The following is a 115,343-nucleotide window of genomic DNA, read 5'->3' as shown; positions in this document are numbered from 1 at the left end:
TACATCTACATCGTACCACCTGGAAACCTTAGCCATAACCGATTCCAGATTTTCACTGAATTTGAAATAACCTTTTTTCCAAGCCATTACATCTTCCAGATCGACGTTTTGGATCAATTTCATATCCCTTGGTGATACCTGCGCCTGTTCTCCAGGTTTTAAGGTTAAAGATTCCTTTTCAGCTGATACCTTTACGCTTCCTGTTAACAAAGTAGTTTTAATTAGCTGCTCGTCTGGATAGGCCATAATGTTAAAATGAGTCCCCAGCACTTCAACAGTCTGCCCTTTCGCAACTACCTTAAATGGTGATTTTTTATTATGAGAAATTTCAAAATAGGCTTCTCCCTTTAATTCTACTTTTCTTTCTTTAGCAGAAAAGCTAACAGGATATTTTAAGCTGGATAAAGCATTTAAGAATACTTTAGAGCCATCGGGCAAAACTACTTGCCACTGGCCACCACGAGGAGCCTCAACAGTATTGTAAGCTGTACTACTCTTGTTTGAAGTACTGGCTGCAGCTTGATAGATCAGCTGCCCATCTGCAGTTTTACTGATCGTTACCCCGGCATCACTGGCTAACTGGCCATTAACAGCATCGGTTAAACTTATTTTTCGGCCATCGGCCAATGTCAGTATTGCTTTATTTTTGCCTGGATTGATGTCATTTTGAACAATTTGAGGGGCATCAGCATATTTATGGTTTACATAAAAGAATACTGCGGCTATAGAAATGAGTGCTACAGCAGCGGCAGCAGCGATATTAAAACTCCAGATCGGTTTACGCACAGGTGCGGCAGGTACAACCTTGGCAGCAATATTGATCCACATCTGCTGTTTTACCTTTAGGTAATCTAAATCCTGTGGATCTTGCTGATAAATGTTAGATTGATGAACAAACCAGTTTTCAACCAGGCGGATCTCTTCCACTGAAGCCTTCCCTTCATTGTATTTTTTAATCAATTCTCTTGACGCTTCCTTGTTCATTTCTGCTGATCGCTATATGCGGGTTTATAAGTAATAGCGACGAAAATGAGTTAGGGCGTAGATAAAAAAGAATAAAAAGCAAAAAACAACACAACCATCTGATTTTCAGTAAGATTATTTTATCCTTTTTTAGAGAGTTCCAGAATAATAAGCCCTAAAGGTGCATAGGCAGATAGTTTTGTACGGAGTATTTTTAAAGCATTATTGACTTGCTTTTTTACGGTTTGATCTGAAAGCCCAAGCTTTTCCGCTATTTCGGCATGAGAAAGGTCGTCCTTACGACTCATTTCAAATATCAGCTTCATTTTTGGGGGCAGGTTATCAATCTCCCGCTGTACAATCAGTTTTAACTCGCGCTCATCGATGTCCTGTATGGTTTCCATACTCAGTTCTGAGGCATATACTGCTAAAGCAGTTAAGTGATCATTCTGAAGCTTATTTCGTTGTATAAATTTCAGCACCCTATTTCTGGCCCCAATATAAAGATAGCCGGACAGGTTGTTGTTTTCTTGAATCAATGCTGATTTATCCCAAAGGCCAACGAATAGGTCTTGTATCAGATCTTTCGAGACCTCTTCATCCCTCAACATTTGATTTACTTTATAAAACATCAAAACCGAATACCGGTTATAAATTTCTGTAAACGCAGCATGGTCCTTATTCTTGATAAGAACAACCAATTCAGCATCAGTAAAATCAGCATACGTTTTCATTAACCGGTATACAACCCCTTATGTGTGTAAGTGGTAAAAATAGGATTTAAATCTATATTTTACTTATTCAAATGCCTTTTATACAACTCTGCGCAGGCCAGCGCATCGCTCAACGCATCGTGATGATTTAGCGGAATCCTGTACTCTTGGCACAAAGAGGCCAATTTTTGCCCATAAATTTTATAGGTACATTGTTTATTATACACTGGTTGTTCAATCTGATAATAATCTAAAGTTTGAGACAGACAACTGAAATCGAAAGCACCATTGTGAGCTACTACAACTTGTCCCTGAATAAAGTGAGAAATTTCTGTCCAAACGCTTGAAAAATCAGGAGATCTGCGGGTTCGTTCCGGTGTAATACCATGAACTTCAATGTTCCTATAAAAATAGAAGTTATCGGGTGGACAAACTAGTCGGTTAATGGTCTCTTTAATTATCCCATTTTCAACACGTACCAAACCAACTTGACAAATACTCCAACGTTTACCATGGGCAGTTTCAAAATCAATTGCCGTAAAATTATGCTCCATAAAGGTTACAAGGATACGATAAAATTGCCAGGCTTTTAAACATAAAGTGTTTGTTCGTCCGTATAATAAGTGGTTATCCCATCCTGTATTTCCACTTTTATAGGCTTTCCGGTCGGACTAGAAATTTTGTCGGGATTGTGAATCATCAATAAATCAACATCCATTTTATCCAATTTCAAAAAATTGATTCTTTTTATTTGTTTGATGGCATCTAAAAAAACATACTTAATTGTCCTATGAAGGATTTTCATCCTGTCTGCAGGGATTTTATTGACAATAGAAAAAGGAGAAATTTCTGCATACCAGAGAATTTCATCAGCGAAGCACTCCTCTATTCCTCTAATCAAACTTTGATTCATCAATACATGTTTAATTTCTTCATCTCTATCAGCAAATAGATTGATTAAGTATTCGAGTGTCATCTCCCTACTAAATACATCCGGAGCATCTGAATGAATAGCGCTCAAACGAAATATATTCAATTCATTAGCATCCTTAATGCTAAGCGTCTGTCCCCCGCTAAAATAAAGATTGAATACCCCAGAATCAACTTCAGCTTCCTGTCCCTGCTCTAACACCTTCAGCTCCGCAGAAGGTAAGAAGGTCATTTCCAGGACAGCATAACTATCGAATTGAAACCACAAAGACAAGCCTTCCCGCCAAACCTTTTTCAATTCATTACCAATCAGGTGTTCACTTAGTTCTGCTTTTGAAACATTTCCACATTTCTCCTGCGGAATGTCCATGCTTTCCAGAGTTCTATTTTTAAGTCTCTTCTCGAAGATTTCAGCATAAATCTCTAAATAAGGTAGTTCAAACATAATTTAATTAAAAACTTGATGATGTTTGATTAAAGATACGATGACTTGAAACGTTCTGAGTTATCTTTAGTCAATTCAGTATTGATCTAAATCAAATTTAGCTCAACATCGAGGGTCGGGACACTGTCTCCCTTATACTTATAATCGAAAAATACTTTGTCATAAATTTTATTTCTACAAACCATTTTTCAATCCCTCTGTTACCATTAGGCTCTTCTAAAAAATTAATAGGCTGGAATCTACGGCGAGATACGCTGGAGAAAGATCGAGTGGCTGAGTGGTGAGGCAGGGATCGGCAAAATCTCTAACACGGTTCGAATCCGATCTCGATCTCGAAGAAAGAATTGAGAATAAAAAGATGGAAGACATTGCGATAATTTGTGCTGGTGGCTTTGGACGGGAAGTTAAAATGCTGATTGATCAAATCAATAGTGTAGAGCAGAAATACAATCTTTTGGGATATTATGACGATGTTATTCCAGCTTCAACCTTAGTGAACGGCTACCCTGTTTTAGGAGAAATTGAAGCTTTAAATAATGTTTCAACTAAATTAAATACTGTTGTAGCTATAGCTTTACCTGTTTTAAAAAGAGAAGTATTAGATAGAATAAGTAATCCCTTAATTGTTTATCCCATATTGATTCATCCCAATGTGCAAATTGGCCAAGATCAGGTTTCGCTCGGGGAAGGTTGTGTCCTATGCGCCGGAAATATGATAACTGTAAATATAAAAATTGGCAAACATGTGATATTTAATTTGGGATGTACCGTGGGGCATAATACGACTATTGGCGATTATTGCTCTTTTATGCCCTCAGTTAATATTTCGGGAGAAGTGAATATTCGTGACGGCGTATACGTTGGTACTGGAGCAAAAATTATCAATCATTTAGAGATTGGGGAAGGGACAGTTATTGGCGCAGGAGCTGTGGTATATAAATCATTACCGGCAAACTGTACCGCTGTTGGCGTTCCTGCAAGACCTGTAAAGTTTCATGATCCTATTTAATCTATTATAAATACTAAAATTAATTTTTATGGAAGAGCAAAAATTTATCATCAATTTTTCAAAGCAATTTGATGAAACTGACCCCGAATTGATTGAGTTCAATACTAAATTTAGAGATCTGGATGAATGGAGCTCCTTAACCGCTTTATCAGTTATGGCCATGTCAGATGAGCAATATGGTGTTAGTTTAACAGCAGAAGATTTGGGAAAGTCGACCACATTAGCCGATATATATAGAATTATAAAATCAAAATTATAGGGATGCGAGTTTAATCTTGAGGGTTTATGATGAAAGCAAAAATTAAAGCCATATCCTATTATTTACCGGAAAAGGTTTTGGCCAATCCTGAAATAAACGAGCTTTTCCCGGAATGGTCGATAGATAGAATCTCGGGCAAAACTGGAATTTATAATCGTCACATTTCCGGTGATGATGAATTTTCGTCGGATATGGCTGTTAAGGTCGCTGAAAAATTATTTGAAGAACATCAGATCGATCGAAAGCATATCGATTTTATCCTTTTATGTACGCAAAGTCCAGATTACTTCTTGCCGACAACAGCTTGTATTGTCCAAAATAGATTAGGGACTCCAACTTCTTGCGGCGCTTTAGATTTTAATTTAGGCTGTTCGGGATTTGTATATGGCTTAGGCCTTGCAAAGGGTTTGATTTATGGTAACATTGCGACTAACATCTTATTGATCACTGCAGAAATCTACACTAAATTTATTCATCCACAGGATAAGAGCAATAGGACAATATTTGGAGATGCTGCTTCGGCTACTTTAATAACGCTAAATGACGGGTTTGCTGAAATAGGTGATTTTGATCTGGGTACTGATGGTAGAGGTGCTGAAAACCTAATGATCAAAAAAGGTGGTGCAAAATACCCGGGTATTAGTATACAGGAAGAAGATGTTCTGGACGAATTTGGGAATGTTACCAACCCAGCTAAACTGTACATGAACGGTGCTGAGATTTTTAGTTTTACTTCGGCTGCGGTTCCTGAATTAATAAAAAACGTATTGTCTAAAAATAACCTTCAGCCTGATGCTATCAATTTATACATTTTTCACCAGGCCAATAAGTATATGCTCAATCATCTTCGGAAGAAAATACAAATTGAAGAAGAAAAGTTCTACTACTTTTTAGAGGATTGTGGAAATACGGTTTCATCAACTATTCCTATAGCTTTAACTGAAGCAAAAAAAGAAGACAAACTAATGGGAAACGTTTTGCTCGCAGGCTTTGGAGTAGGTTATTCATGGGCTGGTTGCATCCTAAGAATTCACTAATAACTCATTAATTATGGAAAGGTTATGAAATATTAATGTAGTAATTACAATCATGTTGTCAATCATCCTCTTCCGTGACAGGCATCATTTCATAATTGATTTATTTCCTTGAAATTTACAAATGCCCTACAAACATTTGTACAGTAAAGAAATAAAGATAAAGATCTAAGTCATGAAAACTATTCTCTGTCTAACAGATTTTTCATCAACCGGCAATCATGCGGTTAAGTATGGATATGAAGTAGCTAAACTACTGGAAGCAAAAGTTATTTTTTGTAATGTAATCAATATACCTGCTGAAATCCCACAATATGAAGTCGTGCTATGGCCACCTAAGGATTATGGCTCAATCGAAAACGATACGATGGAGGCATTAGAGGATATGAAGAAAAGCTTAGAAGCTCATGACCATTCAACTGGCTTTCGCCCGCCAATAACTTGTATTTGTGAAACTGGCATTGTCACTAATGTTATTAATCTCATCATCAATCAGAGAAAAATAGATTTAATTATCATAGGTACACACGCGAGTAGTGGTTTGAAGCATTTACTACTTGGAAACCATACCAGATACCTGATCGACTCTGCCACTATTCCACTGCTATTGGTTCCACCAAAAATTCAGATCCACAAAATATCCTGGGTTGCCTTTGCAACAGATTTTAGTGCGGAAGAACTTGGAGCAGCTGATAAACTCATAAAATTAATACAGCCATTAAATCTAGAATTAACCCTCATGCACATCATCAATAAAAAGCGTATTGAACCCTTAGAAATTAAACAGCAACAGGATCAATTCATCACGCAACTTTCCAACAACCTGGGCAACCAAAAGATTTCTTGTAAATCACTTTTGAACAAATCTGTTGCCGACGGCCTTGAAGAACTCTGTGCTGAAAATGAGCAGCATGGATGGCTTGCTATTGTACATAAAAACCGCAATTTCATTAATGAAATCCTGAAGGGTAGTCAGACCCAAAAGGTAGCAAAACAACTCTCCCTACCTTTACTTGTCTTACCCCCCACCGAGCCGGCAGCCTTTCTAAATTAACCCCATGGGTGAAAAATACGCTACATTAATCCTGCTCAGACATGGACAATCCTTGTGGAACTTAGAGAACCGCTTTACTGGTTGGAAAGATATTGATATTACCAAAACTGGAGAAGAGGAAGCGTTACATGCGGGAAAGCTACTAAAAAACGAGAAAATAGACATTGCGTTTACTTCTACGCTTAAAAGGGCTCAGCATACATTGAACATCATCTTAAAAGTATGCGGGATTGAAAACATCCCTGTAGTTAAGAATAAATTGCTAAACGAAAGATGCTATGGAAGCCTCGAAGGATTAAATAAGTCGGATACTGCTTTAAAATATGGTTTGGATCAGGTTATGATCTGGCGACGATCCTACGATATTGCTCCCCCAGGTGGAGAAAGCCTCAAAGATACTGCCGAAAGGGTATTACCCTATTATCATAAATCGATTGTCCCCCAATTAATGGAAGGTAAAACGGTATTGGTTGTCGCACATGGAAACAGTTTAAGAGCGCTAATGATGTTCCTCGAGCACTTAAGTCCTCAAGAAATCATCAACACAGAGCTCCCTACCGGAATTCCAAAAAAATATACAATGAACAAAAGCCTGCAAATCCTTAAAATGGAATTAATGATTTGATTTTACTGGCGTGGGCGATACAATTTCATAATCGCAGGTAAATAGCAACACATCCTGATTTTGCTTCATTATTTTAACTGGTAGGTGTAATGCTGTTTGAACCTTAACTCTAAAGGACTCCTGTGCACAAGGCTCTCCGTGAACCAGGAAGATTGATTTGGGAGCAGGTTCAAATTTCTTAATCCAGTCTAATAATTCGGCCTGATCAGCATGAGCCGACAAGTATTGTATTTCGGTAACCTTCGCATTTACCGCATAATATTGCCCATGAATTTTAACTTCATGTGTGTTATTGAGCAATGCCCGTCCCCTTGTACCTTCGGCCTGAAAACCAATCATTAAAATGGTGTTCTTATTATCTCCTACATAATGTTTTAGGTATTCCAGTACGCGGCCCCCAGTTAGCATTCCACTTGCAGCAATAACAATTTTGCTTTTCTTATCTTTAATAAACCCAATCGTATTGTTATAATCCTGATTGATGATGATGTGATCGCTAATCTCTTGAAATTCCCTTTGGCTTACCTTAGTATATTCATCTGCATACTGCAGCGATATTTTTGTTGCTGCAGCGGCCATTGGGCTATCCATAATGATGGGAAGGTTTAATGGTATCTTACCTTGTTGCTTTAACAGATTCAACATATAAATCAACTCCTGGGCACGACCGACAGCAAAGCTTGGGATAAGAATATTGCCTCGCCGACGTATCGTTTCGTTTATCAGATCTGCTAACTCATCATATGGATCAGTATCAGGATGAAGTCTATCGCCATAGGTTGACTCCATCACTATATAATCTGCCGAAGTAAAATAATCCGGAGGATTTAAAATAGCACTCTGCGGTCTCCCTATGTCACCAGAAAAAATGATAACTTTCTCAAAACAGGTCAATTCTACGGAGCAGGCTCCCAAAATATGCCCACAGAGTTTAAACCTAAAGTGAATATGATCGCTTAGCCGAATAAAAATATCACAATCCTGGACATAAAAATATTTAAAACAAGCTTCGGCATCTTCAATTGTATAAAGCGGCTTAGCTGGATGATGTTTACTATAGTGATGTTTATTTGCACGCTCGGCATCTTCTTCCTGTAGTTTGGCGCTATCCAATAAAATCAGTTGGACAAGTGCAGCGGTTGGCTTAGTCATGTAGATTTTCCCTTTAAATCCTTTCTTTACCAACAAAGGGATATAGCCGCAATGGTCTAGATGAGCATGGGTTAAAATGATCAAATCAATTTCATTAGCGGAAATATTTAGTGGGAACCAGTTTTGCTCCCTTAAAGATTTGATTCCCTGAAACAGCCCACAATCTATCAGAATAGTCAATTCAGGCGTTTTTAGTAAATGTTTTGAACCTGTTACTGTCTCCGCAGCTCCAAGCGATTGTAAGATTACTTGATTCATTTCCAGCATATTTAAACTGATATAAAATTGATACAATATCTTCATTACTACAATGACGATGAACATGCCAGATAATGATTAAGAACACAAATATGAATGTGCGCTATCATATAAAGAATGCCTGATAATACCGATTTTTACCTAATGCTATATTGTTCAAATTGTTATTATGCGGGATAAGATTATAACACTGACATTTAACCCTGCTATTGATAAGAGCGCCTCTGTTCCTCTATTGATACCGGAGAAGAAGCTAAACTGCACTATACCAACCTACGAGCCCGGTGGTGGTGGGATTAATGTTTCGAGGGCAATCAGAAGACTTGAAGGGAGTAGCACTGCAATCTATCTGGCCGGCGGTTATACAGGAAGAATTTTCACAAAATTAATTAGTGCAGAAGGCCTTGATATCCTGCCGATCAAAACCAGGGGAAGTACCAGAGAAAACGTGGTTATAAAAGAAATGCAAAGCAATTTGCAGTACCGTTTTGGGATGCCAGGAGAGAAAGTCTATCCCAGGGAATGGCAAAAATGTTTAACAGCAATAGAACAGATTAAAGATGTAGCTTATATCGTGGCAAGTGGCAGTTTACAATCAGGTGTACCACCAGATATATTTGGGAAAATCTCAGAAATAGCCAGATCAAAAAATGCCAGATTAATCGTTGATACTTCTGCTGAGCCATTAAGGCGGGCAGTTGAAGCTGGCGTTTATTTAATCAAACCTAATTTAAAAGAACTGGCATCATTAGTCAACAAAGATTTCCTTAGCATTGATCAGGTGGCCGATGCTTCCAAAGAAGTAATCCGGAAGTTTAAATGCGAAATTGTAATTACTTCCTTGGGGCCCGAAGGTGCCATACTGGTTACAAAGGATACCACATTTAAAATTACCGTACCCAATGTGAGGGTCCAAAGCACTGTGGGGGCCGGCGACAGTATGCTGGCCGGCATTGTACTTAGCCTGGCTCGTAAAAAAAATCTGATCGCATCCGCTCAATATGGCGTAGCTTGTGGGTCGGCAGCAACGATGAACCCTGGTACGGAACTATGTCATTTAAAGGATGTAAACCTCTTGTACAGCATCATTTCGAAAAACGCTTCTTCCATTTAACCAGCTCGTACCAAATCACGCTGATAAAACCAATGCCTATGGCAATTCCCAACTGCCTTAATGTCAATGCCTCAAATTGAAAGAAGGCGGCCAATGGTTTAATGTAGATCAGTGATCCGCAAGCAGTAATCGTTAGGGCTATAATTCCCAAAACCAAATTGTTCTTGTATTTCAAAGTATTCAATAGACTATAGTAGAATGACCTGTTAACCAATGTTAAAAATATATTGGCCGTAATCAAAACCGTAAAAACCATCGTTCTTGTTATTGATTCTCCAAAATTGCTGCCAACGGCATACTGATAAGCAATCATCGCAGCGATTGCGATAACCAAACCCTGAACGACACTGGTAACCAATTCTTTCCAGTTAAAAAACGTACTGCTAAATGGCCGTGGCTTTTGCAACATCGCATTCTTCTCCATAGGTTCATTCTCATAAATTATCGAACAAGTTGGTCCCATAATCAGTTCTAAAAATATAATATGCACCGGAGAAAATATATTGGGATATATCCAGCCTAGGGCTAAGGGGACAAATACAGTCAATATAATAGGAATATGAATAGATATGATGTACTGTATAGCCTTTTTAAGATTGGCATAAATCCTCCGGCCCATAGCAACGGCAACGACCATTTTTTCCAGGTCATCGGCAACCAGCACCAAGGATGCTGCCTGTTTTGCGATTTCAGTCCCTTTTTTACCCATTGCAATACCGATATGCGCTGCTTTTAATGCTGGGCCATCATTTACACCATCTCCTATCATGGCCACAATCTCGTTGTTGGCTTTCAATGCATCGATGATTTTTAGCTTCGCTTCGGGAAACATTCTGGTAAAAATAGAATCATGGTTAACCCTTTGTTGTAATCCCTGCTCCGAAAGCTTCATCAACTCATCACCCGCAATGCTGTTCTCGTATCCCCTAAAACCAATCTGCCTTGCAATTGCCGAAGTTGTTATGGCATTGTCACCCGTCACAATCTTCACTTCAATTCCTGCCTTATAGAAATCCTCGAATACTGATGAAATATTTTTTTTAGGGGGATCATAAAAAGCAACCAGCCCCTTAAATACAAACCTAAAATCCTGTTGTTTTGCAGGAAAATTATCCCCCTCAAAAATTGCTTCCCCTACTCCAAGTACCCGATAGCCTTCGGAGGCCAAGGTTTTAACAGCGGCTTCGACTTGATCCTTATCGGCAGGTTTTAAATCAGAAACAGCCAATAAAGCTTCGGGCGCCCCCTTAGCAGCGATGATACGGTGTCCATTTGTGTCCTGAAAGATATGCGTCATCATCGGTGGTTTCCCAGCCAAAGGATACTCATGTCTCATTTTATACTGCGGTCTTTCATCCAGGGGAAAAAATTCGGCATAAGCCTTATGCAAGGCCATTTCCATCGGATCAAATGGTATTGGCTCACTTGCCCACATTGCAATTGCTATCAGCCCCTTTTCTGTCTCAGCAAGTTCTTCCGTATCGGGATTTGTGAGCTTACACAGGGTCATATCATAAAGGCGAACCAGGGCCATTTTATTTTCGGTAATTGTACCGGTTTTATCTGTACATATAACTGTAGCACTACCCAAGGTTTCAACCGTTTTCATTTGTTTCACCACAACACCCATTTTCATTAACCGCCATGCCCCAAGGGCCATAAATGTGGTAAAGGCTACAGGAATCTCCTCGGGTAAAATACTCATCGCAATGGTAAGGGCTTTCATCAGGCTATCTAAAGCATGACCGGAATTATAAAAATTGATGCCCCATACAATTAGAAAAATAATACTGCCTACAATTACCATTTTCTTCACAAAATCATTGATTTGTGACTCTAATGGTGTTTGCTCCTCTTGGATACTTTCAAGACTTTTACCTACTTTCCCTAGTTTTGTCTCATTTCCTATTGCCGTAACAGTTGCAATCGCTAAGCCACTTGCTACTGTTGTACCTGCGTAAATTTGATTATCGGCCAGCGTACGATCTTTATAAACAGGTAATGATTCGCCGGTTAATATAGATTCATTCACAGAAAAATCGTTGGACTGCTCAATCACTCCATCAGCGACGATAAAGGTCCCCTCCTCAACGATTAGGCTATCGCCAACCACAAGTTCTTCGCTTTTTAGCTGAATAGTATGGCCCTCTCTAATCACTTTACAATCGGGGGCTGTCAGTTTTTTGAGTTGAGCAAGCGCATTTCTGCTTCTGGAATCCTGATATAAGGAAATGACCGAGACCAAGATGATGGCAGTCCCCATAAAAATCCCGTCGCCAATATTGCCATTTATAAAATAAATAGCTGTAGCAACAAGCAACATCACCACCATTGGCTCTTTAATCAATCCTTTTGCTCCTTGCAAGAAGCCGCTCTCCTTTTTATGATTTAATAAATTACTTCCGTATTTCTGCCTGGCAAGGATGACTTCTGAACTATTTAAACCTTGTATGGAGCCTGTTTTCATATCTATTTACTTAATAACAAACAATAAATCAACTAACTTGTTATAAAAATCTTCCCTATATTGTAAATCAAACATACTCATATGATCTAATCAAAAATGAAAAGTATTTTAATTATTGAGGACAGTGTAGATATCCGTGAAAATTGTTCGGAAATTCTTGAGCTTTCTGGCTACAACGTATTTCAATCTGAGAATGGCAGAACTGGAGTTGAAATGGCAATTCTTCATCGACCGGATCTCATATTGTGCGATATTATGATGCCCGATCTTGATGGTTATGGAGTTTTGTATTTGCTTGGAAAAAATATCAGTACGGCCGAAATTCCTTTTATTTTTCTAACCGCGAAGACCGAACACTCAGATTTTAGAAAGGCGATGGAAATGGGCGCCGATGATTTCCTTATTAAACCATTTAATGATGTAGAATTACTTCAGGCAATTGAAGCCAGGATCAATAAATGCCAAAGGCAGAAAAAATATTATAGCACCATATTTCAAAGCATTGAAAATCTCACAGTCGGAAACCAGAGTGAAAATGGAATCAAAGAACTTAGAGCCCTGACTACTGGACGCAAAATTAAACAGCTCAAAAAAAAACAAATCTTGTATTACGACGGCGACAGTCCGCAAGGACTATATATCGTAATTGATGGCTGCATAAAAACGGTAAAACAGGCCCAGGGTGGTCGACCTTTTATTACCGGATTATACAAAGCTGACGACTATATTGGCTTAGATGCCCTATTATTGGATGAAATTTTTACAGAAACTGCCGAAGCAATTGAGGACAGTTCGGTTTGTTTATTACCCAAAAACCTCATTATTCCCTTACTGAACAAATACCCTGAAATAAGTCGCCAGTTTATCCGCATCCTTTCAAAAGACATACACGAAAAAGAAGAGCAACTTGTTGAATTGGCATACCTATCGGTTCGTAAACGCATTTCCCAGGTTTTGATTCGATTGAGTAAAAAATCCGCCACCCAGGGCATGATCAACATTTCAAGAGAGGAACTTGCAGCTTTAGCAGGAGTTGCCATTGAAACCATTAGCAGAACCTTGTCTGATTTTAAAGATGAGGGTTTAATTGAAAAAAACGGCAATATCATTGAACTCAAAGACCTAAACAGAATTGTTGGCATGAAAAATTAAAACCAATTATCTGGAAAGGGCTTTATTCATATTTGCTATCCCTTGCAATAAGGCATCAGCATTAAATGAAATACTATCAATTCCCGCATCGACCAGCAAATTAGTAAAGGTTTCCGAATCACTTGGCGCCTGTCCGCAAAGCCCTATTTTCTTACCCAATGCTTTTGCCTTCTGAATCATTTGCAGGATGAGCATTTTGCTGGCTGCATTTTGTTCGTCAAAAAGATCAGCAACTAAGGCCGAGTCGCGATCAATCCCCAAAGTTAATTGGGTAAGATCATTAGAGCCAATCGAGAAACCATCAAAAACCTTGGCAAATTCTTCGGCCAGGAGTACATTACTTGGTATCTCTGCCATAACAAATATTTCCAGCTGCTTATCTCCCTGGGTTAATCCGAATGTTTTCATCAACTCGATTACTTTTTTACCTTCCTCAACTGTTCTGCAAAATGGTATCATCAATTTAACATTGCTAAGCCCCATCTCATTTCTGACCACTTTCATTGCTTCACATTCTAGCTGGAACCCTTCTTTATAACGCTCATGATAATATCTCGATGCTCCTCTGAAACCAATCATAGGATTTTCTTCCTCGGGCTCAAAAGACTTACCACCAACCAATCCTGCATATTCATTTGATTTAAAATCACTCATTCGAACGATAACTTCCTTAGGATAAAAGGCTGCTGCTATAGTTGCCACACCTTTTGACAACTTGTCAATGAAATAAGTTCTTTTATCTGGATAATCACTCGTAATTTCTTCTATTTGAGCGCGCTCTTTTTCATCCTTAACCTTGTCAAATTTCAACAGCGCCATGGGATGAATTTTTACGGAATTGCTGATCATAAATTCCAGCCTTAGCAAACCGACGCCATGATTGGGATAAAAAGATAACTCAAAAGCCTTTTCCGGATCGGCAATAATTAATTGCGCTTTGGGTCTAACCGGGAGCTTAATATCTGCGATTATAGTACTCGTTTTTTCCCAGTCCAATTTACCTTTATAAACATGGCCTATTTTACCTTCGGAACAAACTAAAGTAATCAGCTCACCATCAAAAATATCTAAAGTTGCAGAAGTTGTGCCTACAATTGCAGGTACCCCTAGTTCCCTTGCAATAATTGCGGCGTGACTTGTTCTGCCACCCCTATTAGTCACAATACCGGCCACCTTTTTTAGAATAGGATCCCAATCCGGACTTGTTGTATCTGTGACTAAAATATCTCCTTCAGCTAACTTATGGGCATCTGCTGGTGTATTCAGATATCTGGCGGGTCCGGAAATAATCTTGCTACCTATCGCTTCTCCCTTAGCCAGTACCACTCCTTTCTCTTTCAGGCGATAAGCATTTAGGCTTAGTGATTTTTGTTTACCATGCACAGTTTCGGGCCTGGCCTGAAGTATATATAACTGATGTCCAATTCCATCCTTTGCCCATTCAAAATCCATAGGCATCTGGTAGTGATTTTCAATAATCAATGCCCAGTTGGCTAACTTTTCAACTTCCCTATCCTCCAGCACAAATCTACGCTGCATATCAAGCGGTGTCTCCTTATTAATTACCGAATTTACATCGTCCTCGGCATCTGCATAAATCATCATTTTATCTTTTCGACCAAGATTTTTCTGTAAAATTGATTTAAATCCATTTTCCAAACTGGGCTTAAATACCAGAAATTCATCAGGAGTAACGCTACCCTGAACTATATTTTCGCCGAGGCCCCATACACCTGCAATATGTATGACATCCCTAAAGCCGGATTCAGGCTCTAATGTGAATCCCACCCCTGAGCAGCCAATATCCGATCTAATCATTTCCTGTACACCTACGGAAAGAAAAACTTTGTCGTGGGCAAAGCCTTTATCTTCCCTATATTTGATGGCTCTATCGGTATACAGCGATGCATAACACTGCCTAACGGCATACAATAGCGCATGATTTCCTTTTATATTTAGATAGGATTCGTGCTGACCAGCGAAACTTGCCTCCGGCAAATCTTCTGCCGTGGCACTGCTACGAACTGCGACTTCCTGGTTTCCATCACTAAACATGTTTTCATACGCACTTATAATATCCATTCCAATTTCATTGGTTAAGCGGCCTGATAGGATCAATTTTCTCGCTTCTTTCCCTATTTCCGGTAGATTACTATAATCATTTTTATTTAATTGCTGCATAAGTTTAGCCAATGGAAGAGCCAGATCATTGCAATAGATAAAATGTCTATAAGCGGCTGCAGTTACGGCAAAACCCTTTGGTATCAAAATTCCCTTGGGCGTTAAATGTGTGAACATTTCCCCCAATGATGCGTTTTTACCACCAACTTCAGCAATGTCGTGAATGCCGATCTCGCTAAATTTTTTAATGTAATTTTCCATTTTCAGGTTATTTTAATAGAGCGTGCTAATAATTTTTGTTACAGCCAAACAATGTGCTCGCTTGGCGGAAATACCAACATTGGGATTTTAGTATGTCTTGAAAGTTTCTGAGTATGACTACCTTTAAAAATTTTCGCAAGGATATGATGACTTTTATGAGCTATTGACAATATATCAAAATCCATTTGTGAAGCCATCCAATCCAATCCATTATCAACGTCATTATACCATAAGTATTCAAATCTAATTTTGGAATATTTAATTTTTGAAACGACCTCATTGAGATACTCGTTTTTTTTATGAGAAAATTCTTCAGTGAAGTTTACATTTTTAGTGCTGATATGAATGAGAACAATTTCAGCATCTAAAGGTGCAGCAAAATGGACCAAAGCCTGAAGTGCCTCGAGATCATCATTACCTAAGTTTGTAGCAAAACCAATTTTTTGTATTTTTTTGTAGCTCGCTTCATACGGGATCAATAATATTGGGAAATCTGATTTTTCAATTATTTCCTTTGTATTACTTCCCAAAACAAACTGAACTAGTCCGCTTGCACCTGCGATGCCCATAACGACTAAATCGATCTTTTTCTCTTTAACCAATGCAGCAACGACATCACATACCTCTCCAACGCCACTTTCATAGAAGATTTGGGGACAATAAGCGCTTTCATCTACCGAACAATTTGGATCCGATAGTTTTTTAACTAATCTATCCAAATCAGTAGTTACTTCTTCTTTTAAAGTATAGGCATCCATTAACGGCCAGACTACCTGGGCAGCCATCGGGGCTTCTGCAGGCACCTTATAGGCATTACATAGCCATACATCAGCTTTTAGGGATTTTGCAAGTTCAACTCCGTACTTAGCCGCATTTTCGGCTGGAACTGAGAAATCGGTTGGAATTAGGATCTTTTTCATGACAATATTTTAAAATTTCACAATGACTAAAAGCGGTTAAAACTATCCTTTAATGGTTTTCAAACAGCCATTTAAATGGCTCTATTTTTCGTTCCGGATGTAGTTTATACTGCTTAATACTTCTTTCTTTAATCCAGTCAACAGCTTGCTTAATATCATCTGTGATCAGAAACAATTGAGTATCCGAAACTGAGATTGTCCCGTCCTTTTCCATTTGTTCGATATGCTTAAGCAGCTCTTGATGATATGCTTTACCAAATATTATAATTGGAAAATTATGGATCGTTTTAGTTTGTATTAATGTTAATGACTCAAAAAATTCGTCGAGTGTACCATAGCCACCAGGCATCACCACAAATGCAAAGGAATATTTGACTAACAAAACTTTTCGTACAAAAAAGTGCCGGATGTAAACCCATTTATCGAGGTATGAATTCGTTTCTTGTTCGCGAGGGAGTTGTATATTACATCCTACGGATCGGCCATAAACATCTTTCGCCCCTCTATTTGCGGCCTCCATTAAGCCTGGCCCACCCCCTGTTAGTATCGTGAAACCCAATTTTGCAAACTCGGCGGCAGCTTTTCTGGTAAATTCATAATAAGGATGTCCATCTCTAAAACGCGCTGAACCAAATATGGTGATACAGGGGCCAACAAAATGTAATTCCCTAAATCCCTTGATGAATTCCTTCATTATGGTAAACACAAAAAAAAGCTCTTTCCATCTTGAATGGGGGCCTTCAAGGAAGATGATTTCCGATTTGTTCATTATAAATTGGTGCTATTATTCGAATTCTTTATTTAAGTTAAAGTTTCAAAAAATATTCCATCCCAAACATGACGAAAATCACATAAACAAATGACAATCAACACTGTAATAAACTAAATACACAGTTTAATATAGCTGCTAACCCGACCTTTTCCTATAGTTCAGAATTGCCCATCCATTAAAAAATATGGCAAAACCAAGCATCGCTAAAATATGATGCTCAATATCTGCCAAACTACTACCTTTTAACATCACCATACGCATGACTTGAATAAAATAAGATACGGGATTAAACCAGGTAATTACCTGTGCCCATTGAGGCATACTTTCTATTGGTGTGTACAATCCACTGAGCAGATTAAAGATCATCGTAACGAAAAAGGAAACCAGCATGGATTGTTGCTGGGTTTGTGCGTAGGTAGATAGTAGGAGGCCCAAACCTAGTATCGCTACCAGATAAATAGAGGCGAAAAAATAGATGGTACTATAGTGTCCAAGCGGTATGATACCATAAACAAGCCTGGCCAGAATCAATCCTAATGTCAAAACCGTAATAGCCAATATCCAAAATGGAACTAGTTTCCCAATAATGAACTGTGTTTTTTTTATAGGACTGACATTAATCTGCTCTATCGTACCCATCTCTTTTTCGCGCACAATATTGTTCGAAGCGAATGATGATCCTATCATTGTGACCAACATCACCAATATGCCTGGAACCATAAATACGCGATAATTCATATTTGGATTGTACCAATTTGTCGATGTTACGTCTATAATCGGCAGCGGATTGAACCTTAGATTTTGGATCCATTCCATCCTGATTTCCTGATTATAATCGTGTATGATTCCCTGTAAATAAGCCGCACCCAAACCGGCCTTAACCCCATTGATTGCATTTACAGAGATCAACAGATCAGACTCACTTTCCTTAACAAGATTACGTTCAAATTGGCTGGGAATTTCAAGTATCAAATCTGTTTTATCTTGCTCAATTGCATGGAGGGCCTGGGTATAGGTTGCACTGTAATCTCTTAGCCTGAAATATCCTGAAGATGTAATCTTATCTATCATCTTACGTGAATAAGTTGAATGGTCGTGATCAACTACCCCCAGATTAATATTTTTAATTTCATAGTCTGCCGCAAGCGGGAGTATTAAAAGCTGAACCATTGGCATGATGAATAATATTCTAAAAATTGCAGGGTCACGAAATATTTGCAACAATTCCTTTCTAAGTAAAAACTTTAAAGTTCTCATAGCCTGATTTTAAACTTGTAAATACTAATACCCAATAAAGTAGCAGTCATTCCAACCAAAATGAGGGTTTCTTTCCATATTGCTGCAAAACCCAGCCCTTTTATCATTACAGCTTTTACAATAATGAAATACCACCGCGAAGGCACAACGTTAGAGATCACCTGGAGTGGAATAGGCATATTCTCTACTGGAAATAAAAAACCGCTAAACAAAAGTGTTGGCAAAAACAGACTCATCATGGCCGTAAACATTGCGGTTTGTTGTGTTTTAGCAGTATTCGAGATCAAAATTCCTACGGATAGGGACGTGATCGTAAATAAGATACTTTCGGCCATTAACAGCCATACACTTCCTGTAATAGGCACATCTAAAGCAAAAACGCTAATGAGCATTATACTAATGATATTAAGCATGGAAACCATCAGGTAAGGAACGGTTTTGGCGATAATGATCCTAAAGGGTTTTAAAGGTGAAACCAGGATAACCTCCATAGTTCCAATCTCCTTTTCTTTCACGATGGCGATGGCGGTCATCATGGTACAAACCAACATCAGTACCAGGGCCATAACGCCCGGCACAAAATTATAGGCTCCTTTTAACTCCGGATTATATAGCATACGAACCTGAATTTTAATCGTATATGGCAGCTGTTGGTTATCGTTTAGGGACTGCTGATAATCGTTAATGATGGCTGCAGCATAATTGCTAAGCATGCTGGCTGTATTGGGATCTGAAGAATCAGCGATCAACTGTACTTGTGCATGATTGGTATGTAAAAGATCATTTCTAAACCCTCGGGGAAAGACGACGGCCAGCCTGATCTTTCCTTGTCGAAAAGTGGCTTCAATTTCATCGTAGGAGTTTACTGTTTTGTAAAGACTAAAATAACGACTGGCTGAAATCTCGTTGGAAATACTTCTCGAAGCCTCATCCTTCGCCTGATCAAAAATAACAATTCTTGAGTTTTTAACTTCATTAGTAAGCGCAAATCCATACAGCAAAATTTGGATGACAGGCATCCAGATCAATATAAACAATGTTCTTTTGTCCCGCCAGATATGGAGCCACTCTTTCTTTACAAAAATCAGAAACTGTTTCATCTTAGCCTTCTATCCTTTGTGCATTCCTCGCCAACTGCAGAAATACATCATCCATGGAGTTTACCTCAAATTCTTTCATCAGGTTCATCGGAGAATCCAGGGCATCTATCCGCCCGTCTACCATAATGGACACCCGATCGCAATACTCAGCTTCATCCATATAATGGGTAGTTACAAAAATGGTAATCCCCCTGGCAGAAGCCGCATAAATCATACTCCAAAATTCACGTCTGGCAATGGGATCAACTCCGCCAGTTGGCTCATCTAAAAAAACAATTGCGGGATCATGTACAATGGCTATCGAAAAGGCCAGCTTCTGTTTCCAACCTAATGGCAGCGACCGCACCAGACTCTTCTCTTCTCCGACAAGATGTAATTGGGCTAACAATTGACTGGTCTTTTCCTTAATTTGACGGTCATTCAGGCCATAGATACCAGCATAGAAGCTTATATTTTCGGTGACAGTAAGGTCTTCATAAAGTGAAAACTTCTGGCTCATGTAACCTATGTTTTTTTTTATCGCTTCACTCTCTTTGTAAACGTCGAAACCAGCAACTGAGGCTGTACCTGATGTAGGGAGCGACAAGCCACACAACATTCGCATTGCCGTTGTTTTACCCGCACCGTTTGCACCTAGAAAGCCAAAAATCTCTCCCTTTGCCACCTCAAAACTGATATTGTCTACTGCTGTAAAAGCGCCAAATTTCTTTGTCAGCTCCTTTGCACGAATCACTTTTTCTGTTTCCATCTCATTCTTTCATTAGGGCCATAAAACAGTCTTCAATATTTGCCTGAATTGGAAATATTTCCACATCAGTATAATTGCCATTTTTGATGATCCTTTCCAACTGTGCTTTACTTTCTGCTTTATTGTGAAAGGTGACGTGATGATACTGGCCAAAGGGGTAGCAACTCAGTACGGAGGGGTCCGCTTTAATGGCTTCCATTAATGGATACATTTCCTTTGCCCGGATGGCCCATAGGGCATCTTTAAATTCAGAAATCACCCGTTTAGGTGTATTCACTGACAATAAAACTCCTTTCTGAATCAGACCAACCCTATCGCAAAGTGTTGCCTCGTCCATATAGGCCGTAGATACCAATATGGTGATCCCCTGCACTTTCAACCTGTGCAACATTTCCCAAAACTCTTTACGGGATACCGCATCAACCCCTGTTGTAGGCTCATCTAAGAATAAAACTGATGGTTTGTGAATTAGTGCACAACTTAGCGCCAGCTTCTGTTTCATGCCGCCCGACAATTGCCCTGCTCTACGATTTTTAAAAGGCTCTATCTGACTGTAAATCTCCTTTACCAGGTCGTAATTCTCTTTAATCGTCGTATTGAAAATCGCTGCAAAAAATTCGAGGTTTTCCTGAACAGTTAAATCGGGATAAAGCGAAAATCTCCCCGGCATGTACCCTACCTGATTACGGATTTTTTTATAATCCTTAACAACATCAAAACCATCTACGGATGCAAATCCGCTATCCGCAAGGAGCACTGTGGTTAATATCCGGAACAAAGAAGTTTTACCTGCGCCGTCGGGCCCAATGATTCCGAAAATTTCTCCATGATCTACCGAGAATGAAATCCCCTCTAATGCCGATACTTCGGCTTTGCCAACCCGGTATTTCTTAACTATGTCTTCAACCACTATCGCCTTCATGATCCCGATTTAAATTTTACCTCTCCATACATCCCGATTTTTAGTAAGCCATTATTTTTTACCCGGATCTTTATGGCATAGACCAAATTGGCGCGTTCATCTTTTGTCTGAATCGTCTTTGGCGTAAATTCGGCTTTATCAGATATCATGCTGATCACACCTGTATATTTCCTATAACTATCGGAAGTACTGTCGACCAATACCGTTACTTTCTGATTAATTTTAATCTGTGCCAATTGCGTCTCCGTAATATAGGCTCTTAATGTAATTACAGAAAGATCTGCGATCCTATATAAAGCCTTTCCTGCAGAGGTTACCTCCCCGGCCATCGCATACTTGGTTAGCACAGTTCCTTGAATCGGGTTAACGATAAGTGTTCGTTTCAACTGATCATTAATCTGAGCTACAGATTGAGATAAGGGTTTATATTCACTAAGTATGGCATTATTTTGGGTTCCTGTGACGGTTTCCTGAACTTTAATCTGTTGATTATTTGCAATAATTTGCTGTTTTAAAACATTAATCTGCAAATTGATATCATCCAGCTGTTTGGTAGTGGCTGCATCTGCTCTGATCAGGTTTTCTATTCTGCCGCGCTCATGAAGTGCATTGTTCAATTGGGTATTGAGTATTTTAGACTGATCCTTTAACAATTTTACCTGCGGCTTCACATCCATTGTCTTTTGACGCAATGCACCAATTGTAGCCTCAACTTGGGCCTTTTGTAGTTGTAATGGGATAGAATCAATCATCCCTACAATGCTACCTTTTTGAAGTAAATCTCCTTCTTCAATTTTCAACTCAACAATCTTCCCCGCAACTTCTGAGGATACAATTACTTCATCAGCTTCAAATGTGCCTGATGCATCGGATAATTTTTCAGGAAAATTACAACTTGCAAAAAGCATCACTAAACTGAAGCATAGGGGGACATAAATTTTCATTAGTAGCTAGGATTAAGTTTTATTATTTAACGTTACCGATAATGTTCTGATAATTGTATAGGGCCTGCAGTAGTTGAGTTTCATGTAAAATTTTATTTTGGCGAGCCTGATCTTCAGCATTAAGTACCGTAATGTAATCATGTACATTGAGCACTCCATTCTGCAATTGGGCATTAGCTGCATTTTTTACGGATAACCTCAAAGCAATAATCCTGTCATCTGTATTCAGTAACTCTTTATATTTATCTATACCTACAATTTGTTGCTTTTGAACCATACTGGTATTGAGTAAAAAGCTCTCTTTCTGGAGGTCGATTGTTTCGCGGCCAATATCTAGCAATTGCATTTGTTTTTTATGGGTGTAAATACTGCCAAAATTCCAGGTCAGCTTCAATCCACCTAAATAATACCAGGCAAAATTATTACTCAGCATATTTAATCCAGGCCTACCATACCCTCCCTGAGCAAAAGCACCCAATTTTGGCAAAAGCTGCAAATTCAAAAGCTTTTGCTGATCATTATATACGCGTTTCTGGTTATCATATAATAGAAGTTCCGGACGTCTGATTTCGGCTGCCAAAACTGGCATAAATGGCCTTTCAAAGGTTGTCCCCGAATCTAGCGCTCTACCAATAAAAATAGCAAGCATAGCTATATAGCCCTTTTTGTTAGCCATTAAAGAGATTCGCTCCTGTCCCACCTGCAGAGACTGGGCCTCAAGTTCATCGACACTACTCCTGTAAGCAACTCCATTCGCCACCAGTGCTTTTGCCTTATCAATACCGTTCTGGATATCATTAAGTAAAAGACCATTTTGCTTCAATTGTTCATCAATCAACAGAATACCAAAAAACAATTCATTAACCCTGCTGTACAACTGATATAATTCAACCTCCAAACTCTGCTCCTGCACAGCTTCAGTTGTTTTAGCCACTTGTTGCTGATTTTTGATCAATCCACCATCATAGATTATCTGATCTCCTTCAACATATACTTTATATTGGTCCTTGCTGTATTTGGGTATGGTGAATCCCGGGAGGGGAATTGAAATCGGGAAATTAGTTACAGCTGATTGGTAGGTTGCTTGTCCATTTATACTTAGCACAGGTAAATAACCTTTAGCTGCATTCGACACTGTAAATTCCGAGGTTTTTGCGATTAGCTGCTGTTGTTTTGTTAAAGGATAATTACCACGGGCAAGTTGGTATACCTCGTTAATATTTAAAGCTGAGGGCTGCTGCCCATAAGATGCCGGCCCTGTTATCAATGTGATGAGGATACAAACCGCAATTAATCGCCTAGCATTCTGCAGCATTTTACATGATATTAATTAAATCTATTAACAGATAAATAACTGAGGTGTTTGTTTTATTTCGCCTCAGTAGGTATATATGCTTAAAGCCAAGCCTCTAATTTCTAAATTCTCGTCTTTAACAACTCGGGAAGCACTAGCAATGGCAATTTAATTCGATTTTTAAGTCGTTGTGTATGACTTCCTTTAAAAATTTTGTGGAATATATTATGTTTCCTATGGACCATAGCGAGCATGCTTACCTCTCCATGTTCTACAAGCCATTCCAAACCATTATCTATATCAATATTCCAAACATATTCATAGTAAATCTTATGGTAATTAACTTTATTGGTGATTTCATTTAAAAAAGCCTCTATTTTTTTCTGATTTTCCTTCTTATCTTCTGGACCTTCATCATTCACATGCACCAAAAGAATTTGTGCGTTAAACAAGCGTGCAAAACCAGCCAGTTCATGAATCAATTCGATATCTTTTTTACTCAAATCTGTAGCAAAAGCGATTTTATGTATGCCTTTGAAACGGGCTTCTTTGGGAACCAGCAAAACTGGTATTTTGGCATCTTGCACCATTGCTCTGGCACTACTACCCAATAGAAATTGTGTAGTCCCACTAGCTCCATGCATCCCCATTACCACCATACTTATATCATTATGATCTGAAAATTCGGCAATAACATCAGGTGCAGATCCCACTCCTGTTGAATATTCGATAGGAGGATGAAAAGCTTCTGCTTCTACCTCATTTTCAAAAATAGCATCCATTCCTTTTGCCAATTTTTTTAAGGATTCGATAGCTTCATGCTCCAATGTGCTAAACTCAACCAATGGCCAGGAAATTTGTGCTGCCATTGGCACGTCAACAGGAACCATAATTGCATTGCATAATTTAACACTTGCCTGCATCGTTGTTGCAAGATGCATGGCATAAAAAGCAGCATTTTTAGCTGGAAATGAAAAATCAGTGGGTACCAATATCTTTTTCATGGTAAAATTTTTAAATGATTAATTCTTTTTTAGCTTAATTTCTTTCAGCACCGGAACTTTTTTCGCCCCGTAATAAGCCAATTCGAGCGCAGTGTCATTTTTATATACATCCTCATAATTCGTAATCAGACCATCTAAAATTTCACATGTGAGATAGTAAATACAAATAGGCACTGGATTTCTTAATCCAAAATCCTTTGACTGATTAGACTTTACGGAATGTAACAGCGCGCTCACCTTTTGTCCTGACTGATCGCCTTTCAACAACAAAGAAGCCAGTTTTTCCGCCTTTTCTACCTGAATATTTTTATTGCTTAAAGCTCTGTTTTTGAGTTTAAAACTTTGCTGATCGGAGCTACCATAAAGCTGGATCCCATAGGCATTTGGGAATTTAAAGAAAATGCGAGCACCTTGCTTATTCTGGGCAGACAAAGAACTAATATAATTAACCCTGCTTTTCAAAACCCTCGTACGATTTTCCGGCTTACCAACAATGATCTTAAAATTATAGGTGCTGTCTCCTTCTATCAACTGTAAGGTATAGGCTGGAATATTAATCTTTATAGCTGGATGTTCATCCGAATCAATCCAACGTAACCTTTCCATATTAATCGCCAACTTCCTTACAACTCCCTCAGGAGTTTCGTAACAGTCATCAACATATTGCCCCTTTATAAGTTTCATATACTCCTGCATTAATACGTATGTTTTTGATCTGGGCTGGACATTCATGATCATATCCTTCAAGGCTGACTTTCGCATGGCCCGCATTAAAATTTCTTCGGTACAGAAGCCTGAAATCTCCCCCTTATCGATCTTACTGGCAGAATATATTGGATTTAACTTACCGTAATGTAGATTGTTAATCAGTGTAATCATTGCATCGGTGAGCATCATATCAAACATAGCTTTTTGCCTGATTGTAGGTTTTGAGCGCTCTTCAAAAACATTGCGCATCCTGTCATAAGTAAGCACATCAGAATGGTAATCTGCATGAAAAAGTCCAAATTGCAAAACGCAATCCAATAATAACATGGCCTCTGATGTCTGCTTTAAATCTCGATCTTTATTTGTCCAGGCTGATTGAAAATTCCTTTGCGCATAAAAACGCTCAACAGAGTTTGGGTAATGAAAAATATGTTTTTCTGCTTTCTTTGCTAACAGTTCTTTAATAAAACTATTTACAGTTGAATCATTATCAGTTTTGATGGTTGTTTTAAGTTTATATGCCAGAGAAGACTCACTTGCCCACGCAGTTAAATGGGTCAACAAAAAACAAGCTACAAAAACCACATACAATTTCTTTGTAACCTCAAAATGCTTATTTACGAACAACTTCATAATGGTATTATTAACTTATTTAAAGATGGGAACTTTCGCATTTTTAAATGATGATAACCATCATCTTTTAAGATGATGTTAGACACAATGTATTTTACACTTGTTAATAAATAAGCTGTTTTATGTGGCATAATCAACTGCAATCGTGACGACCGTCACTCGTACTGTTCAGCGAGTTGTCTAATTTTACTTCAGTTCTAAATGTTACTTTATATAACAAATCCATGAAAGCAATTTTTTATAGTACTAAGGTTGTCGAAAAAGACTTACTGGAAAAAGCAAACGATAAAAAACACGACATTACACTAATTCCGGATATGTTAAATTCAGAGACTAGCAAGTTTGCAAAGGATAACAATGTGGTGGTTGTTTTTACCAATGATGAGTTAACTGCACCTGTAATAAAAAGACTGGCTGCCCTTGGCATTAAATACATACTTACAAGATCTGCTGGGACTGATCACATCGATAAAGAAGCCGCATTAGACCATGGAATTAAAATCGCTAATATTCCCGCTTATTCTCCGCAGGCCATTGCCGAGCTTGCAGTGGCACTTGCATTGGCATTGAGTCGTCACTTAATCCTGGCAGACCAGCAATGTCGTTTATTTAACTTTAGCCTTGATCACTTAACCGGTTTTAATTTTTATGGAAAAACCGTTGGATTGATCGGCCTGGGGCATATTGGTACAGCTGCAGTTCCTATCTTTAATGGCCTAGGCTGCAAAGTGTTAGGCTATGATATGTATCCGAAACAAATCACCGATATTGAATTTGTTGATCTCGATACGCTATATAGCCAATCGGATATCATTTCGCTCCATGTTTCGCTAACTCCCGAAACAAAACACATGATTAACGAAGGAACATTGAAAAAAATGAAAAAAGGAGTAATGATCATCAATACGGCACGTGGAGATCTTATAAAAACTACAGATGCATTAGCAGGCTTAAAAAGCGGTAAAATAGGTTACCTAGGATTAGATGTTTATGAGTTTGAAAGGGGCTTATTTTTCGAAGACCATGAAATCGATGGTGTTAGAGATTTTTTTTTATCAGAGCTCATGGAATATCCCAATGTACTGATTAGCCCGCATCAGGGTTTTTTAACTAAAGAAGCTTTACAAGAGATAGCAAAACAAACGATAGATATCCTGGATCATTGGGATCAAACCGAATAAAATGACCCAGGTTTAACTAGAATAATTTCTCATTTTTTCAAATTGGATTGCTTTTCCTTTTCCAGTTTTTTAAAATAACCCCTAAACAAAAAGTTATGTTTTAAAGCCTCCATATTCTGATTAAAGCCATCCGTTCCCTTTTCAATATTATCCATACTTGAATTTATCTTATTAAGGAACAATGAGTCTTTAATTAAAAAGTTAAGGAATCCTTTACCGTTTATATCATTTTTCAAGTCTTTAGCAATTTGATCAAGCTCAAATGTTAGTCCGTTAATCTGGGCTCCGGCCGATTTGATTTTGATAGCAGCATCGGATAGATTCGCGGCAAAAGCAGTATCAGTGAGTATCATTCCAGCTGCTCCCTTACCATTTTTGGTATCCGAAACAATTGTATTCAGATTCTGGCTAAACATATTTGCATTTATACTCGTCTGCTTTATTTTATCAATAGCAGTTTTTAAGTCGGCGGCAGTTTCTTTATCTCTTAATAATTTCCAAATAGGACTTTCGTCAAACTGCTGGACGGCTTTCTCCAAACCTGCTGATAAGCCAGCTACACTTTCATTTGTTTTTGATAGGGTTTGCAACATTTCGTCAATACTTACCATTTTACGTGTTGCTAACACATCTCCATCTATCACTTTTCCGCTCTTTCCTTTTGAAGGCAAAATTTGGATAATCTTGTTTCCCATTAAACCCTCTGTAACAATAGATGCGATGGCATTTTTTTGAATAAATGATTTCACTTTGCGATCGATTAACATCGTAACCTCAATTGTGGTGTCATTAATCATCTCTACATTTTTTACTGTTCCAGCCTGAATTCCAGAATAAAGTACATTGTTCCCTTTAATTAACCCATTGGCGTTGGAAAACCGGGCTTTGATTTTAAAGTTCCCACCAAATATGGTCTTGTTCTTTCCAATCATAAAAAAAACAAATATGAGGGTGATTAACCCCGCCAATGCAAAAATGCCTAATCGCATATTATTTCCTGTCTGGTTTGCCATCACATTTCCGATTCAAAAAACTGTTTCACTTTTTCATCAGTCGATTGCTCAAGTTCCTGATAGGTCCCTTGTGTATAACATTTTCCTTCCAACAACAATATTACCCTATCAGAAGTATGCTTTACACATTCCATATCATGAGATATGATAATTGAAGAAGTATGGTATTTACGTTTCATTTTAAGAATAAGGGCATCGATTTCTCTTGCAGTAACGGGATCAAGACCCGCAGTGGGCTCGTCATAAAAAACAATTTCAGGCTTTAAAATCATTGCCCTTGCCAGTGCTATTCGCTTAGCCATCCCCCCCGACAATTCGGCGGGCATCATGTTCAGCGTATGTTCGAGGCCAACGTTAGCCAAAGCTTCCGAAATCCGAGCATCAATCTCAGATTTTTGCAAACTTTTATCATACCTTAATAATGGAAATTCAAGGTTCTCTCTCACTGTCATTGAATCGTACAATGCATTGCTCTGAAAAAGAAAACCAAGCTTCATCCTCAACGCATCAAGTTCTTCGTCATTTAATGTAGAAATATCTTCACCAAGGACAAAAATACTTCCGAGGTCTGGTTTTAATAAGCTCACAATACATTTTACCAATACAGATTTTCCTGAGCCTGATTTCCCTAAAACAACCACATTCTCTTCTTTAAAAACACTCAGGTTAAAATCATCCAATACCACATGATCACCAAACTGTTTGCTCAGGTGTTCTACAACAATTACCCGAGGACGGTCTTTGTACTTATCTGCCGATTTCTCAAACATTTTCATGGTCATTTAATTAAATCCCATTAGATCGGTCAACTGTACTGCTAGAAGATCGATTACAAAAACCAGTACCGATGACAATACTACAGCAGAATTGGCAGCTCTTCCAACCCCTTTGGTTCCTTTCTTAGAGTTGAACCCTTCGTAACAACCAATTACTCCGATTGCGAATCCGAAAAAAAAAGTCTTGATTACAGCTGGTAGTATATCATAAAAGTCAAGGTTTTGAAATACCTGTGTAAAAAACAAACTAAAGCTAGTCACCGAATTGATGTTTACTCCTATATAGGCACCAAACAAAGAAATTGCATCAGCAAGTATGCTAAGAATAGGCAGCATTAAAGTAGTAGAAAGAATCCTTGTTGCTACCAGATATTTATAAGGATTGATACCACTCACTTCCATTGCGTCTATTTGCTCGGTTACTCTCATCGACCCCAGCTCGGCACCGATGCTACTTCCGATTTTCCCCGCAAATATTAACGCGGTAATCACAGGTCCAATTTCTCTTACAATCGCTATACCTACCATTGCAGGCAATTGTGATTCAACGCCATAGATAACTAGAGAAGGTCTCAACTGCATCGTTAACACTAAGCCCATGATAAACCCAGTTAAGCCAACTAAAGGAAGAGATTTATAGCCTATCAGGTAACATTGTACCAGTAATTCTTTAAATTCAGATCCTGGCTTAGTCCCAACAACGAAAAAACGATTCGAAAACTTGACAATATTTCCTGTTTCATTAAAAAATTGTTTGCTACCGTTTATCAGAGACTGCATGCTCATGTCTTAAAATCTATTTCATCAAACTATAATTTCAATAAGTAACCAGGGCAATATGATCTAATTCTTTTAAAGCATTTGGCGCCGTAAATTCAACTTGACCACCATTTAAGATCACTTTTTCTATAAGGTCATCCACTGCATCTCTTATATAGGAAAACTCATTATATGGTGCTGTTAAGTCGTCAATTACATATTCGTTACTCCCACGTTGAGCAGAGAAAACGAAATCCTTCTCTACAAATAGTCTATTCCCCAAATTATTCATTACGGCTTCCCATACTGGTTTTACACCTGTAACCAATTTAGTTTTTCCCATGGCATCATCCAGAATCTTCAATATTGCTTTTTCTTTTTCCAGACGACTCGAATCCAAATGAGATTTCAATAGTTCTTCAAGCTTAGGTAGGCTAAGATGCTCATAATTGCCGCTAATGTATCCGACAACTCGATCCCCATTTTTACTTGTTTTTCTAAAAAAACCTAAGACTTTTTCAGCCCCCAATACAAAAACAGGTAGTTTATACTCACTAACAACACGAGTAAGTTCTTGATCTATATGTTGTAAATATTTCTGGAGTACAATCTGCTTGCGATCATTTCCATCTGTAAAATTAGCAACCTTTTCGGGCCACTCATTGGTGTAAGCATCAATAGAATCGGGAATATTTGATTTAATTTTAGTAAGTCCGGAAGTGCTCCCCAGATACATACTAAATTGATTTCCACTCAATAAAAGCACCAGGTACTTGTCACTTTGCTGCTTACTATAAATAAGGTCACGAATTTCAAATGAATCATCAATAACAATCCTCTCCTGAACCATAGTATCCATAAACATTACTTTTTGGAATACTGGCGAGACAAAGATGGCTACCCCCTTTTGATGAGGCTCGATAATTATGGCGTCAATTATAGCCTTCAACTTGTCCATCATCAGCTGACAAACTTCTTCAGAAAAGTTTTTGCTAAGTTCGAGTTCTACTTTATCTAAAGCGATCTTAAACGCGTGTTTTAATTCCGTTTCCAGATTTATTTTAGCCATAAATGGCATTATGATTGAAATTGCGGGTCTATAGTGCAGTGCGCCGACAACCTCTTTAAGTTCTGGGGTTAATCCTGTATTCATCATCTTATTGATTTTTATAGTTATCGTGTAACCCTGGTGTAGTATCAGATAGGGATTTAGAGTAGCTCAAAATGCTATGGCATTTTGAGCTACTCTAAATATTTAATCCACACTTATTTCCTTTTTATTGTGAAGGCTTTTATTGGATTTTTTTAAGGTAACTTTTAATAAGCCATCCTGATAATTCGCCTTTACATGATCATCTTCAATGTTATCTGGTAAACTAAAACTCCTTGAAAAGGAAGAGCTAGAAAATTCTTTTCTCGTATAGTTCTTTTTTTCTTCCTTATGTTCAGTGCTTGTTTCTCCACTAATGGTCAAAAGGCCATCTTCAGAGGTAATCTTAAAATCACCTTTTTTAAATCCAGGGGCCGACATTTCAAGTTCGTAACGATCCTCTTCATCCCGAATATTTACAGCAGGAAGAAGTTCTGTATTGGTAAAAGGTTTATTAAACACATCGGTGTTGAAAAAGTCTTCCATTACTGAACGCAGGGATGGAAAGTTGTTCGATTTTACTAGAGTTGTCATAATATTTGTATTTAAGTTTAATAATGTTATTTATAAGTATATCACATGGTTATTGGTTCTTTTTGGCATCTCCGCGATTTCATCTCCATAACCGATCACAACAGCAAGATCAACAACCTCATCATCTGGAATTTTTAGCAGGCTATAATCATCAGTTTGCATTACAAATTTTGCAAATCCAACCGGACAACTGTCTAATCCCTTTGCCTTAGCTGCAAGCATAATATTTTGAGCACACATACCAATATCTATCATACCCCATTCATCATCACGCTGATGGGTAATAAAAATTACTACCGGAGCGCCATAAAAGACATGATCCGCTGTCACCAAAATATTCTTAATGGTAGAGAGATGAAACAAACTCAAGCTTAACTTAGCGAGTTCTTTAATGCCTTTCTCTTTCAGTTTTTTTAAAGCTATTTTTTCAATATCTTTTGAGATCTTTTTAATTTTTACTGGGTCGGTAAGTACATAAAACTTCCATGGCTGCTTGTTCATTGCAGATGGCGCCATTTTGCCTGCCATAATTAATTCATCGATGACATCGCGTCCAAGGGAAACATCTTTGTATTTTCTTACGGCCCTTCTTTGATAAATATTCTCAATAATCTGGTTCATAAAACTGTATTATTTTATAGCTAATTATTCGTAAAAAACATACTCTGATGTGTCTACTCTAAGCTGACTGTCTACATCCAAAACTCCAGGAGCAGACCAGGCAGCATCCTCAGCATCTTCCTTTTCAGTAAATGAGCGCACAGTTCCTGTTAGAATTACCTTATTTCCTTTAACATCTACATTTATTCTTTTTGCATCAATGGAAGCATTTCGCTCGAAGGCTTCATTTATTTTTTGCACGATATTAGTCGAAGCAAGCTTTGGTTTTACCGTAATTAAATTGATAACGGCTATTACACCATTTAGATTTTCAATAGCGAGTTTGGCATTTTTACGTTGATACTCCCACTCTACTTCACCATCCAAGCGAACGATTCCATCTTCAACCTTTATCTGTATCTTATCTTCCTGAACAGCAGTATGCCATTTCAAGGCATTAAGAACTGCAATAGCGATGTCTGTATCAGACCTTTGATAACTAGGGGAAACTCCAATCTGTATATCTTCAGCTATCGCTTTAACCCCTTTTACTCTTTTTACTGCTTTTTCTGCCTTTTGTTTCTTAAAATATGAATCAACCTCACCAGAAAGTGTTACCACTCCATCTTTTACAGCTACCCCAATCTCTGACGGATTTAGTGATGGTTCCCATCCCAATTCATCCCTCACATCTTTTTGAATTTCCAAATCGCTTTTCATAATTTTCTATTTATCGATTAAACAACCATTTCATGATCACTAATTTCCGAACATAAATGCAGCATTGTGATGACCATAGTCATCCAATGACATGATGTTCATCATCGCATTAGTTGCCAAATAATCGACGATACTTTAATACCTCACAAAAATTTAATAGCGGAACGGAGGGAAGAATGGTTTAAAACCGTCGACTTTCACAGAATGGCGATAAACTCAAACAAATTAGGTGTATACTTAGCAAATTCGTAATTTGGCCATCTACAAATACCTGTGTTAAAAATGAGTAAAGAACCCAGCATCGCAAGTTATATAGAATCCCTATTCCCCAGTTTTGAGCCAGAGTTAAAAAGGGTTCTAATTGAAAATGGCACACTAAAAACCTTTGATGCAGGGGAAATGTTAATGCAGACGGGGCAAAATATGCGGTCCACAATTCTCATAGTAGAAGGACTGGTTAAGCTTTATCGTGAAGGCGATGAGGGCAACGAATTTTTCATGTATTATCTGCAACCGGGGAATGCTTGCGCGCTGTCTATGATCTGCGCTACGCGGCAAGAAACCAGTCAAGTGATGGCTAAGGCAGTTGAGCCTACCAAAGGCTTAATGATCCCTATCTCACTGATGGATACCTTAATGAAGGAATACAAGACCTGGTATTATTTTGTACTGGAAACCTATAGAAACAGATTTGAAGAATTATTGACTGTGATCGACAATATTTCATTTAAAAGTATGGATGAACGATTGGAATTCTACCTGGCCAAACAGTACAGAGATTTGAACACCCGAAAGCTACAAATTACCCACAGCGAGATTGCTAATGACCTAAACTCTTCCAGGGAGGTCATCTCCAGGCTTTTAAAAAAAATGGAGCAGCGAGGCGAGCTCAGCCTACATAGAAACTATATTTCCTATCTTAAATAATTTTTTAAGGTGACCTAAGTCACCTTCATTGATTCCTGAAACTTCCAACTTTGTCTAAAATATATTAGATATGGAAGTCATTGCCTACTTAGCCGCCGCATTTATCGGCATATCGCTTGGCCTTATAGGAGGCGGCGGATCAATTTTGACCATGCCGGTACTGGTTTATCTTTTCGGCATTAACCCACTGCTAGCTACGTCCTACTCTCTTTTCGTTGTAGGTTCCACCAGCTTGATCGGTGCGTTAAGTAATTATCGTAAAGGTCAAGTGAACCTAAAAGCTGCATTTTTTTTTGGAGCGGCCTCGATTGTAACGGTCTTTCTCACCAGGAAATTTATTGTGCCTGTAATTCCTGAACATCTATTTTCAATAGGTAGCTTCCGGGTAAGCAGTGCATTGGCAACTATGGTATTTTTCGGAGTGCTAATGCTGATGGCATCAATAAGCATGATAACCAGGAAGCAAATTGAAGGAGAAGAGCAAGAATGCAAAGATTGCATTAAATTCTTTAAACTACTTGGTTATGGAATTGCTATTGGACTGGTAACTGGGCTTCTGGGTGCAGGAGGTGGTTTTTTACTGATTCCTGCACTGGTATTCTTATTAAAGTTACCGATGAAAAAGGCTATTGGCACATCACTGCTCATCATCGCACTCAATTCACTAATAGGATTTGCGGGAGACCTCGGTCACTTTGTTATTCAATGGAAGTTTTTACTGAGTGTTACCGCTATTGCCATAATAGGTTTGCTTATCGGTACCCTCATCAGCAAAAAACTTCCCGGAGAAAAACTTAAAAAAGGATTCGGCTGGTTTGTGCTGATTATGGGGATTTATATCATTCTAAAAGAAATTCTAAAATAAAAGGATTCGGTGACTAAAGTCACCGTCCTGTACCCTCGTTTCTAACGAAATTTGTATTGCCAATAAAAAATTAAAGATATGATTATTGAACAGATTTATACCGGATGTTTAGCCCAAGGCGCTTACTATATCCAATCAGGTAATGAGGTGGCAATTATTGATCCTTTAAGAGAAGTAGCCCCTTATGTTAAGCCACTATTGTGCTTGGGTTTCCCGTATAAAAACGAATTAACTTATTTTAACACTCAACTTCATAATATCTTCAGAATTCAATCCGTTCTTAGCCTAATAACAATCAGACAAGGTCATGGATAGAAAAGATTTTTTAGCCAGTATTGGACTATCAGCTGCAACTTTTGCTTTAATTAATTGTGTAGGATGTTCAAAAAATTCAAACTCAACTTCGGGTGACACCTCTGGTCCAACGGGTATAGATTTTGTCTTGGATCTAACCGCAACGGCCAACGCATCATTAAACAACAATGGTGGGTATTTGAGCACTAATGGAGTTATCATTGCCCGCAGCATGTCTGGAACTTATATTGCGGTTCAAAGATCATGTACACATGAAAGCTATGGATTGATTTATCAGGGCAGCGCAAACAGATTTTACTGCGCCAACCATGGTGCCACTTTTTCGGAGAGTGGAACGGTGACCAATGGTCCTGCTTCCAGGTCTTTAACTACTTACCATACACAATTAACAGGTACTTCATTAAGAATTTACAGCTAACAAGATGAAACTATTATTAATCCTTTTCCTCGGATTCATTCCTACTTCATTAATTTGGAATGAAAATTTCAATGAGGCACAACAGCAGGCTAAAACTTCGCACAAGCAGATTTTAATCAGTTTTTCAGGATCAGACTGGTGCGGTCCCTGTATACGTTTAAGAAAAGAAATTTTGGAATCAGAGGTCTTTGAGACTTATGCCAAGGAAAATCTGATATTGGTAAGGGCTGATTTCCCCAGACAGAAAAAGAACCAATTACCGGCAGCTCAAGTTAAACAAAATGAAGCCCTTGCGGAAAAATACAATCCGGATGGAAAATTCCCTTATACCCTGTTGGTAGACGAAAACGGTAAGATTCTAAAATCATGGGATGGATACCCAAATGAAGCTGCTGAGAAATTTGTTCAGGAAGTTAAATCCAGATAAATATAGCTATGAAAACAAGGGCCTCCTACAAGCGAATTCTTAAACTGATGGGGAACCGTTTTGAATTCACGGTAATTGCTGATGATGAAGATATGGGGCAGAGCGCCATTGATGCTGCCGTGGCAGAGGTTAGCAGAATTGAAGCTTTACTCAGCACCTTTAAAGATAACAGTCAAACCAATCTGATCAATAACCATGCTGGTATAAAACCTGTAAAAGTCGATACAGAAATGATAACGCTCATTCAGCGTTCTGTAAAAATATCAGCTATCACACAGGGAGCATTTGACATTACTTATGGTTCTATTGATAAAAGCTTGTGGAACTTTGATGTAAACATGACCTCGCTCCCGGATTTCGAAACGGCACTTCAATCGGTAAGCCTCATCAATTATCAGAATGTGATTATAGATACTGAAAATTCAACCGTGATGCTAAAACATGAAGGCATGCGCATCGGGTTTGGTGGCATAGGAAAAGGGTATGCTGCAGATCGGGCTAAACAGATTTTACAAGATCTTGGAATTAAAAGTGGGATTGTTAATGCCGCCGGAGACCTGATCACCTGGGGTACCCAAGCGGATGATAAAAACTGGACAATTGGGATTGCCGATCCGGATCAGCGTGACCGCCCCTTCTCGGCGCTTAACATCAGCAATATGGCAATTGCCACTTCAGGAAATTACGAAAAATACGCCACCATCAATGGCAAAAAATATTCACATACCATTGATCCCAAGACCGGCTTACCGGTGAGCGGGATTAAAAGTGTCAGCATCCTTTGCCCAAGTGCTGAGCTGGCCGATGCACTGGCTACCCCCGTAATCGTAATGGGTGTACAAGTGGGACTTGATTTGATCAACCAATTGCAACAAGTAGCCTGTATCATCATAGATGACCAGGACAGATTATATACTTCTAAGAATATTAATGTAAAACACTGATATGAAAATGTCCATTGAAAGATCCGTACTGCTGGGATTAAGTATCCTGGTTCTTAGTCTGCTAGGTGCCTGCGCCACAGTTAAGCCTTATCAAAAAAATAAGCTCAACGACGCTGAAATGGCATTATCCTCCCGAAAGGTGCAAAAATTTGAGCAAAGTTTCCAGCTGTACCGCGAAGGTGGATCTGGTGCCAATGGTGGCAAAAGTGGTGGTGGTTGCGGCTGTAACTAATTGAAATCATGAGAAAAATCTATCTGCATGTACTCATGCTGTTCGCTGGCGTCTTAGGCGCGCAAGGACAAATTAAGATTAAACAGACTCCTTCAGACACCACCAATTACGAAAGTCGGAAACTCAAGATTGATGAGATCAATCTGGTTTCTGCCTATTACCAACAGAATGGTAATAATTCGGCGGTCACCGGAGGAATCGGAACTGAAAAACTAAGTGATTTTGCAAACACCATTGACTTGCAATTGTCTAAACTAAACAAAGTAGGAAATAAAAACACTTTTCTGTTTGAACTGGGTATAGACCATTATACATCCGCGTCTTCTGATAAAATAGATCCGAGTACCATTTCCTCGGCTTCTATGACTGACACTCGTATCTACCCTTCTTTAAACTGGACACATAGTAATGAAAAAACAGGAAATGCTTTTGGCTTTACAGGATCCTTTTCAACAGAGTACGATTACCAATCCTTAGGCGCAGGGTTCAACCTTACCCGCTTATCTAAAAATAAAAATACCCAGTTTGATTTCAAACTCCAGGCATTTTTAGATACATGGAAAGTCATTCTGCCCATTGAACTAAGATCTGCAGCAAGCCTCGGCAATGGTCGTGAATCGAAAAGTGAGGGCTCCAGTCCAAGAAATTCTTTCAGTGCCTCATTCTCGCTTTCGCAGGTAATTAATCAAAAGTTACAAGCTCAGTTCATCATAGAGCCTGCTTATCAAAAAGGTTTACTCGCTACTAAGTACCAACGTGTTTACTTTACAGATGGCTCTTTAAGGGCCGAAACCCTTCCTGATCAACGTTACAAATTACCGATTGCAGCCCGGTTAAATTACTTTGCGACTGATCAGGTTATCATCCGAGCCTATTATAGGTATTTTATGGATAACTGGGGAATCAGGGCACATACGGCAGAACTCGAAGTGCCGGTAAAATTAACTTCCTTTATCTCAATAAGTCCGTTTTATCGCTACAATAAACAAACTGGCACCCGTTATTTTGCTCCATATGGGCAACATAATCCCTCTGCCGAATATTTCAGCAGCGATTATGACCTATCCAGCTTGAACAGTGATTTTTATGGTGCAGGCATCCGACTGGCGCCACCGCATGGTGTATTTGGTTGGCAGCACTTAAATATGCTGGAACTGAGATATGGTCATTATAGTAGATCTACTGGATTGGTTTCTAACATCATTAGTTTAAATTTAAAAGTAAAATAAAACCCCAGCACACTCGACATGGCTATCATCGAACCGCTCAGAACAGATATTGACCATCCAGGCGAAATAAAAAAACATAGTGGCGTTGTTAGGCTATGGCACTGGCTAAATCTACTGATCATAATCGGATCATTATTGACAGTGTTGTTGAACTCAACCTTGTTTGATGTAAAGCATAACAGTAGTTATGTACAGCAGCAGTTACAGACCTCGGGTGTATCTGTAACTGCTCAACAAGCTAAAAGTGTCGCTCATGGACTGGAAGATAAAGTTTGGGATATACATATCTATTTTGGTTATGCACTTGTCGCACTATTCCTGTTTAGGTTAATTGCTGAGTTTTTTCAACCTGGTCGGCAACGTTTTTTTTCCAAATTAAAAGACGCCTACCGGGATTATCGTGCGCGAAGTCAGAGGTCTACCCCAGCCCTACATGACCTTACCGTTAAATCATTGTATCTTATTTTTTATATACTTCTGGCCATCATGGCCCTCACAGGACTATTTATGGCTTTCGATGAGGAATTAGGAATTAATAAAGCAACGAGTCATAGTATCAAAGACTTTCATGGCTTTTGTATGTATTTGATCCTTATATTTATCGCAGTACACATTGTTGGTGTACTCCTGGCTGAAAGAAAAGAAGGCAAAGGCATCGTATCAGATATGATCAACGGAGGCAATATAGAAAATGAAAGTTGAAGAACATTATACCAATAGAAGTGGCTGGCTAAGGGCAGCAGTTTTGGGTGCCAATGATGGCATCCTTTCTACCACAAGTCTGGCTATAGGCATTGCAGCAGCTAGCACCACCCGGGAGCCTATTGTCCTTGCTGCGGTAGCCGGTCTCGTTGCAGGAGCATTATCCATGGCTGCAGGAGAATATGTTTCAGTGAGTTCTCAATCAGATATTGAGGTTGCCGACTTAAGCAGAGAAAAGATAGAGCTGAGAGACACTCCTGATTTGGAATTACAAGAATTGGCAGAAATCTATCAAAAAAGAGGTCTTGAGCAGAATTTAGCCATGCAGGTTGCCATCCAGCTTACCGCCCACGATGCTTTGGGAGCACACGCTAAAGATGAATTGGGCATTAATGAGATTACCCAAGCGAAACCAATGCAAGCTGCACTAGCCTCCGCAGCCTCATTCATTACAGGTGGCCTGCTTCCGCTGCTGGTTTCTATATTTGCACCAATAAAGCTGATGGTCATTTACCAATATGGCTTCGCCATCCTATTTTTAGCACTATCGGCACTTATTGCAGCCAAAGCAGGTGGCTCCCACAGAGGAAAGGCTGTCCTTAGAATTTGTTTCTGGGGAACTGCTGCTATGCTGATGACCGCTTTAGTAGGATACCTTTTCGGAGTCAAAACCACATAATTCTTCAATCACCAATTTATTACAACCTGCTACTTCAGGCCCTTAGCCTGAAGCAATAGCATTTCTTTTAATGCTTTAAGTTCTTGTTTCAATTGCTCAACCTCAGTTTTAAGCTGACTGATCTCTTCATCATGTTCTTGCCAGCCCTTTAACAAAGGAACCGTCATGGTCTGATAATTTAGCGACAATGTTTTGTTAGCATCGTTATCAATACGAATCAAAGACGGAAAATACTCCTGAACATTTTGTGCAATGAATCCGATCTGATGCAGGTTCATATCCTTACGGTCATAAGACACCGCATGCAGTCTCCTTAAACTTTCTGATACTGGCGGAATGGTCACGATATTTTTCTTTAAGCGCACATCCGAATTCGCAGTCACATCACCTGTCGCAGTGATGTCTCCGGACACCATCACCTTTCCAGTCACACGCAATTCTGAATTTACATCCAGAATGGTAAACATACCCTCTGCAGGTGTCAGTTTACCAATTAATGTTCCATCAATCGCACCATTGGTGATCTCTACAGCATCCTTGTTCTGAATAGCTAAGGTTCCCAATCCAAGATTTATTCTTGCATCTTCTGCAGTAATGGCACCCGTTCCACCTTTTTCAATGGCTACAACGCCGCCAGTGCCAGCACCACTTCCAGCGCCAAAAGCAATCTCTGTCCAATTCGCATCTACCAGTCCCCCTTTAAGTTGGTAAAGTTTTTCTTCCGAAATCACATATACCAACATCCCAACACTTCTTCTTGCCGGAGTAATGCCATTACGTCCAGCGAGATCAGCTACGGAACGAAAACCGCCCTTACCATAAATCTCGTTATGTGTGGGATATTTATCGCTAAGATCGTTGGGTTCTACTGCACCAATCACCTTTACCTGTGCCGATGCGCTAAAACCAGCCAGTGCCATCACTATTAAAAATGAATAGATATTCTTCATGCTTACTGAATATTAAAAGTTAATCCCGCAGCGGTGTTATCCCGCTGCACATAAATCACATAGGAAGTTGTGCCCCCAATTGCGTTGGTAAAGGACCTTATTGTCTTCTCAAAGGCACCTGTAGAATCATTTACCCCAACAATAACCTTAGTCCCACCCCATGAAGCCGGATAAGCAATCACAAGCTTCTGTGGGCCACTTGGCGTTGCAGATTTGTTAGATACTGCAGCTGAGGTACCAAACTCTTTGCCAGACAAAGCCAGGATCTGTGCGTCTGTTGGTGCAAAAGAGACCCCATCTTCACCCCCGGAGAGGAATCCCCAATAACGCTTCCACTGAAAGTCGATAGCTGCGCTGGCCGATGCTGTTTTATTATCTTTCGTTTTTACCGACATGGTAAATGTAGTTTTCGAATTGTTTGTTGCCGAAGCATTTTGACTTCCATTTACAGAAGCCCCCGCAGCTGGTGAACTACTAAAAACATTGGTTCCGTTTACAATAATCTCTGTAAGCTCGTCCGTTGCAGCATCCCTTCCTGCAGTCCATGCCAGGGAAACCGATGTACTACCTGCCGGCCCCATTTCGGCTATACCCGAGGGTGTCGCCGTAAGCGTTGCCGTAGGTCCGAGTGAAGGATAAAATACAGTTTCAATCCATTTTGCCAAATCATCAGTGCCTGGATTTATATTCTTATAAAACTCCCCTGTGATGGGACGGTTACCATTAAAACTCCCAATAGTACCACCACCGCCTGTACCTAAGGTCGATTTATCTATCCAGGCTACCTTGCCATCCACATCCGTTATCAACACCTGATCTGCAGTACCCGGATTGATCTTTTCTATGGTGACCGCCTTTTCAGCAATTGAGGGATTTGGATAGGCACCTGTCAAATCGCCCCCTGCCGGGCCTGAGGGTACGCCTTGAAGTAGCAATACCGGCCAGCTATTGTCAACCTGCTTAGGACCATATAATGTTTGTGTTGCCGTATGAATAAAAAAATCACCAGCCTTTCCAGTGGTCGCATCTGGTACAGCTGCACCATAAATCAGGTTATTACCTGCAGCCGGTGTACCCGGTGAAAAAGCCGTCCAATTGGCATTATCATTCAACTCCGCAGGCAGATCCTTACAGATCAACTGAAAAGTTTTGGTCTTCCCCGTACCATCATCCATTACGGTACACAGCATTCCCGGTTGACGCCTATCAGCACTGATATTATTTCGATCTGCAACCGTAGCTACCTGGTGATGTCCACCTTTAGCGTCATTGGTATAGATGATCACTTTCCCTTCTTTAGGAATCAGTGGATTTCCCACAAACTGAGCTTTCGCATCCGTAGGATGAAAGCACCAGGTACTTAAAGCGAGCACCATAAACCTGATTAAATGGCTGCTCCATTTTTGTTTGATTTGCATATCTTTTATTTCTTAATCATTTCTACTGAACCATCTTCTTTAATTTTAAATACCAGCTCATTGCCATAGCTCAGTCCTGCCTGATTGATGACAAAGGCTTTCAGGTAGTAATTCACACCTACCATCAAGCCATCCACCAGCACCTGGCTATCACCGATGTTGGCAGCATTCACCCTTGTATCTGCAAGCGTTGGATTTTCATCTGTGCTCCAACAGATGCCACTTGCTGTTAAAGCTGTTCCACCATTGTTAAGCAATGTTATTCCTACGGTGACTGCTGTTTCATTTTTCGCAATTACCGTACTGGTATTCAACAATGCCTTTTTCATCGGTCCGTAACTATACCAATCGCTCAGTTTGAAAGGTGCAGTCTTCTTTGCAAGATGACTTTTGCCATTCAATAACGACAGTGAAAATGGCGCTGCACGCTCTGTTGTAGTCAGCTCATTCAGGCCAAGCATATAGTCCGCCACTGTACGCATACTTATCGGTCCGGAGTCTGGCAATGCCGCCATTGTCCAGTCCGCGTAAAGCGTCATAGATTCAGTGATTGCGGCGTCAAAATTAAAAACTGTTTCCATAAGTTGGTCACTAAACCAGGTATAAAAAATCATTCCCGATTTTGTGGTCGTTACTACAGGAATTTTCGCCCCATCTTCTACCTGTATTGGATCTATTGGTGTTCCACCCATCGTCTCAAAAGTGATCGTATGGTATAGATTCTTAACCGTCAGTAAACCAGGCTCAAAAGTAAATTCATAGTTGTCGGCTTGCAGTGTACCCAGGCTCAATGTTAACGGATAATCTCCGGCAGGACTAGTTAGGGTTGCTGTTGTACTGAAAGCTGGCTCTCCCACTAGCGTAGCATCAGCACGAACCGTAGTATCCGTTTCCTCGTATTTAAATCCTTTCATGTGATAAGTAAAAGGCGGATTCTCTTTACCGAAATATTTCACTAATGTATCACCAGTAACCGTCAACATAGCCTTGTTTATTTTAAAAGTTTGTTGCGCTTCGGCAGGTGCAAAAAACGCGTTGCCAGCTTGTGAAACTTTCACAACAACATTACCGGCGCCTTCGATTGTCGCCATGTCTCCATTAAGATCAAGCTTACCATCCAACAACTCAAAAGTTACCGGCAATCCTGAAGAAGCAGTCGCGGTCAATTTGAATGGCTCATCCCCATAATTCTTTTCACCAATAGGCGCAAAAGTGATAGTTTGTGTGGCCTTCTCAATCGTGATTTTCACACTTGCAACTTGTTCTGTGGTATTGAAGGTATTCGGAGATAAAGTTAGTGCAGCAGTAAGCTCTAGCTCACCTATTGCCGCAGCAGTATAGGCCGCCTGATCCCATGTGATGTTTAATACTTCTTTCGACCCGTCATTATACGTTACCTCAATGGATGCCGGCAGACCAAGATTTGCAAATGGCGTCCCGTACTTCACCGTTATTGGTGCCAGATCTGTTACAGAAAGTAGATCTTTCCAGAGGATTAACTTAATCTGGGGTTGCAGATTTGTACCATTCCGTACATCATCAGTCAGCTGTATCTCTCCATTAATCACTTGCGGTGTCAACAATGTTGCATCGTAATTACTTTCCGTCCACAATACCGGCAGATTGGCTGTAGTCTGGTCATCATAGGTTACCATTACAGTTGCTGGCAGGTCAAGCGCAGAGAAAGGCTTGCCATACACATCGATCAGATCAACCAGGCTTTCTATGGCAATCACATTTTTATTGTCAATAATAACTTCCACCTTTGGTGTGATATCATCAGGATTTTCCGCTTTTCCTTCCATGTCGAGCAGACCGGTAAAGTTGTAAGCTCCTGGGGAATTTCCATTAAACAATGGCGATTCCCAGCTAACGGCCACTTTACCTGTTGATCCATCTGTAAAGATGGCATCAAGCTGTGTTCCCAACTGTGCAAGAACTTGTGCTTCTGTGGTACCGAAAGGGAAATGTAAAGGCGTATTCAGCAATACAGAATCCAGCACCAACAGTTTAGGTAAAACCGTTATTTTAATGGTTGTTGTTTTATTGTCCTTGTTCTCTTCCGGTGAGTCAGGAACCAATGTACCTGGAAGGATATATTCACCAGCAAGTAGGCCATTATAAGTACTACCATCCCAGTTAACCGGCAAGGCTTCCTGGTCATCATTGTTATAGGTTACCATCACTGTATCTGGTAACATCAATGTTCCAAAAGCTGTACCGTAAGGAACAGTTATAGCCAATGGGTCTGTTACACTTACGATATATCGCTGAGCCACTTTTACATTAACAAAAGCCTTTATTGAATCTGGATTCTCCGTCAGTGCAGGCATAACCACTTCCGAACTAAATTCGTAAGACCCCGGAGTGGTAGAATCGTAGTCTACATTTGCCCATGTGGTTACTGAAAGGCTCATTGTGCTACCGTCATCAAACAAGCCAGTTGCTGTAGCAGGGAATGAAATATCCGCCTGTAATGTTCCATAGCTTACCTCAACGGTATCTCTTGTAATAGATAGCAGTTTCTTAATGCGTTCTGCTACCGTTACCGTAATTACAGGCTGCAAGCCTTTCGGATTGTCAGCATCGTCAGGAACTACTATAGTTCCTTGCAAGGTATATACTCCGGCAACTTTGCCATCATAAGTACCCTTTGCCCAAGTTACCGAAAGTAGTTCTTCTGAGGCATCGTTATAGGTCACTTTTACCGCTTCTGGTAAAGTCAACGCATCGAATTCAGTACCATAATCTACGCTGATTCCTGGCAACGTCTCTATAGTTTCAATTTGCTTTCTATCCACTACCACTACCACTTTTGGCTTCAGGTTGTTGGTATTTAAAATGCCTTGAGGTACAGTAATCGCACCTTCAAAGAGATACTCAGCTGCCGCATCACCATTGTAAATCAAGGATTTAAATGAGTTATCCTGTACCGCAATATCGATCAATGAACCATCATCTAAGGTCGCTTTGCTCATTAGTGGAAACTGTAAACTTTCTAATGAAGTACCAAATTCGACCTTGATGGTATCCGTTCTTAGGGCGACAATTTCCTTCTCTCTTGGTAATACGATTACTACGATCTGTGGATTTACCGGTTTAGGATTCTCTATCTGATCGGTTAGCGTAAAGCTTCCATTAAGTACATAAGATCCGGCAAGGTTTCCGTTATAAGGACTAAGGTCCCAATCTACTCCCAGATCTTCATTGCCCCCATCTACAAACCTGGCACTCAACTGACCTGGCAAGGTAACTGCTTCCGGAGCAGTGCCAAAAACTACCGTTATGGTGTCAGGACTCGTGTAAGTATCGATGAGGTGCTTACCTACAGTTACCATTAACACAGCTTCCACATTCTTCGGATTAAGGATATCTTCAGGAAGCTGCAAGGTACCTTTCAGTTCGTACATACCAGGCACATCATCCATGTAATCCCCCTCTTCCCAGGTCACATTCAGCATACCTGTGCTACCGTTATCATAAGTCACATTCACCTGCGCAGGGAATAAAGGTTGTGCGTTGGCAAAGCTGGTACCGAAAGGCACAAGCACTGTACTTGTAGCAACAGTATCGACTTCAAGTGGTTTTGGTCCAACAGTTACCTTTATCGTTGCCACCAGGTTATCCGGATTGTCAATATCATCGGCGGTAACCACTGTTCCTTTGAACTCATATTCCCCAGGAAGTTGCGCATTATAAGTTTCAGAAGTCCAGATGACACCTTCGGTACCGGCTGATTGATCGTTATAAGTCACATTTACATTTTCGGGGAAGGCAATATCTTCCATTGGCGTTCCGTATTTAACGGTGATTGCAGCTGGATTTTGTACGGTGGTTATCTTTTTGTTACCTACTTGTATATTTATTTCTGTTGTTTTGGCGTCTTTATTCACAACACCGGGGATCAGTATTGGATCTCCAATAAAGGTATAAACCTCTGGAACCAATGGATCATAACCTTCGGTATCCCAGGTCATATTCAACATACCCGTACTGCCATCATCATAAGTTACCTGTACTGCTGTCTTCAGTTCTGGAATAGCAGTTAGCAATGTACCATAGCTCACCTTCACAGTATCCAATATGGCAATGCTTACAATATTCTTAGGTTTTGACAGCACCGTAAGGATCATTTGTGCTTTGATATTGCTCTTATTGTCGATACTTTCATTGTGAAGCAGGGTTCCTGTAAGTGTATAATTACCGCTTTGCAACTTATTGTAGGTCCCTGGCGCCCATTCTACACCTACCGTGTCCTGTGTGCCATCGTCAAAATTAACCTTTACTACTTCTGGCAGGATCACCTCATCAAATGGAGTATCATAAGGCGTACTTGCCGTATATTGTCCCAGCACAGAAACGATGTTTTTACGGATGATTACTTTATTATTGGCAAACAACTGCCCTGTATTGGTAACAAGATCACTCAACTGCAGCGTTCCCTTAAGCTCATACTCCGCACCTTTATCTGCGATGTATGGCGACCTGTCCCAACTCACATTCAAGAATCCAGTAGTCTGATCATGGTAAGTTACCCTTACTGTAGCAGGCAGTGGTAGGTTTTCAGCAGGTGTATGCAAATCCACGGTAATGTCGGCCAGGTCCTCAACAGCAATGATATTATGCTGTACATACACATCTACATTCGCTTCAAAATCGGCAGGGTTAGCATGTTCTTCCTTAATACCCAACGTAGCATATAAACGATATACACCTACCTTAGGATTATAATCACCCTGTTTCCAGGTTAGGTTTAATAGCTCTTTGGTAACCCCGTCATCATAAGTCACCTGTGCTTGTCTAGGCAATAATGGCAATACCTCGCTGTATGGCGTACCCGACAATACCTTTATTGGCGGAAGTTCTGCTACAGCAATGATATATGGATAGATCGGTGTGATGACTGCAACCTTCGCTGTTGCGGTTAGGTTGTTTCTATTCACATCTGGGTTCGGAACGATTAAGGTCCCAATGAGTTCATAAATACCTTCCACATTACCGTCGTAGTTACCAGGCAACCAGGTTACAGGGAATCGGGCATGACTGTTATCACTCATCACTACTTCCACCTGTGTCACCAGGTTTAACTGGTCAAATGGAGTTCCTGTATCTTTCTTAACCGGTACAGGATAAGGTTTCAATACCTGAATGATATAGGCAAGACGTGGATTCACTTTTATCTTTACTTTCAGTGAGCCACAAACATCAGCACCCTGAACAGCCAGTGTAAATTCGTAGTCTCCCGCCACTGTTGGCTCACCAGAAATCAGGCCGCTGCTGCTTAAGCCTAATCCGTCAGGCAATAACCCCTGACTTACCGTATAAGTATATGCTCCTCCTTCTGCCAGTTGAATCTGATGGCTATAATTTGTCCATTGATCCGCAGCCGGAAGTTGCTGTTCTGCATTTTCAAGATATATACCCTGGAACTCATAAGCACCAAGATCAACTGTTGTATGTTTGATCCTATCTTCGCCAGCAAGATCTTTAGTGGTTCCTGTAATCTTTGTATTGTCACCCATGTTGACTACTGGCGAACAAGGTGCCAGCGATAGGTCGTCTGCAGCAGCATTTGCCAACTGAGGATCCTTAGTCAAAATGGTAGTTCCGGTTACATATCCGTTTTGCACTGTACTTGTGGAAATAAGGATTCCAGCATTCATCTGATCCGGCACTGCATTTCCACGTGTGTTGCCCCAGAAAATACTGTTGGCAACATTTACTGTTCCCGTATTGCGATACAAGGCACCGCCATATTTGGTGGTTGTAGAAGCGTTGATATAAGCAGAAGTGTTGTTGCTAAAGGTCGCGTTTACGATATTCGTCGTTCCTGTATAATGGTAATAAGCACCACCATAATAACCATTCACCGTGGTTCTGTTTCTGCTGAAAGCCCCATTAATCAAGTTAAAAGTACCTGTGAAATGGTAAATGGCACCACCATGCTGTGCAGAAGTATTGCCCACAAACAATGCATTCGTAATGGTAGGTTTTCCGTTGGTTGCATTATAGAATCCACCACCGGTTGCTGTTGCAGTATTGTTCTTGAACACGACATCCTTCATGTCCAGGGCGGCAGTGATATGGTACATTCCTCCACCCTGACTACCTTTATTACCAATGAATTTTACGTTTTTAAAAGTAGCTGCAGCATTGTTGTAAAGTCCACCACCCAACTGCACTACAGTATTATTTTCAAGGATAATGTTGCTAAAGGTAGCTGTTCCACTATTGAAGATTCCGCCCCCACTATAATAAGCATAGTTGTTTTTAACCCATAGGTTTTTAAAGATGACTTTTCCGAGCGCATTGTAAATACCACCACCATTGTATGGGTCAGCTGTGCTACTTCCGTTGGCCGATTTACCACCACTGATTGTAAATCCGTCCAATACGGTGGCATCGGTTAAGGCCAGCCTATTGAAAACTACGTGGTAGCTTCGGTTTGCTCCATCAAGGATAGTTTGGTTAGTCGTCATGATGGCCGTTGAATCTCTGTCTGCAAGTTCCTTTTCTGTTGCTGCAAAACCACCGTAAATCTTAACACCTTCTTTCAACGTGAAATAGTTGTTCACTTTCAAACCTGGCGTGTAAGTCCCTTTCGCTACGAAGATCGTATCTCCTGTCATAGCAGAACTTATTCCTTTTTGCAAGTCCAGGAATGCATGATCCCAGCTTGCACTGTTGTTCATCCCCGAGGTTGCCGCCTGGTTTACATAAATTCTTACTTTTCCAGTCCCCATTTTCACTTCAAAAGTGTACAGTCGGTTTCCACACAAACTACCATCGCTGGCCGTGATGTTGAAAGTATACAGACCTGCATTGATTGGTCTGCCACTCAATCTTCCCGAAGGACTCAAGAGCAGTCCGTCTGGCAATGAACCATAACTCACCGCATAGGTATAACTTCCAGATCCGCCTGAAGAAACCATCTGGTGTTCATAAAGTACCCCTCTTAAACCTTCCGGCAATACTGTTGGACCAACATTGATCCGTTCTTGCTGATTTTCGAAGGCACCCATATCCACGACTTCCGTTTTGATCCTCGGCTGTCCGGCCATATCTTTTAGGATACCCACAGAAAGGGCATTATCACCCATATTGATAGCTGGAGAACATGCTGATAACGAAAGATCGTCTTCATTAGCCAGGTTAAACAGTGGGTCTTTATCAACGATTACTTTTCCTGCTGCGTATCCGCCACGAATCAGCGAGTTCACAGGTTTGATATTCAGGTTAAGTTCATCTGCTACGCCATTACCACGTTGGTTAGCCCAAACTATACTGTTATGCAGATTTAATGTTCCTGCATTTTTATAAATGGCACCACCATATTTATTTATTGTAGCATTTACATAAGCAATACTGTTGTTGCTCATGCTCACGTTAACCAATGTTGAAGTTGAGGTATACTGGTAGAATGCTCCTCCAAAATAAGCACCTGTACCAGTTACCTTATTGCGACTGAACTCAGCATTATTGATGGTTAAAGTTGATGCCCATTGGTATAAACCACCACCGTGTTGAGTAGCCGTATTCCCTGTAAAAATGGCATTATTCAAGGTCACCTTACCCGAGTAGCTGTAAAAACCCCCACCTAGTGTTGCCTTGTTGTCTTTAAATGTTATATCATTGATGGTAACTGTTGCTGAGCCCTGGTACATACCACCACCATAAGCAGCGGTATTATTGATGAACTCGAGTTGTCGGAAGGTTGCCGCTCCGATGTTGTATAAACCACCACCGTAACGATAGGATCCAGAACTGTTAAGCGTACCATTGTTCTCAAAAATAACGTTACTGATAACACTTGTTCCACCATTGTACATCCCACCACCATAAGTATTGGAATTGTTATTTTTAATCCAGAGGTGATTGAATGTTGCCGCTCCGACCCGGTTGTAAATACCAGCACCGATATAAGGCTCGCCAGTGCTTGTGCCTGAAGGCACCGAGCGACCGCCACTGATACTGAATCCATCGAGCACTGTAGCAGCAGTCAGCACATTGTAGTTGTACACTACGTGTCTACTGTTATTGTTACCCGTGAGGATCGTTTCGTTAACCGTTCTTACTTTCAAAGAATCTCTTTCAGCAAGTGTAGACTCTGTAGCGCCAAAACCGCCATACATTTTCACCCCTTCTTTTAAAGTGAAGTAAGAAGTTACCAATGTTCCCGGACTGTAAGTTCCTTTTGCTACCCAGATCTGGTCTCCTGCTAAGGATACCTTTAATGCACTTTGCAAGTCGAGGTAAGCATTATCCCAGGTACTACCATTGTTCTGGCCGGCTGTTGCTGCCTGGTTTACCAGGATGCGAACCACACCTGTACCTGCTACTACGTCCATATTGTAAACGCGATTACCACACATGGTTCCATCGCTTACATTGATCACAAAAGTATATTTACCAATCACAATTGGATTACCAGTGATCATCCCTGAAGCATCCATAGACAATCCATCAGGAAGCTTACCAGAGATTAGTTTATAAGTATAAAAACCTGTTCCGCCAACGCCCTGCAACTGCTGATTGAATGCTGCACCACGAGGGATTTGAGGCAAAGTTTCTGGGTTTAAAGTGATCACATCTGATTGGTATTCTATAGCCCCCAGATCAATTACTGCGGCCTTAATTCTTGGATTTCCAAGTCTATCTACCGTGCCCGCAGGCGCCAGGTTATTGTCACCAGTATTGATTGCCGGAGAACATCCTGTAAGCGCCAGGTCATCGCCATCAGCATTCGCAAAAGCAGGATTAGCATCTACGATATTTAATCCTGTCGTGTAACCACCACTGATCAATGAGTTAGTTGCCTTGATGTTCAGGTTCAACTGATCCGGCACTCCTTCTCCACGGGTATTCCCCCAAAGAATACTGTTATTTAAGGTTACCGTTCCCGAATTACGGTACAATCCACCACCATAATTTACAGTTCCGATTTTATAATATCCGATACTGTTTTTACTAAAGCTGGTGTTGGTTAAAGTGGCTGTTCCGGTGTAGATAAACACTGCGCCACCATAATAAGCTGCTGAACTGTTGATTTTATTACGACTAAAACTGGTGTTACTGATTTTCAGCGTAGCACTACTCCAGATCGAACCACCATGCTGTCCGGAAATATTATTCTGGAATGTGGCACGGTCGATGTTTAACACGCCCCCCGCATAGATTGCTCCACCTGACGCCGTAGCAATGTTATCTTTAAAGCTAATGTTAGTCAGGTTTGCTGTACCACTTGCAAGGTATAAAGCACCACCCGTAGTTGCCTTACTCCCACTGAAGCTGGCATTACTCAGATTGGTAACCGCACTAGAATTTACATAGATGGCTCCACCTTGTCCATTGGTTAGTGTATTACTTTCAAACCTAATGTTGTTCAGATCGGAAACACCGGTACTAAACATCGCTGCTCCGTATCCCGGATAGCTAGAACTCTCAATGATTCTGTTGTTTTCGAATACCCCTTTGTTTAGCTTAAATCCTTTTACGTTATATACGGCAGCACCACGCGCGTAATAGCCCGTAGATCTGTTATTACTAAAGACCACATCTGTATAGGTCGCATCACCATTGTGGTACAAACCAGCTCCATATACCCCAAGGTTATTTTTGATCCAGAGCTTACGGAAAACTGCTGCTCCCAGTGAATTGTAAATACCACCACCATAAAAATTAATACTGTTGTTAGAGGTATTAACTGCCGATCCACCACCTTGGATACTAAAACCATCCAATACCGTTGCATTAGTAAGCGCTGCAGCATTATACACAACGTGGTAACTTGCAATACCCTGACTACCATCTAAAATGGCTTCGTTATCGGTTCTGATTTTCAATGTATCCCGCTCTTCGATGGTAGTTTCTGTTCCAGCAAATCCACCGTATAGCTTAAGTCCTTCTTTTAATTTGAAAGTAGATGCCGCTAGCGGACCCGCTGAATAAGTTCCTTTGGCTACCCAGATTTCATCACCTGCACCGGCAAGTTCCATTGCCGTTTGCAAGTCTTTGAAAGCATTTGTCCAATCGCTACCATTGTTAGCACCCGTAGCTGCTTGATGCACATACATTCTTCCAGTACCATTTTGTACGGTTACTTTATACTGTCGGTTACCACTTAGGTTTCCATCTGTAGCTCCAACCACAAAGGTATAAGTGCCTATAATATTTGGTACACCGGTTAGCTTTCCATCGGTAGTTAACAATACACCCGGGGGCAGTTTTCCTGCCTGAAGACTCCAGGTAACTGGTAGACTTGTTCCGGTGTAGCTGAAAGACAGATTTAGGAAAGTTCCTCTGGTGATGGCTTCAATCTTTTCCGGATTGATGATCAATCTATCAGTACTTTCATTTTCATAAGCACCCAGATCGATCGTATTGTTGATCACCCTGGCTTTACCGGCAAGATCTTTATCATAAGCCTGCCAGCTGTTTTCGCCACCATCAATCGCTAAGGAACCTCCTTGCAACTGCAGGTTATCGGCCGCTGCATCCAGAAATAAAGGATCGCCAATTTTAACATCTGTACCAGTGGCATAATCTTGCTGAATGATGGTGTTCCCCACGATCACCCCAACATTGAGCTGATCTGCAATTGTCCCCATACGGGTATTGCCCCAGAGGATGCTATTGTGTAGGGTTACTGTTCCTGTATTGCGGTACAATGCGCCGCCATAACTTAGGGTTGCTGTACCTTTGGCATAGCCTATATTATTTTTGCTGAAACTGGTATTGTTGATCAGTACATCGTTAGCGTTAATGTAGATGGCACCACCATAATAAGCAGCCGTTGAAGTGATCTCGTTGCGACTAAAAATACTGTTGTCAATTTTCAGGTTACTGTTTGACCAGATGGCTCCACCATGCTGTGTTGCCGTATTGTGAATAAAGGCAGCACGGTTGAGCATCAATACACCACTAGCATAAATGGCACCACCTGCCGCAGTAGCCGTATTATCGGTGAAAGTTACTTCTTCCAATACTGGAGTTCCGCTGGCAATAAACAGGGCTCCCCCGGTTGTTGCTTTGTTTCCGGTAAAAGTTCCTTTCTTGATTTTGATCACTGCGCTGGAATTGCTATAAATCGCAGCTCCCTGCCCGTTAAGGATACTATTGTTTTTAAATTCTACTTCGGAAAGATCCAACATTCCGGTAGAAAATATACCCGCTCCATACCCCGGATAACTGCTGGATTCTAAAATTTTATTGTTTTCAAATACACCTTTACTCAGGTTAAATCCTTTCGCATTGTAAACAGCCGCTCCCCTGGCACTTGTTCCCTTTGCCTGGTTGTTGCTAAACTGGATATTTGTATATACAGCATCCCCATTGTGGTAAATACCAGCACCATAAGTTCCACTATTGTTCTTTATCCAAAGGTTACTAAACTGTACCGCGCCCAGGTTGTTGTAGATACCACCACCCTGATAGTTGCTACCACTCATGAGTGTTGCATTACCCCCTTGAATACTAAATCCATCCAGAACCGTAGCTGAAGTTAATGCCAATGCGTTAGATACCACATGGTAACTGGCTATCCCCTGACTACCATCTAGAATTGTTTCATTTGCCGTACGCAATGTGGCCATGTCCCGATCTGCCAGTGCAGCCTCTGTTCCGGCAAAACCACCATACATTTTTACTCCTTCTTTTAATTTAAAGGTTGAAGCTGCCAATGGTCCCGTGTAATAAGTACCCTTTGCCACCCAGATTTCGTCGCCCGCTCCTGCAAGTTCTAAGGCTGGTTGTATATCCATAAAGGCATTTGCCCAGTTGCTACCATTATTATCACCTGTAGCTGCACGGTCAACAAACAACCTGCTTATGCCGTTTTGTACCGTTACAGTGTATTGTTTGCTACCTAGAATTTGTCCATCAGTAACCCCAATAACAAAGGTATATGTGCCCACAACCGTAGGTACTCCTCTTAATTTCCCATCTGCGGAGAAGGTAAGTCCTACTGGTAGTTTACCTGTCTGCAAAGTCCAGCTAACTGGTAATGTAGTTCCGGTAGCAAGCAATTGCAGGTTCAATGCAGTTCCTCTTGGAATCGAATTGATCACCGCAGGGCCGATCATCAGTCGGCCATTGCCATCCTGCTCATAAGCACCCAAATCAATCGTTCCATTCACTACCCTTGGATTACCTGAAAGATCCTTATCAAAAACCTGCAAGTTGTTCTCACCTGCATCAATTGCCAATGAACCTCCTTTTAGCTTCAGGTTATCGGCAGCTGCATTTTCAAACATCGGATCTCCAATTTTAATATCAGTTCCTGTAGCATAGCCATTCTGTACAATAGAAGTACCTACGACAATACCCGCGTTTATCTGATCAGGAACATCATTCCCACGTTTATTGCCCCAGAAAATACTGTTGTTAATGGTCGCAGTGCCAGAAGAACGATATATAGCGCCACCATAACTTAAGGTTGCTGTTCCTTTATTGTAAGCAATGCTATTGTTGCTGAAACTGGTATTATTGATCAGTGCATTTCCCGAATTTAAGAAAATAGCAGCTCCATAATACCCTGCAGTAGAAGTTACATTGTTTCTGCTAAAGACCGTATTGTCGATTTTCAGCGTGCTGGCCGACCATAAGGCCGCACCATGTTGTACTGATGAGTTGTTAATGAAAGAGCCTCTGTTTATGTTGACTACTCCAGCAGCATATACTGCTCCGGCAGAGGTAGTAGCTGTATTGTTATTGAATTGCACATCTGTAAAAGTAGTGGTTCCATTGGCCAGGAATATTGCGCCACCCGTAGTTGCTCTGTTTCCTGTAAATTCAGTTTTACTAATATCGACGACTGCACCTGAGTTGGAATAAATCGCTCCTCCCTGTCCATTGCTGATGATGTTATTTTCGAATTTCACCTCGCTAAGCGTCAGTGGACCAGAATTGAATATTGCTGCTCCATAAGCCGTACCTTCTAATAACTGGTTATTCTGGAAAACACCTTTTGTTAATTTAAAACCACTTTGATTGTAGACTGCCGCACCTCTGGCATTTGTTCCTTTAGACTGGTTATTACTAAAAATGATGTCTGTGTACGTCGCATTTCCGCTATGAAATAAACCACCACCATAGGCAGCAATATTGTTTTTGATCCATAAATGGTTGAAAACAACTGCACCATTCGTATTGTAAATACCCCCGCCATAATAACTGGCTCCGGTACTATTGATAGCTGCTTTCCCGTTCTGTATACTAAAACCATCCAATACAGTAGCGCTGCTTAATGCCGCTGTATTGTAAATCACGTGGTAACTCGGGGTACCTTGACTACCATCAAGGATAGTTTCATTTGTGGTACGTATGTTAGCTATGTTTCTTTCAGCAAGGAGTGCTTCTGTTCCGGCAAAACCGCCATACATCTTAACACCTTCCTTTAAAGTAAAATAAGAGCTAGCTAATGGTCCGGTATAATAAGTTCCTTTGGCTACCCAAATTTCATCTCCGGCTTTGCTCTGTGTTAATGCGATCTGAAGATCTATGAAGGCATCTGTCCAATTGCTACCATTGTTATTTCCAGTAGCGGCCTGTCTCACATACAGTCGCGATGGGCCATCGGTAATCACGGCATTAAATTGCTTACTACCCACTAGTGTACCATCGGTAACCGATATTACAAAAGTGTATGTACCTGGCACCGTGGGACGTCCTGTAATTAACCCTTCCGCGGTTAATACCAAACCTGTTGGCAATGTGCCTGACTGCAATGTCCAGGTATAATTTCCAGCACCGCCCGTAACGCTCATCTGGAAATTAGGATCCAGTCCACGTACAGATGATGGGAACACAGTAGGCTGAATTTTCAATCCATTACCACCCAAACTCTCATAAGCGCCAAAGTCGATGATGTCATTGGTGATCCTTGGATTTCCGGCAAGATCCAGACTAGTGGTATTACTTGAATTATCACCCGCATCAATTGCTGGTGATCCACCTTTTAACTGCAAATCATCCTGTGTGGCATTATTAAACAAAGGATTACCGATTAGGATATTTGTGCCGGTTGCATAACCGCCCTGAACGATCGAGTTACGCACAGTCTGTCCAGCGGTAAGCTGATCCGGAACATTATTACCACGAGTATTGCCCCAGAAGATACCGTTGTTCACTGTCACCACGCCTGTCGAACGGTATAGTCCCGCACCACCAATCGTAGTGGCATGCGTAAAGGCAATCTTATTCTCACTAAAAGTAACATTGTTTAGGTTGGTTGTAGCTGCTGAGAACATACCTCCGCCATAGTAAGCACCTGCTGTTGTGACTGCATTTCTGCTGAAGATCACGTTGCTCAGATTTGCTGTTCCAGAAGTGTTATACATACCCCCAGCCTGCTGACCGGCAGTGTTGGCAATGAATGATCCCCGATCAATATTCAGTACACCACCACTTTGAGAAAGACCTCCAGAATTTAGTTTAGCAGTATTTCCGCGGAAAATCACATCCGTCATCGTAACGTTAGCATTGAGGTTAAAGAAACCACCACCTACGGAATTGGCCTCATTTCCTTCGAACAAGATTTTATCATAAACGGCCGTTCCCATATTATAGATACCGGCACCTCTTTCTGCTTTATTATTGATGACCCGCAGGTTGCTGAAAATAGCTTTTACTGCTGCATAATTGTAAATACCTGCTCCACGATTGTTATCTGAGTCAGTACCAGCAAGGCCCTGTCCACCGCTGATGGTAAAACCATCAAGTAAAGTGGTATTGCTCAATGCAATGTTATTAAATACAACGTGTCTGCTTGCTACACCCTGGCTCCCGTCCAATATGGTTTGGTTGTTGGTGTGCATTTCTGGAAATGCTCTGTCGTTAAGTGTTGTTTCTGTTCCGGCGAAACCTCCGTATATTTTTACACCCTCTTTCATGGTAAACCAGCTGGTAGCGAGTAATCCAGGGCTATAAGTTCCTTTAGCTACCCAGATCTGATCACCTGTGATTGCTTTGGTAATGGCAAGCTTTAGATCGGTATATCCATGTTCCCAACTGCTACCATCATTCCTACCAGATACTGCAGCAACATTAACGAATAGCTGTGTTGCCGCCTGATTTACCAACAAGGTATATTGTCTTCGGCCAACAAGTGAACCATCGGTAACACCTACTACAAAAGTAAATGTTCCGGCTTCTAATGGCCTTCCTTTGAGTATGCCATTGGCTTCCAGACCAAGTCCAAGTGGTAATGTCCCTGAAGTGATACTCCATACCAAATTGCCACCACCTGCAGAAACCGTAAGTGGCACATTCATCAAGTCACCACGACTATAAGCCTGTAATGTTGCCGGACTGATGATCAGACTTGCGGTACCTTGGTTTTCGAAGGCGCCCATATCCACTATATCATTATAGATCCTTAGATTTCCTTCCACATCAGTTGCTCCGCTCACCTTCGCATTATCACCCATATCGATAGCTGGTGATCCTCCTCTTAACCGAAGGTTGTCTACCGCTGCATCGTTAAAGAGTGGATTGCCAATGGCGATATTTGTTCCTCCGGCAATGCCGTTCTGTACGATACTCCTGTCAATGGTCACTACTCCCATGATCTGATCGGCTACCCCATCTGCGCGGGTATTTCCCCAGAAGATACTATTGCTAATGCTAACTGTACCAGCCGAACGAAATAAAGCACCACCACCCGCAGCAGTACGGGAAATACTGTTGTTACTGAAAGTTACATTCGTCAGCGTAGCTGTGGTACCCGCAAACATGGCTCCTCCGTAGGCAGCGGCTGTGGGGACCGCAACGATACGATTACGACTGAATACAACGTTATTTAACCTGGCGGCCCCTGAAGTATATAATGCACCACCATGTTGAGTAGATTCGTTGTCGATAAAATATACACGTTCAAAGAGCGGTGTACCAGCTGCGGTAACTGCACCTCCCATACCCCTTGAGCGATTAGATTTAAAGGTAACGTCAGTAAATTCAGGTGAAGCTGTATTGTTATATACCGCAGCACCGTTAAGTGCCTGATTGCCTATAAAGCTTGTATTTGAAATTTTAACCACTGAACTGGTATTGCTATATAAAGCCCCACCATAAGCATAACCAGTACCATTGGTAATGTTATCTTTAAAAGTACTATTGCTGATCAATGCAGTTCCGCTATTAAAAATAGCCCCGCCATAAGTGGCAGATCCTGAAGTAATGAAGTTTCCTTCAAAAAGCACATTATCAACAGTAATACCACCAGTATGGTTATACAGAGCCGCACCGCGACCAAGATTACCAATGGTGCTATTGGTGATAAATTTGGTATTGGTAAAAGTTGCTACTCCCGAAAGGACAAATGCCCCAGCACCAAAAAGTGCCGTATTGTTGGTAATGATCAGGTTGTTAAATATTGGTCGCCCCAGACTTGTATAAATACCCGCACCATAATAATTCACGCCTTGGTCGGGCACATTAGGGTAACTGGTACTTGTGGTGGTTAGGGTGCGTCCACCAGAAATCGTAAATCCATCAAGGATGGTCTCCGAAGTAACGGCAGTTGTACTAGATACCACATGGTAGCTCGCCACCCCCTGACTTCCGTCGAGGATACTTTTATTAGTTGTATGTATAAGACTGGTATCTCTTGCTGCAAGGTTTTCTTCGGTACCAGCAAAACCACCATAAACCTTTACATTTTCCTTCATGGCAAACGTAGACGTGGCCAACAATCCAGGACTATAATTCCCTTTGGCTACCCAGATCTGATCTCCGGCAGTCGACTGTCCCAATGCAAGTTGCAAATCTGTAAATGCATTTGACCAACTGCTGCCATCCTTACGCCCGGCAGTTGCACCCTCGCTTACATAAATGTTGGTTGAACCCGCGCTAACCACAACATTAAATTGCTTTGTTCCAGCGAATTCTCCATCGGTAACGGATACGACGAAAGTATAGCTTCCAACATACATTGTTCTTCCAGAAAGAAGTCCTGTTGAACTAAAACTAAGTCCTGTAGGTAAAGTCCCTGAAGAAATGCTCCAGGTTAGAGAGCTGCCACCACCCGTAGCGGTAAACTGTGTATTTATATTCGTACCGCGGACAAAGGTGGGTAAAGATGCAGGAAGAATCAAAAGACTCTCGCCCCCTTGATTTTCATAGGCGCCAAGATCGACGATTCCGTTTACTACCCTTGGCAAATTGGCCAGATCGACTGCGGTACCACTTGCTGCATTGTCACCTACATCTATTGCTGCTGATCCACCTTTAATTTTAAGGTTGTTTGTAGCAGCATCGGTAAACAAGGGATTTCCAATAGAAATCTTTGTTCCCCCGGCGTAACCGTTTTCAACAATACTATTGGCAACTGTTACTACACCAGTAATCTGATCAGACAAACCATTGCCTCTTTTGTTTCCCCAGAAAATACTATTGTAAATAGATGCAGAACCACTGCGGAGATAGAAGCCGGCACCTGCATTAGTAGTTGCATGTATATAAGCACTCGTATTGTTGCTGAAAGTAGTATTGCTGAGCACTGATGCACCTGCATAATTGTACATTCCCACGCCAAAACCTACCGCAGAATTTGTGCTGATCTTATTTTGACTAAACACCACATTGTCGAGTCTTGCAGTTCCGTTGTTATAGAGCCCTGCACCATATTGGGCAGATGTGTTGCCGATAAAAGAAACTCTGTTTAAAGTTAGTGTTCCTGCGCTATTCATTCCGGCACCAGTTGTGGTGGCCGTATTGTCTTTAAAGATCAGATCTTCTCCGTTAAGACCTGTAACAGTAAATAGTCCACCACCATTCCCTATTACAGCATTCCCTTCGAATAAGCTCCTTTTAAGGTTCAACATTCCAACGCTATGATATAAACCAGCTCCTGAGGTGATTGCTTTGTTTCTTAAGAAACTTAAATTTTCTGCAGTCAGGTTGGCAATGGCATTATACATACCTCCACCCAGGGTAGCTTCATTTTCTACAAAAGTCAGGTTACGCAGGATCACAAACGCATTTTGGTTGTATAAACCACCACCATATCCTAATCCGCGGGTCACCATATTTTTCTCTATACGGATATTTTCAAAGGTAGCTGGACCGTTATTGTAAATACCTGCACCATACCTATCCGCATAATTGTTCTTTACCCATAAATTTCTAAATACCGCCTCACCTGCATTGTTATAGATACCCGCGGCACTATTTGTAATAGAGGTCGACCCTGTTGCCGTTCTACCACCAGTGATACTGAATCCATCTACAACAGTTTCATTTGTCGATGATTCGACGTTGGTGACTACGTGATTGCTGATGCCATTTCCTGAAAGAATGGTTTCATTAACCGCATATAACTTATTGGCATCTGCCACCCTTTCCGTCAATTCATTTTCTGTTCCGGCAAATCCACCATACCATTTTACCCCCGACTTCATCGTGAATGTATGGGCAGCAGTAGTTCCCGGTAAGTAGGTACCTTTTGCAACCCAGATTTCATCCCCAGCAACTACATAATTACTCAATGTCGATTGCAGATCGGTAAAGGCATCTGTCCAGTTGGCACCTGTTGCTTTCCCTGTTGCATTTTGTTTCACATAGAAACGTGCTGGTCCTGGCACTGCATCAATGCTGAACTGTTTACTGCCAATAAGCATAGCGTTGGTTACCGAAATCACGAACGTATCGCCACCCGGAGTGCCCTTCATCACACGACCATAAATCCGTCCAGCAGGACTGATCGATAATCCAAGTGGCAATTCTCCGGTTAAAATACTCCAGGTAAAAGGCCCCGTTCCTCCGGTTGCAGTCATCTGAATATCGACCAATGCCCCCCGGGTAATTGTTCCAAGTGTTGTAGGGGCAATTTTGAGGGAAGCCCCCCCCTGATTTTCATAGGCACCATGATCAACAATTGAATTGTAAATCCTCGGATTGCCATCGATATCTTTAGTTGTTCCTACAACTGCGTTGTTTCCTTTATCTATAGCGAGCGATCCGGTTCTTAAGATAAGGTTGTCATTATCGGGATCAGTAAATAGAGGATCTCCTACCAAAACAGCTGATCCAGTGGCGAACCCTTCTTCGATGGTACTATTGGCTACTGAAATTCCTGCGGTGTTCAGCTGATCTGCCACACCACCGCCACGAGTATTGCCCCATAAAATACTATTGGTCACATTTACTGTACCCGCCGCGCGGTACAAGCCAGCACCACTAAGGACTGCCGCTCGCCCTACTGTATTTTTACTGAAAGTAGCATTAACGATATTTGTCGAGGTAGCACTTCCAGCATAAACACCACCGCCATAATAGGAGGTACTTGTTGAAGTTACAGCATTACGACTAAATGCAACGTTGGTTAAAGTAGTCGAACCGGTACTATTCATATAAATACCACCTCCACTCTGTACGGCAATATTATCAACGAATAAGCCCCGATCGACGCTCAATGTTCCTGAGCCTGAAATCCCGGCACCGGTTGTATTTGATCTGTTTGAACGGAAGACAACATCCGTCAGTGTAGCCGAACCGGTCGTATTAAAACCTCCGCCAGCCCCTGTTGCTATATTATTTTCAAACACGCCATTGTTCAGGATAAAACCCGTACCAGTATTTACGAGTCCAGCACCTAAAGTTGTTGCTGTGTTGTTTTCAAAAACAACGTTATTGATGGTTACATTGTTACTAACATTGTACATTCCACCACCCTGGACAGCCTGGTTGCCGCGGAAGGTTATATTGTTTAACTGAATACCAATTGCGGTATTATAAAGTCCCCCGCCATACCTGGTAGAAGTGGTCAACACATTTCCTTCAAAGAGAATATTATCAAACTTAACTCCAGTTGCTGCATTGTACATTCCCGCACCGTAGGTTGAGGCTGTATTATTTTTAATAATGAGGTTTTTGTAGGTTCCGTTTACCGCAGCAGCAAGAATGTTAATTCCCGCTCCACTACCCCCTGGAAAGTTTCCGCCTGAAACGGTAAAACCGTCCAAAAGTGTTTCTATGGAAACCAGTTTAGTACTAGAAACCACATTCTTGTTTACCGTTGAGCCATGAAGTTCTGCATTGTTAAGTATAAACTTCCCATTGGCATCTGCAATACGCTGCGAAAGCAATGTCTCTGTTCCGGAAAAACCACCATACATTTTTACCCCCGATACCAGGACAAAAGTTGAATCAACATGAGCAGCAGGCGTATAAACTCCTTTTGCTACCCAGATTTCATCTCCATCTTTCGCCATTCCCAATGCAGATTGCAATCTTGTTAGTCCATTTGTCCAATCGGCACCATTATTGGCACCAGTGGCATTCCCTTTAACATGCCAGCGAGTAGCTCCATCGTTAACCTGTAAATTATACTGCCTTGTTGCCATTGTTCCATTCTGCGTGGCCTTGATCACAAACGTATAAGCACCTGAATACATCGGCACACCGCTAAGGATTCCAGTTTGTTTGTTAAAGAGCATCCCCAATGGAACAGTACCATTCGTAAGGTCCCAAGTGATAGCGCCCGTAGCAACAGAAGTACTAAATTGCTGACTATAGGCTGTTCCTCTGCGCGCTACTGCTAAAGTAGCCGGTTGGATCGTCAGCGATCCAGCACTTGCATTTGGATTTTCATAAGCACCCAAATCGACAATACTATAGATAATCCTTGTATTTCCAGCCAGGTCATTCGCTGTACCTACATAAGCATTATTTCCGGCATTGATGGCCACAGAACCATTTTTTAAACGTAGGTCATGTGTTAATGCATTTTCAAATTCCGGATTACCGATCAGGTTATTTGTACCATAAATATAATTATCCTGAATCAGGTTATTGGCCAGATTAGTGGCTGTTCCACCAATCTGATCGGCCACATCATTACCCCGCTTATTACCCCAGAAAATACTGTTATAAACACCGAATGCTGCGGGAGCGGCATACAAACCGGCTCCAATGGTTGTGGTCCCCGTAACAGTATAATTCGTTATGTTATTGCTGAAAGTACAGTTGGTAATCGTTCCGGCACCATTAAAGTACATCCCTGCACCATTTGTAGCTGTGGCTGCTGTTGCTCCGGTTATGCTATTTGCACTGAATATAGAGTTAGTGACTGTTATGGTGCCGGTACCATAAATTCCAGCACCAGTACTTGTAGTCGTATTTTTTAGGAAAGATGCCTGGTTGATATTAATTGTGCCAGCATTATGAAGTCCAGCTCCATTTGTTGCGACGTTCTCTTCAAATGTTGCTTTAGTAATGGCTACCCCTGCGACATTGTTCCACATCCCGCCTCCATTTATTGCCTGGTTCCCCTTAAAGTCAACATCATTCAGTTGCAAATTAGCGCCAGTATTGTAAAGTCCCCCTCCGTTCCTGGTAGTACCAGTCGACAACACATTGTTTTCAAAGGAAACATTCTTTAGACGAATCGCTGTTGAAGCATTGTACATTCCGGCTCCATAGGTGTTCGCATTGTTATTTTTGATGATCAGATTGCTATAGGTTCCATTTACGGCAACTGTATTGATATAAATACCGCCTCCGTAACTTTTCACACCCGCTTGCACAGCATTCCCTGCTGTAATCGTGAAACCATCCAGTGTTGATTCCGGTGTTAAAGCCGCAATGCTGTTCACCACATGGACGTTTACATAGTTACCACTCAGAATCGTCTCATTCGTAGTATATTTCCCCTTTGCATCCGCCACTCGCTGGCTCACCACTGTCTCCGTTCCGGCAAAACCTCCGTAAATTTTGACACCAGAAACCATATTGAAAGTAGAGTCTATATGTTGCACAGGAGAGTAGGTTCCTTTAGCGACCCAGATTTCATCTCCACTTTTTGCCATCTCGATAGCAGTCTGTAATCTAACGTAAGCATCAGCCCAATTCGCTCCCGAGTTATCCCCAGTAGTTGATGCTGCGCGCACATGTAGTCTGGCAGGAGCATTATTTACGTTGATCGTATACTGCCTACTGGTGGTTTGCCCGCCCTGAGTAGCCTTCACTACAAAGGTATAGTCGTCGTTCACCATTGCAATTCCACTTAATAAACCGGTCTGTGCATTCAGTTTAATTCCCGGAGGCAGACTCCCATAAGTTACCTGAAAGCTTGCAGCCCCAGATCCATTTGTGCTTAACTGTAATTGATATGGAATACCACGGGTAACATTACCAATAGCTGAAGGCTGAAGTACAATGGACGCCGGAGACCCTATTGGATGTTCATAAGCACCAAGATCGACTGCAGCATTAACAATCCTTGTATTTCCTGCTGCATCCGTCCCCCCTACTACCTGGGAATTTATTCCCGCATTGATGGCTATAGATCCATTCTTTAGTCTCAGGTTATGAGTTAAAGCGTTTTCAAATTCAGGATTTCCGATAATTGTGTTTTCCGAATTATTTAGCCCCCCCTGGATGAGGTTATAGTAAAGGCCAAACTTAAAAGTGGTATTAAGCTGATCAGGTACATCTCCACCCCGTCTATTGTTCCAAAAAACACTATTGTAAATATTTAATGCGACAACTCCTGAATACAATCCTGCTCCGTAAGTATTTACATTTTCAATAGCATAGCCAATTGTGTTATTGCTGAAAGTACAATTGTAGATATTTCCTGATCCTGAGATAAAATTCAATCCCCCTCCAAGATAACCAACATTTGCACCAGTCACTACATTTTGACTGAATACACTATTACTCAATACAATACCTGTTCCGGTAACACTATACATTCCAGCACCTCGTTGGCCGGCATAATTACCAATAAAGGAAGCTCTATTGATGGTTAGATTACTTCCTGAGTTAAATAATCCACCACCATTGGTAGTCACACTGTGACCTTCAAAGCTAACATCGGTCATTGTCACACCGGCCACAGTATTGTTAAATCCACCACCCGTACCAGCACCTGTATTGTTTTTAAAAATAATCTTTTCAAATGTTGCGGATGCTCCCGCATTATAAATACCTGCTCCGGCAGTTACACTCCGAAGATTGTTATTCTCTATGATCAGATTTTTAAAAGACGCGGATACCCCGGCATTATAAATTCCGCCACCGCCTGCTGAGGCATTATTTTCCTTAATCCATAAATTTTGAAATATTGCAGCTCCACTGCTCACATAAATTCCCGCCCCAATATAAGGTCCAGAAAGAGAAGTTGAAACCGCCGATAAACCACGGGTAATCGTGAATCCATCCAGCAAAGTAGCATTGTTATTTGCCGAGCTAACCACATGATAGTTAGCATCCTGTCCGTGTAATATGGATTCATTAACAGTAAAAAGACCATTTGCTGCAACAACACGCTGACTCAGTAAAGTCTCGGTTCCTGCAAAACCGCCATAAATCTGAACACCTGTTTTAAGGGTAAAAGTTCCCCCAGTTCCACTTGTTGAATAATAAGTCCCCTTAGCTACCCAGATTTCGTTTCCATTAACAGATTTGGTGATCGCGGCAGTTAGGGTTGTATAAGCATCCTGCCAGCTTAAACCAGTACCCGTACCAGTGGCATCTGCTTTGACATAATATCGGGTTTGGGCCTGAGTATCGAGAGCAAAAGAAAGAACAAAAAACAACAAAAATGTTACTATACAATGAGGGATAATTCGGGTCATGTTTGAAAAAAGAGGTGCTGCACAAAAAAGGTATATACTCTAATTACCTAAAAAAACACCTCACATTTTCGAATAAAGAAAAATCAGTCATTATGAGTTCATAATCGACGGGTTAATCGGTCATTATTCAACGAGAATAGGGATTTTCTCGGTAAAAAAAATTACCATTCGGCAAAGCTATAAAATAAATTGTCCCTCACAACCAAAGAATTACATACCAATAAAATTAACTAAAAAAATAGTAGATTTAAAACCCATAACTTACATACAGTGGGATCACAATATTTGTCCCAAAACCACGAGAAGGGAACTCATTCATCAACCATGTTTTAGTTACGCTACCCTGAATATCTTTAATCATCGGGTTCCAATATCGATCAGGTCCATTGGTGGCTGCAATTACAGAAATATCTGAATTGTCATTCAATATACCAACCGGATCGGGATCAACATCTGTACCGTATCGGTTTAACAATCCACCCAGTACTTCCATTTTTGCACCATCCCTGACTTTCATCACAGAAAAGGTCTTTTCTGTCTTAAATCCGAATATCCAAAGCGTACTACTTATACCGGCATTGATCTGAAAATGATCTGGTTTTTCATTATTTACAAATCGCACATAAGCTTTCACATACTTAATCGTCCCATCTAGCCGGGCAAAGCCATGGATATTATTAGCGAATACTTTAGTTCCGGAATCCGTTAGAAAGCTGGTATAAACATTACCTGCGGAGGACGTACTTTCTAAAAATAGCTGACGTTTGGCTGTATGCTTTACGGAACCTGAGGCCAGTTCAATATCTCTCAACAATAAGGTGTCGGCAGATAATGCATTCACATCAAATTTGACACCACCGGTTTCAATCCACACTCCAGCTCCCTGTACCTGTTTTACAGCTGCAGGAATGCTCACCGTACCACTAATCTTATACTTATTTTTAGGAAAGTAAACCACTTTTTTACCTGAATTCATGGCCAACTGAATCGCTGCCATATCATCAGTTACCCCATCGCCAACCGCTCCGTAATCATCCACATTCGCCCAATCATTGAAATTTCCTTCCCAGGTGATCAAAGGATAATCCAGCACTCCCAGATTCATCGATTTCACAGGTCCTGTCCTTACCCTCGACTCGCTAAAAGCTTTGAAAGATCCACTCGAATATTCAGCAGTAGTTCCAGTTACGGCAACAGTAGTGTCTAATTTTTTAATCCCGGTACCATAGCCCAACAATTCTACATTCCTGGCAAACAGAAATCCATCAATAATGCGAATTCCAGTATTTAATGAGGTACCGTTTTCAAACTTACTATCCACAATAACAGCGTGTGGAAAACGGGTGCCTTTCTTCTGTAAAGTAAGTCCAGTAACCGAATTTGTGCTATAGACTTTACGTAGAGAAGTGGAAATACCTGAAAGCAGGATACCACTTCCGCTATGGTTGCTGAGACTTACGTACTCTATAGCGGGATGTGATTCTGCATCTCCATCCAGATATATTCCATACTTAAAGCCATCGATCACCAGGTTACTATAATAACCATGTGCGGAACCGATTCTAACATGCAGACCAATTTCTCCACTACCGACTATTTTAACGTTATCCAGTCTCGCCGTATTGGCACCATAAAAATCAAGGCCTATTGCCCCAGGATTTCCGCTCCCGGTATGAATGGTTATGTTCCTGAAATGAAAACCTGCAGGCGCATTGTTAAAAATAGTCCCCCGATCAAATCTAGAAAAAGAAACCACCGGTTTCTTCATCCCAGTTCCAAAGCCAGTTGCATTATCGTTCAGCTTAATAATTACAGAATCGCGGTTTTGCCCCACTAGCTTTAGCCCTGCGGTACCTTCTCGGGTAGCTGAAGCCTGTGCAGGCACGCAATCCGGAACAGGATCACCTGAATAAACCAAAGGTTTAGAAACCTTATAGGTACCATTTGGAAAATAAATGTACCAGCTTTCACGCCAGCCACAAGGTTGCCCCGAGGCTCTTAGTCTATTCATTACCCAATCCATTGCCGCAATAATGGCATCACTGTCATCTGCAACGCCATCACCGACCGCATTCGTTGTATGAACACCACTTTCTACCAACTTTCTTACGTTGATAAAACGTCCGCCATTTTCCTTAAACATTGCTGGTGGATAAACTTCATTAACTCCAATATTCCTATCCTGGGCATTTAAAATCATGGCGATCAGCAATAAGCTAAACACCATGATCACGCGATAAAATTTCATCATATCTGATATGTGTTAAATTAAATTTATCCTTATTTAATTGTAGCCAAGATTCTGGGTCAATCTGGGATTTCTATCACGTTCACGCTGGGGTATTGGCCACAGACATTTGTTAGCAACGATACCAAGCACAGTAGTGGCCCTACCCGTTCTCACGAGATCATGCCAGCGATGTCCCTCAAATGCCAGTTCCAGAAAACGTTCATTTTCTATGGCCAATTCCAGTGTATACCCTTTAGTAATATCCGATGCACTCGGATAATCACGTACAGAAATGGTATTCAGATCTAACCCATAAGCCCTTCTCCTGATCGTATTCAATATACCTGCGGCATCAGCTGGCTTCCCATCCATCATCAGCGCCTCAGCCTTCATTAACATCACATCAGCCAGCCGAATAGCGATGACATTGCCGTCCAGATTTGCGAGTGTTCTGAGGTATTTGGCAACATACGGTTGTCCTACATTCCTAAAGGGTGGATTCGTACTTAAAGCCAATGCTGCATCTTTTCTAAAATCACCTGCTTCATATGCAGTGATAATTTTTGCAGTTGGTGCCATAATGTACTCCCCTCCGATTTGGTTTGCATTGGCAACAGGCATGTAATACCGATGAAGCCCATGTCCTTCAACAGCAGAGCTGATGAACTGAATTTCAAAAATTGACTCCCGGGTGTTACGGCCGTTCGGCGTAAACATATTAATGTAATTTGTTCTGCCTAATGTTAGCGCATAATTCGGATTTTCGATGACCTTGGTTGCCTGAATTACCGCATTTGGATAATCTTTTTTAGTTAGGAATACTTTGGCAAGCAAAGCATTTGCAGCTCCCTTGGTTGCTCGTCCCCGGGTTTGCATCTCGTCACTAAACTTCAATAACAGTTTGGTTTCGGCTAGCTGCAGATCACTAATGATCAAGGCATAAACTTCATCCACGGTGGCACGTGAGATTGTAAAATCAGCATTAAAGGACTCGTAAGGTACTGTGATGATCGGCACACCGCCATAAGCCCTTAAAAGGTTGAAATAAAAATATGCTCTTAAAAAATAAGCTTCCCCTAAAAGATTATCGCGTTGCAAAGGAGTAAAAGACGCATCATTAATTCCTGGAATGTGCTTGATGACATCATTGGTACGATGAATGCCTGCATAGTTGTTCTCCCAGTAGTCCTTTACTCTAGGATTATCAACGGTAATGTTGTGCTGATCTATTGGTAGGTAATCATCCGTTACCTGTAAAACGCCTAGTGCATCTGCACCTACATCGAAAGCCAGAGGATCCTGCTTTACCTGCGACTGCACTTTATCATAAATACCAATTACAGCCGCTTCCGCATCCGCAGCGGTCTTCCAGAAGTTGACATCCACAATGCGGTCCTCTGGGCTTAAACCATTCACGCTACATCCCAGGATGAAGTTTACTGCGGCAAAAAGGAATATATATCTTACTATTTTCATGTTCTTATTATTAAAATCCAAGACTAAAACCAAACATCAATGTTCGAGGCTGAGGTTGTGAAGCCCAGTCGATTCCCAATTGCGAATTCTTAAACTGTTGATTTTGTACTTCCGGATCGTAGCCGGAATAATTAGTTACGGTAAACAGATTTTGGGCACTTACATAAAATCTGGCACCGCTCAGTTTCATCCGCTTTTGAAAAGCAGCAGGTAGCGCATACCCCAGCGTTACATTTTTTAACCTCAGGAATGATCCATCTTCAATAAAACGCTGAGACACCTCAGCATTGGTTAAACCATCTGCACCAGCAGGATCTCCCCAAATTGCTTTGGGTACATCTGTAATTGTATTTTGTGGTGTCCATCTACGCAATACATTCTTGTTTCCATTATTTAAACTGCTCATTCTTTCCAGTACATTCCTGGTTTGGTTATAAACATCATTGCCGTATGACCAATAAAAGAATACACTCAGGTCGAAACCTTTATAACCAAATGTATTTGTAATACCCCCCGTATGAATCGGTAAGGCATTGCCTACAATTTGCCTATCGGCTGTGGTAACTACGCCATCACCTGTAATGTCCTCATAAATAAAATCACCCGTTGCAGGATCTACTCCGAGATTGCGATAACCAAAGAAAGATCCTACTGATTCACCCACTCTAAAAATACTCGTTGGACTAGTGGTATTGAAACTATTTGGAAGCCCTTCTGAAAAATCGGCACTCCTGGGATCTCCTTCTACTGTTAAAGGAAGATCGGTAATTTTATTACGGTTAAAGGAGATGTTAAAATCAGTAGTCCATGTGAATTTGCCTACCAAATTTCGGCTGTTTAACTGGAATTCTAATCCCTCATTCTTCATCTGGCCTATATTGGCGCCAAATGTGCGGCTAAAACCAGAGGTAAAAGGCAGTTCCAGTTTAAAAATCAGATCGTTAGTTATTTTTCTATAAGCATCTACTACTACATTGATTCGGTCTTTGAAGAGCCCAAAATCCAAGCCCAAATTGGTTTGGGTAGTAGACTCCCAGCTCAGATCAACATTTGATAAGCTACTCGGTGCGATCCCCGCCAATGTGCCATAATTGGCCCCTACGTTATAAGTAGCCAGAGAAGGGAAATCATTACCCAAACCTTCATTATTACCTGTTACCCCAATACTTGCACGTAATTTAAGGTTACTGATGGTATGTTGTTTTTTCATGAAAGCTTCATTACTCACTTTCCATCCACCAGACACAGAAGGGAAATAGCCGAATTGCTTATTCAGACCAAACCTGGAAGAACCATCAATCCTCAATGCTCCTTCAAACAAAAAACGATCTTTATAAGCATATCCAGCGCGACCAAAATAAGAAACTATGGCCCATCTGGAACGATAATCTGAAGCTTCAGTTCTGTTCGTAAAACCAGTTATCGCTTCGATGATATCTGTTGAATTGGTATTGCCTGCAGCGCCAATTCTGCGGGTAGCAGATTCCTGATAACTTTGGCCAAGCAGAGCGGTCAGTTTATGATTTTTATTAAAGGTTTTATTATAGGAAAGTGTATTCTCATTTACCCATAGCATAACTGAATAAACACTTAAGGAACCACTTGCATTACCGCCACTATTTACGAGTCTAGACAGGTAACGGTCGTCGGTAATCCCTAAATGATCAAAGCCTATACTTGATTTGAACTGCAGACCTTTGCCAAGGGTATAATTACCATAAGCATTTCCAACATAACGGTCAGTTTCTGCGATAAAGCGGAGTTCATTTCCTACTAATACCGGATTCAGTCTTCCTTTGGAATCCTTGTAATACGTACCATCGGGATTATACACTGGATTATTTGGGTTCTGTACCAGCGCAAGCGTTAGTATAGACTGGTTAGAGAAACCACCATCCCTGCGGTTATTTACCGAATGACTGCCATTTATATTGGCGCCGATTTTCAGCTTATCGGTTGCCTTTGCATCAAAGTTTACACGCCCATTCAGTCTTTTAAATTTCTGTCCAATAATCGTTCCTTTCTGATCAAGATAACTACCTGACACATAATAAGTAGCTTTATCTGTTCCACCTGAAACAGATAAAGCATAATTTGAAACTGGTGCCGAGCGAAAAACTTCGTTCTGCCAGTTGGTATTTACACCTGTGTTGACAATGGCATTATCTACTGGCTGAGCACCATTTGCCTGACCTTCTTTAATGAGTTGCACATACTCTTCACCATTCAGCAAATCCAATCTTTTGGTCACTTCAGCAGCGCCAGTGTACATGCTAAAATTAAATTTCGCTTTGCCTAAAGCTCCTTTTTTGGTGGTAATCAGGATTACACCATTACCACCCCGGGAACCATATATAGCTGCGGCTGCGGCATCTTTTAAGATCTCAACAGATTCTATATCATTTGGATTGATGTCATTTTGTGCAGACACTCTTTGTCCATCGGTACTTTGAGGTCCCGGACCAGCAGAAAGATTGTTCATTGGGACCCCATCAATTACGTACAAAGGCCTATTCTCTCCAAACAAAGACCCACTTCCACGAATGCGCAGATAGGCCTCATCACCGGGTGCTCCCGAATTCTGTACTACCTGGACACCTGCAGCCTTACCCTGCATCATAGCGTCCAGGTTAGTAACAGGAATATTCTGCAATTCATTCCCTTTCACAGAAGTAATGGCCGAGATCACATCTCCCCGCTTTTGGGTGCCGTAACCGATCACCACAACTTCATTCAGTCCCCGCTGATCTTCGGCAAATACGATGTCGATAATTCTGTTTTTCCCCACGGTTCTGTTTTGGCTAATAAATCCGGTATAAGAAAATACCAGTACAGACTTTTCATCGGCCACCTGGATGGTATAGTTACCTTTTGAATCGGTAGATACGCCCAGCTTAGTTCCCTGAACAAAAACGCTCACGCTTGGCATGGCGATGCCCGCTTTATCTTTCACATTACCAGTTATTTTTAGTTGAACTGGTTGCTGCTGGGCATTGGCATTAAAGCCCAACAAAATGAGAAAAAAGAACATAAAGTAATTTTTATTTATCATACAGTTATTTGGTTTGGAATTAGTTGTGGTTCGCTAAAATACCTTTTCCCGGAAACGATATTTATGGTGTAGCTACCGAAAACTAAATTAGTTACATATTTAAAAAATATACCGGACAAAGACGGGCAAATACACGCGCCTTAGTTTCCCCATTGCTGATTAGGGGTATTTCCCATAAATAAGACAAGCGCTCCTCCACGTTGCAGGTCTTTATGAGTCAGCTTAGCCTGATTTATTACCTGGCCGTTTAGCACTGCTTTTTGAATGTAAAAATTAGAGGCGGACAGTCCAGGGGCAGCAATCGTAAAGATTTTACCGTTGGCCAGGGAAAGGGTTACTTTACGAAATGAGGGCGTACCGATGATGTAATCTGGAGTACCAGGACAAACCGGATAAAACCCCATCATTCCGAAAACCAACCAGGCCGACATCTGACCTGCGTCCTCGTTTCCACTCAAGCCTCCAGGCACTGTACTGTATTCTTCCTTAATGATATTTTTAACCTGACGCTGAGTTTTCCAGGGCATTCCAGCATAAGCATATAGATAAGCACTCTGGTGTCCCGGTTCATTGCCATGCCAGTAGTGTCTTTTATCAAACAACTGATCGAGTTGTTTCACAAACTGTCCTTTTCCCCCCATCAGCTCCATTAACCCCGGAACATCGTGAGGTACATACCAGCTGTACTGGAAAGCTGACCCCTCTGTAATAAAGCTGGAACGAATAGCAAAAGGATCAAAAGGGCTTACCCATTTTCCGTTGGCGTAACGCCCTCTTACATATCCTGTACCTATGTCAAAAACATTTTTGTAATTCTGTGCACGCTTCATTAACAACTGATAATCCTTTTTTTTGCCCAACAGCCCGGCCACCTGGCCCAATACATAATCATCGTAAGCATATTCCAATGTTCTGGAAACTTGCTCTTTGGTGTGAAAAGCATCGGTAACTCCATCTTCCAAGGGGATATAACCATATTTGAGATACGAACTCAAGCCACGGCGTCCCCGCCCATCTTTATAGCTCAACAAATCGTCATTTACCTGGAAAGCATTTTTGTGCATCACCTGATATAACTTTTCTGCATCCTTTCTGGCTATTCCTTTTACCAGGGCATCTCCAATCATCGCAATTGCATGATCACCGATCATTGCGGAAGTGTAACTGTTCCAGCATGGAAAGATAGGGAGCCAACCTCCTTGTTCTGCTTTTTTTAACAAGGACGTCACCATGTCTTCAGTTTTGGAAGGCTCCAGCAACAGTTGAAGCGGGTGAAGAGCCCGATAGGTATCCCATAATGAATAATCATCATAATATTTAAAGCCATCTGCCTGCGCTATCTTTCCTGCAGCAGCAAAAGCATTGTAGCTACCATCAACGTCACTGACCTCCCTCGGCAGCAATTTGGCATGGTATAGGGCTGTATAAAAATTCACTTTTTCAGTTTCGGTGCCTTCCACCTTTACTTTTGCCAGTTCAGCATTCCATTGCGCAGCTACTTTTTGTTCCAGCGCTTTAAAATTCCAGTCCTGTATTTCGGCAGCCAGATTTTTCCTCGCCTGTTCTATACTGGTGAAAGAACAACCAACTTTTATCTTCATCAGCTTTCCCTTACTTAAAGGCAGCTTCACAAATGCTCCAACGGCACTGCCTGCACTCTTTTCGTTTAGAGATTGATATTTTATTTGGGTACCATTCCAGGTACCATAAGACTCAAAGCTGCGATCGAATACGATCACAAAATATCCATTGAAACCAGCTGGTTTACCTCCTCCCTGGTAAATCCGATGAACAGGGTTATAACCTGTTATTTCATTTTTTGACACATCTATCTGCACAAAACCTTTCCCCTGGTCACTATTTGGTTCAATACAGATCCAGGCATCTTTTTCTTCATTAAAACTGAAATTGAGCATAGCTGAATGGCTGAGTCCCGTCATAGCAGTCTGGATGTTGTAATCAGCCAACTTTACACGGTAACTATAAGGTTTGGCCTGTTCTGAGGAATGAGTATAGTTGGAAGCCCTTTTGTCGGGATCTGTTTCTAGCTTCCCTGCAACAGGCATAATGGTAAAACTACCATAATCTTGGGTGCAGGAACCACTAAGCCAATGACTACCTCTAAAACCTTGTATTTTTTGATCTTCGTAATAGTAGGGTGCCAGACATTTGCGTTCTGTAGCACGGGTTTGAGGGGTCCAGCTGGTCATTCCATTAGGAACACCGACAGCAGGAAAAGTCTGCCCTCTCAATTCAGAGCCATCCTGACTATGTCGCAGTGCACTTTCAGTAGTACTGATAGCCGTACCTATTAATGGATTTACATACTTTGTAAATTCCTGTGCTTTCAAAAATTCTGCATGGAAACCGAAAACAGACAAACATAAAAAAGCTGCCTTTATTCCATACCTAAACTTAAAAAATTCTTGTTTATACATTAAGATTTATAATTTGGTTTTCGATTAACAGCATCAAGCTAATTTTAACGAAATAGTTTGATGCTGTTTTTCATTTTGAATTTTTAAATTTACGTGGCAGGTGTGTTGTTTATGGCGGACAAAATGAGGCATAGACATGCATAACAAAAAACACCTCTATGCGAGCTAATTAACTATCAATAAATTGGATAACAGATCTTACATTTTAAGGTGCGTTGCACTGATCGAGCAAAAAGTAGACTGGGGAAAAACCCAAGACTGGGTAGATTATGATTTCAAAAACCTTAGTGATCAGATCTTCGAAAGTACAAAAGTATCCATTAGTGTAAGAACATTAAAAAGAATTATACGACAGGTTCCGGATTCTGAAGGTTATTATGAGCCGCAAATGGCTACAAAAAATGCACTAGCCGTTCACCTGGGCTTCCGTAGTTGGGCCGATTTCAAACAAAATAATGTAATAGGGACTGATCAGAAATCAGAAACAACTACTACTGCTCCTATCGTAAATATTAAAAAGAAAGTAAATTATCTGAAATGGGTCTTCCCCATAATCAGTCTTCTTTTGTGTATAGCTGCCTACCTGGTGTGGAAATCACAGCGAACATCGGCAGAGCTGACCATAAAAAAAGCGGTAGGTAACAATTTTGCTTTCAGATATGATTTAAAGGCGATAAAATACAATAGTGCGACCATAGATCTTGATTATGGTTTTTTCCGCCCCCTTGTGACACCAAAAGGAGAATTCACCTATGTATTTAAGCTACCAGATAATTATCGCCTAAAACTGCTGGCAGATGGAGAGGTTCTGGCAGCTCAAAATATCCAGATAGTTTCAAACGGATGGAAATGTGTCGTACAACAAGGTCAAAAAGAGGTTCTGATAAGCGACTCCAGCCTATTCAATCGTAACCAGGTACTTTCTCTTCGTCCAGATAAAATACGAAGTATTGGCTTGGATCCCTCGGAAGACTACTGGACAGATTATAGAAACATTAAAGATTTCAATATAGATGGGGATAATCTGATTGTCGAAGTAGATATAAAGAACGATCTTAAAAATGGTGGCATTGACTGTTTCGATAGCAGCATAGAATATCTAGCCGAATCTAAAACAGGACGAGTGAAATTTGTTAGACCAGGCTGCGCACAGTTTGCCTCCTTCGATTTTGGCGAAGTTCATTACAACGGAAATTTTCATGATCTTAAACCTTTTGGCATCAATCTTTCTCAGTGGCAAAAAGTACGTATTGAGGTCATTAAAAAGCAGGTTAACGTCTTTATCAATGGGGTATCAATCTACAAAAATAGCTACCATGAGCCAATAGGAAATGTTAAAGGCATTAAATGTAAATTTAAAGGCGTTGGAGCAATCGACAATTTCAGGATTATGAATTTGAAAAAAGAAGTGATCTACAGCGCATCATTTGACTACAATTAGCCGATTAAATAAAAGGCTCGCTCAATTTTTGAGCAAGCCTTTCCTTTTCCATAATCGGAAAATTACTTTTTAGCTATTAATTTCACTCCGATTTCAAAGTTATCGTCAATTGCTTTGTCGCCAATGCTATCGAAGAATGATTTCGAACCATATCTGATATCATATTTAGTTCTATCTACAGTGATTTTACCTGCCAATGCTGATACAGTACCATCTGCGTTAGCTGTTACAGTTGCAGGGAAGCTTAAAGGCTTAGTGATACCTTTGATTGTTAGGTTACCCGAAACATTTACATTAGCACCTGAACCAGTAACTTTAGTGATTACGAAAGTTGAAGTCGGGAATTTAGCTGAACCAAAGAAATCATCAGCTTTCAAGTGTCCTTCTAACTTTGCGCTTCCATCAGCATCTTTAATTGAAGTCATATCGATCACAAATGTACCGCCTGTTACGTTTTTACCATTCACATCTAATGATCCAGATTTTAAAGCAATGGTTCCGTTATGAGCACCGGTAACTTTTTTACCCAACCATGTGATAGTTGATTGAGCTGCATCTACAATGTAAGTAACTGGTTTTTTAGGGTTTGTAAAAGCTGAAAGTCCTACTACAGCTACTAACAATAAAATAGTGTTGATTTTTAATTTCATTTCCTGGTTTATTAATTTTGATCCAAAGATAAGATCAAAGAATAACATCTCCCATTGATCTATGTTAAGAAAATCACCTATCGATGATAATATTGCGTCCTTGATTAACTGTATCTATACTTTGTAATACTGTTCCCAACCTTTACGCGGCGGCGGACCAACAAGTAAAGCATTGGCAACTTTATTATTCGTAATTATCTTCTTTTTACGATCAAATTCAAGCTTTGCGTTTAATTTCTGAGCAAGTACCCCCAGACAGAATACCTGACTAAGTGGTCCTGCTACCGAGAACGGTGATCTTGTTTTCTCTTCTCCTTTACAAGCTTGAAGGAAATTCTTAAAGTGGTTTGAAGGACTTTTAGGTACTTCCGGTAATGAGGCCGCCATTGCCAAAGCTTTTTCTTCAGGAATAATAGAAAGTGTACTACCATGAGAACCGCCTTTAAAAGTAAGCTCCTTGCTGTAGATTATCTTTCCTGGATTTAATTTTGCCGGCTCAATTTTACCTGTACTTGGCGGTGGGATATTCGGATCTAAACCAGAAACACCATATCCTTTCGGAATCGGTGGTAAATTATCTACCCCATCGTACCAATTGATATCCATCGCAGGCATATTACCTCGCTTTGGAAACTTAAAAGCCAGGGTCGTAGATGTCGGATAAAAGAAATCGTTATGTCCAGATAACACTGGATTAATCTGATAGGGTAAACCCAGATCAAGAAACTCGTGGGCAGTATCTACAATATGCGCACCCCAATCACCAAGAGCACCCATTCCCAAATCAAACCAGCAGCGCCATTGTCCATTCACAAAATCTTTATTGTAATTGTGTCCTGTTGTTGCCATTTGCCATATATCCCAATCCAGTGTATCAGGCACAGTTTGAGCTGCAGGGAAAGATTTTATATGGGTATCCCATCCATGCCAACGTCTTGGCGAATTCATATGCGCTGTTATTGAGGTCACATCCTTAATGATACCAGCTTCTTTCCAGGCTTTAAACTGAAAATAATTGGCTTCAGAGTGCCCTTGATTCCCCATTTGGGTAACGACCTTATCGTATTTCTTCGCAGCTTTCATCATGAGTTCTACCTCATTAAAAGTACGAGCCATTGGCTTTTCTACATATACATGTTTTCCTAAGCCCATAGCCATCATCGTAATAGGAAAATGCGAAAAATCAGGTACGCCAACGGTAACGGCATCTATCTGATTACTCATTTTATCAAACATCTTCCTGAAATCCTGAAAGCGGGGTACATTAGGAAATTCTTTTAAAATGGCTGCCGTATGTGCAGCGCCCATATCCACGTCGCAAAGGGCAACAATATTAACGAGACCAGTTTTATACAAATCCCGGATGATTTCGCCCCCCCTGTTTCCAATACCAATACAGGCCAGATTTACGCGCTCATTAGGATTCGCAAATTTTATATCCCCCTTACTCATCCCCATCAGTATACCTGGAGTGATCGCTGCCGCAGCAGACAACATCATGGTTTGCTTTAAAAAATGTCGTCTTGAAAATTCTTTAGTACTCATTTTTAATAATTGTAAAAGGTTTACATTTGGTGTTTTTTTCCCTAAGATATGATTTTTAAAGAATTTTATTCCCCAAGCGCTTGGGGCTTATAGGCTTGTTGCTTTCCCCAATAAAACAATTAATTTATAACAGTTGATACAGTCTGGCCGGCATATTCCTTTTGAGGAAGCGCTAAAGTAATCGTTTTGATATCGGCTAATCCTTTAATCCCGATCTTAACATTTAGGGTCTTATGAAGGTGGGAAGGATCTGCGGCATAAAGCTGGTACTTCCCTGCTTCCTGTTTACGAAGCATCACTAGTGCTGGAATATCTGTCGATATTTCGATTTGCTCATCATCAAAGTCAACATTAGCTGTATAAAACACCATTTGCCATAGTTCCAACCCGCGATGATATACTGCTTGAAGGTTTTCGGTATTGGATTTAATTACAATATTTTCCTTTTTCAAATATTGTTTCATCGCGATCGGACTTTCCATGCCTGGCAGCAAAATATAGGCATATTTTCCATTTTCAGGTCGAATGCCATGCTCCAAACTTAATTGAAAAACAGATTTCTCTTCTACTTTTTTATTAGCCTCTTCACCGCCCATGCTAATCTCGCTCCAATCGCTACGCCTTTTTTCAGCAGATAGATTCACCTTACCCTTTTGAGGAAAAAGGTAGCCTATCCGATCATGCAATACCCATTCTACCTGATCATTAAAAGTTAGATGGAGGTCTTTTTTATAATTCCAAATGCGACCTTTTTTAGATAAAGTCAGCCCATCATCTGCAAGAATTACCTGATTTAAAGTCGTGCTAACTGGATTAGGTAATGTAGAACTGATCCCTGCTCCTAAACATACAATTTCATCATCAAACATAAACCATGACTTTTTTGCTGAGGTCTGTAGATCATTATCCATTACGTAGGCCGTGGCACCATAACGTGCATCCGACACCCCACCCGAAAAAGGATGAGTGCCTCTCCTATCTCCTACACCCGGTGCCTTATCTTTTACAATTGGTAGGGTATCTGGCAAGGTAGTACCCGGTAGTTTGGTCCAATTCCACAAAGGAAAAATATTGTCATATTCATTGCCTTTCAATTGGAGATTCATAGTCCCTTCGGCTCCCCAAAAACCTTTCATATTTTCCAGATTGCCAATCTCTTGAGAATACTTTCGGTTAGATACCGCATGTATAGACATAAAATATGAAGGTCGGGTATGTACAGTATAATCCGTATTCCAATAATGCTGATGAAAGGGCTTTACTTTAAAGGAAGCAGATTCTTCGCCTTTCAGTCGTTTCTTTATGGTGTTGTATTGCTGCTTTCCTTGAGGATCAATTTCCCCCAGCCGCTCAAGATAAGACGAATAGTCTTTTTGTGTAGCTCCGACTCTTGAAATACCTCTACCCAGCACATTCCAATCCATCCATTTACCTCGAATAACACCAAATATCGATTCTAATATAAACTTTCGAAACAAATCTAGTTTTTCACCTTGCAAGGCATACTTTGTTCCTAAAGTATAGGAGGCTGATTTGGATACACAGGTCATAAACTCTGTCCCATAACCGCCATTATATAGATAGCCATAATGCATATCATAGGAAAGATCATATTGAATCCCCTCTCCAGTTGTATATTGAATGGGCGAATAGGCTTCCTTCACACCTTGCTCTAACATTTTTTCATGCTTTGATAATGCACCGATAAATATCCAGCCCATGGCAATCTGTGCTTTATTGGCTCCGAAATTATATTTATGCATTGGATTATTTCGACCATTACTGGTGATTGCGGTATCCTTACAGATTACCGCAAGCGTAGTTTTTTCTACCAAGCTATCTAAGGGCAGTTCCCCAAACTTCATATTGATTAAGCTCCGCGCTAAAGACTGTGGGCGGGTAATGCCTTGCTGATACCAGTTGTCACAATAAGGCAAAGGCTTATGACTAGTAAAATAGTTCAGGCTTTTTTGGATTGCTTCCCAGATATTTTTATCTCCATAATAGCTACTTTTAGGATGTGAATAGGCTAAAGTCATGGTTCTTATATTTTCCAATACAGGCAACCAACTTGGATTGATTCGCTTATGATCGGCATAGTCGAGTGATTTGTATTTTCCATTCTCTAAATTCAAATCAGAAAGGTTAACCTTGACTTGCTTGTCCAAGTTATTAATATCTTGCACCTCATCTATCTGCTCCTGATGAACGCGTTGTAATATCGTCTGGAATACTGCATCTGACTGAGCAGCTGCATAGTTAAAAAAACTTGTAACAAGTGTAAATAAAAAAACTAAAAAAATAGGTCTCATCATGTTTAGCGAATATAAGTTTTAACAAAATAAAATCTTTACTTTCAGTAATAATATGAAAGCACTATCTCTCAGTTGTCTACTAACTTTTCTCTTTGTGCAAGGCTTTGCTCAACAGACTGGAAACATCCCTACTCCAGCACATTTTAAGCGGGTGAACGCAGAAGCTGGTTCATTTGCATACTGGCTGCGACACATCAAGCTCAAAAAAGACAATACAGTGTACCTTTTTAATGGGGAGAAAAAACGGAATCAACAAGCACAGTATGCGGTATTAGACATCAGTATTGGAAAAAGAGACCTGCAACAATGTGCTGATGCCGTGATGCGACTTTACGCAGAGTGGCTATATGCAAAAAAGCAATATGCAAAGATTGTCTTCTTAGCAACCGACGGTACCGCTATGGATTATGCTTCCTGGCGACAAGGCTACCGTTTTGTACTGCGACAACAAAAATTACAGAAGGTAAAATCCTCAGGTATTTCTAATGATCGACCTGCATTTGATAACTATCTACAAACTGTATTTAGCTTCGCTGGCACTTTATCTTTAAGTAGACAATTGAAGCCTGTACCGCATCAAAATGACATTCTTATAGGTGATGTGTTTTTGCAAGGCGGGTCTCCTGGCCATGCGGTGATCGTAATGGATGTAGCAACGAATACTGCCGGAGAAAAGCGTTTCCTTTTAGCGCAAAGCTATATGCCTGCTCAAAGTATCCATATCCTCAAAAACCCGCTATCCTCCAGCCCTTGGTATAGTAATAAATTCGGAACTGAATTAAAGACACCTGAATGGGTTTTCAAGGCGGGCTCGCTTTATCGCTGGCCTTAACAAGCTTTTATGTTGTCCTAATATAGCTATTTACCAATGATAGGTCATATTGAAAATATATTATCCTATTTTTGCGCCAAAAGAATTGATTATGGACTCAAGCGAACTACGAATAGGAAATTACACATTAGACCATGGATCCCCAGAGCAAATACCTTACGGATCTGACATCGATTCTGCCGGATTAATGGAGCCCATACAATTAACTGAAGAATGGCTGATTAAATTTGGCTTCGAGAAATTCGAGTTCGAATATGAAGAAGGTAATGAAACCACCTACGTTTTGGAAAAGAAGAATGGACATCAGTTTGTATTAAATGATGATCTACAGCCTATGGATGGTGAAATTGCCATGTTAGACTATAAATTAGAATACGTTCACCAACTTCAAAATCTCTTTTACTGCTTAACCGCTGAGGAATTAACTATATAACTTTATTTTTAGAGGTATTAATCCCACTTGTTTTGGGAATTCTTTTTTGATAAATGCAGGAAGTAAATTGACACTGAACGCATTAAGCCGTCCAGTGTTCAATTAAGTATTATTTTACTTCATCATAAACCCTAACATAATCGACGATAAAATAATCTGGAAGGAGCGCCTTTTTAAGTACATCAGCGGGTGCACCTTCACGGTATCCATTACATTCCGTTGAAAGCAAAATAAACTGTTCGCGATTCGAAACTGGATCTAACACTCGCCAGGTTTCTTTACCATCCATATAAAACACATAACCTTCTGGACTCCAATGCACTCCAAATGTATGAAACTCGTTATCACTAGGTCTCATTTCCAATTTGCCAGTTCCTTTGTGCTTATGGTTTTTACCATAGCCATTCCAATGAACGTTTTGACTAATAATTCCATCCCGAGTAAAGTTCTCCATAATGTCAACTTCAACTCCAGAATCAGCAGGATCTAATGTACTGCCTATAACGGGTGATTGTAACCAAAAGGCTGCCCACCAACCTTCCTGAGTAGGTAGCTTACAACGAACTTCATAATATCCGTATTTGTGTAAAAACTTAGCTGGTTCAAGCTCAGCAATAGGCCAGGCCAGCTTTGTTTTCCCATATTGATTACCTGGTACATCCATAAAGTTTCGTCCGGTTTGTATCTGAGATGAAAAGTATTGACCATTCTTTTCATATAACTTCATCATCAGATGCCCTTTTCCATCAAGTTCCACGGCATCATCCGTCCAGGTTTCATGTCGCGTTTGCATAATATGTAAACGAAAATCCCACTTACTCCGATCCAGTTTTTTTCCATCAAACTCATCACTCCAGATTAGTTTCCAGTTTTTACCTGAAGGGAGCTGGCTTTCCCCTTCACCAGTGCCTTTAAATGGTTTATTGTCTTGCGTGTACCCTTCAAAAACGAAGGAAAAGCTCATTAATGCAAGTGCAATTATTTTAATCTTAAACATATTCATATTGTTATTTTCTTGTTTATAAATTTCATTATATATTACTTTCATAATTCCTGAGGATTAGTTGAGACCACATCTCGTTTATAAAACTTAATCAAGGCAACTAAAATCAGTACTCCACCAATTAAATAGGCAACTGATAAAGAAGATAACCCATTGGAGAGTCCCATACCTGGTTTTAAATAACCTAAAAGTACCGGGGCAATTGCGCCAGTAATAAAAGCGAACATAGATATGATGCCAACAGACGTTGATCTATATTGAGGCTCAATCACTAAAAATAAGGTGGTGTAAGTATTAGCTTCATAAATACCTCTGCAAAAACCAAAAGCAGCAAGCATCACGTAGGTATAAGATGCATTTTCGGCCTGTCCCATTGCGAGTATAAAAGGCGCTCCCAGTAATAGACCAACTGATTGAATAATTAACCGGTTACCACTAGATTTTAGTGCGAATTTATCAGAGCACCATCCGCCAAAAATAACACCTGCAAAGGCAAATATATGATGGTAAAACATCGATGAAAAACCTGCTTCCACAATAGATAGCTTAAATTTCTCGTGTAAAAAGGTAGGCATCCAGGTTAAGTAAGCAACGTTTACAAATACAAGACAAGCGAATGCCATCCCCAATAATATAGCTGTCGGTTTTTTGAACAATGCTAAAACCGCTTCTTTGATGAAACCCGCACGAACATGATTCGTGGAAACGGTGTTGATCAGCTGAATTGATTTTATTCTCCAGGCCAGTAAGGCCGCTAATACAATTCCCGTCCCACCAAAAATATAGAATGCAAATTTCCATCCATACCACTGTGCAATCAAACCACCTAGCGTACCACTCAAAATAACTCCGGCATACAATGAAGTCTGATGAACGGACATCGCCAATGCGCGAGTCTTTTTATGATATTCTCCAATTAATGCATTTGCTGAGGGCGCATAAAAAGCTTCACCCCCGCCTACAGCAATACTCCTAAATAAGATCAAATGAATTAACCCCGTACTTGCCCCGGTCAATAAAGTGGCGATACTCCAGAATAGGACACTGATCCAGATAATCCTTTTCTTACTAAACATATCCCCCACTACCCCTGCTATTGGAATAAAAATGCCAATCACCAGTATGAAGAGTGAACTGATCAGCCCTAATTGAACGTCAGTTAACTGTAGATCAATTTTAATCAATGGTAGCAAGATATTAAAGATCTGCCTGTCTGCCTGATTAAAGAAAAAAGCCAGCCACAACCAGATCAGCAATTCCCATTTATAAAAACCTGTATTACTTTTCATATGTCTTTTCCGTATTGTTTTTGATTTCCTTATTCCTGCTTAACATCGTACAATGATCTAAATCTCCGCAATAAGTATTGTTTAAATCAAAAAATTGCAATGATAGACTCACTTCATTCCCTTCAAAACCTAGGGCATCAGAAAGCTCGACAGCTAAGTCGATGCCCTTTGCAGGAGACACCTCTAGTTCTATTAATGGCTCCTTCCTCAATATGGTTTCTACGTCGTCATAATTTAAAACCAGTTTCAAAACACCTTCCTTAAAAACTCCGTATTTACCTTTAATCTGAATGCAACTGTCGCTTACATCGATCGTCATAAATGAGCTGATTACACCAACATCGTTCATTGTGATGACCTCAGTTTCTTCCGGAATCTTGCACAAGAGCATTTGATATTCGAACGTCATCTGACTATCAGGTTGCATTTCACATAGTGGAGATAATAATTCTATTTCCATATATGGAAAATTCTTACTGGGATCTTCGAAATATTCATTAACCCTATTTCTAGAGTACACCAGTCCTTTGCCCTGCACCCATATCTGAACAGAAGTATCCTCAGGATAAATAGCTTTCTTATCATATTCAAATGTTGCGATCAACACATTTCCAATTTTCTTATCACAAAATGCAACCCAGTTTGCATCAGCGTCTAAACCTACTTTCCCAACCAAATACTGATTAGTTACTTGAAAATTACCCGAACTGTTGACCTTGTATTGTGGGCTGTTCACCAATCCATGCATGACCTGAAATCCATCTTTGAACTTACTTTTTGGATTTAACGGGCAGATGATCTTATATCTATCTATGGTAGTGATATCAGGAGTATCCAATTGAATAACCGGCCATATAGACCATACTTTAGCTTTATTGCTTTTATTAATAAAAGTTGCTTTAACCAAAATTTTGGAAGAATCCTCGGAAAGGGTAATATCTTTAAGGATTTGCAAACCGGTATAAGGGTCAACATCACTCTTTAAACTCACTTGATCTCCTGCTGTAGAATCGGAATTATCTGTAGAAACACTATAAAAACCGCCATCCAAAATGACATCAGGTGGCCCTGGCCACTGCTGCTCTGAATCCCATCCCTGGGGAGCCGGCCATATTTTTTCTCCGCCAAAGTTTAACCAATTGGTTTTTTCTTTAAACCCAGCCGAAGCAATATCGACTCCATGAAGATTTACATTATTAAAAAGTAATTCCTCTTCCATCAATCCCAATTGGATAATCCTTCCGCCCAAATTAGGCGCCACGCAAACAGTCATCCATTTGTTTTTCAAGGCAATAACATCCCAACCCTTATATTTAATATTTTGCTTTGACATCCTGTATTCTGGTAATTTTATGTGTGCTTTCAATTGAAAAATTATGGAATATCATTATTTACATATACTGTTTTGGCCGAAAGTCCTGGCCAGTTATCTGTACGGAATGGCGATGCTGGCAAACCTTCTATATTAGTCAGGTTACAGCCCTCAGGATTGTTTGCCCAGGCATATCTTACCGCTACCGGATCTGGTATCTGCTCGCTGGATACAATCACCTGGTTACCCTTGATTACTGCTAAGGCCCAAACAAATTTCTTATCAGCACCAGCTATCGAAAAGTACTTTAAAGCACTTCCCCCCTTAGCTACTAAGCCCTGACCAATATTGCTGAAACTAATGATGATTTTATCATTATCAACGCGCATCGACTGATACAAAGGACCAGAAGTCACCAAATTGGTTTCTTTATAGGCAATTTTCATTGCAGCAAGTGCCAAACGTTCACCCACATCTTTTTTATTTGGCGGATGGATATTATTGGCAATCCCCAGGTCGATACCTACAGCCATCGCAGTATTAACCTGTTTCGACAAAGTCATCAGTTGGGCTTCCCTTAGCTCGGCCCAATACGCCTCCACTGGTACTTTTGATACCTCTTTAAAATTAACCAGTTGCTGGTAAATAAAAGGGAAGTTACCTTGTCCCCATCTCGATCGCCAATCGTTGATTAATGCAGGAAAAAGATCGCGATATTCATACCCACGCAGTTGATTGTTTTCACCCTGGTACCATAAAACGCCTTTAATTCCATAAGAGATAATCGGATTGATCATAGCATTGAACAATACGGTCGGCAACACAGCATTATATAAATTCACTTTACTTGTTAAGGCAGCCGTATCCTTCAAAAAACGGATTGTTTTCGAAAATTGAGGAAACTTTTTCAATGCGTCTGCACTCATCCAGGCTTCCGCAGGAGTTCCACCATAACTAGCGTTGATCAATCCGATTGGAACATTATATTTTTCATACAAATGCTTTGCAAAAAAATAAGCTACGGAACTAAATGACATGATGGTGTTTGGCCCTGCAATCTTCCATCCTGTCATTTTTACTGTACTTTGTGGCGCAGCACTATAGTTGCGATTCACTATAATCTGACGAATATTGTCATTTGCAGCCGCTGCTATTTCCTCGTCATAGCTATTTCTAATCACTACATCATCAGGATACAAGGTTTTAAGAGCGTTAAAGCTAAAAGCCATATTGGATTGCCCAGAGCAGACCCAAACATCCCCAATCAGGATATTCTTGATCTTCAGTACCTCGGCAGCACCTTCAATAGTCATCTGATAAGGTCCTCCATGTAGGCTCTCCTTTAACGTTACAGCCCATTTACCATCGGCTCCCGCCACAGCCCTGTAACTTTCATTTTTAAAATTTACGGAGATCTTCTCACCGGCAGTAGCCCAACCCCAAACGGGCACTTTGATGTCTCTTTGAATGATCATATTATCTCCAACCAGCTGGGGCAATACGATGGCCGCTTGAACTTGACCTGTTGTCAAAATCCATAAAAGAGCAATGATATTAAAAAACGTTAACCTAATTATCTTCATAAGTATATTCTATTTATCAGCAAACAAGTACTTCGACAAAACCTTCATCTGAGGCCTTTCTACACCATTGCGTGGTGCTACGGATAATCTATAGGTCCCCCATCTTGCACCGGCAGCCCAATAGGTGCCGTTTATACGATTTTGTTTCAGGTAGCCTAAAAAATTATCCAGCGTCACCAGCCACCTTGGATCGTCATCCGGCACACCATATTCACCTAAAAAACCCCTGAGCTTATTTTCCTTTAACCATTTTACAAATGGAGCAACACGTAAAACACCAGTCTCCGGGCTAGCCCTTTCCTCATCATAAGTACCTTTATATTTACCTGATGCATCCCGGTCAAAATATACATGCGCCTCATAAATAATACGCTGAGCAGGATCTCTTAATTTCTTTAAATGATCACTGTATTGAACCCATCTCTCGGCCGAGCTCCAGCTATCACCACCAATTAAAATAGTTGTCCTAACATCCACCTTCCGAATCTTAGTGATGACAGCTTGGGCAATATCAAACCAATCAGTTTTTGAAAGCATATCATGAGGTTCATTCATGATTCCATATCCCCATATATTCCGATGCTGTTTAAATTTTTCAGCGATTTTCATCCAGGCATCTGCAATATTTTCAATGGGCAATCCTGGGGAATTGATCAGTTTCAATTCTCCTTTTATATTTCTTCGGCAATAATTGTGCATATCCAGGATCACAAGTAAACCTCTTTCCTGTGCTTCAACTACAACTTTCCTGATTTTCTCTACTTCCTGAAGATCCAGATCTTCAGCTAAAACAGGTTGTATTCTCTCCCATACAAATGGAATTCGAATCAATTTAAACCCTTGAGACTTTACCTGGTCCATACTTTTAGTTGTGGGATAGGCGTAATCATTATTATAAAGCCCATTGGATTTTCCAAATTCACCACCTGCCAGATTGATACCGAAAGGTGCCGCCTTTGAAGAGATTTTACCCGACTGGGCAACTGCAGTTCCTAGTAAGGAGACCAGCATAAATAAGGTATAAAATGTGCACTTCATGAGTTAGGCAATTAAATTCTTAAAAAACAGGCTCTAAAGCACTTTAATAATAAACTGTTTGATCACCGTCTTTTGTTCATCAATAGAATTGTTGTACACAACTATCGTAGCGGCATATGTTCCTTTCGTATTGTATTGATAATTATAGCCGCTATACGTTTTACCGGCAATTGTATATACAGGAATTTCACCAGCCAGTGGTTTCACAACTACTGGCACATCGGGATTAATTCTGCTTACATATATAGGCTTGCTGACTACCCAGGATATATTATTAGGTGCAGTGGCAGTACCACCAACAACTTGCAATTGTGTTGCTGTGGGCACCCAATTAGCAGTAGAGCTACCTATTTTAAGTTTTGTCCAGTAGTTCAAATCTGCAGCAAGCGTGACTTGAGGTACAATATTGCCATCGGGCAAAACATTATTTACCGTTAAATTAGTGATGGTCCATGTTCTTTGAGCGGTTCCCGTAAGCCCAGTATATTTAAAAGCAATAAATAGTGAATCGGATGTACCGGTAATTAAATCGGCCATATTGATGGTTCCGCTCGCGACTGCCCCACTACCAATTGAAAGTGTGGCCCGGCTCGTAATATTCGTCCAGTTGGCCGCAACAATATGTTCTTCGTCAAGCTTGGCCAATTTATTTGTAGCCAAAACCTGGAGGGTATTTGCTTGTGTACCAGTCTGCGCATTTGACGTAAATACGAGTTGTGGAATGCCTTGAGCAACTGTGCGATTAGCATACAGATAATTACGTCCAATCTCCCCACTGTAAAATAAAATATGGCCTGCGTTTCCGCTCATGAAGAACTTAGCTGTATCACCAACCTTATAATAAAGCGTATCATTCTTTAAATGCGCCGGATCTACGGAAACGGTCAAACTTTCAGGATTATCTACTTCTATCTTTTTGCTGCAGGCATTCAAAAACAAGCAGCACAGGAGTGCATAAAAAATATATTTCATCTCTTTTATTTATTAAATGTGTTGCTTACCAACCTGGGTTCTGTGTTAGTTTATTATTTAACTGCAATTCAAGACTAGGTATAGGTAGTAAAAAATGTTTTTGACTTACAGCAGGAAGTATAGTCCTGATCATATTTGGATTTAACCCTGCTGGTGTACCTGAAGGAAAGGTTGCATTTGCCTGCACCAATAGATTTTGCATATCTGTTACAAAACTTCCCCAACGTACCTGGTCCCATTTTCTGATGCCTTCAAAACAGAGTTCCCTCATTCTTTCTACTTTTATGGAGTCCATAAATGCATTTTTATCTAAGTTGGGGGTCAGATCGCAAACCGCATTCGGTAGATTTATAGGTACTTTAAATGCCCTTCTTCTTACGGCATTGACTGCATCATAAGCAGCTTTCGTTGCTCCATTCACTTGATTTTCGGCTTCCGCTTTCATTAAGTAAACATCTGCTAGTCTTAATAACGGGACATTTGTAGAATTGTAAGCACTTTGACCAGTTCCACCTAATCCCACAAAAGTGCTTTCGTACATTCTGCGAAACTTTCCAGCTTGGATGTACCAGGGACTAGTTACAGGGGTAGTTACTGGTGAAAAATTGACCGGCACAGCTTTGTAAAAGAACTTAGGACAATTCCAGTTCGACCTAACAGAATCCCATACGGCATAGGAGTCTACAAGTTTTTTTGTGACGTAGGCTGCTTGTCCGCCGCCAGGACTATTCGTTATGCCAATAAGCATCGTGTAGTTACTTCCTTCAGTACTGCTTGTACCATATAAACCAGCCTCCCAAATCGATTCTCTTACATCGTATTTATCCTGCATTAAATTGATAAATACCTGTTTGTAATCCGAAATAAGTGTATGATCAGCTGAAGTAATTAGTTTGTCAGCCCAGGTTATCGCATCCCCATATTTAGAAACATCTACAGGTGTTCCTGATGCACCGGGACTAGCCATAGTCAAACAAACTTTTGCCAAAAATCCTTGTACAGCATCTACAGTAACTTTTTCAGCATATCCCAATGATTTCGCTGTAAAGTTCGCCTTGCCAAGTAATTCCTCTGCTTTAGTCATATCACTTAATATTTGTGCATAAACTTCCTTAACAGGAGTTCTGGCCACACTCACGTCACCTGTTACCGACTGTGTAGGCTCGATAATTAAGGGTACATCGCCATAACAAACCACCAGCAAATAATAAAAGTAACCACGTAAAAACAGGGCTTGCCCTTTTATAATGTTTTTTTGCCCTTGGTCTACACTAGCATTATCTAAATTTGCGAGCAACAAATTTGCTCTTTCAATTCCGGCGTACAATGCCTGCCAGGCCAACCTGGCACTATTGGAGCCAGAGTCATAGGAAAATGTATTTTCAGGATAAAGGCGGGCTGTACTTTCATCGCAGGTATATGCCCACCTAAAAAGCATATCAGCATTAAAACCATACAGTGCTCCGCCATTTGTAATCACATCATAAACACTGTTGAGTGCCGTTTGTAATTGTGTACCCGTTGAATAATAATTTCCAGGCGTAATAAAACTGGTTGGTTTGGTATCTAAAAAATCCTTGCAAGATGTTAAGCCCGCCATAACCAGAATGAGAATTACATATTTTAGTTTCATAACAATCAATTTTTCAGTTAAAAGGTCGCGTTAAATCCAAATACAACAGTTCTTGGCATTGGATAAGCCATATAGTCAAACCCAGGTGATTGAACAGTATTTCTTACTGATACATCAGGATCAGCGCCGCTGTATTTTGTCCACGTATATAAGTTTTGAGCGGTAACATATAACCTGAACGCCGATATCTTTATACTTTTCAACCAATTAGCAGACAGATTATAGCCCATCGATACTGTTTTTAGTCGTAAATACGAACCATCTTCAATCACTCTTGAATTATATCCTGCATAATTAGTACCCACTCCAACAGGGATATCGGTATGCTGATTGGTCGGCGACCAACGGTTCTCCATCGTGGCCATCAGGTTAATCAATTTATAGGTACCATCTGCCGGCGCTTCAAAAACGATCCGGTTCGCATTGATCAGATCATTACCATACGACCACTGTAAGAACACATTTAAATCAAAATTCTGATATTTGAAATTGTTGGTAAAACCGCCTGTATGAATAGGTAGTCCACGTCCTATAATTGTATAATCCTTGGGGTCAATCACCCCATCATTGTTCAAATCTTTATACTTCCCCCAACCAGGTTGTGGTGTCGCGGCCGATGTATAATAAGGTATTCCAGGCTTTAGCTTATAAGTTCCATTTGGCATTTTATCAAAATCAGCATACTGATATAAACCATCGAATACTACACCATACATTTGTCCAACAGGCTGCCCCACTATAGAAATATATGGTGACAAACTATTATAAGTATTCAGCTGGCCTAAACCTACAATGGTTTGGGATGGAAGCGTTAAATAAGAGGCTCCCTCAGTAAGGGCCAATAGTTTATTGCGGTTGAAGCTAATGTTGAATGAACTAGACCAGGAAAATTTAGGTCCATTAATATTTGCTGTGGTAACCGTAAACTCCAGCCCGGTATTCTGCATTTTCCCAACATTCTGGATGGCATTAGAAACCCCAAGTGTAAGCGGGACATTAGCATTCAATAATAAATTACTGGTTGTTTTTTTATACCAATCTGCGGTAAGCTGAATGCGTTGTTCAAATAGACCTAAATCTATCCCAACATTCGACATTGCAGTAGTTTCCCATTTTAAATCCGGATTACCGATGTTCCCAATCGTTGCGCCCGATCCCCCAGCCTGATTGTTGTAGGTATAACCTGTAAAACTAGTTGCTGAGGCGAAGCCCAAACGTGGCAGATAATCGAAATCACCAACCCGGTTATTTCCCGTCTCGCCGTAACCCATTCTGATTTTAGCATCTGAAATGGTTTTGATGTTTTTCATAAAATTCTCATTTATGATCCGCCAGGCGAATGCTCCCGATGAAAAATACCCCCATTTGTTGCCGGGAGAAAATTTAGAAGAGCCATCCGCACGAAAAGACCCTGTCAAAAGATACCGATCCTGGTAGGCGTAATTCACTCTACTCAAAAAAGAGGCCTGCGTAGAGATGGAAGAACTGGCAGCCGTAACGCTATAGCTCGCTCCAGTGCTAGACCATAAAGTTGGCGCCAGATTGAGCGAGTTCAAACCCAATCCTTCATAGTCTGTAGGAATGTGCGTCGTCGCAAAACCACGAATACTTGTTTTTGTCTGCAAAAACGTAGCGCCACCCAAAATGGTCAGACGGTGTTTAGTATTGATCCTGGTATCATAAACCAGTGTATTCTCATTTGACAGAACAGTTGAATTTCCATAATTAATAGAACCACTTACCCCATTACCCACAGTAGTCCTGCCGGGTATCGTATCCCTGCCATAATAAGTTTTAGAGTTATAAAATGCATCTGCTTCGGCGTTATTAGTGGTATAACCACCAGTACTCTTTAAAGTCAGTTTTTTCGTAATTCTATATTCGAGATAGGCATTTGCAAATAAATTGGTTGTAGGACTTTGCCTCAATTGATTTTGAAGATCAATAATAGGATTCAGCCTTGTATCATTCGGTAATTGCTGGTCATAACCGTCGTCGCCCTGATCCTGAAGTCCAACATAGTTTCCAGGCGTTGCTGGCCAGGACCAAACGCCATATAATATTCCTGCGGAACCATTAGAACTGGTCAAACCAGTGGCTACCCCCTGCTTTGCTATAGGCGATCCGGAAGCATTGGAATAAGCGTAATTCGCAGTAATACCAACTTTAATTTTATCGGTTATCGTCTGATCGAGGGTAATTCGTGCTTGATAGCGCTTAAAAGCTGAAGTGATAATAATTCCTTTTTGATCTATATAGTTTCCTGAAATAGAATAACGAGTTTTGTCGGTCCCCCCTCTGACTGCCAGATCATAGTTTCCAATGAGTCCATTTTGATAAAGTCTGTTCTGTAAATCCACAGTTGGTTCATTCCTGTAAGATTCCAGATCAGGATGTGCTGGGTAAATAAAAATCGGTGTAGTGGTACCGGGATTTGTTTCCAGCTGAAGCTTAACAAAATTATAAGCGTCGAGCATCGCCATGCGTTTTGTATTCTTCTGCAGACCATAATAGGTATTAAATGAAACTACAGGTGGTCCAATTTTACCCTTTTTTGTTGTAATAACAATTACACCATTTGAGCCCCTTGCGCCATAAATAGCCGTTGCTGAGGCATCCTTTAAGATATCCATTGATTCGATATCTGCTGGATTAATGGAGTTTACCGAAGCGTCTTCCAATGGAAAACCATCCACTACATATAAGGGGGCATTGCTTTGGCTTAGGGAATTGGCACCGCGAATGACAATATTGGCCACATTACCAGGCTGACCGTCTGAACTATTCACCTGAACACCTGCCACACGTCCGGCAAGGGCGTCAATAATGTTTGTAACCGGAGCTTTTTGCACCTCGTTTAGATTTACAGAGCCAATGGATCCGGTAATATCTTTTCTGTTTATGCTACCGTAGCCAATCACTACAATTTCATTTAATCCAGTGTTCAGTTGCTTTAAGACCATATTGATCACCGTTCGCTTTGTAACGGTAATTTCCCTGGATCCATAGCCAATAGATGAGAAAACCAAAATCGCGTTCTCATCAGCTACTAAAATTTTGTATTGTCCTTCCTCATTAGTCCTGGTCGCTACATTTGTATTTTTAACTTTGACGTTAACGTCCCTTAAGGGTACGTTCTTCTCATCAGTTACTTTTCCTATAATTACGACACCAGCAACAGGTCCATGAATAAAACTCCCGGAGATCGTCCGAGCCTGTGCATGCGCTAAAGCAGCGAATTGAATGAAAGCTACGATCCAGATCATGAGGATCAATTTCGCTGAGCGCAGAAATTTAGCCGGAATGCAGAAATAAGACCGGTATATAAATACAGTAGAAATCTTACACATTAGAATGTTAGGTTAATATTTGGTTATTCGATTAGCTTTTGTTTTTCCAGGCTGGTTATTCCTATTGTATTGGATAAAGCATTTTTAAATAATTTTGAATACCCACACAGGCTGTCCTGAAAGTCGGGTTATCGCTTCCTTCGGAACATCCACAAGTATTTGATTGTCAGCTTTTGTCCATTTCAACAATTTATCCGACCCTAGCAGACTGATTTTTGCGTTTTTATTTATTGAAGACATAGGGATCGTCATTTTTGACGATAAGTCACGTTCATCTTCGTCAGGCAAATAGGATACATATTGTGCTTTATCCTTACCAGTAAACGCCCATTTATCTTGCCTATATGGCAAAACAGGCTTAGTGCCATATATAGATTCGCCATTCACTTTTATCCATTTACCAATCTCCTCTAGCCTTTCATATGCCTCTTTGTGCCATTCCCCATCAGGTCCTGGTCCTATATTAAGTAGCAGATTGCCATTTTTCGCAACGATGTCAACCAACATTTGTATGAGTTTTCGTGTTGGTTTAAATTTTTCTTGCCTATTATACGACCATGCACGTCCCATGGTCATGCAGGTTTCCCATGGATAAGGGATGTATTTTTCAGGTATAGTTTGTTCAGGCGTCAGGTAATTTATGTATTCCGGTTTTCCATATCTGTTGACCACGATAATTCCCGGCTGATCTTTACGGGCCATTTCAACGATTGACGACATTTCCATTTTTGGCTGGCCATCAAACCAAAGAACATCTAGTTTTCCATAACCAGTCATCAACTCTTCAACCTGATTATAAGTATAATCGTTAAACCTTTTCCAGCGGTCTGGGTATTTTGTAATGTCATAATTTACGCCCCTATCTTTTACAGGGAAATAAGACCACCAAAAATCCTCACTATGCCAATCCGGTTTAGAGAAATAGGCCCCGAGCATGAAATCCTGCTTGCGGAACGAATCAAAGACCTCTTTCGTAATATTGCTTCTGGGATTGGAGGAAAATGGAGTTTTAGCACTAGTGACTTTGTAATCGGTATATTTTGTATCAAACATGCAAAATCCATCATGATGTTTAGTTGTAAATACCATGTATTTCATACCTGCATTCTTTGCTGCCAGTGCCCATTTTTCTGGATTAAACAAGGTTGGATTAAACTGGGTTTGTAAATTTTCGTATGCATTCTTATAACCATAGTAGCTGTCGGCATAAGGGCCGGTACGTTGCGTAAAACTACGGTCTTCAGGACACAGAGACCACGATTCTACTACTCCCCAGATACTATAAGTACCCCAGTGCATAAACAAACCAAACTTAAGGTCCTGCCATTCTGCAATCTTTTTCTTTACCTTCTCATTTTTAGGCACTTCGTATGTTTTTCCGGCTGCAAAAGCCATTTCATTTTGCGCCTTTAAACGAACAGAAGTTAATGTATTAATCAGTAGCACGAGTAGTGCATATTTTAGTATCGTAAGCGATCTGTTTATTGAGTTCATCACAATAACTGGTTAAAATGGTTTAACTATTTGATTAGGTTCCACTCTGAGAACTGGAGAAATGAAGCTCCATTAGATTCAGTTACATTTAATCTGTAAAATTTATAAGCTACAGAATTTGGAAATTCATACGTATTGGTAACTCTCCTGCTATTAAATTTCTCCTCTTTTTTAACATCTAGATCTTTCCATTTCAATCCATCGTCAGAGCCCTGTAATATCCAGGCTTTGGGGTCCCGATCTGGCATATCATTGGCCGAAGAAATTGTATATTTTGTCACCATAACAGGTGCTGTGAGTTCAAATTTAAACCACATCGCTGAAACATTACGTATACAGAATTTAGTGGATAAATTATTATCTACCAGCTTTGAAACATTTTCAACAGGATTACTACTTGGGAATTCCGCTGTTAACTTTGCGCCTTCTGTGATGTTTTGTGCACTTGCACTGATGCTTCCAAGTAGCATAAACGAGCATAGTAAATGCTTAAGAGTTACTTTTTTCATGTTCATATTTGGTTTTATTTGGTTAATAAAGTATTGATACTACTTAATACCACATCAAACACTAGATAGTGGTGTGGTGTAGTGTGGTGCAAATCTAACTATTAAAATGAATTATCCAAATAAATTCAAGACTATATTCATATATAATAGACCATACCTAAAAATATATTACTTTTGCACCACACTACAACTCAGTACAAAAATATATGGCAGCCAAATAAGCTCTATGAAATCGAAAATAAAGATTGATTCGTTCTCAAAAACACCTGTTTACAAACAGCTTATCACAGCGATTCAAAATTTGATAGCATCCGGTGATTTGGCAGAGGGAACATTTTTGCCCTCTATGAATGGACTATCAGACGAATTACAAATCTCAAAAGAAACGGTAAAAAAAACTTACTCCATTCTCCGGGAAAAAGGACTAATAGATTCATCACACGGAAAAGGATTCTATGTAAAAACCAATACAGCGCACAAAATAAAAATCCTGTTAATCTTTGACAAACTCAGTACCTATAAGCAAGTCTTATACAACTCATTTGTATCTGCATTAGGTGATTTATCAGAAATAACCATTCTTCTGCATAATCAAGACATAGCGCTTTTTCAACATTTTGTTGAGGGGAATCTGGATAATTACGATTATTATATAATAGCACCCCACTTCCCCCTTCAGCAAACAATTCAAAAGAAAGTTGTGAAAATTCTTAGCAAAATACCAAACAGAAAGCTGTTACTAGTCGACAGAAATATCGAGGGTTTAAATGGCAAATTTGGAGCAGTCTATCAAGACTTTGAAAAGGATATTTATAATGGTCTTTCATCTGGAATTGACATTCTAAGTAGTTTTAAAAAACTTAATGTTATTTCAATGCCGGGCAGTTTGTATGCCCCCTTAATAAAAAAAGGTATAGAAACATTTTGTATTGAAAATGGTGTAAACTATGAAATACACCATACTATTGACAGGGCAAAAATAAAATCGGGCGAAGTCTTTTTAATTTTAAATAGCCAGCTTGATTTAGAACTGATCGAATTGGCTGGCATTGCAAAAGAGAAAAACTACAAAATCGGAACTGATATCGGGGTGATTTCTTACAATGAATCCCCAATAAATGAAATTATATTGAATGGTCTGACCGTTTTTTCTACAAATTTCAAGCAAATGGGGCATTTAGCAGCACAAATGATATTGGATAAAAACTTCAAGCAAATCCACTGCGAATTTGATCTGATCAGAAGAAGTACATTTTAAATATAAATCCTTAGTAGTTTTAAAATTGTTAATTTGCTAAAAATAAATCAATCATTTATCTAACATAATATTATGCCTACGCCTATTTCAGAATGCTTGTATTGCCAAAATAATGAAACACTACATCGTTTAATGATTAAAATCGGAGATTTAGAAGTATCTCAATTGTTTTTATTTAAAGAGCAATCGCATCCTGGCCGTTGTAATGTGGTTTATAAAGACCATGGAATTGAATTTCATGAATTGGATGATGAGCAACGTAACGCATTCATGAGAGATGTGGCAAAAGTAGGAAAAGCGATTGCTACGGCATTTAATCCTGATAAAATCAACTATGGCGCGTATGCTGATACCTTATCCCATTTACACATACACATTGTTCCTAAATATAAAGATGGATATGGATTTGGTAGTGTTTTTGAAATGAACCCGCAACAAGTTTCACTTTCTGATACTCAATATTCAGAAGTTATAGGAAAAATTAAAGCAGGACTGTAGTTTAAACACTTCAAAAAAAACTAAAAACCCCTTTAAATCTTGAAATTTAAAGGGGTTTTTATTCTTAACTCCCCGCCTTATTAATTAAGGCTTGCAAAGTTTTTGTTAGCTCAGCCTGTCGCTTAGTATATTCATTTTGTTTAACATCCAGTCCTTTGATCAAATCATATTCGATCCGGGCTTTGGCTAATTCTCCTTTCTTACCCTCCATACGTTCCAAAATTTTCAATTTAGCAGCCCAATTTCGTTCAAAATAAGACATACTAAATCCCTTATCAATTTTAAGGCCCATATCTATCCAATTTAAAGCACTTTGCAAAACCTCATTGTCCCTACAATCACTCTCCACCACAGCCTCATACCACTGTGTATATATTCTTGAGCTAATCTTTTCATAAAAGCCAGCTTCAATTAATGAATTAATTTTAGTTGCATACCCTTTCCAGTCCTTTTTATATTTAAGCACTTTAATACGGGTATTTTCCATGAGTTGCTCTTTTGAAGGGAATTGTCGTTCTTGCATGAATACAATTAGTTTTTGAAAAGCAGCTTCGTCAAATTCTTTTCCATTTTTAACACTATAAGTAAGCGCATTTGCATATCTGGAATATATGTTTTCAAATGTGACATCTACGCGTTGCTTGCCAAATTTCCCATCAAATGCGGCGCGATGCTCCAAGAGGTAGCTAATAGCCGGAGAAAAAGGACTTTGAACATAAGCTGCAATTAAATCAAATGCTTCTTTACTCAGGTACTGTTCTTTCGGTATAATGGACAAATATTGCAGGGCGACTTCTTTAGCACGGGAATCTGAAGTTTCAATCAGAGAATTCAGATACGCTTTCACTGACTCAGGATTATTCGTATTCTTTTTATACTTCTTTTCCAGATCCGCCTGATTACTCCCGCCATTCATTGCTTTTTTTGCCTCAGCAATTAGCTTCTCTGCTTTTACAGCCCCAACAATACGGTGAATTACATTTCCTTTATAATCAACCCACAACAACGTTGGATAAGCACCCACATGGAATTTTTTCTGTAAATCAATGCCCTCTCCCTTTTCCATATCCACTTTATAATTGATGAACTCTTTGTTAAAGACCTCAGCAACATTTTTCAAGGGAAAAACCTCCGCGGATAATTTTTTACAGGGGCCACACCAGGAAGTGTAACAATCGATAAAAACCAGTTTTTTTTCCTGTTTCGCCTTCGCTGTTATTTCATTCCATGTCCCATCAGTAAACCTAATTCCATCCTTATCAGTTGCCCCGGCAAACAAAGCTGATATCATCAATAATGCTATCGCGATTAACCTTTTCATCATAAATTATTTTAGTATTTCAGCCAGTTTATCATGTAAATCCTGCCCCTTTAAATTTTTAGCTACAATCTTGCCTTTCGGATCAACCAGTACATTTTGGGGGATAGCCTGAATACCAAACAATTTAGCCGCCGCATTATCCGCCTTTAAATCAGAAACCTGCTTCCATGGCAACTTATCCTCTTCAATCGCTTTAAGCCAGTATTGTTTAAATTGCGCTACATCTAAGGATACACCCAGTATCTCCAAACCTTTGGGATGATAAACGCTATAAGATCTAGCGACATTTTTATTTTCTGCCCTGCAGGGACCACACCAAGAGGCCCAAAAATCTACAAGTACATATTTGCCTCTGTAATCTGACAATTTAACCGGTTTACCTTCCAAATCCGGTTGCATAAAATCAGGTGCCTGTTTACCTACTGCTGTGCTTTTTAAACTTTCCATTTGGGCAGCATAGGCCTTTCCAGAAGGGGTAGCTTTTACCCTTGCCGACAACTTTTCAAATAAAGGAGCCGCAATTTCATATTCCGGAATGTAGCCTGTATACTTATTTAAAGCATACAAACTCAAAAAACTATCGGGATTGGCTTTTATAAAAGCCAGGCAGATCGCCTGACGCTCTTTAGCCATTACATCTTCCTTCTTATCAAAATCAGCCATGATACCTTTATCCTGTTGCTGTTCAGTAGTCAGCGCCTTAAACTGTGCATCCAGTTTTGTTTTTTGATCAAGCACCGGGTTCAGGGAAGTCATTAATTTTTGATAATCGGCATTAACTTTAGCACCCTTAACAACTATCGGTTCCGCAGGATTGTCGGTCTGGATAAATTCTGTTTTACCGGGTTCAAGATAAAAAGGAATACGCTCCGATTTCATTGTACCTTTATACTGGACAAGTATAAAAGCTTCTGCAGGTTCTTCTATCGTGCCTTTAAATTCAAACATACCGTCTGTAACATCTGCAGCTGAGCGTATATTAAACTGACTGCAAGTAAAATAAGCTTTATTAATAAGCCCATCTGGTTTCAACTTACCTTTCAATATATAATCTCCCTTTTGTGCCATCAATGCTATGGGAAATAAAAACAATACAAATGCAACTAGTTTTTTCATCATGATATTTTTGTTTATCTTTTTATAATCCACCTAATGATTAGCTACATATTGCTTTTAGCAAAATATGTAGCCATTCATTAAGGGTTAATGTGTTATGATTTGATTGTGATTTTATGGATTTTGTGTCCAATCCTGGTTAAAATAGAGAATCTGGTCAGGAATTTGCAAAACATATCGCGGGCTGCCAGGCGATAATGTAGCAATGATTTGGCCTGCACCATTGTAACGGTTAACCACTGGCATACGTCCTTCTGCATCCAAACGGCGCATATCAAACCAGCGATTGCCACAGAACGCAAGTTCAAATCCTCTTTCGGCAAGCACTTTTTGCAAAACTACCTCTTTATCTGAGGAAGTAAATTTGACATAATTTGCTGCCGGGAAACGCATTTTACGCAGCAGGTCTAGCTGATCACATGCCACTGCCGTTTCATTGTTACGCGCGGCAACTTCGGCAAGGATTAACCGCATATCCGCCACAGAAATGGCCCATGTTGGTACTGGACTTCCCGAAGCAACTCCATAATGCTGAAAATTGGTACGCCCCCGTACAGTAAAACTATAATCGCCTGTAAGGGTATAAAAGACTTTTAACCGAAGGTCTTTGGTATCAAAACTCTTTAAAAAATCCAGTGTAGGAATTTCTTTCCCCAGATAAGTTAAGCCACTATTTTTAGCATAAATTACGTCCGGTCTTCTAATCAGCGCGGGAACAGAGATGACATTATTTGCCGATTTATAGTCAAAAACAACGTTTGGGCCGTTATCAAGTGCCAGCTGTGCCTCTGCGGCAGCTTTTGGGAAATTGCGCATATACAAATATGCCCTAGCCATTACGCCATGGGCTGCAGCAACTGTACCGCGGAAACGATTGGTAGCATTGTCTTTTGGAAGGTCCGGCAGTGCCCGGTTTATATCTTCAAAAATGTGATTATAAATATCCTGTACCGTGCTGCGTGGCGGTGTAGGTTCGGTAACATCTATTGAGGTAACAAAGGGTACAGCCAAATCTGTAGCAGCCGTTGAAGGATCATACATTTTAGCATAAAGATTTACCAGGAAAAGATATTCATAAGCCCTGCCCAGCAAAGATTCAGCCTTCAGCCTTCTTCTGTCCTGGTCGGTGCCGCCGGTAGCTTTATCTACATTATTGATTACCGTATTGTGCAAATAAATCGCCCGGTAGTAATTACCCCATAAAATTGCCGTTCCGGGTACCTGTTCCGAAAATTGCGCCTGCCAGGTATAAACTTTCTCATCACTTTTGGTTAATGTGGCGCTAATGGTTGGAAGATCACTATGATCATCCAGCATATTCAGTTGCGATGGTGTGGACGTCAGCAAGTCCATATTGTTTAACCAGGCGTCATAGTCACGTATGGTTTCCAGCAGTTGTACTCCTTTAGGCTGCACATCAAGGTATTTATTGCATGATATCATCAGCAAAGCCGAAGACAAAGCGAGCATAAAAATTGGGTTCGTATATTTTTTCATCATTTTATGGTCTTGAAAAAATTAAAAATTAACATGGAGCGCCATGGTGTAGGTGGGCGTTAAATAGGATTTCTCGTAACTCCGGGTTGCTGCACTATAGTTTTGCTTGTTCATGGCCACCGTATAGACATTGGAAGCCTGAGCCCTGAGCTCTACATTAGAAAGTTTTGCCCGTTTCACAAACTTACTTTTCCTAAAGCTATAAGCTGCGGTAAGGTCACCCACCGTTATGTAGGTACCATTCATTACAAACCTATCTGTGGCAGCCAGGTATTTATTGAAATTGCTATATTTAAGGGCTGGCAATATTTCTGGCAGGTTTTCATCTCCAGCTTTTCTCCAAAAGTTGTTCGCCCCTTCAAGCGGACGCGTTACTGCTGGATCCGGAACAGGCATCCTGATACTAAATTTACCAAAATAGTTTAGCATTGCGTATACATAGAATTCGCCAATATCTACCCGGTTACTCATTCCAAGATTATAAGCGGGAATAGAAGAATCTACGTAATCAACATCATTAAGCCCCTGATCGTTCACATCAAAGTTCTTGGTGTTGCCATCCTTATCATAAATCAGCGCTGCTCCTTTATCATCCACACCGGCATAGCGGTAAGTAAAAATGGCACCGACAGCGTAGCCTTCCAGGTAACTGGTCCTGTTGCCCAGGGCATATTGAAAGGACTTTGGATTAGTTACCGACACCTGAGTGTTGTATACTTTAAGCAGTTTGCTTTTATTGTGCGAGAACACAAATCCGGTATTCCAGTTAAAGGCCCCCCTTCTTATCCAGTCGGCACGCAAACCAATCTCTAAGCCGCTGTTCTGTATAGAACTCTCATTTATGATAGCTGAAACCAAACCTTTTGTAGGATCTATCTCGTTAGATGCCAAGAGATCGGTACTTTTTTTCATATAGTAGTCTACATTACCCGAAATGTTCTTAAAAATGCGGTAGTCGACTCCCAAATTAAAGTTATAGGTCTGTTCCCAACGTAACCTGCTATTAGCCGGCGACAATAGTGATAAGGTAGTAAGTGTGTTATCAAACACATTCAATCCGGAAGAAGCAATAACCTGTGGAAGGGCATTTTTAGCCACATTTCCATTAAATCCAAAAGCAGCACGCATTTTCATAGAGTTGATCCAGTCATGCGACTGTACAAATTTTTCCTGATCTATGTTCCAGCCGGCGCCCAGCGACCATGATGGTTTATAGCGTGTGTCTGGATCTGTACCAAATAGATTGGATTGATCTACACGGATACTTCCCGTAAGCGAATATTTGCTTTTATAGCTATAAACCGCATTAAAATAACCCGATAAAAAGCGGTCATCTACATAGGTTTGTCCAAAAAGGCTGGAATAAGATAAGCGAGCATTCGTTTTTGCATAAGCAGGCACAAAAGTACTAGACTCCAGCAAGTTAAAATTAACAGGAAGCTGTAATAGACTTTGATCACTGTAACCAAAATACGCTGTTGAATTGCTTTTATTGAGCACCCTTCTGATCTCTCCTCCCGTAATCAGGTTAATGGAATGGTTGCCCATTAGCTTATTGTAATTCAACTGCACACGTGCGGTATAACTTTCGGTACTGCTATTTGTTTGCTTCAACTGGTCACCTTTAGGAATATTGTAAACTATGCCCGTACTCGGGAATTCCATATATCGGTTGATGTTCTGCCTCGCTTCAGCAGAGTTCTGGTTGGCAAAATGGCGACGTTCTGAGCGTGAAGTTTCATATACCCCGCCAAAATTAAGGTTAAAGCCTTTACCCATATCGTAACGAAAATTTCCAATAAACCGGTTGTTGATGGAGTGTGTTTTATCACTTACCTGGTTAATTTCATCCAGCGGATAGTAGAGGTTATCCAGAGATCCAAATCCCATCATAATGGTATTGAAAAATGGGCTGACCCTGGAACCATTGAACACAGATTGAGGGTTGCCATTTTCATCCTCAAGTCTTTCATATGGATAAAGACTGCCAATGGCAGGTACGGGAACGGAATTGACATTAGATTCCTGGAAGCTCGTATTGATCTCTACAGAGAAACGCTTGGAAAGTTTAAGGTTGGTACGTGCAGAAAGACCAACCCGGTTGTTGTTACTTTTAATCTGCGTAAGATCGCTGGTATTGTACATAGCTGTAATAAAGTACGTTGCATTATCAGATCCTCCGGAAATATCCAGATTATGCGTTTGCGTAGTAGAATTTTGCAGAAATAAACGACCATAATCTTCTGTATTGTTATATGATTTCAGCACATTAAGTTGACGATCCGCCTCTTCTGCAGTAATGATACCTGCAGCCCTCTGGGCAATAATTACTACGGGAGGTGAATAAGTAAAGGCAGCACCAGCAGAAGGAATCGTCATCAAGGTCCAGCCAGTAGCGCCAAAATTTGCATTACTTTCTTTGGCAAATTCAATAGCCGTATTGGAAGCATCCTTATCCCAGCGGTAACGCTCATAATTCTCTTTAGGGGTTAAGCTAAAGGTAGCACGGTAGCTTACACTGGGCTTACCAATTTTGGCCTTTTTACGTTCCACGACAATTACTCCATTTGAAGCGCGGACACCATAGATGGCCGCCGCTGCCGCATCACGCAACACGGTAACCGACTCAATATCATTGGGATTGATACTCGAAAGTGGAAGTTCTGTAGGGAAACCATCAATAACCACCAGTGGCTGCTTATTACCGCCTATGGTGGATATACCACGGATCTGGAACAAGCTGTTCCCCTCAAATTCGATATCGCTATTGATCAGTAAACCAGGAATTTTACTCTGTAACCCCGTCAGGAAATCAGTTGTATTAATCCTGCTATCGTATTCCTTATGCGTAAGCACGCCAACACTTCCAGTGCTCTGCTCAGGTTTAATGTACTGGTAACCTGTAGAGATGCTTACTTCTTCGAGTTTACTATCTACCGGCTCCATTTTTACATCTATAGTACGCTTGCTGCCAATGGCAACTTCCTTAAGAGCATAACCCATATACTTAAATGTAAGTACATCACCGTCATCTACACGCGGAATCAGATAATATCCATCCTTATTTGTAACAGCCACTGCACGGTCTTTTCCTTTAATTTTAATGACCACGCCTGAAATCGGCTTGTTATGCTCATCTCTGACAATCCCTTCCACCCTTACAGGCACGGATTTAGGAACACTTGGTGCTTCTGTAACTGCTGTGATTACCACAGTATTGTTGATCACTTTGTACTGAAAAGGTTTACCCGCCAAACTAGCCTTTAACACCTCTGTTACGCTTGCATTTTTTATATTCATCGCAATCGGGGGCAATTCCCGGATCAGGTCATTGTTGTAAAAAAAATCGTACCCCGCCTGCTTTTGAATCTCCTTAAAAACCCTTTCCAGCGTAATTTGCTTACTGGATATGGTAATCTGGGCACGTGAGGTTGCGTTAACCTGTAATAAGCCAAAAAAAATCAGCAAAGTGGTGAGCTTCATAGTCAACAGTATTTTAAAGGCATAGGGCTTCATCCCATGCTTTATAGCATGTAAAATTTCATACATTTGTTATTAGGTTTAGTGTGATTGATAATTGTTTACGAGCAATAGTTAATAATGAAACCTAATTGATCAGGGGCGGTTCGAACGCTCCTGATTTTTTAAAGCTTCATGTGCGGGCTTGATGTTAAGTCTTTACAATAAGCTTCCTCCCTTCCATCTTAAAACTAACATTTCCTGTTGCTTGCATAATTTCGAGCGCTGTTTTAATACCTTTTGACCGAGAAATGATCCCATTAAATTTTTTATTTGAAGGCTTCCCAACAAATACGACTTCTACATCATACCAGCGGGAAATCTGACGCATCACACTTTCCAGGTTTTCATCATCAAACTGGAAATATCCGTTTTTCCATGCCAGGGCTTCATCCACATCTGCCATTTGCTGTCCTGAAAGCTCTCCATTCTTGTTGATGCTCTGCTCCATGGGCTTTAATACCAATTTATTTTTAGCTGTAGACACCATGATTGATCCCTCTAAAAGGGTCGTTTTTATAAATGGCTCATCCTCATATCCATTCACGTTAAAATGTGTACCTAGTACCTCTATAACCTGTCCTTTGCTTTTTACTTTAAAAGGTTTGCTTCGGTCTTTTGCTACTTCGAAGTAAGCTTCACCTTCCAACTCTACCACTCTTTCTCGTTTGCTATAAGCAACAGGATAGCGTAATTTAGAAGCTGAGTTGAGCCAGACTTTAGTCCCATCAGATAGGTTAATCCGATAAGTCCCACCTCTAGGTGTCTCAATAGCGTTATACTCCAATTCGTTTCCATTTAATATGGACTGTAATTTTTCATAACTAATAATACCATCGGGAGCATTAGATATCGCCATATCCTCTTCCTTGCTAATGATACCATGAGCCGTATCAAGAATTACCCTTTTACCATTGGCAAGGGTAAGTATCGCTTTGTTTCCTCCCGGAACAACAGCCAATTGTTCGGTAGAATCCTTTTGAGAACCGTTCAGAAAGTAAAATCCAAGGCCAATTGAACAAATTAAGATCACAGATGCGGCAATCCTGGTTATCCATGAACGAATGTTGACACTTCGTGGAGGAAACAACTGGTAATTGATCTTTTCGATCATTTGTTCTCCCAGCAGGTTGGCTTGCTCTGTTTCCAGTGGAATGGCCTCTGCTTGCTGAAAGTAACGATAAATTACATTGTATCTTCTGATTTCTTCATCACTTGCAGCACCTTCCGTAATACGGGATGCCAGGTTAAGAAGTTCTGTTTTGTCAAGATGTATTTCCCCCATATACATACAAGTCACTTCAGAACTGTATTCCCCCCAAAAAATAAATACTCTTTTTTTATTTAAAGAGAATTATACCAGGAAACAATAGAAATACAGATTACCTAATGCCCTTTTTAATCTTTTTAAAGCAATCGTCATCTGATTTTCTACAGTTTTTTCGGAAATACCAAGCTTTAGTGCTATCTCTTTATTACTTAAATGCTCATTTCTACTTAAAAAAAATATTTCGCGACACTTAGGAGGCAAAGATGAAGTTGCCTGTTGAATGAACTGTTTTAATTGTGACAATTCGAGCTGATCATCGGGGTAATAATAATCCAGGTTTACTTTTTGAGCTTCTGTAAAAAAAACTTCTTTTACTTTTTCATGCCGAATGCTGTTTGCTACTTTATATTTAACAGCATTCAATAAGTATGATTTTAAGGAAGTAATCTCAATATGATAGCGATGTTCCCAAAATTTGATAAAAATTTCTTGCACCAGATCGCGCGTTAGATCATTGTCTTTCAAAATAAAAAACCCCGCCTGGTACATATTTCGCCAATAACGATGATAAATTTCTTCAAAAGCCTCCCTACTGTCCTGCTTTAAGAAAGACTGTAGCTCCAAATCAGTAGCGGACCTTAAACTCATAGGCAACAAACATATTGTATTTGAGTTAAACTCGCAAGGCTTATAAAAAAACCGCAAAAAAAATTGTTCAAATTACAGGGCGGGGAAATAAACAGATTTGGGGCTATCAGCGTTAGCGTTAAAATTGAAATATAATTATCTGGAATCTATACTTTTATTCTTTAGAAGCTGAACGATCAGCCAATATCACAGCGCATCGTTGTGAACAATTTTTTGAAGCCTGCTTTTTCGTATGCCTTCACAGCCGCATCATTATCATGGTATACATCCAAACGAACCTCAGTTATTCCTTTTGATAAAACCCATTGCTTAAGATCATTTAACAATAACCCATTAACTCCCTTTCCTCTAAACTCTGGTTTTACAAACATGAAACCCAAATAACCGAAGAACTCATGGCGTTCGTAAACTTTTGCCGGTCGGATTTGGGCATAACCACATCCAATGACTTCATCGTTAAACTCGATCACTAGAACTGTTGTTTGCTCCTCCTCTATCAGTGTTTCAATGTCATAATAGAAAATTTCTCCATCTTTCAGAGTAGGATTAAAAGGGCGCTCGGCATCAACTAACATTTGTAGAAATTCGCCAAGCTTAGGCAAGTCGGCATTTGTAGCAGATCTGGTAGTTAGACTCTTCTTATTTATTTCCATCTTCAAATATATCATTTGCTAACTAAAAATTGACTTTATAGCTTCGACCAACAGGCAGCTGACTTCCATCTTTTAATATAACCATCTGGGAGTTATGAGACTTTATATTCTCCTTTAATACAATATACGACCTATGTATACGAACAAACCCCATTGCGCTATGGCTCTCAATAAAGTCAGACAGTCTTCTCAACACCATGTAAGATTTAAATCTTGTGACGATCTTTATGTATTCTCCACTACCTTCTACCCATAGCACTTCATCCTTTTGCAGCCTGTTCATCATATAATCCGATTTAAAAACAAGATAATTACTGTCTTTGTTCGTCTCCTGAAAACTGTAAATATCCACTGCCTTTTTCAGTGCTTTAGCTAACCTTTCCGGGAAAACAGGCTTAACAAGATAATCAATCACATCAAGCTCGAAAGCCTGCACCGCATGTGTAGGATCGGCGGTAATGAATATGATCAACTGATTTTTCTCTAATTTCTTCGCAAACTCCACTCCCGACAATTCAGGCATTTCAATATCCAGGATTAGCAGGTCCACAGGCTGCTCATGAAGAAATTCCATAGCCTGAACCGGATTGGTAAAACAGCGGATTAAATCAATTTCAGGAATATTTAAGCAATAGTCTTTTATGAGTTCTAAAGCAGGAAGCTCATCGTCAACATATATTGCGGTTAACTGTTTCATATATTAATTTCAAGAATAGTCATATACTCATTTTCCGTTTCAATAACCTGGAAATTGTAATTACCTGGGTATTCAGTGTCCATAATCGTTTTTAGAATCTTTAATCCGGCACCACTATAGTGCTCATCTTGCAAATGCATCAGTTTATCAGTCTTTGAATTTTTGATACTGAATGAGAGTTTATCATCTTTTAAAATGAGGCTCGTATGAATCATCGCCTGTAAATCTACGCCCATTCCCGAGTGCTTTATCGCATTTTCAAAAAGCGAAAAGTAAATGGTTGGTGGAATTTCAATAATCGAAAAATAATCATTTGCTGAATAATCAAAAACAAGATTCAACCGATTATTATATTTTAGTTGGTAAAGACTGCTTAAAGCAGTAATCATTTCAATTTCCCTGTCCACAATAATTCGCTTCTTACCAACCTCATAGGTGGTATACTGTAAAAGCAGGCTAAGCTGTTTAATAAAATTTGCAGAACCACGGTCCTGAAGGTAACTGTGTGAATAAATATTGTTTAGTGTATTAAATAAAAAATGAGGATTGATTTTGGATTTCATCAAATCAAGATCAGCTTCTTTTTTCAGCGTCTCCATCTTTGCAAGCTCAGATTCAACAATCAACTTAAACTTGGAAATCCCCAGCATAGAAGAGATCAAAATAATGATTGACTGACTCACGTATACCAACAACAAAAAAGCAACCTGATTCACCTGTCCATCCCTAAACAACTCCGGCTCAATTAAAATCCGTAGCAAACAAGACAAAACATAAACTATCCCTGTATACCTGATGTATTCCTGATATTTTTTTGTTTCATAATAGGTAGGAACCAGGTAGCGAAAACAGAACTGATACAAGATCACATTAGCAATCAACATAAAAGAAAACCGTGTCAAACCCACCTTAATATCAAACCAATTTAAGTATAAATATAAATTGGCCACGATGAATGCTCCCCAGAACACCAGATGTTGGATGCTGATCACATCTGGCCAGCCCCTATATAAAAAAGACTTAAGTAGCCTTTTTTCAAAAGACAATCTTAATATCAATACCAGGAGAATAAGATTTAACAGTAAAATCATCTGCTAAAATTTTGGATATTGTATGTCATTGGTTTATAATTCCTGTTGTTCGTTGATATTTTTTGGCAGCGGAGATTATATATCTGAAGTTTAAACATTAAGAAGAGACCAATCGCCAATACACTCTTTGGGCCAAATATAAATATAGAAAATGAAAACCAACCTAAACCAAGGGAATCTTCAAGAAAGAAGCTTTGCCTACAAATTACTTTCCAATTTAACCTTCTGGGTGCTGATAGCAATTATTGCCGGAATTGTGCTGGGAAGTTATGCGCCTGCAACTGCTGTAAAAATGGAGGTTATCGGCAAAACGTTTATTGAGATCATCAAATTATTTATTGCCCCAATTATATTCCTGACCATTATACTCGGCATCAGCGGAATGGGAGATTTGAAAAAAGTTGGCCGGATTGGCGCCAAATCCCTGCTTTATTTTGAGGTGGTTTCTACCTTTTCACTAGCCATAGGGATATTGATGGCCGTGTTAATAAAACCTGGGAATATTGATAAATCTAATCTACAGATTCAAAATCCTTCAAAATATACAGGCGCAGGTGCGAAAGATTTTAACTGGTTGGAATTCTTCATACACAATTTTACCCTTCAGGTATTACTTGCAGCTATCGTATTAGGTATCATCCTGAATTATTCAAAACATAGGTTAAGTGTTGTTCAATATTTAGAAAAGGCATCACACTGGGTGTTTACAGGTCTAAAATATGTAATGTACCTGGCACCACTAGGGGCCTTTGGCGGCATGGCTTACACCATAGGAAAATTTGGTCTGCACACCCTAATCCCACTGGCAAAGCTAATGGGAAGTGTATACCTAACCATGGGTATTTTTATCTTCCTTGTACTTGGGGGAATCATGAAGTACTATAAGATGAGCATCTGGGGATTTCTAAAATACATTAAAGCAGAATTATTGCTAGTGCTTGGAACTTCGTCTTCCGAGTCGGCACTGCCTTCAATTATGCAGAAACTGGAAAAGATGGGCTGTAGTAAATCAGTAGTGGGTTTGGTTGTACCAACCGGATATTCATTTAATCTTGATGGTACATCTATTTATCTTTCTATGTCCATCATATTTTTAGCCCAACTTTACAATGTCCATCTCACTCCCTTTGAGATGATCAGCATTATTGGAATTTTGATGGTTACTTCTAAAGGTGCCGCAGGAGTTACCGGCAGTGGCTTTATTGTCTTGGCCTCCACCTTAACGGCCATACATAAAATCCCTGTTGAAGGACTTGCCTTCTTACTGGGCGTAGATAAATTTATGAGTGAAGCCAGAGCGATTACCAACATTATCGGAAATGGAGTTGCAGCCATAGTGATTGCAAAAAGTGAAAAAGAATTTAATCCGCCCGTGGCAATACAAAACATTGAAAAAAATGTTTTTGGGGCTAAGCAAACTGAAGAATTGGCTTTAGATTAATAAGCGTGATGCCATTAAACAAGCGGGCTCATTTAACGCAAATTGTGTAAATTTGTTAAAAGTTAATTGGGTTTAATTGAAGATTCCTTGATAGAGACAAAAGTAAATTCTGATTTGATTCAGAAACTTCAGAAGCACTTAAGTTTACAAGTTCTGCTGGCGATTTTTTTAGGGATATGTACTGGAATACTATATCCTGTTTTTGCAGTGAAGACCCAGATCATCGCCACTGTTTTCGTGGAGATCATTAAACCCTTTATTGCTCCTGTCATATTCCTTATCGTTGTTTCCTTTTTTGCAGGAATTGTAGACTTAAGGGCTGCGGGTTGGCTCAGTTTAAAATCATTGCTCTACTTCGAACTGATAAGTTTTATTGCAATCGTTTTTGGAATCTGTTTTACCTTTATCATCAATCCCGGCGCAATTAACCTAACAAGTTTTCAACTGCTGACTCCCGAATTTCAGGTCGCAGGTGTAGATAGTTACTGGAGCAATGCAATACTCAATCTTTATCCCCTCATATTCTTATTATTGGGTTGTATCATCGGTCTTATGATCAATCGTTCGAAATACAAATACCAGATAGCCAGTCGTCTTGACAAGATCAGGAACCTGATCTTTGAAATATTGAGGTATATATTTTTGCTTGCCCCCCTCGCTGCTTACAGCGGAATTGCTTACACTGTTGGAAAATTTGGCCCTGAATCGTTGGTTCCAATCGGCAAACTGGTTGCGGGAACTTATCTGACGATGTTCTTGTTTATCATTATTGTTTTTGGTGGGATCCTTTATTTCTTTAAGGTAAACATCATCAATTTCCTAAACGACATCAAGCAGGAGCTACTTTGGGTACTTGGTACATCTTCTTCAGCTTCGGTATTGCCCTTGCTGATGGATAAACTAGAAAAGATGGGGTACAAAAGATCGGTGGTAAGTTTGGTAACAGTTACAGGGAACTCCTTTAACCTGACCGGAACCTCTCTTTACATAGGCATTGCAGTTATCTTCCTGTCCCAGCTTTACCAGGTTAGTTTTTCTTTCACGGAGATCTTAACTATTATCCTAATCATCATGATGACTTCTAAAGGGGCAACAGGAATAGCTGGAACAGGCTTTATTGCCATGGCCACAACCATTACAGCCATCCATAAGATACCTGTTGAAGGTCTGGCAATTCTGCTCAGCGTAGACCGATTTATGAGTGAAGCAAGAGCGATCACCAATACAATAGGACATGGCGTCGCCACAGTCGTGATGTCAAAAAATGAAAAAAACCTCTAAACTATTACATCTAGGGGTTTTTAATAGCGTTTATGCATGTGTTTTGTCGACACCATAACGGACTGATACTAGCCCAGTCTCATAGACCTTACTCTCCAGTAACCTGAGCTTGGTTCTTCCATCCTGTTCGCGGAACAGAAGCTTACCACTACCAAGCAATATCGGGTGCACAGACATCCACAATTCATCCACCAAGCCCTCCTTCATTAGGCTGTCAAATAGCGAAGCACCACCAAATAACCAGATATCTTTTCCAGGCTGATTTTTTATTCTTCGTGCTTCAGCGATACCATCTCCCGATATCAGTACAGCACCTTCTTTTACCGATGTCAACGTATTAGAAAATACGTATTCTATCAATGCAGGCATCCCTGGTACAACCTCACCCTGATTACTTTCGCTATGCCGTTGTGCCATTTCATAACTCTTACGTCCGATGAACATCGCGTCAATGCGCTCAAAAAATTCGTTTAATCCGTAATCCTGATCTGTAAAACACCAGTCATACTCGCCATTAGGTCCTTCAATATACCCATCCAATGTTATGGCCAATCCCATTATTAGTTTTCGCATGTTGTTAATATTTATATTGCAAAAATGTCTAGATTCAATAACGTTTAATTGTATAAAACGGACATCAATAAAAAATATGTTCAGCCTGCAGTAACTGACGTGGTGTAGCCCCTGTGTAATCTTTATAATCTCGGATAAAATGAGCTTGATCGTAATAACCACTTTTGTAGGCAACTTCAGTAAGTGAAAGTGCAGGATATCTTTTCAAGTGATTAAGTGACCGTATGAACCTGGAAACACGCAGATATTCTTTAGGTGACAAACCAACATGCTCATGAAACTTTCTTGAAAGATGGCGCTGGCTGAGCCCGGTATTACTGACGAGCTTTCCTACAGGGATCAGTCCCCCTGACAATTGCACCTGCTTTAGACAATCTACTATCGGCAAATCATCTTTAACATTGGCTAACGCCTTAAACAGATATTGTTGTATCAGGTTTACACGCATTTCGTTATTGCTAAATCCCGCCATTTTATCTTCTATCTCGGGCCCCATAAATCCCCATACATCAGCAAGGTCGGTAGTTGTATCGGATAGTATATCCATCGGAACTTGAATAAACTTGTACGCCATGCCCGGTTGGAAACAAATGGCAACAACCCCTTCCCCCTTTCGCATTTGTATATCCATAGGCCTACTCATCCGAAAAGTAAAGATGCTGGATTTATGTAACTCATCATTAATGATAGCCACTGGTGTACTTGTATAGTTTAAAAACAGTTCTACACAAGTATCGGGCAGCACACGAATATAACTTCTATCGGCACCACTCTCACACTCCATCGTGCATATCGATTTCACATGCGGCTGCAAAGCAGGTATAATATCATAGGATTGTATACGCATACTTTGCAAATATAATTCATTATCCGAAATTACCTATCTGACAATCCTTCCCGACCGAAGCCCTAGAAAAAGAATACTTCAAAAGGTAAAATACGTACTAAAAAGCAGTGATTGACTTATCAATCACCACTTATCTTTTATAGGGTTTCTTAAAGTTTAATCTTTACTCCACCATTGATTACAAATCCATCTACAGGCGCATAAATATCCCTGAAAGTAGGGTTAGTTATTGTTCCTGTATAAATAGAATCAAATTTCGTCTGACGGGTATTTGTGAAATTTTCAAAGTTTATAAAAATGGAAAACCGCTCCCAAAGTTTTTCCGCCATTAATCCGGCCGTCCAATAACTCTTTCCTGTACTGCCATCATTTAATTTTTGGCGACTAAAATAATAAGCTTCTGCTCCAATTTTCCATTGATCTTCCACTTCATACATCAATACGTTATTTAAGCGGTGTTTAGAAACCAAAGGGTAAGTACTGCTCGTAGTTTCAGTATGTTGATTTACATCGGCCAGGGTATACCCAATAAAGAGCTTAAAATCGCTGTAAGTGATCTTTACATTAGTTTCCATTCCTCTTGTATCCAGATTTCCTTTGGGTTGAATATATTGGAGATTCCCCCCTGCAACAGGACTTAACAAAATTGGATTTTTAATACGCGTATAGAAAAACATTTGGTTGATACTAAAACCCAGCTTATCATCAAAAAGACTTGTGCGGTAGTTAACATCATAATTTGCACCATAAGAACGTTCGGCTTTGGTGTTTGCTACATCAATTGGAAGCACATTCCTAAACTGGATACGTTCTGCATCTTCAGTAAATACACTCGGCGCTTTATAACCCAATCCACCACCTAAACGGGTAGAGAAATGTTCGTTAATTTTCCATAAACCCGAAATCCTTGGCAAAAAGAAAAAGCCATATTCATTATGATAGTCACCCCTGATCCCAGATTCAATGATAAATTTTTCTGTGGCGTTCCATGTATTTTGCACAAAAGCACCTATGGTGCTATAATTGTAGCTTCTAAGTGCCGTATTGGCATTTTGGTCTTCTTTAAAATGTTCAGTAAGGAAGTTTAACCCGGCAACCCAGTCCACCTTTTTTCCATTTCGGCTATAATTAGCTTCACTGTAAGTGGATAGCTGTACGCCAGAAAATAAATAAGCAGGCAACTGGATGCTTCGGTCATAATAACTGACAGCATTACGAAAAGTCAGTTTTTCATCATCGTTCAACTTATGACCTAATTCTACTTGCGTACTGTAGCGGTTTGTTTTATTCTCTTCAAAATAACTGTGTTCAGCATCACCATTCCCCTTAATGTATTCCAAATCACCACCTATTCGTTTTTCAATAGTCGTATTCAATCCTGCGGAAAGCGTAGTGACATTGTTAAAATAAACAAATAGTTTTGGGTTAAGCGTGAAACGATCAAACTTAGGTATCGCAGTTAATCCAATATCCGACGGATCATAAGCCGTTCCGTGGTTATAAGCACCATATACTGTAACTCCTAACTTTTCAAATTTCTGTCCGTAAAACCCACTGGCGTCAAGTCCTAATGCGGAAGTCCCGTTTAAAAGAAAGTTAAGCTGACGCTCTTCTGTCGGCTTTTTTGAAACAAGATTTACTAAACCTGCAATTGCACCACCACCATATAATGTAGAGGATGACCCCTTGATTACCTCGACCTGTTGCAAATCTAAAGGGGAAATCTGTAACAGCCCTAAGCCACCTGAAAAACCTGAATATAAA

80 protein-coding genes (2 of these 80 cut by a window edge) are annotated in these 115,343 nt (G+C 40.2%); 24 read left to right on the top strand and 56 right to left on the bottom strand.

Going from position 1 to position 115,343, the window contains the following annotated elements; translation table 11 throughout:
- The 4 genes from BLS35_RS00610 to BLS35_RS00595 form a co-directional block, all read right to left on the bottom strand.
- Nucleotides 1-984 carry the 5' portion of a FecR family protein gene (locus BLS35_RS00610; RefSeq protein WP_090776847.1) on the bottom strand. Its footprint begins 147 nt before the window's first position, so the window shows 984 of its 1,131 coding nt (coding positions 1-984); its start codon is at nucleotides 982-984; its stop codon lies beyond the left edge, outside the window.
- 119 nt (nucleotides 985-1,103) lie between these two features.
- Nucleotides 1,104-1,697, bottom strand: a complete 594-nt coding sequence (locus BLS35_RS00605) for an RNA polymerase sigma-70 factor (protein ID WP_090776846.1) — start codon at nucleotides 1,695-1,697, stop codon at nucleotides 1,104-1,106.
- A gap of 59 nt (nucleotides 1,698-1,756) precedes the next feature.
- Complete coding sequence (locus BLS35_RS00600; protein ID WP_090776845.1) at nucleotides 1,757-2,230, bottom strand: 3'-5' exonuclease; 474 nt, start codon at nucleotides 2,228-2,230, stop codon at nucleotides 1,757-1,759.
- 35 nt (nucleotides 2,231-2,265) lie between these two features.
- On the bottom strand, nucleotides 2,266-3,051 hold the full coding sequence (locus tag BLS35_RS00595) for a DNA-formamidopyrimidine glycosylase family protein (RefSeq protein WP_090776844.1): 786 nt from the start codon (nucleotides 3,049-3,051) through the stop codon (nucleotides 2,266-2,268).
- Nucleotides 3,052-3,409: 358 nt separating this feature from the next.
- On the opposite strand from BLS35_RS00595, the gene BLS35_RS00590 reads away from it, so the two are divergent.
- The 5 genes from BLS35_RS00590 (at nucleotide 3,410) to BLS35_RS00570 (ending at nucleotide 7,032) form a co-directional block, all read left to right on the top strand.
- On the top strand, nucleotides 3,410-4,060 hold the full coding sequence (locus tag BLS35_RS00590; protein ID WP_090776843.1) for an acetyltransferase: 651 nt from the start codon (nucleotides 3,410-3,412) through the stop codon (nucleotides 4,058-4,060).
- Between the two features lie 28 nt (nucleotides 4,061-4,088).
- The gene (locus tag BLS35_RS00585; RefSeq protein ID WP_090776842.1) at nucleotides 4,089-4,319 is read left to right on the top strand and encodes an acyl carrier protein; all 231 of its coding nucleotides are present in this window, start codon (nucleotides 4,089-4,091) and stop codon (nucleotides 4,317-4,319) included.
- A gap of 26 nt (nucleotides 4,320-4,345) precedes the next feature.
- Complete coding sequence (locus tag BLS35_RS00580; RefSeq protein ID WP_254778582.1) at nucleotides 4,346-5,356, top strand: ketoacyl-ACP synthase III; 1,011 nt, start codon at nucleotides 4,346-4,348, stop codon at nucleotides 5,354-5,356.
- 172 nt (nucleotides 5,357-5,528) lie between these two features.
- Nucleotides 5,529-6,407, top strand: a complete 879-nt coding sequence (locus BLS35_RS00575; protein WP_090776840.1) for a universal stress protein — start codon at nucleotides 5,529-5,531, stop codon at nucleotides 6,405-6,407.
- A gap of 4 nt (nucleotides 6,408-6,411) precedes the next feature.
- Nucleotides 6,412-7,032: a 2,3-bisphosphoglycerate-dependent phosphoglycerate mutase gene (locus BLS35_RS00570; RefSeq protein ID WP_090776839.1), complete on the top strand. Its 621-nt coding sequence runs from the start codon at nucleotides 6,412-6,414 to the stop codon at nucleotides 7,030-7,032.
- On the opposite strand, the gene BLS35_RS00565 is transcribed toward BLS35_RS00570, so the two are convergent.
- Nucleotides 7,021-8,442: an MBL fold metallo-hydrolase RNA specificity domain-containing protein gene (locus BLS35_RS00565; protein WP_090777316.1), complete on the bottom strand. Its 1,422-nt coding sequence runs from the start codon at nucleotides 8,440-8,442 to the stop codon at nucleotides 7,021-7,023. The genes BLS35_RS00570 and BLS35_RS00565 overlap by 12 nt on opposite strands.
- Nucleotides 8,443-8,611: 169 nt before the next feature.
- Here BLS35_RS00565 and BLS35_RS00560 point away from each other — a divergent pair, with 169 nt between their 5' ends.
- On the top strand, nucleotides 8,612-9,556 hold the full coding sequence (locus BLS35_RS00560; RefSeq protein ID WP_090776838.1) for a 1-phosphofructokinase family hexose kinase: 945 nt from the start codon (nucleotides 8,612-8,614) through the stop codon (nucleotides 9,554-9,556).
- Here the strand turns inward: BLS35_RS00560 and BLS35_RS00555 are convergent.
- Nucleotides 9,528-12,023: a cation-translocating P-type ATPase gene (locus BLS35_RS00555; RefSeq protein WP_090776837.1), complete on the bottom strand. Its 2,496-nt coding sequence runs from the start codon at nucleotides 12,021-12,023 to the stop codon at nucleotides 9,528-9,530. The genes BLS35_RS00560 and BLS35_RS00555 overlap by 29 nt on opposite strands.
- Before the next feature lie 96 nt (nucleotides 12,024-12,119).
- On the opposite strand from BLS35_RS00555, the gene BLS35_RS00550 reads away from it, so the two are divergent.
- Nucleotides 12,120-13,175, top strand: a complete 1,056-nt coding sequence (locus BLS35_RS00550; RefSeq protein ID WP_090776836.1) for a response regulator — start codon at nucleotides 12,120-12,122, stop codon at nucleotides 13,173-13,175.
- A gap of 6 nt (nucleotides 13,176-13,181) precedes the next feature.
- Here the strand turns inward: BLS35_RS00550 and ppsA are convergent, their stop codons facing one another.
- From ppsA to BLS35_RS00495, 11 genes are all read right to left on the bottom strand, one after another.
- Nucleotides 13,182-15,557 carry a phosphoenolpyruvate synthase gene (ppsA, locus tag BLS35_RS00545; protein WP_090776835.1) on the bottom strand — a complete coding sequence of 792 codons (2,376 nt, stop codon included), beginning with the start codon at nucleotides 15,555-15,557 and terminating at the stop codon, nucleotides 13,182-13,184.
- 38 nt (nucleotides 15,558-15,595) lie between these two features.
- The gene (locus BLS35_RS00540; protein ID WP_090776834.1) at nucleotides 15,596-16,477 is read right to left on the bottom strand and encodes a universal stress protein; all 882 of its coding nucleotides are present in this window, start codon (nucleotides 16,475-16,477) and stop codon (nucleotides 15,596-15,598) included.
- A gap of 49 nt (nucleotides 16,478-16,526) precedes the next feature.
- Nucleotides 16,527-17,246, bottom strand: coding sequence for an LOG family protein (locus BLS35_RS00535; protein ID WP_090776833.1), 720 nt, complete (start codon nucleotides 17,244-17,246; stop codon nucleotides 16,527-16,529).
- A gap of 138 nt (nucleotides 17,247-17,384) precedes the next feature.
- Nucleotides 17,385-18,506 (bottom strand): ABC transporter permease, encoded by a 1,122-nt coding sequence (locus tag BLS35_RS00530; RefSeq protein ID WP_090776832.1) that lies wholly within the window; start codon nucleotides 18,504-18,506, stop codon nucleotides 17,385-17,387.
- The gene (locus BLS35_RS00525) at nucleotides 18,503-19,606 is read right to left on the bottom strand and encodes an ABC transporter permease (protein WP_090776831.1); all 1,104 of its coding nucleotides are present in this window, start codon (nucleotides 19,604-19,606) and stop codon (nucleotides 18,503-18,505) included. Before BLS35_RS00525 ends, BLS35_RS00530 begins: the two co-directional genes overlap by 4 nt.
- Nucleotide 19,607: 1 nt before the next feature.
- Nucleotides 19,608-20,354: an ABC transporter ATP-binding protein gene (locus BLS35_RS00520; RefSeq protein WP_090776830.1), complete on the bottom strand. Its 747-nt coding sequence runs from the start codon at nucleotides 20,352-20,354 to the stop codon at nucleotides 19,608-19,610.
- Nucleotide 20,355: 1 nt separating this feature from the next.
- Entirely contained in the window at nucleotides 20,356-21,276 is a 921-nt protein-coding gene (locus tag BLS35_RS00515) for an ABC transporter ATP-binding protein (RefSeq protein ID WP_090776829.1), read from the bottom strand.
- Nucleotides 21,273-22,220, bottom strand: a complete 948-nt coding sequence (locus tag BLS35_RS00510; RefSeq protein ID WP_090776828.1) for an HlyD family secretion protein — start codon at nucleotides 22,218-22,220, stop codon at nucleotides 21,273-21,275. The genes BLS35_RS00515 and BLS35_RS00510 overlap by 4 nt, the downstream gene beginning before the upstream one ends.
- A 22-nt stretch (nucleotides 22,221-22,242) precedes the next feature.
- Nucleotides 22,243-23,535 (bottom strand): TolC family protein, encoded by a 1,293-nt coding sequence (locus tag BLS35_RS00505; protein WP_090776827.1) that lies wholly within the window; start codon nucleotides 23,533-23,535, stop codon nucleotides 22,243-22,245.
- Nucleotides 23,536-23,636: 101 nt separating this feature from the next.
- On the bottom strand, nucleotides 23,637-24,518 hold the full coding sequence (locus BLS35_RS00500; RefSeq protein ID WP_090776826.1) for a universal stress protein: 882 nt from the start codon (nucleotides 24,516-24,518) through the stop codon (nucleotides 23,637-23,639).
- 18 nt (nucleotides 24,519-24,536) lie between these two features.
- Nucleotides 24,537-25,859, bottom strand: a complete 1,323-nt coding sequence (locus BLS35_RS00495; protein WP_090776825.1) for a L,D-transpeptidase scaffold domain-containing protein — start codon at nucleotides 25,857-25,859, stop codon at nucleotides 24,537-24,539.
- A gap of 224 nt (nucleotides 25,860-26,083) precedes the next feature.
- Here BLS35_RS00495 and BLS35_RS00490 point away from each other — a divergent pair, with 224 nt between their 5' ends.
- Nucleotides 26,084-27,040 (top strand): NAD(P)-dependent oxidoreductase, encoded by a 957-nt coding sequence (locus BLS35_RS00490; RefSeq protein WP_090776824.1) that lies wholly within the window; start codon nucleotides 26,084-26,086, stop codon nucleotides 27,038-27,040.
- A 29-nt stretch (nucleotides 27,041-27,069) separates the two neighbouring features.
- Here BLS35_RS00490 and BLS35_RS00485 read toward each other — a convergent pair whose 3' ends face one another.
- The 7 genes from BLS35_RS00485 to BLS35_RS00455 form a co-directional block, all read right to left on the bottom strand.
- The gene (locus tag BLS35_RS00485) at nucleotides 27,070-27,972 is read right to left on the bottom strand and encodes an MlaD family protein (RefSeq protein WP_254778580.1); all 903 of its coding nucleotides are present in this window, start codon (nucleotides 27,970-27,972) and stop codon (nucleotides 27,070-27,072) included.
- 80 nt (nucleotides 27,973-28,052) lie between these two features.
- Nucleotides 28,053-28,829, bottom strand: a complete 777-nt coding sequence (locus BLS35_RS00480; protein ID WP_254778578.1) for an ABC transporter ATP-binding protein — start codon at nucleotides 28,827-28,829, stop codon at nucleotides 28,053-28,055.
- 6 nt (nucleotides 28,830-28,835) lie between these two features.
- Nucleotides 28,836-29,609, bottom strand: coding sequence for an MlaE family ABC transporter permease (locus tag BLS35_RS00475; protein WP_090777314.1), 774 nt, complete (start codon nucleotides 29,607-29,609; stop codon nucleotides 28,836-28,838).
- A 37-nt stretch (nucleotides 29,610-29,646) separates the two neighbouring features.
- Nucleotides 29,647-30,744 (bottom strand): baeRF3 domain-containing protein, encoded by a 1,098-nt coding sequence (locus BLS35_RS00470; RefSeq protein WP_090776821.1) that lies wholly within the window; start codon nucleotides 30,742-30,744, stop codon nucleotides 29,647-29,649.
- Between the two features lie 99 nt (nucleotides 30,745-30,843).
- On the bottom strand, nucleotides 30,844-31,272 hold the full coding sequence (locus tag BLS35_RS00465) for an Hsp20/alpha crystallin family protein (protein WP_090776820.1): 429 nt from the start codon (nucleotides 31,270-31,272) through the stop codon (nucleotides 30,844-30,846).
- 30 nt (nucleotides 31,273-31,302) lie between these two features.
- Nucleotides 31,303-31,893 (bottom strand): nitroreductase, encoded by a 591-nt coding sequence (locus tag BLS35_RS00460; protein ID WP_090776819.1) that lies wholly within the window; start codon nucleotides 31,891-31,893, stop codon nucleotides 31,303-31,305.
- A 24-nt stretch (nucleotides 31,894-31,917) separates the two neighbouring features.
- Complete coding sequence (locus BLS35_RS00455) at nucleotides 31,918-32,592, bottom strand: BON domain-containing protein (RefSeq protein WP_090776818.1); 675 nt, start codon at nucleotides 32,590-32,592, stop codon at nucleotides 31,918-31,920.
- 282 nt (nucleotides 32,593-32,874) lie between these two features.
- On the opposite strand from BLS35_RS00455, the gene BLS35_RS00450 reads away from it, so the two are divergent.
- The 9 genes from BLS35_RS00450 (at nucleotide 32,875) to BLS35_RS00405 (ending at nucleotide 39,330) form a co-directional block, all read left to right on the top strand.
- The gene (locus BLS35_RS00450; protein WP_207909067.1) at nucleotides 32,875-33,519 is read left to right on the top strand and encodes a Crp/Fnr family transcriptional regulator; all 645 of its coding nucleotides are present in this window, start codon (nucleotides 32,875-32,877) and stop codon (nucleotides 33,517-33,519) included.
- Between the two features lie 70 nt (nucleotides 33,520-33,589).
- The gene (locus BLS35_RS00445) at nucleotides 33,590-34,384 is read left to right on the top strand and encodes a sulfite exporter TauE/SafE family protein (RefSeq protein ID WP_090776817.1); all 795 of its coding nucleotides are present in this window, start codon (nucleotides 33,590-33,592) and stop codon (nucleotides 34,382-34,384) included.
- 307 nt (nucleotides 34,385-34,691) lie between these two features.
- Nucleotides 34,692-35,117 carry a QcrA and Rieske domain-containing protein gene (locus BLS35_RS00435; protein WP_090776815.1) on the top strand — a complete coding sequence of 142 codons (426 nt, stop codon included), beginning with the start codon at nucleotides 34,692-34,694 and terminating at the stop codon, nucleotides 35,115-35,117.
- Between the two features lie 4 nt (nucleotides 35,118-35,121).
- Entirely contained in the window at nucleotides 35,122-35,544 is a 423-nt protein-coding gene (locus BLS35_RS00430; RefSeq protein WP_090776814.1) for a thioredoxin family protein, read from the top strand.
- 8 nt (nucleotides 35,545-35,552) lie between these two features.
- Nucleotides 35,553-36,488: an FAD:protein FMN transferase gene (locus BLS35_RS00425; RefSeq protein ID WP_254778576.1), complete on the top strand. Its 936-nt coding sequence runs from the start codon at nucleotides 35,553-35,555 to the stop codon at nucleotides 36,486-36,488.
- A 7-nt stretch (nucleotides 36,489-36,495) separates the two neighbouring features.
- Entirely contained in the window at nucleotides 36,496-36,720 is a 225-nt protein-coding gene (locus tag BLS35_RS00420) for a DUF4266 domain-containing protein (RefSeq protein ID WP_090777307.1), read from the top strand.
- A gap of 8 nt (nucleotides 36,721-36,728) precedes the next feature.
- Nucleotides 36,729-37,949 carry a DUF3570 domain-containing protein gene (locus BLS35_RS00415; RefSeq protein ID WP_090776813.1) on the top strand — a complete coding sequence of 407 codons (1,221 nt, stop codon included), beginning with the start codon at nucleotides 36,729-36,731 and terminating at the stop codon, nucleotides 37,947-37,949.
- An 18-nt stretch (nucleotides 37,950-37,967) separates the two neighbouring features.
- Entirely contained in the window at nucleotides 37,968-38,651 is a 684-nt protein-coding gene (locus tag BLS35_RS00410; protein WP_090776812.1) for a cytochrome b/b6 domain-containing protein, read from the top strand.
- The gene (locus tag BLS35_RS00405) at nucleotides 38,641-39,330 is read left to right on the top strand and encodes a VIT1/CCC1 transporter family protein (RefSeq protein ID WP_090776811.1); all 690 of its coding nucleotides are present in this window, start codon (nucleotides 38,641-38,643) and stop codon (nucleotides 39,328-39,330) included. The genes BLS35_RS00410 and BLS35_RS00405 overlap by 11 nt, the downstream gene beginning before the upstream one ends.
- Before the next feature lie 29 nt (nucleotides 39,331-39,359).
- Here BLS35_RS00405 and BLS35_RS00400 read toward each other — a convergent pair whose 3' ends face one another.
- The 7 genes from BLS35_RS00400 to BLS35_RS00370 form a co-directional block, all read right to left on the bottom strand.
- Complete coding sequence (locus BLS35_RS00400) at nucleotides 39,360-40,280, bottom strand: tail fiber domain-containing protein (protein WP_090776810.1); 921 nt, start codon at nucleotides 40,278-40,280, stop codon at nucleotides 39,360-39,362.
- Nucleotides 40,281-40,282: 2 nt separating this feature from the next.
- Nucleotides 40,283-41,698, bottom strand: a complete 1,416-nt coding sequence (locus BLS35_RS00395; RefSeq protein ID WP_132225904.1) for a hypothetical protein — start codon at nucleotides 41,696-41,698, stop codon at nucleotides 40,283-40,285.
- Nucleotides 41,699-41,703: 5 nt separating this feature from the next.
- Entirely contained in the window at nucleotides 41,704-65,274 is a 23,571-nt protein-coding gene (locus BLS35_RS00390) for a choice-of-anchor Q domain-containing protein (protein WP_090776808.1), read from the bottom strand.
- A 247-nt stretch (nucleotides 65,275-65,521) separates the two neighbouring features.
- The gene (locus tag BLS35_RS00385) at nucleotides 65,522-67,525 is read right to left on the bottom strand and encodes a glycosyl hydrolase family 28-related protein (protein WP_090776807.1); all 2,004 of its coding nucleotides are present in this window, start codon (nucleotides 67,523-67,525) and stop codon (nucleotides 65,522-65,524) included.
- Nucleotides 67,526-67,558: 33 nt separating this feature from the next.
- Nucleotides 67,559-68,980 (bottom strand): RagB/SusD family nutrient uptake outer membrane protein, encoded by a 1,422-nt coding sequence (locus tag BLS35_RS00380; protein ID WP_132225905.1) that lies wholly within the window; start codon nucleotides 68,978-68,980, stop codon nucleotides 67,559-67,561.
- Between the two features lie 10 nt (nucleotides 68,981-68,990).
- The gene (locus tag BLS35_RS00375) at nucleotides 68,991-72,032 is read right to left on the bottom strand and encodes a SusC/RagA family TonB-linked outer membrane protein (protein WP_090776805.1); all 3,042 of its coding nucleotides are present in this window, start codon (nucleotides 72,030-72,032) and stop codon (nucleotides 68,991-68,993) included.
- Nucleotides 72,033-72,172: 140 nt separating this feature from the next.
- Complete coding sequence (locus BLS35_RS00370; RefSeq protein WP_090776804.1) at nucleotides 72,173-74,470, bottom strand: GH92 family glycosyl hydrolase; 2,298 nt, start codon at nucleotides 74,468-74,470, stop codon at nucleotides 72,173-72,175.
- A gap of 184 nt (nucleotides 74,471-74,654) precedes the next feature.
- Here BLS35_RS00370 and BLS35_RS00365 point away from each other — a divergent pair, with 184 nt between their 5' ends.
- Nucleotides 74,655-75,911, top strand: a complete 1,257-nt coding sequence (locus BLS35_RS00365; protein ID WP_090776803.1) for a hypothetical protein — start codon at nucleotides 74,655-74,657, stop codon at nucleotides 75,909-75,911.
- Between the two features lie 62 nt (nucleotides 75,912-75,973).
- Here the strand turns inward: BLS35_RS00365 and BLS35_RS00360 are convergent, their stop codons facing one another.
- The 3 genes from BLS35_RS00360 to BLS35_RS00350 form a co-directional block, all read right to left on the bottom strand.
- On the bottom strand, nucleotides 75,974-76,561 hold the full coding sequence (locus tag BLS35_RS00360; protein WP_090777305.1) for a YceI family protein: 588 nt from the start codon (nucleotides 76,559-76,561) through the stop codon (nucleotides 75,974-75,976).
- A gap of 114 nt (nucleotides 76,562-76,675) precedes the next feature.
- Nucleotides 76,676-78,106 (bottom strand): Gfo/Idh/MocA family oxidoreductase, encoded by a 1,431-nt coding sequence (locus BLS35_RS00355; protein WP_090776802.1) that lies wholly within the window; start codon nucleotides 78,104-78,106, stop codon nucleotides 76,676-76,678.
- 119 nt (nucleotides 78,107-78,225) lie between these two features.
- Nucleotides 78,226-80,421, bottom strand: a complete 2,196-nt coding sequence (locus BLS35_RS00350) for a polysaccharide lyase family 8 super-sandwich domain-containing protein (RefSeq protein WP_254778574.1) — start codon at nucleotides 80,419-80,421, stop codon at nucleotides 78,226-78,228.
- 52 nt (nucleotides 80,422-80,473) lie between these two features.
- On the opposite strand from BLS35_RS00350, the gene BLS35_RS00345 reads away from it, so the two are divergent.
- Complete coding sequence (locus BLS35_RS00345) at nucleotides 80,474-81,253, top strand: DUF4846 domain-containing protein (protein WP_090776800.1); 780 nt, start codon at nucleotides 80,474-80,476, stop codon at nucleotides 81,251-81,253.
- 91 nt (nucleotides 81,254-81,344) lie between these two features.
- Nucleotides 81,345-81,686, top strand: coding sequence for a hypothetical protein (locus BLS35_RS00340; protein WP_090776799.1), 342 nt, complete (start codon nucleotides 81,345-81,347; stop codon nucleotides 81,684-81,686).
- Nucleotides 81,687-81,795: 109 nt separating this feature from the next.
- Here the strand turns inward: BLS35_RS00340 and BLS35_RS00335 are convergent, their stop codons facing one another.
- The 10 genes from BLS35_RS00335 to BLS35_RS00290 form a co-directional block, all read right to left on the bottom strand.
- Complete coding sequence (locus tag BLS35_RS00335; RefSeq protein WP_090776798.1) at nucleotides 81,796-82,734, bottom strand: glycoside hydrolase family 16 protein; 939 nt, start codon at nucleotides 82,732-82,734, stop codon at nucleotides 81,796-81,798.
- Complete coding sequence (locus BLS35_RS00330) at nucleotides 82,731-83,978, bottom strand: MFS transporter (protein WP_090776797.1); 1,248 nt, start codon at nucleotides 83,976-83,978, stop codon at nucleotides 82,731-82,733. Before BLS35_RS00330 ends, BLS35_RS00335 begins: the two co-directional genes overlap by 4 nt.
- Nucleotides 83,968-85,311, bottom strand: coding sequence for a DUF4380 domain-containing protein (locus BLS35_RS00325; RefSeq protein WP_090776796.1), 1,344 nt, complete (start codon nucleotides 85,309-85,311; stop codon nucleotides 83,968-83,970). The genes BLS35_RS00330 and BLS35_RS00325 overlap by 11 nt, the downstream gene beginning before the upstream one ends.
- A 41-nt stretch (nucleotides 85,312-85,352) precedes the next feature.
- Nucleotides 85,353-86,873 (bottom strand): sialate O-acetylesterase, encoded by a 1,521-nt coding sequence (locus tag BLS35_RS00320; RefSeq protein ID WP_090776795.1) that lies wholly within the window; start codon nucleotides 86,871-86,873, stop codon nucleotides 85,353-85,355.
- Between the two features lie 9 nt (nucleotides 86,874-86,882).
- Nucleotides 86,883-87,911 (bottom strand): glycoside hydrolase family 5 protein, encoded by a 1,029-nt coding sequence (locus tag BLS35_RS00315; RefSeq protein ID WP_090776794.1) that lies wholly within the window; start codon nucleotides 87,909-87,911, stop codon nucleotides 86,883-86,885.
- A gap of 33 nt (nucleotides 87,912-87,944) precedes the next feature.
- Entirely contained in the window at nucleotides 87,945-88,883 is a 939-nt protein-coding gene (locus tag BLS35_RS00310) for a DUF5017 domain-containing protein (protein ID WP_090776793.1), read from the bottom strand.
- Nucleotides 88,884-88,908: 25 nt separating this feature from the next.
- Nucleotides 88,909-90,516 carry a RagB/SusD family nutrient uptake outer membrane protein gene (locus BLS35_RS00305; protein ID WP_090776792.1) on the bottom strand — a complete coding sequence of 536 codons (1,608 nt, stop codon included), beginning with the start codon at nucleotides 90,514-90,516 and terminating at the stop codon, nucleotides 88,909-88,911.
- 17 nt (nucleotides 90,517-90,533) lie between these two features.
- The gene (locus BLS35_RS00300; RefSeq protein ID WP_254778572.1) at nucleotides 90,534-93,866 is read right to left on the bottom strand and encodes a SusC/RagA family TonB-linked outer membrane protein; all 3,333 of its coding nucleotides are present in this window, start codon (nucleotides 93,864-93,866) and stop codon (nucleotides 90,534-90,536) included.
- An 84-nt stretch (nucleotides 93,867-93,950) separates the two neighbouring features.
- Nucleotides 93,951-95,360 carry an alpha-L-fucosidase gene (locus tag BLS35_RS00295; protein WP_207909068.1) on the bottom strand — a complete coding sequence of 470 codons (1,410 nt, stop codon included), beginning with the start codon at nucleotides 95,358-95,360 and terminating at the stop codon, nucleotides 93,951-93,953.
- 26 nt (nucleotides 95,361-95,386) lie between these two features.
- On the bottom strand, nucleotides 95,387-95,869 hold the full coding sequence (locus tag BLS35_RS00290; protein ID WP_165973194.1) for a discoidin domain-containing protein: 483 nt from the start codon (nucleotides 95,867-95,869) through the stop codon (nucleotides 95,387-95,389).
- Nucleotides 95,870-96,095: 226 nt separating this feature from the next.
- Here BLS35_RS00290 and BLS35_RS00285 point away from each other — a divergent pair, with 226 nt between their 5' ends.
- Together BLS35_RS00285 and BLS35_RS00280 are read left to right on the top strand one after the other, a co-directional pair.
- On the top strand, nucleotides 96,096-97,127 hold the full coding sequence (locus tag BLS35_RS00285) for a GntR family transcriptional regulator (RefSeq protein WP_090776789.1): 1,032 nt from the start codon (nucleotides 96,096-96,098) through the stop codon (nucleotides 97,125-97,127).
- A gap of 72 nt (nucleotides 97,128-97,199) precedes the next feature.
- Nucleotides 97,200-97,625: an HIT family protein gene (locus tag BLS35_RS00280; protein WP_090776788.1), complete on the top strand. Its 426-nt coding sequence runs from the start codon at nucleotides 97,200-97,202 to the stop codon at nucleotides 97,623-97,625.
- A 64-nt stretch (nucleotides 97,626-97,689) separates the two neighbouring features.
- Here BLS35_RS00280 and BLS35_RS00275 read toward each other — a convergent pair whose 3' ends face one another.
- The 9 genes from BLS35_RS00275 to BLS35_RS00235 all read right to left on the bottom strand — a co-directional run bounded on the left by BLS35_RS00275 (nucleotide 97,690) and on the right by BLS35_RS00235 (nucleotide 109,437).
- Entirely contained in the window at nucleotides 97,690-98,949 is a 1,260-nt protein-coding gene (locus BLS35_RS00275; protein WP_090776787.1) for a thioredoxin family protein, read from the bottom strand.
- Between the two features lie 3 nt (nucleotides 98,950-98,952).
- Nucleotides 98,953-100,065, bottom strand: coding sequence for a TlpA disulfide reductase family protein (locus BLS35_RS00270; protein WP_132225906.1), 1,113 nt, complete (start codon nucleotides 100,063-100,065; stop codon nucleotides 98,953-98,955).
- Nucleotides 100,066-100,176: 111 nt separating this feature from the next.
- Complete coding sequence (locus BLS35_RS00265) at nucleotides 100,177-101,562, bottom strand: RagB/SusD family nutrient uptake outer membrane protein (protein WP_254778570.1); 1,386 nt, start codon at nucleotides 101,560-101,562, stop codon at nucleotides 100,177-100,179.
- Between the two features lie 18 nt (nucleotides 101,563-101,580).
- Nucleotides 101,581-105,108 (bottom strand): SusC/RagA family TonB-linked outer membrane protein, encoded by a 3,528-nt coding sequence (locus BLS35_RS00260; protein WP_090776785.1) that lies wholly within the window; start codon nucleotides 105,106-105,108, stop codon nucleotides 101,581-101,583.
- Nucleotides 105,109-105,229: 121 nt separating this feature from the next.
- Nucleotides 105,230-106,363: a FecR family protein gene (locus BLS35_RS00255; protein ID WP_165973195.1), complete on the bottom strand. Its 1,134-nt coding sequence runs from the start codon at nucleotides 106,361-106,363 to the stop codon at nucleotides 105,230-105,232.
- A 69-nt stretch (nucleotides 106,364-106,432) separates the two neighbouring features.
- Entirely contained in the window at nucleotides 106,433-106,996 is a 564-nt protein-coding gene (locus BLS35_RS00250) for an RNA polymerase sigma-70 factor (RefSeq protein WP_090776783.1), read from the bottom strand.
- 176 nt (nucleotides 106,997-107,172) lie between these two features.
- Nucleotides 107,173-107,649, bottom strand: coding sequence for a GNAT family N-acetyltransferase (locus BLS35_RS00245; protein WP_090776782.1), 477 nt, complete (start codon nucleotides 107,647-107,649; stop codon nucleotides 107,173-107,175).
- Between the two features lie 22 nt (nucleotides 107,650-107,671).
- Complete coding sequence (locus tag BLS35_RS00240; protein WP_090776781.1) at nucleotides 107,672-108,346, bottom strand: LytR/AlgR family response regulator transcription factor; 675 nt, start codon at nucleotides 108,344-108,346, stop codon at nucleotides 107,672-107,674.
- Nucleotides 108,343-109,437 (bottom strand): sensor histidine kinase, encoded by a 1,095-nt coding sequence (locus tag BLS35_RS00235; RefSeq protein WP_090776780.1) that lies wholly within the window; start codon nucleotides 109,435-109,437, stop codon nucleotides 108,343-108,345. Before BLS35_RS00235 ends, BLS35_RS00240 begins: the two co-directional genes overlap by 4 nt.
- 151 nt (nucleotides 109,438-109,588) lie before the next feature.
- On the opposite strand from BLS35_RS00235, the gene BLS35_RS00230 reads away from it, so the two are divergent.
- Together BLS35_RS00230 and BLS35_RS00225 are read left to right on the top strand one after the other, a co-directional pair.
- Nucleotides 109,589-110,878: a cation:dicarboxylate symporter family transporter gene (locus BLS35_RS00230; RefSeq protein ID WP_090776779.1), complete on the top strand. Its 1,290-nt coding sequence runs from the start codon at nucleotides 109,589-109,591 to the stop codon at nucleotides 110,876-110,878.
- A gap of 87 nt (nucleotides 110,879-110,965) precedes the next feature.
- The gene (locus BLS35_RS00225; protein WP_165973196.1) at nucleotides 110,966-112,159 is read left to right on the top strand and encodes a cation:dicarboxylate symporter family transporter; all 1,194 of its coding nucleotides are present in this window, start codon (nucleotides 110,966-110,968) and stop codon (nucleotides 112,157-112,159) included.
- A gap of 30 nt (nucleotides 112,160-112,189) precedes the next feature.
- On the opposite strand, the gene BLS35_RS00220 is transcribed toward BLS35_RS00225, so the two are convergent.
- From BLS35_RS00220 to BLS35_RS00210, 3 genes are all read right to left on the bottom strand, one after another.
- Nucleotides 112,190-112,732: a dihydrofolate reductase family protein gene (locus BLS35_RS00220; RefSeq protein WP_090776777.1), complete on the bottom strand. Its 543-nt coding sequence runs from the start codon at nucleotides 112,730-112,732 to the stop codon at nucleotides 112,190-112,192.
- Between the two features lie 64 nt (nucleotides 112,733-112,796).
- A complete protein-coding gene (locus tag BLS35_RS00215) occupies nucleotides 112,797-113,579 on the bottom strand; it encodes an AraC family transcriptional regulator (RefSeq protein ID WP_090776776.1) in 783 nt (260 codons plus the stop codon).
- Between the two features lie 149 nt (nucleotides 113,580-113,728).
- A protein-coding gene (locus tag BLS35_RS00210) for a TonB-dependent receptor (RefSeq protein WP_254778568.1) crosses the window boundary here: on the bottom strand, nucleotides 113,729-115,343 show its 3' portion. It continues 569 nt past the right edge of the window; only the last 1,615 of its 2,184 coding nucleotides appear in the window; its start codon lies beyond the right edge, outside the window; its stop codon occupies nucleotides 113,729-113,731.

Source organism: Pedobacter sp. ok626 (assembly GCF_900100435.1).
Taxonomy (GTDB): Bacteria; Bacteroidota; Bacteroidia; order Sphingobacteriales; family Sphingobacteriaceae; genus Pedobacter.
The sequence above is the reverse complement of the archived record's forward strand: the minus strand, read 5'-3'. Positions and strand labels throughout refer to the sequence as shown.

Excerpts from the sequence above, each read along its gene's own strand:
- BLS35_RS00380 (WP_132225905.1), bottom strand. The coding sequence starts at position 68,980 with ATGAAAATAGTAAGATATATATTCCTTTTTGCCGCAGTAAACTTCATC.
- BLS35_RS00390 (WP_090776808.1), bottom strand. The coding sequence starts at position 65,274 with ATGACCCGAATTATCCCTCATTGTATAGTAACATTTTTGTTGTTTTTT.
- BLS35_RS00375 (WP_090776805.1), bottom strand. The coding sequence starts at position 72,032 with ATGATAAATAAAAATTACTTTATGTTCTTTTTTCTCATTTTGTTGGGC.
- BLS35_RS00290 (WP_165973194.1), bottom strand. The coding sequence starts at position 95,869 with ATGAAAAAAGTAACTCTTAAGCATTTACTATGCTCGTTTATGCTACTT.
- BLS35_RS00475 (WP_090777314.1), bottom strand. The coding sequence starts at position 29,609 with ATGCAGTCTCTGATAAACGGTAGCAAACAATTTTTTAATGAAACAGGA.
- BLS35_RS00410 (WP_090776812.1), top strand. The coding sequence starts at position 37,968 with ATGGCTATCATCGAACCGCTCAGAACAGATATTGACCATCCAGGCGAA.
- BLS35_RS00265 (WP_254778570.1), bottom strand. The coding sequence starts at position 101,562 with ATGATGAAAAAATATACGAACCCAATTTTTATGCTCGCTTTGTCTTCG.
- BLS35_RS00215 (WP_090776776.1), bottom strand. The coding sequence starts at position 113,579 with ATGCGTATACAATCCTATGATATTATACCTGCTTTGCAGCCGCATGTG.
- BLS35_RS00485 (WP_254778580.1), bottom strand. The coding sequence starts at position 27,972 with ATGATTGGAAAGAACAAGACCATATTTGGTGGGAACTTTAAAATCAAA.
- BLS35_RS00535 (WP_090776833.1), bottom strand. The coding sequence starts at position 17,246 with ATGAACAAATCGGAAATCATCTTCCTTGAAGGCCCCCATTCAAGATGG.
- BLS35_RS00510 (WP_090776828.1), bottom strand. The coding sequence starts at position 22,220 with ATGAAAATTTATGTCCCCCTATGCTTCAGTTTAGTGATGCTTTTTGCA.
- BLS35_RS00270 (WP_132225906.1), bottom strand. The coding sequence starts at position 100,065 with ATGATGAAAAAACTAGTTGCATTTGTATTGTTTTTATTTCCCATAGCA.
- BLS35_RS00540 (WP_090776834.1), bottom strand. The coding sequence starts at position 16,477 with ATGAAAAAGATCCTAATTCCAACCGATTTCTCAGTTCCAGCCGAAAAT.
- BLS35_RS00505 (WP_090776827.1), bottom strand. The coding sequence starts at position 23,535 with ATGCTGCAGAATGCTAGGCGATTAATTGCGGTTTGTATCCTCATCACA.
- BLS35_RS00585 (WP_090776842.1), top strand. The coding sequence starts at position 4,089 with ATGGAAGAGCAAAAATTTATCATCAATTTTTCAAAGCAATTTGATGAA.
- BLS35_RS00235 (WP_090776780.1), bottom strand. The coding sequence starts at position 109,437 with ATGATTTTACTGTTAAATCTTATTCTCCTGGTATTGATATTAAGATTG.
- BLS35_RS00330 (WP_090776797.1), bottom strand. The coding sequence starts at position 83,978 with ATGAAAAGTAATACAGGTTTTTATAAATGGGAATTGCTGATCTGGTTG.
- BLS35_RS00295 (WP_207909068.1), bottom strand. The coding sequence starts at position 95,360 with ATGAACTCAATAAACAGATCGCTTACGATACTAAAATATGCACTACTC.
- BLS35_RS00525 (WP_090776831.1), bottom strand. The coding sequence starts at position 19,606 with ATGAAACAGTTTCTGATTTTTGTAAAGAAAGAGTGGCTCCATATCTGG.
- ppsA (WP_090776835.1), bottom strand. The coding sequence starts at position 15,557 with ATGGAAAATTACATTAAAAAATTTAGCGAGATCGGCATTCACGACATT.
- BLS35_RS00325 (WP_090776796.1), bottom strand. The coding sequence starts at position 85,311 with ATGTCAAAGCAAAATATTAAATATAAGGGTTGGGATGTTATTGCCTTG.
- BLS35_RS00515 (WP_090776829.1), bottom strand. The coding sequence starts at position 21,276 with ATGAAGGCGATAGTGGTTGAAGACATAGTTAAGAAATACCGGGTTGGC.
- BLS35_RS00320 (WP_090776795.1), bottom strand. The coding sequence starts at position 86,873 with ATGAAGATAATTAGGTTAACGTTTTTTAATATCATTGCTCTTTTATGG.
- BLS35_RS00550 (WP_090776836.1), top strand. The coding sequence starts at position 12,120 with ATGAAAAGTATTTTAATTATTGAGGACAGTGTAGATATCCGTGAAAAT.
- BLS35_RS00565 (WP_090777316.1), bottom strand. The coding sequence starts at position 8,442 with ATGAATCAAGTAATCTTACAATCGCTTGGAGCTGCGGAGACAGTAACA.
- BLS35_RS00280 (WP_090776788.1), top strand. The coding sequence starts at position 97,200 with ATGCCTACGCCTATTTCAGAATGCTTGTATTGCCAAAATAATGAAACA.
- BLS35_RS00555 (WP_090776837.1), bottom strand. The coding sequence starts at position 12,023 with ATGAAAACAGGCTCCATACAAGGTTTAAATAGTTCAGAAGTCATCCTT.
- BLS35_RS00255 (WP_165973195.1), bottom strand. The coding sequence starts at position 106,363 with ATGGGGGAAATACATCTTGACAAAACAGAACTTCTTAACCTGGCATCC.
- BLS35_RS00495 (WP_090776825.1), bottom strand. The coding sequence starts at position 25,859 with ATGAAGTTGTTCGTAAATAAGCATTTTGAGGTTACAAAGAAATTGTAT.
- BLS35_RS00530 (WP_090776832.1), bottom strand. The coding sequence starts at position 18,506 with ATGAGAACTTTAAAGTTTTTACTTAGAAAGGAATTGTTGCAAATATTT.
- BLS35_RS00245 (WP_090776782.1), bottom strand. The coding sequence starts at position 107,649 with ATGGAAATAAATAAGAAGAGTCTAACTACCAGATCTGCTACAAATGCC.
- BLS35_RS00345 (WP_090776800.1), top strand. The coding sequence starts at position 80,474 with ATGAAAGCACTATCTCTCAGTTGTCTACTAACTTTTCTCTTTGTGCAA.
- BLS35_RS00425 (WP_254778576.1), top strand. The coding sequence starts at position 35,553 with ATGAAAACAAGGGCCTCCTACAAGCGAATTCTTAAACTGATGGGGAAC.
- BLS35_RS00385 (WP_090776807.1), bottom strand. The coding sequence starts at position 67,525 with ATGATGAAATTTTATCGCGTGATCATGGTGTTTAGCTTATTGCTGATC.
- BLS35_RS00350 (WP_254778574.1), bottom strand. The coding sequence starts at position 80,421 with ATGATGAGACCTATTTTTTTAGTTTTTTTATTTACACTTGTTACAAGT.
- BLS35_RS00465 (WP_090776820.1), bottom strand. The coding sequence starts at position 31,272 with ATGACAACTCTAGTAAAATCGAACAACTTTCCATCCCTGCGTTCAGTA.
- BLS35_RS00595 (WP_090776844.1), bottom strand. The coding sequence starts at position 3,051 with ATGTTTGAACTACCTTATTTAGAGATTTATGCTGAAATCTTCGAGAAG.
- BLS35_RS00300 (WP_254778572.1), bottom strand. The coding sequence starts at position 93,866 with ATGTGTAAGATTTCTACTGTATTTATATACCGGTCTTATTTCTGCATT.
- BLS35_RS00230 (WP_090776779.1), top strand. The coding sequence starts at position 109,589 with ATGAAAACCAACCTAAACCAAGGGAATCTTCAAGAAAGAAGCTTTGCC.
- BLS35_RS00420 (WP_090777307.1), top strand. The coding sequence starts at position 36,496 with ATGTCCATTGAAAGATCCGTACTGCTGGGATTAAGTATCCTGGTTCTT.
- BLS35_RS00570 (WP_090776839.1), top strand. The coding sequence starts at position 6,412 with ATGGGTGAAAAATACGCTACATTAATCCTGCTCAGACATGGACAATCC.
- BLS35_RS00450 (WP_207909067.1), top strand. The coding sequence starts at position 32,875 with ATGAGTAAAGAACCCAGCATCGCAAGTTATATAGAATCCCTATTCCCC.
- BLS35_RS00480 (WP_254778578.1), bottom strand. The coding sequence starts at position 28,829 with ATGAAAATGTTTGAGAAATCGGCAGATAAGTACAAAGACCGTCCTCGG.
- BLS35_RS00470 (WP_090776821.1), bottom strand. The coding sequence starts at position 30,744 with ATGATGAATACAGGATTAACCCCAGAACTTAAAGAGGTTGTCGGCGCA.
- BLS35_RS00360 (WP_090777305.1), bottom strand. The coding sequence starts at position 76,561 with ATGAAATTAAAAATCAACACTATTTTATTGTTAGTAGCTGTAGTAGGA.
- BLS35_RS00460 (WP_090776819.1), bottom strand. The coding sequence starts at position 31,893 with ATGAACCAGATTATTGAGAATATTTATCAAAGAAGGGCCGTAAGAAAA.
- BLS35_RS00445 (WP_090776817.1), top strand. The coding sequence starts at position 33,590 with ATGGAAGTCATTGCCTACTTAGCCGCCGCATTTATCGGCATATCGCTT.
- BLS35_RS00340 (WP_090776799.1), top strand. The coding sequence starts at position 81,345 with ATGGACTCAAGCGAACTACGAATAGGAAATTACACATTAGACCATGGA.
- BLS35_RS00490 (WP_090776824.1), top strand. The coding sequence starts at position 26,084 with ATGAAAGCAATTTTTTATAGTACTAAGGTTGTCGAAAAAGACTTACTG.
- BLS35_RS00335 (WP_090776798.1), bottom strand. The coding sequence starts at position 82,734 with ATGAAAGTAATATATAATGAAATTTATAAACAAGAAAATAACAATATG.
- BLS35_RS00220 (WP_090776777.1), bottom strand. The coding sequence starts at position 112,732 with ATGCGAAAACTAATAATGGGATTGGCCATAACATTGGATGGGTATATT.
- BLS35_RS00310 (WP_090776793.1), bottom strand. The coding sequence starts at position 88,883 with ATGAAATATATTTTTTATGCACTCCTGTGCTGCTTGTTTTTGAATGCC.
- BLS35_RS00560 (WP_090776838.1), top strand. The coding sequence starts at position 8,612 with ATGCGGGATAAGATTATAACACTGACATTTAACCCTGCTATTGATAAG.
- BLS35_RS00600 (WP_090776845.1), bottom strand. The coding sequence starts at position 2,230 with ATGGAGCATAATTTTACGGCAATTGATTTTGAAACTGCCCATGGTAAA.
- BLS35_RS00275 (WP_090776787.1), bottom strand. The coding sequence starts at position 98,949 with ATGATGAAAAGGTTAATCGCGATAGCATTATTGATGATATCAGCTTTG.
- BLS35_RS00500 (WP_090776826.1), bottom strand. The coding sequence starts at position 24,518 with ATGAAAAAGATATTGGTACCCACTGATTTTTCATTTCCAGCTAAAAAT.
- BLS35_RS00435 (WP_090776815.1), top strand. The coding sequence starts at position 34,692 with ATGGATAGAAAAGATTTTTTAGCCAGTATTGGACTATCAGCTGCAACT.
- BLS35_RS00315 (WP_090776794.1), bottom strand. The coding sequence starts at position 87,911 with ATGAAGTGCACATTTTATACCTTATTTATGCTGGTCTCCTTACTAGGA.
- BLS35_RS00405 (WP_090776811.1), top strand. The coding sequence starts at position 38,641 with ATGAAAGTTGAAGAACATTATACCAATAGAAGTGGCTGGCTAAGGGCA.
- BLS35_RS00590 (WP_090776843.1), top strand. The coding sequence starts at position 3,410 with ATGGAAGACATTGCGATAATTTGTGCTGGTGGCTTTGGACGGGAAGTT.
- BLS35_RS00355 (WP_090776802.1), bottom strand. The coding sequence starts at position 78,106 with ATGAGTACTAAAGAATTTTCAAGACGACATTTTTTAAAGCAAACCATG.
- BLS35_RS00575 (WP_090776840.1), top strand. The coding sequence starts at position 5,529 with ATGAAAACTATTCTCTGTCTAACAGATTTTTCATCAACCGGCAATCAT.
- BLS35_RS00605 (WP_090776846.1), bottom strand. The coding sequence starts at position 1,697 with ATGAAAACGTATGCTGATTTTACTGATGCTGAATTGGTTGTTCTTATC.
- BLS35_RS00400 (WP_090776810.1), bottom strand. The coding sequence starts at position 40,280 with ATGAAGAATATCTATTCATTTTTAATAGTGATGGCACTGGCTGGTTTT.
- BLS35_RS00520 (WP_090776830.1), bottom strand. The coding sequence starts at position 20,354 with ATGGAAACAGAAAAAGTGATTCGTGCAAAGGAGCTGACAAAGAAATTT.
- BLS35_RS00455 (WP_090776818.1), bottom strand. The coding sequence starts at position 32,592 with ATGAAAAGCGATTTGGAAATTCAAAAAGATGTGAGGGATGAATTGGGA.
- BLS35_RS00240 (WP_090776781.1), bottom strand. The coding sequence starts at position 108,346 with ATGAAACAGTTAACCGCAATATATGTTGACGATGAGCTTCCTGCTTTA.
- BLS35_RS00250 (WP_090776783.1), bottom strand. The coding sequence starts at position 106,996 with ATGAGTTTAAGGTCCGCTACTGATTTGGAGCTACAGTCTTTCTTAAAG.
- BLS35_RS00395 (WP_132225904.1), bottom strand. The coding sequence starts at position 41,698 with ATGCAAATCAAACAAAAATGGAGCAGCCATTTAATCAGGTTTATGGTG.
- BLS35_RS00370 (WP_090776804.1), bottom strand. The coding sequence starts at position 74,470 with ATGTATAAACAAGAATTTTTTAAGTTTAGGTATGGAATAAAGGCAGCT.
- BLS35_RS00430 (WP_090776814.1), top strand. The coding sequence starts at position 35,122 with ATGAAACTATTATTAATCCTTTTCCTCGGATTCATTCCTACTTCATTA.
- BLS35_RS00260 (WP_090776785.1), bottom strand. The coding sequence starts at position 105,108 with ATGTATGAAATTTTACATGCTATAAAGCATGGGATGAAGCCCTATGCC.
- BLS35_RS00415 (WP_090776813.1), top strand. The coding sequence starts at position 36,729 with ATGAGAAAAATCTATCTGCATGTACTCATGCTGTTCGCTGGCGTCTTA.
- BLS35_RS00285 (WP_090776789.1), top strand. The coding sequence starts at position 96,096 with ATGAAATCGAAAATAAAGATTGATTCGTTCTCAAAAACACCTGTTTAC.
- BLS35_RS00305 (WP_090776792.1), bottom strand. The coding sequence starts at position 90,516 with ATGAAACTAAAATATGTAATTCTCATTCTGGTTATGGCGGGCTTAACA.
- BLS35_RS00580 (WP_254778582.1), top strand. The coding sequence starts at position 4,346 with ATGATGAAAGCAAAAATTAAAGCCATATCCTATTATTTACCGGAAAAG.